Genomic DNA, 111,690 nt, shown 5'->3' with positions numbered 1-111,690 from the left:
CATCCTTCGCGGAGCTGATCGCCTCCGGCGAGGCGTGGCGGGCGGCGGGGCCGAGTTTGGCGCGGATCGGGCAGGGGCTCGCCGTCGCCTTCCTGCTCGGCGCGCCGCTGGGGCTGCTCGTCGGCTCCTCGCCGCTGGCGGAGCGGCTCCTGCAGCCGCCGTTCCAGCTCCTGCGCATGATTTCTCCACTCGCCTGGATGCCGATCGCGGTGCTGACCTTCCCGAGTTGGGACGGGGCCATCGTCTTCCTGATCGCGGCGGCCGCGATCTGGCCGATCCTGTTCGCCACCGCGGCCGGGGTGAAGCGGGTCGACCCGGTCTGGCTCGCCATGGCGCGCAATCTCGGCGCGGGCCCGCTCGCAAGCCTGCGCCGGGTCGTGGTGCCGGCGGTGCTGCAGGACATCCTCACCGGCCTGCGCCTCGCTCTGGGCGTCGCCTGGATCGTGCTGGTGCCGGCTGAGTATCTCGGGGTCACCAGCGGGCTAGGCTACGCCATCAACGATGCCCGCGACACCCTCTCCTATGACCGCCTCGCCGCCCTCGTCCTTCTGATCGGACTGATCGGCTACGCCCTCGACAGCGCGCTGGGTCGGCTCGCCGCCCACGCCCGCTGGATTCCCGCAACGTGAGGAAACGCTTCATGACCGCCACGGCCGCCAACGAGATCGTCCAGACCTTCGAGAAGACTTTTGAGCCGATCGACCGTGACAGACTGCACGCCCTTTCCGAGAAAGGCCGCTCCGACCCCAGCGTCGTGAAGACCGTTCGGGCCAAGACCATCGCGGAAGGCCGTCGCTTCCGCCACCTCAACTACATCCGCAATCTCGAGCCCCATATCGTGGACGAGCCTCCGGCGCTGCTCGGGGACGACACCGCTCCGAACCCGACCGAGGCCCTTCTCGCCGCCCTCGGCACCTGCGTGGCCGTCGGCATCCAGGCCAATGCAGTAGCCCGCGGCTGGACCGTGAAGGGCATCACGATCGAATCCGAGGGCGACATCAACATCACCTCGGTCTGGGGCACGGGCGATCTCTCCGAGAAGCCGGTCGGCCTGACCGCCGTGCGGCTGAAGGCGCATCTCGACATCGAGGGCGCGAGCGCGGCGGAGCTCGACGCGCTCGTGGCCCACGCAGCGCAATGGTCGCCAGTGCTCAACACTGTGAAGAACCCCGTCGACGTCACCCTGGCCCGGGCCTGACGCCGCCATGGCCGCCAGCGCCCGCCTCGCGACGCCGCGCACCGTCACGGACATCGTGCGCGACGAGCTGCGCCCACGCCTGTCCGCCATCGATGCCGGGGAATATCCTGAGAGCGTGCTGCGCTCGCTCGGGGCGGCCGGTGCCTTCAGCCACCATATCGGCGACAACCCGGATGGGCTGCTCGGAGCCGTGGATGCGATGGCCGAGGCGGGCGAGGCCTGCCTCTCCACCGCCTTCTGCACTTGGTGCCAGGACGCCCTGGTCTGGTATCTCGCCCGCTCCGAGGAAGCCGGTCCCCGCCGCCACCTCGCAGCCCTCGCCGCGGGAGAAGGCCTCGGCGGCACCGGCCTCTCCAATCCGATGAAAGCGTTCGCCGGCATCGAGCCCCTGGCGCTGCAGGGCCAGCGCGAGGGCGGCGGCTACCGTGTGCATGGACGCCTGCCCTGGGTCTCGAATCTCGCCCCCGGGCACCGCTTCGCCGGCATCTTCGCCCTGCCGGACGGGCGGCGGGTGATGGGGCTGTTCGAGTCCGGAACCGAAACGGTCGCGCTGTCGGCCAATGCCCGCTTCGTGGCTTTGGAGGGGACCGGCACCTACACGGTGCTGGTGCGGGACGCCTTCCTCGCCGACGAGGATGTGATCTCCCACGATGTCGCGACCTTCGTGCCGCGCATCCGCAACGGCTTCGTGCTGCTCCAGACCGGGATGGGCCTCGGCCTCGCCCGGGGCGTGGCCGCGCTGATGCGCGCGGATGCCCGCGGCCGCCGGGACGCGGCCTTCCTGCCGCTCGGCCCCGAGGGGATCGAGGCGCGGGCGGAGGCCCTGCGGGAACGCGTCGTCGCGGCCGCCCGCAACCACGGGGAGACGGACCGGGCGACCTTTCTGGACACCCTGCGCCTGCGCCTGGACGTGTCGTTCTTGGCGCTGGAGGCGGCGCAATCCGCCATGCTGCAATTCGGGGCCCGCGGCTACCTGGAGGGCGCGGAAGCCTTCCGCCGCCTGCGCGAGGCGCAGTTCGTGGCGATCGTCACCCCGTCGGTGAAGCACATCACCACCGAACTGGCGCGGGAGGCCTGACGCCGCCGCGCCGCAGCGTGGCGCGACGGCACAAGCCCGCTCAATGCAAGCGGAATTCCGCGCCCACGGCCCGGAGCTCCGCCGGCTTGATCAGGCGGCTGTGGCAGACCTTCACCGAATGCAGGGGCCCGTCGAGCGTCTTCTGCCAGAAGCTCAGGAAGCGTTTCAGTTCGGGGAAGTTCGGGAAGAGATCGAGCTCCTGCCAGACGAAGACCTGAAGCAAGTGCGGGTGGTCCGGCAGGTGGTAGAGGATCTCGGCCGTGGTGAGTCCGTATCCTTCGAGTCGGCGGCGGAAGCTGGTCGCAGTGGTCACGGTGCACTCCGTTCACGCATCGCCGCGGCACCTCCGGTCGCCGCGACGTCGGTGATGCGCGGCAGGCCAGTGGCGGAGCGACGATCCAGGATTCCTCTTGCAAAGCTGGGGCCGCGGCCATCGCTCGGATGGCCCGCGGCCCGGCCCTCGTGGCTCAGAAATCGGGCGCACCGGCAGGCGGCAGCGGCGCCTTCTCCTTCGGCCGGTCGGCGACCAGGGCCTCGGTGGTCACCAGAAGGCCCGCCACGGAAGCGGCATCCTGCAGGGCGGTGCGCACCACCTTGGCCGGGTCGACGATGCCGGCCTCGACGAGATCCCCGTAGGTCTCGGTCTGCGCGTCGAAGCCGAAGGTGTCCGAGCCGCTCTCGACGATCTTGGCGACGACGATCGAACCCTCGACGCCGGCATTGGCAGCGATCTGGCGGATCGGGGCTTCGAGCGCCTTGAGCACGATGTTGATGCCGGCCTTCACGTCGGCATTGTCGCTCGTCAGCGCCGATACGACCGCCTTGGCGCGCAGCAGGGCCGTGCCGCCACCGGGGACGATGCCCTCCTCGATCGCCGCCCGCGTCGCGTTGAGCGCGTCGTCCACGCGGTCCTTCTTCTCCTTGACCTCGACCTCGGTCGCGCCGCCGACGCGGATCACCGCGACGCCGCCAGCGAGCTTGGCCAGGCGCTCCTGGAGCTTCTCACGGTCGTAGTCCGAGGTGGTCTCCTCGATCTGCGCCTTGATCTGGCCGACACGGGCCTCGATGTCGGCCTTCTCGCCGAGACCGTCGACGATGGTCGTGCTCTCCTTGTCGATGCGCACGCGCTTGGCCTGACCGAGCAGGCCGAGCGTCACGTTCTCCAGCTTGATGCCGAGATCTTCCGAGATGGTCTGGCCGTTGGTCAGGATCGCGATGTCCTCCAGGATCGCCTTGCGGCGATCGCCGAAGCCCGGCGCCTTGACGGCCGCGACCTTGAGGCCGCCGCGGAGCTTGTTCACGACGAGAGTGGCCAGAGCCTCGCCCTCGACATCCTCGGCGATGATCAGCAGGGGCCGGCTCGATTGGACGACCGCTTCCAGAACCGGCAGCAGCGGCTGAAGGGAAGAGAGCTTCTTCTCGTGGATGAGGATGTAGGGATCCTCGAGTTCGGCGATCAGCTTCTCCGCATTGGTCACGAAGTAGGGCGAGAGATAGCCGCGATCGAATTGCAGGCCCTCGACGACGTCGAGCTCAGTCTCGGCGGTCTTGGCCTCCTCGACGGTGATGACGCCTTCCTTGCCCACCTTCTCGACCGCCTGCGCGATCAGGCGGCCGATCTCCTTGTCGCCGTTGGCGGAGATCGTGCCGACCTGGGCAATGGCGTCGGACGCGGTCACCTTGCGGGCGCGACCGGTGATGTCCTTCACCGCGGCGGCCGTGGCGAGGTCGATGCCGCGCTTCAGGTCGAGGGGGTTGAAGTTTGCCGCGACCGCCTTTGCGCCCTCGCGGACGATCGCCTGGGCGAGCACGGTCGCGGTGGTGGTGCCGTCACCGGCCAAATCGTTGGTCTTCGCTGCGACCTCGCGCAGGAGCTGCGCGCCGAGATTCTCGAAGCGATCCTCCAGCTCGATCTCCTTGGCGACGGTGACGCCGTCCTTGGTGATGCGCGGCGCCCCGAAGCTCTTCTCGATCACGACGTTGCGACCCTTCGGGCCGAGCGTCACCTTGACGGCATCCGCGAGGATGTCGACGCCGCGCAGAAGCCTTTCGCGGGCATCTCCCGAAAACTTCACGTCCTTTGCTGCCATTCCCATCCTCCAAGATTGCTGGTTACGGGCCAGATCAGGCCGCGATCACGCCGAGAATGTCGGATTCCTTCAGGATCAGGAGATCCTGGCCGTCGATCTTGACTTCGGTGCCGGCCCATTTGCCGAACAGCACCCGGTCGCCGACGGTCACGTCGAGCGCGTTCAGGTGTCCCTGCTCGTCGCGGGCGCCCGGGCCGACGGCGACGACCTCGCCTTCCTGAGGCTTCTCCTTGACGGTGTCGGGGATGATGATGCCGCCCTTCGTCCGCTCGTCGCTGTCCACGCGCCGCAGAAGAACGCGGTCGTGCAGGGGTCGAAACGCCATCGCCGTGGCTCTCCCAAGTCCGTTGGTGTCGATCCGGTGGCCCCGAGGGGCCGATCCAAGAGCCTCAGCGTGGCCGCGACCGTTCTTTTAGTCAACTGGATTGTTCTTTTTAAAGAACGAAGTTCGAGAGGACGATTGCGCCATCCGGGCGGCAGTCCGGGAAGAAATCTCTCGCTCCATCGTCCGGGGAGTGGGGCCGGCGATCCCAGCGCCTCGACGCACGGTCGCGCCGTGTGCGAGAGCCGCCGAAGCGGCTGGCGAAGAGGTGACCCGGATTAAAGCCGTGCGCCGAACGTGCCGGGGCGTGATTGTCTTGGCCCGGGCCGCCGAACATTGATAGCGTCGTGCAGGAGTGGCCCGCTTCGAGGCCACCGGGAGGAAAACCGCATGAGTCTAGGCGTTGCCGACGGGGTCGGGCATCAGGCGTTCGCCCCGACATGGCTGTCACGGGAGCGCATCGTCGCCAAACCCGGCTTCAACCGATGGCTGGTGCCCCCGGCCGCCCTCGCGATCCATCTCTGCATCGGCATGGCCTATGGCCTGTCCGTGTTCTGGCTGCCCCTGTCCCGGGCGCTCAGCGTCGGGCAGCCGGCGCCGGCGAGTTGCCCGGACATGAGCGTGCTCACGGCGCTGTTCACCACCCGCTGCGACTGGCGCGTCAGCGACCTCGTCATCGTCTTCTCCATCGGCATCGTCGTGCTCGGCATCTCAGCGGCCCTGTTCGGCGGCTGGCTCGAACGGGCGGGCCCGCGCAAGGCGGGCGTGGTGGCCGCGCTCTGCTGGGGCGGCGGCTTCCTGATCGGCGCCCTCGGCGTCCACCTGCACCAGCTCTGGCTGATCTGGCTCGGCATGGGCCTGATCGGCGGCATCGGGCTGGGGCTCGGCTACATCTCCCCCGTCTCGACGCTGATCAAATGGTTCCCCGACCGGCGCGGCATGGCGACCGGCATGGCGATCATGGGCTTCGGCGGCGGCGCGATGATCGGCTCGCCGCTGGCCGACACCCTGATCAAGACCTTCCGCAGCCCGGAATCCGCCGGCGTCTGGCAGACCCTCGTCGTGATGGGCATCGGCTACCTGCTGTTCATGCTGGGCGGTGCCTTCGGCTACCGCGTGCCGCCGGCCGGCTGGGCCCCGGAGGGCTGGACGCCGCCGGCCGCCAAGAACGCGATGATCGCCTCCGGCCACGTGCATCTGCGCGACGCGCACAAGACGCCGCAATTCTGGCTGCTCTGGCTGGTGCTCTGCCTCAACGTGTCGGCCGGCATCGGCGTGCTGGCCCTCGCCTCGCCCATGTTGCAGGAGATCTTCGGCGGCAAGCTGATCAACCTTCCCGAGGTCGGGTTCGGGCAACTCGACGCCGGGCAGAAGACCCAGGTCGCGGCCATCGCCGCGGGCTTCGTCGGCCTCCTGTCCCTGTTCAACATCCTCGGCCGCTTCTTCTGGGCCTCGATGTCGGACAAGCTCGGCCGCAAGCTCACCTACGCGATCTTCTTCGGCCTCGGCGTCGCGCTCTACGCCGCCGCGCCCTGGGCCGCGGGGATCGGCTCGACGGCCCTGTTCGTGGGCTTCTTCTGCGTGATCCTGTCGATGTATGGCGGCGGCTTCGCCACCATCCCCGCCTATCTCGCTGATGTGTTCGGCACGCAGTTCGTCGGCGCCATCCACGGCCGCCTGCTCACCGCCTGGTCGACGGCGGGCGTGATCGGACCGGTCGTCGTCACCGCGATCCGCCAGCATCAGGTCGATGCCGGCGTGACCGGCGTCGATCTCTACGCACGTACGATGTACGTGCTCGCGGTCTTCCTCGCCGTCGGCTTCGTCTGCAACCTCGCGGTGCGTCCCCTCGCCCGGCGCTGGTTCATGCCGGAGACCGAGGTCGCGGCGCTCGAGGCCAAGGGCAGGACGGGCGCTGCGACGCGAGGAGGCGCCCAGGGCATCGGCCGCGGCGGCGTCTCGGCCGGCGCGGCCCTGGCCTGGGCCATCGTCGGCATCCCGATCCTCTGGGGCATCTGGATCACCCTATCCAAGGCGCTGATCCTGTTCCGCTGAGCGCGGGACTTAGCCCCTCCAAAGCCCGCGCCGCGCCGATGGCGGCGTCGCGCGGGCCCTGACCTCGCGGGATGTCCCGAAAGCGGCCTCAGAGAACGAGGGCCGTCAGGACCGTCGTGACCACGGCAGCCGCGATCGCCAGCGCCAAAGCCTGGAAGCTGCCGATGCTGCGCTCGCGGGCGGTGTCGGCGACGAGCGCGGGGGATGCTGCGTCGCGCGGCCGCAAGGCCGTCGTCACGCGCTCCTCGCGCACCGTCTCCACGAAGATCGATTGCATCACCACGGTCATCGTTCTCTCTCCCGTCCATCCTGACGGGGGCATCCTGCCGGGTCGTCCGGGTGGCACCTTGATCCAGCGCAAGGGTCGGCGCCGCAAGGAATCAGGGCCGCGCGCGGGGCCGGCTTTGCGCTGGATCAAGGCCGCCCGCCCCGACCGCCCACACGCTCCACCGTCTGTCCGGAGCGGAGCCCTGCGATGCGCAGCTACCTCGTCACCTTTCACAAGGTCGTGCCCGATGGGAGCGGCCACGACCGTGCCGTCGTGCAAGGGCGCATGGTCGTGCGCGCCCGCTCGGACGTCTCGGCCCTCTACGAAGCCAAGGCGCGCTTCTGCCAGGCGATGCGGATCGCGGACTGGCGCCTGCGGGCCGATACCTGCCGGGCGGTCGAGGTGGCGCGGCTCGTGGCCTGACGTGCCCCGCGGTAGGGCTCGGGTTGGCAAAGATCAGAAACAGATAAGCATGCCGCCCGTATTGGCGACTCGTTTACCAATCCAGAGAAGGTCTCGGATCGACGCCGCTCCGCCGGAGCCTTGAGCGTATTCGCTCGCATTTCCTAAAGGATCTCCGGCGAAATTCCGACGAACTGCACGCGTCGAGAACCGCCTTCCATGAACATGCGTCCCGATCTCGCCTGCCGGAGCATTCTCCGGGGCCGGAAGGATCCGTCGCTCCTGCGTGACGAGTTGCTGCCGGAGATCGTCTCGGATTCGGCGCGGGCACGCCCGGAGCACATCGCCATCGTGTTCGGCGGGACCCGGATCACCTACGCGGAGCTGGAGGCCCGGGCGGACCAGGTCGCGCGGGCCCTGCGGGCAAGGGGCGCCGGGCCGGGCCGGTTCGTGGGCCTGTGGATGACCCGCTCCCTCGACCTGCATGTCGCCCTGCTCGGCATCCTCAAGAGCGGCGCCGCCTACATCCCCTTCGACGCCGACGCGCCGCCGGATAGGATCGGCGAGTGCCTCACGGATTGCGCGGCCGATCTCCTGATCGTCGACTCCGTGACCGCGGCGAAGCTCGAACGGGCGCCGGCGGCGACGCCCCTCCCCTTCGCGGCCCTGATAGACGAGGGCGGCGCGGGCGCACCGATCGACCTGCGGGCGCTCGGCCTCACCAACGCTCACCCGGCCTACGCGATCTACACCTCGGGCTCGACGGGCAAGCCCAAAGGCATCGTCATCAGCCACGCCAATATCTGCCACTACCTGCGCGCGGCGAACCAAGTCTACGGCATGACCGGGGACGACGTATGCTTCCAAGGCGCGTCGGTCGCCTTCGATCTCTCCCTCGAAGAGATCTTCGTCCCCTATCTCGTCGGCGCCACCCTGTGGGTGGCCTCGCCCGCGATCCTCGGCGAGGTCGACGCGCTGCCCGGCGTGATGCGGGCGGCCGGGATCACCGTCCTCGACACGGTCCCGACGCTGCTGGCGATGATGCCGGAGGACGTGCCCTCGCTGCGCATCATCATCCTGGGCGGCGAGGCCTGCCCGCCCGCCGTGCGGCAGCGCTGGTGCCGGCCCGGCCGCACCGTGTTCAACAGCTACGGCCCGACCGAGGCGACCGTGGTCGCCACCGTCGATATCGTCACCCCGGACGCCCCGGTGACGATCGGCGGGCCGATCCCGAACTACACCTGCTACATCGTCACCGAGCAGGGAATTCTGGCCGGCCCGGGCGAGGAAGGCGAGCTCCTGATCGGCGGCCCGGGCCTGGCCGGCGGCTATCTCGGGCGGCCGGATCTGACGGCCGAGAAATTCATCGCCAACCCCTTCGACCCGGAGGGGGCTGACCCGGTGCTGTATCGCTCCGGCGACGCCGTGAGCGTCGATCCGGGCGGAAAGATCCTGTTCCACGGCCGCATCGACGATCAAGTCAAGCTGCGCGGCTTCCGCATCGAGCTCGGCGAGATCGAGGCCCGGCTCTCCACTACCCCGGGCATCGCCCAGGCGGCGGTGGTGGTGCGCCCGGACAACGGCATCGACCGGCTCGTCGCCTTCGTGGTGCCGGAGGCGGGCCGTTCCCTCGACCGCGCGGTCCTGCGGGCAGCGCTCAAGGCGCAGCTACCGCCCTACATGGTGCCGGCCCATTTCGAAGAAATAGCCGTCCTGCCGCGGATGACCTCCGGCAAGGCCGACCGCAAGGCCCTGAAGGCGATGGCCCTCCAGGCCGCGGACGAAGCCGAGGTTCAGGAGGCGCCGCAGACCGCCACCGAGGCCGCCCTGCTCGCGGCGGCCCAGCCACTCTTCCCGGGGCAGGTCCTGGCCTTCGAGGCAGATTTCTTCAACGATCTCGGCGGCCATTCGCTGCTGGCCGCGCGCTTCCTCGCCGCCGTGCGCGAGACCTCGCGCCTCGCGAGCCTGACCCTGGAGGATGTCTACGGCCAGCGCAGCCTGCGGGCCATGGCCGCCGCCCTCGACACGCGGATCTCCGACGCGCCGGAGGCCAGCCCGGTCGACCTCTCCTTCAAGCCGCCGCCGCGCATGCGGCGCCTCCTGTGCGGCCTCGCCCAAGCCGCCTGCCTGCCGCTGCTGCTGCTCGGACGCACGGGGCCGTGGCTGACGATCTTCGTGGTCTACGAGCTGATCACGACCGACGAGGTCATCCGCTTCCACGAAGTGCTGATGCTTCTGGGCACCTATGCCCTCGTGACCTTCGCCGTCACCGTAGCCGGCATCCTCGGCAAGCGCGCCGTGCTCTGGCGGGCCAAGCCCGGCCGCTACCCGCTCTGGGGCGTCTATTTCTTTCGCTGGTGGCTCGCCAAGCAGTTCGTCGGCCTGACCCATCTCTCGCTGATGCAGGGCATGCCGCTCGCCGCCGCGACCATGCGGGCGCTCGGCGCCCGCGTCGGTCGCCGCAGCATCGTCAGCGGCCTCAATGCCGGGGCGATCGACCTCCTCACCATCGGCGACGACGTGACCCTCGGCGCCAAGCTCAGCGTCGCCAATGCCGAGGTCGTCGGCAACGAGCTGGTCATCGGCCCGGTGGAGATCCAGTCCGCCGCCTATATCGGCACCTCCTGCGCCATCGGCCACGGGGTGATCATCGAGGAAGGCGCGGAGCTCGGCGACCTCACCGCCATCCTGCCGGGCACCCGCGTCGGCGCCTTCGAGCATTGGGATGGCTCCCCCGGCCGCCGGGTCGGCGCGGTGGACCCCGCCACATGGCCCGCGCCGGCGCCTGAGCCCACACGGGCGATGCAGGCCGCCCGGACCGCGTTCTTCGCGCTGATGGTCCTGTTCATGCCGGCCATGGCGCTGCTCCCGGTCTTCCCGGCCTTCTACCTGTTCGACCGCTACGACACCGTGCTCCAAGCGCTCGTAGGGCTCGACTACCACTGGTACCTGCCGGTCCTAACCTGGCCGACCGCGATGCTCCTCGTCTTCGGAACGGCGATGCTCGTCACCGCCATCCGCTGGATCGTTCTGCCCCGCGCAGGAGAGGGCACCCACTCGATCCATTCCGGCTTCTACCTGCGCAAATGGACGGTGGGCCTGGCCAGCGACGTGATGCTCGACACGCTGAGCTCGCTCTTCTCCACGGTCTACATGCGCCATTGGTACCGGCTGATGGGCGCCCGGATCGGGCGGGACACCGAGGTCGCCACCAACTTCGCCGGCCGCTACGACACGATCGAGATCGGCGACCATTGCTTCGTGGCCGACGAGGTCGTGGTGGGCGACGAGGACATCCGACGCGGCTGGATGACGATCCGCAAGGTGCGCACCGGCTCCCGGGTCTTCATCGGCAACGACGCGGTGCTGCCGCCGGGCACGGACATTCCCGACGACTGCCTGATCGGCATCAAGTCGAAGCCTCCGGCCGGAAGCGCCATCGAACCGGGCGAGACCTGGTTCGGCAGCCCGCCCCTCCGCCTGCCTGTGCGCCAGCGCTTCGACGATGCGCAGACTGCGATGACCTTCCGGCCCTCCGCCAGGCGCCGGCTGCTGCGGGCCGTGTTCGAGCTGTTCAGCGCCTCGATGCCGACGATGATGTTCATCACCCTCGGCACCTACGCCGCGGAATACGTGCTGTTCCCGGCCCTGGAGCACCAGAGCTGGGGCATGTTCCTGGCGATCTTCGTGGCAACCTGCACGGCCTGCGCGCTGATCCTGGCCGGCGTGGTGCTCGTGCTGAAATGGATCATGATGGGCGTGTACCGGCCCGGCAATCACGGCCTGTGGTCGTGGTGGGCCCTGCGCACCGAGGCCATGACCACGCTCTACTGGGGCACGGCCGGCGCCATCCTGCTCGACAGCCTCCGCGGCACGGTCCTGCTGCCCCCGGCCCTGCGCCTGTTCGGCGTAAAGATCGGCCACGGCGTGTTCCTCGACAGCACCGACATCACCGAGTTCGACTGCGTGCGGATCGGCGACCATGCCGCCATCAACGCCACGGCCAACCTGCAGACCCACCTGTTCGAGGACCGGGTGATGAAGATCGGCCCGATCGAGATCGGGCGAGGCGTCAGCGTCGGCGCCCTGACCACGGTGCTCTACGACACCCGCGTCGGCGGCCACGCCCGGCTCGGACCGCTCACCATCGTAATGAAGGGCGAGGCGATTCCGGCCAACACCCAATGGGCCGGCGCCCCGGCGCGGCCGATGCAGGCGGCGGCGTGACCGCCCTCGCCCCGGCGGCGATCCTGCCCGGCGGAAACGAGGCGCAGGCCGCCACCTCCAAGGGCAACCCCGCCGCGGGGCCGCGGACGCTGTCGCGCCTCTCCCTCACCACCCTCGTCGTCGGCTCGATGGTCGGCGGCGGGATCTTCTCCCTGCCCCAGGCCTTCGGGCGCTCCACGGGCGTGGTCGGCGGGCTGATCGCCTGGGGCATCGCCGGCCTCGGCATGCTGATGCTGGCCCGTGTCTTCCAGACCCTGGCCGAGCGCAAGCCCGACCTGGATGCGGGCATCGTGGCCTACGCCCGGGCCGGGTTCGGCCCCTATCTCGGCTTCCTCTCGGCGCTCGGCTACTGGGCGAGCGCCTTCCTCGGCCTCGTCACCTTCCTGGTGCTGTCGCAATCGACCCTCGGCGCCTTCGTTCCGGCTTTGGGCGAGGGCGACACCCCCGCCGCCGTCGCCGTGGCCAGCCTGATCCTCTGGGGCGTGCATGCCCTGCTGCTGCGGGGCGTGAAGGAGGCGACCGCCCTCAACACGATCGTCACGGTGGCCAAGATCGTCCCGATCGTGGTGTTCCTCGCCGTGGTGGCGGTCGCGTTTCGGCCCGAGGTCTTCGCCGCGAATCTGATCGGTGCTCCCGCGCTCTCTGCCGGCGACCTGTTCGGACAGGTTCGCGGCACACTGCTGATCGTGGTCTTCGTCTTCCTCGGCATCGAGGGGGCGAGCGTGTATTCGCGCTACGCGCGGCGCCGGGAGGACGTGGGACAGGCCACGCTCCTCGGCTTCGCGAGCGTGCTCGCCCTGTTCATGCTCGTCACCATCCTGTCCTACGGGATCCTGCCGCGGGCGGAGCTCGCCGCCCTGCGCAATCCGTCCATGGCGGGGGTGCTGGAGGCCGTGATCGGGCGGCAGGGCGCCATCTTCGTCAGCCTGGGCGTGCTGATCTCGGTGCTCGGCGCCTACCTGTCCTGGTCGCTGCTGGCCGCGGAGGTTCTCTCTGCCTCGGCCGCGGGCGGGATCATGCCGGCCTTCCTCGGCCGCCAGAACGCCGCCGGCGCGCCTGCCGCCGCCCTCTGGCTCACTAACGGCGCGGTCTTCGCGGTCCTCCTGGCGACGCTCGCGGCGGAATCCGCCCTGCGCCTCGCGATCGAGCTCACCAGCGCCATGAGCCTGCTGCCCTACCTGCTGGTCGGGGCCTACGCCGTGAAGCTCGCCCGCACGGGCGAGGGCTACGCGGGCACAGGCGCGGCGGCCCGCCGGGCCGATCTGATTGCGGCGGCGCTCGCCACCGGCTACGCCGCCGGTATGCTCTACGCCGCCGGCCCGAAATACTGGCTCCTCTCGACCCTCATCTACGCGCCGGGGACGCTCCTCTTCCTGCGAGCCCGGCGCGAGCAGAGCGCGACGCCCTTCACGGCCGCGGAACGGTGTCTGGCTCTCCTCCTCGGCGCGGCGCTTCTCACGGCCGTCATAGGCCTGTGCAACGGCGCCATCCGTCTCTGACGCCGGCGGCCCCGATGATCCCGCACATACCTCGTCTCGCACAGGCCTGGTCTCCGCTCGCCCTGCTCGCCTGCCTCCTCGGCGGCACGCCGGCCTGGGCGCAGAGCGCCGCCCCGATCGCCGACCTCCTCGACACCACCCAGCCGGAGACGAATCCCCGGATCGCCCCGCGCGGGGAGGATCCTGTCCGCACCGGCCCGCTCTCGGCCTGGGCCACGGACCTCGCCGCCCACGGCCTGAGCTTCGACGTCAACGCCTACGACTTCTATTCCGCCAACCCCACCCTCGGCCTGCGCCCGGGCCAGCAGGCCAATGCCGCCTATCTCGTGCTGAGCATGAGCGCGGACCTGCAGCGGCTCGCCGGAATCGAGGGGGGCACGCTCAACTTCACACAGAGCTTCTTCGGGTTCGTGCGCAACCTCAACATAGCCAACGCCATCGGCGACAGCACGTCGGGCTTCCTGGCACCCTACAATCCGAATGCGAGCCGCCTCTCCTTGCTGACCTACCAGCAGCGCCTCCTCGACGACCGGCTGGTCCTGGAGATCGGACGGACACATCCCGACCGCTACTATGCGCTGCCCCCCTGCGGGACGGTCAATTCCTGCTACCAGGATCTGCTCGTGCTCAATGCGGGCTGGACCTCGAGCCTCTACGGGGTCTGGGGCGGCAACGCCGCCTATCAGCTCTCGCCGAGCACCTATGTCCAGGCCGGCGCCTTCAGCGTGAACCCCAACACCAACTGGCTCAACGGATACGAATGGGGCTCCGAGTGGATCGCGGGCGCCGTCGTCATGACCGAGATCGGGCTGAAGACGGATTACGCCGTCGATCCTTATCCCCGGCGGTTCTCCCTGACCGGCTTCGTGAACACCGCCGACCACGACGACAGTGTCCGGACGGTCGCGGGCTTCATGAAGAATTTCTGGCCCGGCACGCCGACGCCGCAGAAATCCGGCACCTCCGGCCTCGTCCTGACGGCGAGCCGGACGATCTGGCGTGCCGACGGGGGCCGGGAGGCGGGAGACCTCCATCCCAAGGCTCTCACCCTCTACGCGAGCGCCGGCTACGCCTTCGACGCGACGATCCCGGTGCGCTTCAACGGCTTCGTCGGCCTGCTGCTCGCGGGCCCCGACCGCAGCCGGCCCGAGGACACCTACGGCCTCAAGTTCAACTGGCAGCGCCTGAACGACAGCTACGCGATCTTCCTGGGGGACACCAACTTCTTCGCGGACGGCACGGGGCAACCCTACCCCCGCAACAAGTTCGTGATCGAGGCCAACGCCCATTTCGAGCTGGGCCAGGGCGTCGCCGTCGAACCCGTGCTTCAATACGTCGTCAACGCGAACTCGTTCTACGAGCCCTACACCGCCCGCCGGGCACGGGACGGCGTCTATCTCGGCGCTTCCCTCGTCGTTCCCATCGGGACGATGCTCGGCCTTCCATGACGACACGGTGCGGGGCGTGCAGGCCAAGCGCGTGCAGGTCGATGAGATTTGGTCGTTCTGCTACGCGAAGCAGGCGAACGTCGCGGACGCGAAGAAAGCCCCGGACGGCGCGGGCGACGTGTGGACGTGGATGGCGATTGAGGCCGACACGAAGCTCATCATCTCGTACCTGATCGGCGGCCGGGATGCCGAGTACGCGAACGCCTTCATCGGCGACCTGAAAGAGCGCGTCGCCAACCGCATCCAACTCACGTCGGATGGGCACCGGGCCTACCTCAATGCGGTGGAAGAGGTGTTCGGCGCGGATGTGGACTACGCGCAACTCGTGAAAATCTGCGGCGACGTGCCGGACGCCCATAAGGGCCGCTACAGCCCCTCAGACTGCATCGGCGCGTCAAGGTGCGGGTCCAGGGCGGGCCCAACCGGAAGCACATCAGCACGTCCTTTGCCGAACGCCAGAACCTCACGATGCGGATGCAGATGCGTCCTTTCACCCGGCTCACGAACGCCTTCTCGAAAAAGTTCGAGAACCACGCCCATATGGTCGCGCTCTATACCGTCTGGTACAACTTCGTGAAGCTGCACAAGAAGCATCGGATGAGCCCGGCCATGGCGGCAAGCGTGTCGGATCGACTGTGGAGCATGGAAGACGTGGCCGCGCTGATAGAGGCGGCTGCGCCAGTTGCCGGGAAACGTGGGCCATATAAGAAGAAAACAGCCGCCTAACAGCGAAGGGCGGACCCTTTCGAGCCCGCCCTTGCCGTAGTCCCGTCCAAGGGGGGTGTGCGTCGAAGCGCAGTGACCGTTTCCCAAGGCTCACCCCGCCAACATAGGGCACCCTTCCGGGCCATGCAAGAGATTTTCGCCAAAAATCCAGCGCTTAAGCAGTCGTTAACGACATCTCTAAGCTCTCCTAGATTCTCTAGGTATATCGAAGCCGCCAAGGGCGATGATCTCAGAGCTATATCCATCTATCATTGGAATGCGAAGCTCTCACAGTCACTTTACACCTATTTGCAGGCGTGGGAGATTTGCTTCCGAAACCGCGTGAATGAGTTCCTATGCTGGAAGTATAATTGCAACTGGCCCTATGATGAGCGAAGGGCCAAAAGGCAATTGACCCGCATGGATCAGAGCCGCCTGCAAGATGCCGTTGATCGTCAGGAAAGAACGCGCGGGATCAAGCCCGCGCCTCTGCCCGCGATTGTTGCCGATTTATCGGCAGGCTTTTGGGTCTCCCAGCTCTCAAAGAGCTACGAAGTCCCTTATGCGTGGCGTCATAACCTCACGCGCATTTTCCCGCATGATCGAGCGCTGGACCCGCGATCCGCATGGACGATTTGTGACGAGCTTTTGACCCTTCGAAACCGGGTAGCTCATCATGAGCCGATTTTTAGCTTGCCGTTAGAGCAGCGCCACCGCGACCTTCAGCGGGCTGTAGCCGCGATGTGCCCAGGCACGCATGCGTTTGCCGAAGCGTCGTGCTCATTCATGGAAACGTGGAATGCTCGCCCCTGATTGATCTATGGTCCGAAGGGCGCCGCACCTGTTGAGGCGGCGGCCCCCGCGCCGGGTGAACGTGGGCCGAACAAAAAGCGGGAGAGCCAAGATGGGGAAGCCGACTGAGCCCTACAACTTGGTTTGGGTTGAAAGCTACATAGCGGAAAAGACTTCTGGCCTCCACGGCAAGGTTCACATCAGGCCGACCGTCGATAGCGGATACCCGACCCATCTTCGCGTTCGATGCTCTCATGCACTAAAAAGAGATTATCCAGTTGGGACCAAGTTCCATCTCAAGGTGAAGCTTACCGACAAAGAGGGAGGCGAGGAGTTCTTGCACTCGCTCCACACGTGGGCGCCAGTCGCCATCGTTCGCCCTGAGGGCGCTTAAAAATTCAAACTGAGACACTACCGCCGCCTCCGACCCCTTCCGGACCTTCGATCCTGCCGGCCCAGATGTCCGTTCTGTAGGAAGAGGCGGACCTGTAGGCGGCCGCCATGGCACCACCATGTCGTGGCTCATAATCATGCGGAGGTCTATGCTTTAGGATGCGAGCGGCGCGCTACCCTGAGCCCGGCTGCCAAGAAGGGTTGTCCGGCCGATTTTACCATTTCGGATCCCAGCAGCCGCGACGGCAACGACGACGGCGGCGCCGAAGATGACATGGACGCAGGTCAACCGCAGCTGATGGTCCCAGTGCTGAAGCCAAGGCGCGGCTAAAAGTCAGGCTTTGACCACAGTCTGAGCTCACACCTTCCGCTCGCAGAAAATGAGGGCGGCCAAGAGCCCGAGACGTATCACCAGGGCGCCTGCAAACACGGCGCTCCAAGTTGCCAGTGGACCACCGGCGTCATCGAACAGCCATGGCATCGCGGCAAGCGCAAGCCCATGGCGCCGGTGACGAGGTGAAACGGAGTTCCCTGTTCCTTCCGGTCTCCTCCCATCCAGACCCTCCTTCATGGAAGCAAAGGTCGTCAACGAACGATCCAACCCGCGGCGCAGGCCCGGACAGCGCCTGCCGCTCTACTTACTCACGGAGTTCCCTGCGCCTCGATTCAGGCGGCGGCGAGTTCCGCCTCCTCGGGCAGAGGCGGTGCGGATGCGGCCGGCGCGAAAGGTTTGGGCCGCCACGTTTCTCCGAGGCCCAAGAGCGCCGCCTTGACCGCGTCGAGGCGGGATGGCTCGCCCTCCGACATCCCCTCGTCTGCCGCCACCTCCTTGAGGTACTCGTCCCACGCCCAGCGGTGCAGGATCTCTCGCTTGCAGCCGGTCATCAGTCGCGGGTGATTCAGCACATCCAACGGCTCGGCGAAGACGGCGGCCGGGTTCACGAGAGCCCGCTCCAGGTCAGGCAGCTGCGGCCGGCCATACTCCCGAGGCGCATGACACGCCGCAGCCTTCTGGCGCCGTGCAACGCCGAGCGGCTTGCCCAGGGGCGGGGCAGGACGTCTGTTCCACAGCCAAGGCGGAACCAGAGTCACCGAGGCCGGCCGTGCGGGTTCCGGCTCAATGCTGTAGTCGAGCCCCTGGCGCTCCGCATATGCGACAGCCTCCGCCCTGGTCCCGAAGGTGAGTCGAACCTCGGTCGCCAGCGTATCGCCGCCGCCCGTCCAACCCATCAATTCGTCGATCTCGGGTGGCGTGTTGCGCTCGAAGGTGAGAACCCACTTGTCCGCGTGCGCCCGGCCCGCCATCCCGACGGGCCGCCCGTGACGCCGGATGACAGCTCGCCGACCGGCAAGCCAGGGCGGCGCGACCGCCGATACGGGCGGATTGTTATGTCCGATGCCAATCACATGCTCCTGCATGGTTGCCTCCAGCTTCGATGCGTCGATGAAGTCAGGTGCCCAAGACCCCGAGGCGCGCGGCGGCCTGCACGCAGAAGCTCGCGGCAAACGAGAGCAGCGCGCCGTCCCAGGCGGTCAAATGCCCGCGTCCGAAGGGCGGTCCAGCCGTCGTGAGTGCGACGCCGAGCCAGACGAAGCCGGCGAGGTTGAGCAGCGTGGCCAGGGCCCAGGGGGCGATTGCGGCCGGCAGGAATGCTGCCGCGCCAACGCACAGGGCGGTGGACATGAGGCAGTCCGTGATCACCATCCGGTTTGCACCGAGCCGCGGCTCGGCTTGTGGCGGCCACCGCAACCTGGGCAAGCGCCAAGATCCGCCCTTCAGGTGGAGAATCGCCATCCCGCACCTCCTGCCGTCAGTTCGGACGGGGTTGCGAGGCTGCCCCCGCGGGGGGCGAGCGGCGCGCGAGCGGGAGACGCCGCCGGGTCGCCTCGTCCGCCGATCGTGTCAATACCTCCCCGTCGAGCGCCTGCAGCGCAGCTAGGACTTCGTGGAGCGGCACCGGCTCCGCCCGGCAACCCGGCAGGCAGCGCAAAGTCGGGCAAGACTCGACCGCTCGGGCGTCAGACGCCCATGAGGCCAGGATCGCCCGCTTCTCGGCAGTCGAGAGCCTGGGATAGGCCAGAACCTCGCGCGGGTGCCGGAACACGTCTCCGGGCGCAACGAAGGCCTCGAACGGATCTACGGCCGACGCTCTGAGCGTGGCGGAGGCCACGGGGCCGAGGCGCTCGATGGTTGTCTCAAGCGGCTGCATGGGACCCTCCTCGGTTGAGCAAAGGTTGAGCCGCCGGCGCGACCTGCAGGTCCGCGCCGGCCGCCATGTCATGCGTTCAGTCGTTCCTCTCACTCCCTGTTCGAGGGAGGCTCCCGATCAGTGCGTCGTCGTCTGCGGCGTGTCGCCATTGATCGGGATGCGGCGGCCGCGCTCCGGCGCCTTGGTCGAGCGGGGCAGGGTCACGTTGAGCACGCCGTTCTTGAACGAGGCCTCGGCCTTGTCCTCCTCGACCGCGAACGGGAGGACAAGGCTGCGCTCGAAGCGGCCGTAGGAGCGCTCCGTGTAGCCGCGCTCCTTGTCAGTCGTCTCCGCCCGCTTCTCGCCCCGCAGCGTCAGGACGCCATCGTCAATCGTGAGCTCGACATCCTTCTCCTCCAAGCCCGGCAGCTCGGCCGAGACGCGCAAGCCCTGATCGGTCTCGACCATCTCGACACTCGGCCAGCCAAGGCCGCGCATCGCCGGCGAGAGGGCTCCGCCACCAAAGCCGCTGAACACGTCGTCGAACAGGCGGTTCATCTCGCGGTGAAGCGTCAAGAAGGGGCTCACGGGCTCGTCCCGCATCCGGTTCGGCACGGGGGCGTTCGTGCTGCGGCCCCAGGGGATCAGATCTCTCACACTCATGGCTCTCGTCTCCATCAGCATGGTTGAATGCATGAGGCCTCCCCTGCGGGTCGGTGGACCCGCGCGAGAGGGGTGTCGTTCATAAGCCGGGGTTCAGGCGGCCTTGGCCTCGCCCTCGATCTGAGCCGGCGCGTTGTCCTGCCCGACGGGGGCCTGCGTGCCGCCGATGGCGATGCGGCGGGGCTTCAGGGCCTCCGGCACCTCACGCTTGAGATCGATAGTCAGCAGACCGTTCTCTAGCGAAGCACCCGTGACCTTCACGTGCTCGGCCAGATTGAAGGTCTGGCGGAACGTACGGGCGGCGATGCCGCGATGCAGGTACTGGCGCTCGCCCTCCTGGCCCTTTCTCTGGCCGGAGACGAGGAGTGCGGTGTCATGCTGGGTGAGTTCGATCTCGTCAGGCGTGAAGCCGGCCACCGCCATCGTGATGCGATAGGCGTCCTCGGCCACCTTCTCGATGTTGTAAGGCGGCCAGGCCGCCGAGGCTTCAGCGCGTTCGGCCTGCGTGAGAAGATCGAAGAGCCGGTCGAATCCGACCGAGGAACGGAATAGGGGCGCAACGTCGTAGGTCCTCATAACCACATCCTCCGATGAGCAACGTGACTACAAGGGACACCGGACACCGCGTGGCCGGCGCCCATGGTGCGAGCCATATCGGGCCTCGCACGCGCGTAACGGGCCAGGTGCATGCTGGTTCCAAAGGCTGCGATAATTTTTTCGTCTGCTTCGGACGAATGGTCGGGAGCGGTGGGTGCTGGAATATTGAGGACAGAGCACCCACGATCATGCCGGCGGCGCGATAAGCTCCGCGACGTTCGGCGACCACCGCCTTGGCCTGCTGCCGCCCGACCTCAATCCGAGCCCCGCGACCATCGCGGACTCATCCAAACACTGCCCATCGACGTTTCCAGGGCAGCCGCTCCGTGCGGCCATGTTCGTGTGAGAGGGTGAACAAGAGCATGAGGATGATTGCAGTGGCGGCCCTGGTGGCCGCATTCGGAACCGGCGGGCTGCTCGGCAGCAGCGCCGCCCAGGCAGGCGGGTACGGCTACGATGCCTACGATGCGCCCGAGACCGTGGTGACCCGCCGCACCATCGTGGAGCGCCGGGTCGTGGCACCGCCGCGCGAGGTGGTGCGCGAGGTCGTGGTGGAGCGCCCGGTGGTTCGTCCCCGCCGGATCGTACGAGAGATCGTCGAGGAGCGGCCGGTCGTATACCAGCCTCGTCCCGTGGTCCGCGAGGTCGTCGTGGAGCGCGACGGCTTCTACGGTCCGCGCCGCTTCGGACTTCGGCCGGTCGGCTATGGCTACGGGCCGGCCTTCGACCCTTACGATTAGGATGCTATGCGCCGGCCTCCAATCCGAGGCCGGCGCCTCAACCTCGCGGTGGCGCCGCGCCAGGGCCCGCTTGCGTGTCCTTGCGATCTTGGTCACGCACGAGCCAGTGCACGGCCCCGAGGGCAAGGATGGCGGCCGCTAGACCGATAATGGTGAGGGGCTCGGTCTTGCTCGCATCCAGGATGATGAACTTGCGGGCAAGTGCCAGCAGGGCGATCAGGATGACGGTGCGCAGCTGGATGATGCTCTCCTGACGGTGCAACACGCTCAGGATCGAGTGATTGAACTCTAAGGCGATCAGCACCGTGAAGATCATACCGAACACGGCCTGGAACACGCTGTGCTCGGCTGGATCGAGCAGGCCGAAGATGATCAGCCGCACGACGCGGAAGCAGAGGTTGATCACGGCCGCAACGATGACCAACCCGATGAGGCCGGTCAGGATCACGACGACGACCTCCTCGAAGCGCTCGTAGAGGCTCAGGCCTGGCCACGCCTTGCGCGTGTCCCGCAATGTGTCGGCCGCCGCAGAAAAGTGTTTCCCGAACGGGAATTTGCCAGGGCTCGGCCGCGGTTCACCGGCATCATCAGGCGTCGGACGTTCCACTTTCCAAGCCTCTTCCTTTCCTGGCTGCTTGCGTTCGCCCTGACCCCGGGCAACGTGGCCGATATTAGCATGGCGCGACCTCTGCGGCAGGCCGTCGTTCCGGCCAAGCGCCGGATCGCCTACCGGTAGCGCAATCGGATCGAGCGCCTGTTCGGTCACCTCAAGAACTGGCGCCGTGTCGCACACGCTACGACCGCCTTTGGACCATTGAAGCCGCACCTCACGCCCAGGCGGTCAGCAACGCCGAGACCTGCGTTGTGTAGCGCGACGAACGCATCTCGAACTTCGTCGACCAGTCTGTGCGAGCGCGCTCCAGCCCGGGCCCGGGCCGGCACGACGGTGCCGCGGCCCCAGCGTGCGTTGCAGGCGTCCAGCGCCGCCATCAGCGGGCCGGAACGCTCGCGATCGAGCCGGCCGATCAGGGCCCGCGGTGCTGTCTCCAGCGGCACGAGATCCATCGTCAGCACCCCGGCCTTCGCGTAGCGCCAGGGCTGCATGCCTTGCGGCTGCCAGGTGCGGGCCACGCCGAGCTGCGCGGCCTTGATGAGCACGAGGCTGTCGTTCGTCGCCTCCGGCAGCCCGATGACGGTCTGAACCGAGCACTGCGGCTCGCCGCGGTCATGCTCGCTCGTATGGTAGAAGACCGTGACGTGGTTGGTCGCCAGCCCTTCGCGCCGCAGCTTCTCGCCGAGTCGGGTGGCATGGGCTGCCACAGCCTGCTCCAACATGGCCTGCTCGGTCACGCGGCCGGCAAAGGAGCGGGTCACCGCGCAGCCCTTGCGCCGGGCCGGCACCAGGTCGAGCCCGATGCAGGAGACGCCGCGCAGCTCGAAGATCATGCGTTCGCCCACCACCGTGAGGGCCTTGCGCACAGGGCGCGGGTCGATGTCGCGCAGGTCCGCCACGCTATCGATGCCGAGCGCCTCGAGCTTGGCGAGCGAGGCCCGGTCGATTCCCCATAGCGTGCCGACATGGATGCGCGGCAGCCAATGTCGTAGGCTGCGGGATCGGTCAGGTCGCAGACGCCGCCGAGTTCCGGGACGCTCTTGGCGATGTGGTTGGCGAGCTTGGCGAGCGTCTTGGTCGGGCCGATGCCGATGCAGGTCGGGATGCCGGTCCAGGCCCGGACCGTCGCTCGGACATCGAGGGCGAGCGTGATGCGGTCGCGCCGGGTGAAGCCGGTCAGGTCGAGGAAACTCTCGTCGATCGAGTAGACCTCCACGTCGGGCGTCGCGTCGCGATAGATCGCGTTCAGCCGCGCGCTCATGTCCCCGTAGAGGGTGTAGTTCGAGGAGAAGACCCGCACGCCTTGCGTCTGGCAGAGCTGGCGGATCATGAAGAACGGCGCGCCCATCTTGATACCGAGCGCCTTGGCCTCGGCCGTGCGGGCGATGGCGCATCCATCGTTGTTGCTGAGCACGATCACCGGCACGGCCGAAAGCCGCGGGTCGAATACGCGCTCGCAGGAGCAATAGAAGCTGTTGCCGTCGATCAGGGCGATGGCCCGGCCGCCGCCGATCCGGTCGCGCAGGCGCGCTTCGGAGGCGCTCACCGGCCGAGCCCGGCCCGGGCGATGTGCCAGCGGATCGTGAAGCGGCCCACGCCCCAGATCTCGGCGAAGCCGTCCTCGTCCAGGGCGAAGACCGGCATGGCGTCGTTGTCGAAGGCAAGCCGCGGGCGGCCGCGCTCGACGAGGTAGCGCTTGCAGGAGAGCTGGCCCTCGACCACGGCCACGACGACGCTGTCATGGGCGGCGGTCAGGCTGCGGTCGACGCAGGCGAGGTCCCGATCGTGGATGCCGGCCCCGCGCATGCTGTCGCCGCGGATCTGCATCAGAAAGGTGGCCGGCGGGTTCGGCACGAGCCAGCGCGGCAGTTCCAGGGCGCCTTCGAGGAAGTCGTCGGCCGGGCTCGGAAAGCCCGCGCATAGCGCGGGCCCGACGAGGGGCACGCGCACCGTACCATCACCCGCCGACGGCAACTCGTCGACATGTCTGATTCCCGCAGCCCATGAGCCTGCCACGCGCTGTCACCCCTGCTCCGGCCGGCCCGCGCGGACGTAGCCATGCGAGACGGCCCTGCGCATCTCGGCGAGGTCCTGCTCGACCCGCAGCAGATCCTCGATGGCGAAGGCGAGCGCCCGCTCTGCATCCCCCTCCGCGGCCTCCAAGTAGGCGACAGCCGTCACCTGGGCCTCGCTCATGGCAGCAACGGTCTGGATCTGCGACGCGGTCGCCATGGCTGCCTCCGTCCCGGAAATTGAGAACGAAAAAAGAACAAAACCATCGGTCGCATCCGGTCAAGGCACGATCCGGCGCCCGTCGAAGATCGGGGGAAAGCGGGGAGGAATCAGCCAACGGGGCTTGACGGGGCAGGATGACGCTGGGGCGTTAACGGCACAGATCAGGCTAAGATCTAGCCGGTTACATCTCGCGGCTCCCGGCTACATATAAAGGAACGGACGGCTGATATCGCTTCGATGCGGCAAACTGCTGGATCTAAACTGATCGATTGGCAAACATCGATTGGCAAACTAAGATTCGCTAAATCCGATATCTTGTCACAAGCGCCACAGGTAAATCAACGGCTTAGCGCAGCGGCTCGAAGTGCACGGCTTTAAGTGACCTACCCCCACCAGATGGTCAGAGCTCAAAGTTAGTGCAGGGTCGGCCTCTGCTCCACGGGTAGCTTGGTCGACGGAGCCTGCTGGGTGAGTGCGGCCGGCCAAGCGGTCATGGCTGGGACGAACACCTCCGGCGCTGGCGGCTTTTAGCCGAGCGCGCCATGTGGGCGGATCGTGTTGTCGTGTCGACGCCAGCTTTCGATGATGATCTGCGCCTGCTTCAATGTGTAGAAGAGCTCGCCGTTCAACAGTTCATCCCGCAGCCGCGCATTGAAGCTTTCGACGAAGCCGTTCTCCCACGGTGAGCCCGGCGCGATATAGGCGGTCTTCGCGCCAACGACCGCAATCCAGGCCAGCACCGAGTTGGCGGTGAACTCGGGCCCGTTGTCCGAACGAACATGCGTCGGCAGTCCGCGCAGGATGAACAGGTCTGAGAGCCCATCGATCACGTCAGCTCCCTTCAGCTTGCGTGGCCGAGCGCCCGGCAGGCGCGGCGCTCGGAGACGTCCAAGACGTCCATGACATGCGCGATGCAGGCGCGCCAGTGCGCGGGGCTGGTCAGTTTCCCCGGGCGCCCTCCTGCAGGATCAGCTTATCGAGGGTGAGATCCGCGATCGCCTTCGGGAGCCGCTGGTTCTCGGTCTCCAGGTCCTTCATGCGCCGTACCTGGTCGCTCTTCAGACCACCGTACTCCTTGCCAGCGGTAGTCGGTGACCTCCGTCACGCCGATCGTGCGGATCGCATCCCCGACGCTCTGGCCTTGCGAGACCAACACATCAACCTGCCGCAGCTTGGCGACCACATCCTCCGGCTTATGCTGCGTCGTTCCCATCTGGCTGTCCTCATCCTGGCTCGAAAGCCATACATCAGGGCGGACCGCTTCAGTGGGAGCGGATCACTATTCCTATTTTGTAATCGTCAAGTTACAGGATAAATTCTCAAATTAGAATTTGTTTGCAAGACGTTATTGGTTATGAAGCGAACAAAACGATGGGAACCAAGAGGCCTATCGCTATGATGAATAGAGCAAGATTTTCACCATACGGGCAAGCTCCGATAGTTGGTATGGCTTAACGAGGAAGAACCCGCTCTCGATCTGCTTCTGATTTGAAGGAATACCTGAGCTTGTGACAATAAGTTGCTTGATATGTGGCCAGGTGAGCGACAACCGATTCACTAAGTTCCATCCCGACAAAGTGCCGACATGCATCGCGACGTCGATCACAACAATATCAGCATCATTTCCTGAAACGAGAAAATCGATTGCTCTGTGCGTACTGTTGAACGGTATAGCATCTATACCAACATCGATGAGAGCTTCACAAGAAAGTTCCGCGACAAGGAGTTCGGCGTCAACGACGAGAACAAGCGGGCGCAAACGTTGGTTCTCAGATTTTGAGTACTCAGTCATGAAGGATCCCAGGTGAATTGTAGTGGCGCTTATAGAAGTAAAAGTTGGGACGCACGATGCATTCCGCGTGATGTTAAATAGAACTGATATTATCGTTATGCAGCATGATCCGGAGCTGCATCGTAATTTTGCTAATAGCGATCATAGCAACCACTTGAATGAAAACCTATGCCATCATGGTCAAATGAAAAGTCGGGCTAACTCCGTGATAGGAACTGTAGGCCCTCGAAAAAGCACTAACACTGCTATATCCCGCTGCCTCAGAAATACTACTCACAGTGTGATTTCCTTCAGTCAATTGCAGTTTTGCCCATTCTAAGGTCTGTGCTCTGCCGTATTCAGCCGGCGACTGTCGAAATATATCTTTGAAACCGGAATTGAGGTCGTTGCGATTCAAGCCAACTTTTCGGCAAATCTCTGGGATCGACAGGCTCTGGCCGATATTGTGCCTATAAAGATACGCGGCTGCCTCGATTGCTTGAGAGAACCGTTCCTCATGCGACACGAGCGAGGGGCGACCATGGCGCGAATAGATATTGTTAAGCATGTGAACCGTTTCCAGAACGAGTTCCTCCGCCTTGGCGAATACGTACCTTTCGAATGCTCTGCCGTGGATGTCGGTTGAATAGACGTTGTCGACGGATGCTCTCACACGCGGTGGCAGGGGAAATTTCATGATAATTGGTCGAGCGTCATTCCCAAGCAGAGCGGAAGATATGTGCGCAGGAAGAGCCCGAATATTGAGCATATACTCTTCGATCAGTACCTCCGGGCGGACCATGAAACTAATGGCCCTTTTGTTCTTACCAGCATTCTGTCGCAAAGAATAGTCGCTAGTGTTAATGAGGATGATGACGTCAATGTTTCTGTTGTGGGAAATCCTGTCCTTAAGAGTAATCAAGTTAGATCCATTATACGTGAATAGAAAATTTACGTATCCTGCGGTATAAACATTAATTAGGTGCGGTCGATAAGTTGTTTCGTGAATATATGTCGAGATACTTTCGCTAGAATGGCTTTGGATAAAAGAATTATTATAGTTCAGAACATCGGCGGACAATGAAGATAGCGCACGCAAGCGTTGCGGCTGATCGAGTCTGAGTGAACTAAATATTTCATCGAAACGCATTATAGTAGACGGAAGCTTTTCATTAAGATGGATCAATTTACGCCTGCGGTCCATTCGATATCTTCTAAGTCAATACTACATTCCCGCCGTATGCTGGCTGCACACGGCGAATGGGCTCAGGGCAGCATAACCTATGATGCCATGACTCGGCCGAGGACGTTACCCGGCAACGCGCGACGATGACGGAGTGGATTTCAAAAATGACAAACTGTTAATCACACTGTCGACATCGAAACTGATAGGCACCCTCGATGTCGCGACCCAACACCAGTTGAGATCAAAATCAGCTTTCAGCCGACTAAGGATGTTATGCAGCGTTGGTGCCCTGCTGGACCAATAGCATTGTTTGCATCAGTTGCATCACGGGTTGGGCAGAAATTTTATCTTTTTTGTGGACATCACAAAAATCTGATGCCGAGATCAGCCTGCCAATGGCTCTACTCGGAGTGACAAGAGCCATAGCCCATCGATCAAATGTGCGGCTGTCGACTGGAGTGAATTCCAGTAAATCTATTTGCCTGTGTCTTAGATCGCGACAAATGCGTTCGAATGCTTCTTCGAGCGCTGACAAGGGTCCTTCGAGAACTTGAATGAACCCGGTGCGGGTCTGCATAATGGCTCCCGTAAGATCGCTGGCTGCGTTGCGGGCGACCGAACCCACAACGATCTCATCGATCTGCTTTCGGATGTGAGCTTCGGTTCCGATCAACGCCCCCTCACTCGCGTAAACCAGCCGATAAATTTGCATCTAACGCCTCCATCACGCTTTAATTTTGCGTGCGGTCCGCCCAAACAACTTGACGATCTCCGTCGACGGCACGGGTTTGCTGATCAGGTAACCCTGAATTTGGTCACAACCCTCCTTAATGATAAAATCTGATTGGGCGATTGTTTCGACACCCTCGGCCGTAATTTTCATGCCGAGGCTCGAGCCGAGTGTTGCGATCGCTCTGACGATCGCGGCGCTATCCTTGTCTGCCGGCGTTTGCCGTATGAATGATTGGTCGATTTTGATTTTGTCGAAGGGAAATCGGCGCAGATAGCTCAACGACGAGTAGCCAGTTCCAAAGTCATCCATCGAAATTCGAACTCCAAGAGATCGCAATTCGCATAGGACCGTCAGGGTTTTCTGTTCGTCCTGCAACAAGCAACCCTCGGTGATCTCGATCTCCAATCTTGTTCCTGGCAATCCGGTGACCTCCAAAATGCCACGAACAGTTGTTGCAAGTCGGCTATCGCGGAACTGAACCGGAGATAGGTTCACGGCAACGGTCAAGTGCTCGGGCCATGACAAGGCCTCCGTACAGGCGGTGTGCAAGACCCATTCGCCGATCGGCGCAATGAGTCCGGTTTCCTCGGCCAGGGAAATGAAATCGGCGGGCGGGACCAGACCGCGTTCGGGGTGGTACCAACGTATCAGTGCTTCTGCGCCGTCATATGCACCAGTTCGTGCATTGACCTGGGGCTGATAACACAAGTGGAATTCCTGTCTTGATATGGCTTGGCGCAAGTCGAGCTCAAGCGAACGCCGCGCTTGGACGCGAGCGTTCATGCTCGCCTCGAACAGGCGATAGCAGCTTCGCCCATCCTGCTTTGCACCATATAAGGCGAGATCCGCATTACCGATCAGCTGCTCCGGCGTATCACCGTCGTTCGGTGCGAGCGCCACACCGACGCTGACGCCGATATTCACGATAAGTCCGTCAATGAGGAAGGGACGGCCTAAGAGGTCTATGACCCGTTCGGCAACAGTTTGGACAATGGCGAGATCAGATCCTGCAGCCATGAGAACCGCGAACTCGTCACCGCCCAGGCGCGCAACAAGATCGCCTTTATTGACGGCATGTTGCAGCCGCTGAGATACACGACATAATAAAGCATCTCCCATGCCATGACCGAGCGTATCATTGACGAATTTAAAACGATCAAGGTCGAGCATGAACAATGCGAGTGCGGAATCTTCGGCTTTGAGGGAGGTGTAGCGATCCGCCAACGCGTCATGGAACTGCCGTCGATTGGCAAGCCCGGTCAGGGCATCGTGAAGAGCCAACCGATGCATCTCGGCTTCTGCGCGCAAACGCTCGCGCTGGTCGCGCACCGCAACGATGGTGTGCGGCTTACCCCGGATTGCGATCGACTGCGCGATGACGCGGACAGGGATATGTGCCCCTCCGGCATCCAAAAGGAGTGTGTCTGCTTCACGGGCTGCCGGAATGTGAGCGATATGCATGTCGGGGAGGACACGCTGGAGCGGGACTCCGAGCAGGGCCTTTCTCGACAGCCCTAGGATCCGTTCTAGACTCCTATTGATACCGCGGATGGTGTCACCGTCGCAGATCATCAACCCTTCAACAGCAATGTCTGCAAGATCTTGGAGTCGCTGTCCTTCAGCTTCATTGCGCAATTTATTGCTATGCCAAACTCTCAGGGCGGCAAGTGACAGTCCGACGATCAGCAGTGCGCCGTTTGCAGTGAGTATCGACAGTACGGTCGCGTTCATGCTTCCGCCGGGGATGGCGATCGTCGGGTCGTAGCTGATCGTGACCGCATCCATACCGAGAAAGTGTGTGCCGCAAACCGCAAGCAGTAGAAGGAGCGGTGCAAGGCGTCGTGCTGAGCGTCGTCGTTGGAATGCCGCGATCATCGACAAGCTTCCGAGAACGGCGCCGACGACGATGGATTGCCCGACAACGACCTGGTCCCAGTCCATAACTCCTTGGACATGATAGGCACGCATGCCGGTGTAATGCATCGCGGAGATAGCGAGGCCGACGATCGCGCCTCCCACCAAGCGACCGGACAACCCGGGCATGATGACAACCAGTCCAGCTCCAAGACCGACTAGAGCAAAGGCCACGACGAGCGACGCTCCGGTCAAGCCAACCGAGAAGCCGGAGGCCATGTTTGGCTCGTAAGCAAGCATGGCGATAAAATGAGTTGCCCAGATAGCCGTGCTCGTGGACACCACGCCCGCAGCCCCCCAGGCGAGCTTGTCCTTGATTGTCTTACTACGGAAGACCTGCTCACCCATTGCGAACGTTGAATAAGAACCCAACGCACAGATCACGGAAGCAATCAACACAAACCGCAAATCATGCTGCTGCGTTACACATAGATATAGTTGATGCATGAGCAGTCTCACCTGCGAGGCATTCGGGATTGAAAACGTCAGGAAATCCCTGTTACCTCTTGGCTCGTCTTTCTTGTTACATGATCCACATGCAAACTTGCCAGTCTTGTATGTTCGATGATTTTCTCAACGTGGCTCATACCAACTGCAGCTGCTTGCATACTGGCTGACATCTCGCGAACCACAGTCGACTGCTCACTGACGGCGGTAGCAATTATCGCGTAAGCGTCATTGATGTTCTGAATGACGGTTCCGATCTCACCGATCGCCTCGACTGCTTCACGTGTCGCCCCCTGCGTTGCCAGGATCCGCCCGTGGATCTTGCGCGTCGCACTGGCTGTCTGTTCAGCAAGAGCCTTCACCTCGGCAGCGACGACGGCAAAGCCTCTTCCTGCCGGTCCAGCGCGGGCTGCTTCGATCGTCGCGTTCAAAGCGAGTAAGTTCGTTTGACTGGCGATCGCGTTGATGATTCCGATCACGTCACTGATATGTGTAGCTTCCTGGCTGAGACCAGCAACAATGCTTCGAGTATGACAAACTTGTCCGACAGCCGCATCAGCCATGTCTGCTGCATGGTCGACCTGCTGACTGATGGCACCCACTGAAGCAGACAGCTGCTCTGCACCGGATGCGATGCATTGTATGTCCCGTGAAATACGCCCTGCCGTGACAGTTGCTTCCGAGGTTTGTGCTTCGACGTCTGCGACGGCATCGCTGATCGCGCGCAGGTTCACGCTGATGGATCGCTGCGCAGCGAGGCGCGATTCACGCTGTTGGACCTGGGAGGTGACGTCAGTTGAAAATTTTATCACCCGGGCGACTTGCCCACGCTCATCGGTGACCGGGTTATAGGTTGCTTGGATCCAGATCTCACGACCACCCTTTCCAACGCGTTGGAACTCTCCCGACTGGAATTCGCCACGCTGGAGGGCAGCCCAAAAACTGTGATACGTATCCCCCTGTTGTTCGTCAGCTGGGACGAAGAGGCGATGATGTCGACCTCGGATCTCGTCGAGCGTATAACCCGTTGCTTCCAAGAAATTGCTGTTTGCATCGATGATGGTGCCGTCGGGTCTAAAGGCGATAACAGCTTGAGATCTGTGCAATGCCTCGATCTGTCCAGCCAGATCGCGGCTGCGCACCTTGGTGGCAGTAATGTCGTTTGCAAATTTGACTATTTTTGTGACACGCCGTCGGCGATCAAATAAAGGAATCAGGGTCGCATGTAACCAGATCTCACGGGCATCATTTGTTTTAAGCCTGACTTCGCATGTTTTCGCGTGGCCTTCACGCAAGTCGAGCCACATATCCGCGGCGTCTGCATTCTCAAGCCCGTCGATCTGAATCAAGGAGTCGTAGGCTTTGCCAACTAAATCGGATAGGTTGTATCCTGTCAGGGCAATGAACTTGGCATCAGCATTCACGATAATTCCGTTGGGCGTGAACTCGACGTATGCCCGGGATATATCAGGCGCAGCATGTCGCGCAGCCAAGATGCTGGAAATAATAGTCATCACTCAGAGCCCGCTATGTAGAACTGATATGATGATTGATTATATTCTTTAAATAATAGTTAAGTCGAGGTTTTTCTGTAAGATTTATTTGCTAGGCACACTAATCACTGAAATAATTATTAAAATGAGTCCGATTGAATGATCTTACTTACAAACAAACGGGATCACACGCGCAAAATCATGGTGAAGTTTTATTATTTATACTGACTTGAAATATCACGTCAGGTTCGATCAATCCGTTTGTGGACCCTGCCCTGAAACGCTATTCATAGTCCGATCATGATTTTTTGATCAGTACGACCTACCTCAATAAAACTTTTCAGTAGCTTGCCCAGACCTTCGTGTAGATTAGAGGTAATAACAATCAATTCTTCGCAACGCTCGCGCAGCTCATCTGCATGAGAAACATTCAGCGAACGTAGATCGCTTATTTCATCGAAGCATCTTCTACGGATGTCGTCGAGCATCTGCATACTCTCGACGATCTCCGTGGCGGTAGATGTCGTGTCATTGCTGGCATTAGACGATTGATGCATGTGCCGACTTTCAGTTTTTGCGATACATAACAGACATCACATATCGTTTTCGCAGCATATCCCGGTAATCTGTCCCTTGGAACGCCGACTCCAGTAGCCTTGATATAAGTGATCCAACTGGGCTGGACCTCACCGGTCGTAGCAAGGGGCAGGAATGCCGCGTTGTTCTGTTGGTTGGGTAGCTGTATGCGATAGAGGATCACTGTCCCGTGTAGGTCTTTTGCAATTGCGGTGGCGTGGAGGAGTGCATCAGTCAAGCTCGTCGCCGTTACATCGCCGTCGAATAGTTCGGTCCCATTAAAATCAAAGCGCACGACGCAAAACCCGTAAGTGTTGTCGTGCGCAAGGTTTGCACCACAACTATAACAATTCGAATGTGTATTTCGCAATACATCTTAAAATTCAGCACCTATACTATGGATAGCGACCCGCTTTATGCAGAATATAATTGAGATATTTGCAGATGCAGCGTTGCCAAATGCGGTGCCGTTGATCTAGCTTGACCATTGAGTATCATTTCTTTTCGATTTCCTCTCAGAGAAATCGCGGCCGATGATTGTCTGCAATAACTTTGTGACAAACTGATAAGGCATCATCCTGCGTGCAACCTTAGGAGCCGCCGCGTCGAGTTCCCAGGCATGCTCTTTGCGCTTGCTAGAACGTTTTCGGTTTGGGCTGAGTCATCATGGCGGGGTTCACGCCGCGAGGTTGAGCCGATTCAGTGCGCGCTCCAAATGAGGAGCGCGGCATGGGCCGACCCTACAGCCAGGACCTGCGCGATGGGGGACGTCAGGGCAGCGTATCCTGAGCGATCTCGAGGAGAGTCTTGACCGCCTCCGATCGCAATTCCTCCACATCTTTCAAAGTTAACCAATCATAATCGATTGATGCATGGTCGCCATCATCGATATCGAAAAAGTAGTTGGGCATACCCACCACTCGTAATCGCTCGATGAGGGCGAAACCTCAGCTTGAGAGAATGGTTCGCGACCAATCGTTGACTCGATTCGGCGAACGAGGGCTGACTGTACGCTTTATTACGTGATGTCCAGCGCGTCTTGAAGCGGGAGCGGTTGAGCCGAAATGGTAAGAGGGTATCGGTAGCGTCACATCGTATGCCTCATGACCAATATGCCGGGCTTTCACGCCACGCTGGAGCTGCAGTGTGACGAAGCGTGCATGTCACGCTCACTCCGAGCCATCCACAGCAGCCTTCGCCTGCTGCATCAGGCGGACGCAGTGCTCTCACGATGGCATCGGCCCTTAGCGGAAAGGGCACCAGGCGAGATCATGTCGAAGACGCTCTTCGACGCGCCTGTACGATCCGCGGAATGCGCCGAGGCTCGCTTGTCCACCCAGAGCATGGCACGCTGCGCGTGGATTGGTGCGGCGCGCTCATGATCGGGTCAGGCGGCCGTGTCGGTTTCCGCCGACCGCATCAGCTTCGGGGCCATGGCCATCCGCCAACACGCGCCGGGCCGCCCGGCCGGTGTGCCGATCTGGACGTTCGCAGCTGGCCAGAAGAGCCGATGAGCATACGGGCGGCTGAAACGCAAAAAACGCCCCGGCCGGAGCCGGGGCGCATCGCGTACACGGGATTAAGAATTAGGGACAAAACCGTCTGGCCTGAGCTTGGCAGATGAGGGCGCAAGCGAGTGTGGTGAAGGCGAGATGGAGATCGGCCCGGCGCTCGTAGCGGATGGTGAGCCGGCGGAAGCGGGCGAGCCAGGCCAGCGTGCGCTCCACACTCCAGCGATAGCGCCCCAGCCGTTGATTGCTCTCGATGCCGCGCCGGGCAATCCGAGGCGTGATGCTGCGGGCTCGGCACTCGCGCCGGCAGCGGCGATGGTCGTAGCCCTTGTCGGCATGCAGCTTGTCGGGTCTGCGCCGCGGGCGACCACGCCGGCCGGTGCGCACGCCCGGCACCGCATCGAGCGTGGCGGCCAGCATGCGGCTATCGTGGCAGTTGGCGCCGCTCAGTCTCAGGCCGAGCGGCGTGCCGTTGGCGTCCACGACGAGGTGGCGCTTCGTGCCCGGCTTGCCCCGGTCCGTCGGGTTCGGCCCCGTCGCGGAGCCCCTTTTTTCGCAGGTAGGCTGGCGCTGTCGAGGGCGGCCCGCGACCAGTCGAGCGCGTCGGCGTCCTGAAGCCGCTCCAGCATCGCGCGATGGAGTGCGGCCCAGACGCCGGCCGCCTGCCACGCTCCCAGCCGCCGCCAACTCGTCTTGCCGCTGCAGCCGACTTCGGAACGCGGCAGGTGCTTCCACTGCATGCCGGTCCGCAGCACAAGGATGATGCCCGCCAGCGCCGCCCGGTCCGAGGCTGGCGGGCGACCGCCTTTCGGCTTCTCACGCTCAGGCGGCAGAAGCGGCGCGATCACCGCCCACAGATCGTCGGGGACAAGGGTCTCCATGCCCTTCCAACTCGCTCACACAGGTTTCGTCCCACGCTCTTAGAGCCCCAGTACAAAGAGTGCTCGAAACTCTTTGTTCCCTGTTGGGGCGGAAATTTTCGCGATCGTGCCGAGACTGGATTCGAAGCATCTTCGCCAATGTCTGGTGAATCAGATTGTAGCGATACTATCCCTCGCTTCGGGAATGAGATACATGTGCAAATTCTCAGTGAAGAAAATGAATTGCACGCGCGTAGCGCGGACTTGGCGTGAGCATTTTCCATGTGCCGCCAGCACCGCTGAGGGATCATGGTTGCTCGACGACGAGAGTAGACCATTATGGGCTGCCCATAAGCAGAACTGCTGAAATACAACTTGCTTCACTGTGAATCCACATTAGATCCTCGCTGAGCGCCCGCCAATCTACTATCTTATCATCAAAACAAAGGAAAAATATCTGATTTACCTCAATAATATTCATGTTGAATTTGATTCTCAAATGCAGCCTCCTAGAAATCCGCCCATCGCGGACGTTGCCACGTGTCAGATTTCATTGGTCGCCCGCCTCATTCGACCCCTCCAGCCGGTTGGACCATCACCAGCAATAGGTGAGTCAGCGCGAGATCGACGTGGCGCTGCGCCGTCGTCCGGCTCCAGCCACGCAGCCGGCAGGTCTCGCGGAAGGTGCCTTCGTCTGCTTGCGCGCGGCACCACGCCTTGAGCTGCTCGCGATGCTCCCGGTCCGGGATCTCCCGCTCGACCAGGCGACGGATGCGCAGGTCGAGCGGGTAGGGACCGAGATCGGGGTTTGGGGGCTTATCGGTCAGGGCTGAGATGATCCACGCCACGGCCTGCCGGTGGCTGTAGCGCGGCGGGTAAACCGGAACGTCAGGTTTTGCGATACGCGACGCCATCACGCTCCGAGCCGAGTCCTGCTTGGCGCCTACGCAGCCTAAGACGCCCGTCCGCCGGGCCCGGCCGAGACCGATCTCCTTGGCGAGAGCGGAGCGCGCCGCCGAATAGTTGGGCGCAACCATCGGGTAATCGTCCGGCAATCCGTAGCGCCGACGGTCGGCGACGGGGTCGAGCCCATGGGTGCCGAGGTGCCGCTTGAGCGTCTTGTACGGCTTGCCGTCGATGAAGCTGATCAGCGCCTGGGGCGTGATCGACTTCCGGATTTGCCCCGGGGTCGCCTGCTCGACCTCGTCGTTCTCAGTTGGGGCGGCCGTCGGCGCAGTGCCGAGGCTGTAGACCATCCTGAACGGCTTCATCTTGGTGAGATCGGACACTGGCACCTCCTCAAAGCCGGCGCGGGACGTAGCCGGCGTGGCGTTGGCCTCGGCGAGCCGGGCCCTTGGAACGAGACGAGTTCGCGGCCTCGGTCCGATCGCTGAGGCGCCCGATGATGGGGTCCATTCCCGGGGGCAGGTCGGCCCGGGCGATCTCGACCGTGGCCCAGCGGGTTTTGCAGCGACGGCATTCGCGCCAGCGGCGGATCGCCCTGGCGCTGTCGCGACTGCTGACCACGCTGAAAACGGGCCAGCCGCAGGAGGGGCAACTAAGCATTGGCGCGCCTGCCCTCAGCAGTGCGGCGCCAGGCGATCTCTGTCTTGCGCTCAGCCTCGGCGGCCTGGAACCGCCGCACGTGTTCAAGGTGTTCGGCGGTGCTGCCCTGGCGAGCCGCCGCGCTCAGATCCTCGTCCAGGCGCCTGCCGGCTTCGGCGATGGAGGCGATGAGCTGCCTTGCGGCGACTGCACCCTTCTCGCGCTCCTCAGCCGTCGGGCGTGTCGAGCGTCCGTCCGCCGGCTTGGCCAGGAGCACCGCGTTGAGGTCATAGCGCTCGACCTTCATCTCCGTGATCATCTCGTCGACGGCCCGGCGCATGTCGGGCGGGGTCAGCGGGAAAGCGTAGTTCGGCCACGGGAAGCGACGCTGATTCCAGCTCTTGCAGGCTCGGTGGACCACGCCGACTGGAAAACCCTCCACGGCCTCGACGAAGTCGTTCACCATCATCACCCCGTTGACCGGGTCGAGGGCGCGGAGCTGCGAGAAGCCCATCAGGAAGGCGTGCAGCCGGTCGTAAACCCGCTGCCGGTCCCAGGCCTCAGCGCCCGCTTCCAGCCAGGCGTCGAGCTCATTGCGTAGGGCGAGGAAGCGCTGCCGCTCAGCCGGCGCCCGCGCGAAGCCGGTCGAATTCCAGGAGCCGTCCTCGCTCCTCTTCGTCGACGCCCTGATCCCTGCCTTCTCTTCCTCGAGACGCTCGATGCGCTCGATGATGCTCTTCAACTGGTCGGCGGCGACCGAGGACGGATCGACGGCGGGAGCGGGGGAGGCAGCCATGGGGAATCTAGCGATGGAAAGCGGAGGCCGCCCGCCGGCAACGAATGCGCGAAAGGGCGGGCGGCAGTGGGGGATCAGGCGGCGACGGCGTGCCGGGCTGGCGCCTCGCACACGCCGCCGCGACCCAACCCGATCTGCTTGGCCAGGGCCGAGCGCTGGGCAGCGTAGTTCGGCGCGACCATCGGGTAGTCGTCGGGCAGGCCGAAGCGCTGGCGGTAGGTGTGCGGCTGGAGGCCGTGCGTGGTCAGATGGCGCTTCAGCGTCTTGTAGGGCTTGCCGTCGAGGAAGCTGACGATCGCGTCGGCCGTGATCGACTTCCGAATCTGAGCGGCGCTCGCCTTCGACACGCGCACGATCGCCGACATGCTCGGCCAGGAAACCGAGGGCATGGCAGCGCACTACTCGCGCGAGGCCGACCTCGAACCCAAGCTCAAGGGCGTGGTGCGGCGACTGGATCGGGAGAACAGGAAGCGCACAAAGGCTGTCTAACCAGACGGACGGTTTTGTCTAACCGGCCTTTCCGGGAACGTTTGTTCAGGGCCTAAGTGCTTGATTTTAAAGGTGGCTGGGGGACGTGGATTCGAACCACGACTAACGGAGTCAGAGTCCGCTGTTCTACCGTTAAACTATCCCCCAACACTAAGCGCTTGAACGCGCTTAGAAATTGGCGCCGTGGCTCACGATGGATCCGGATCACATGTCCGGACCGGCCGCCGACGACCCGCGCCATGTAGTGCCTCTGCTCCGGCTTGTCCATCCCGTTTTGCGCGGGAACCGCCACGCGATCGCGAAGCCGTCCCGGAAGCGGGAGCGCGAACCCGCGCTGCAGCGAAGGCCGGACCGCTCGGCAAGCCCTTGACCGGGCCGGGGCACCATGGCTTCTGAGCCACGGCCCTGTCAGGCCCCGTAGCTCAGCTGGATAGAGCAGCCGCCTTCTAAGCGGCAGGTCGTAGGTTCGAGCCCTACCGGGGTCGCCAGCCCGTTTTGCTCCGATTGAAAGACGTCCTCCTGCGAGGCAGGCTCTTCGGAGGCGGGCCGCTCCTTTCGTTCGAGCGGGCGGAACGCCGACCGAAGCCGATCTTTTCGGCACCGCGCTTCGCATCGGACCGACCCTGATGCAGTCCCGGACCGGATCCTGCCTCGGATCAGCGCGATATGCTGAAAAAATAGGCATAACTGAGGCGCCGGCCGGTAGCCCGGAAGGAGGCCGCCTAAGTTCCGGTCACCCTGGCGTGTCGCTTGCATAGAGCTTGACCGTCTCGGGACGACGCCAAGAGGTAGATCGTGAAAGCTTGGAAGACCTGGGGTTCGGCCGCCGCTCTAGCAGCCGGGCTCGTGATGGGTGCGCTCGGTTCGGGCGTGGCGCAGGCGCAGGAGACCATCAAGGTCGGCATCCTGCACTCGCTCTCGGGGACGATGGCGATCTCCGAGACGACGCTCAAGGACGCGATGCTGATGCTCATCGCGGAGCAGAACAAGAAGGGCGGGCTGCTCGGCAAGAAGCTGGAGCCGGTGGTGGTCGATCCGGCCTCCAACTGGCCGCTCTTCGCCGAGAAGGCGCGCGAGCTGATCGCCAAGGACAAGGTCGCGGCGGTGTTCGGCTGCTGGACCAGCGTGTCCCGCAAATCCGTCCTGCCGGTGTTCAAAGAGCTGGATTCGGTCCTGTTCTACCCCGTCCAGTACGAGGGCGAGGAGAGCGAGCGCAACGTGTTCTACACCGGCGCCGCCCCGAACCAGCAGGCCATCCCGGCCGTCGACTACCTGATGAAGGAGGAGAAGGTCGAGCGCTGGGTGCTGGAGGGCACAGACTACGTCTATCCGCGCACCACCAACAAGATCCTCGAAGCCTACCTCAAGGCCAAGGGCGTGAAGCCGGAAGACATCTCGATCAACTACACGCCGTTCGGCCAGTCCGACTGGCAGACGCGCGTCGCCGCGATCAAGAGCTTCGGCTCGGCGGGCAAGAAGACCGCCGTGGTCTCGACGATCAACGGCGATGCCAACGTGCCCTTCTACAAGGAGCTCGCCAACCAAGGCGTGAAGGCCACCGACATCCCGGTCGTCGCCTTCTCGGTCGGCGAGGAAGAGCTCGCCGGCATCGACACCAAGCCGCTCGTCGGCCACCTCGCGGCGTGGAACTACTTCATGTCGATCGACACGCCGGAGAACAAATCCTTCATCGAACAGTGGAAGGCCTTCACCAAGAACCCGAAGCGCGTCACCAACGATCCGATGGAGGCGCATTACATCGGCTTCAACATGTGGGTGAAGGCGGTGGAGAAGGCCGGCACCACCGATCCCGACAAGGTGATCGACGCCCTGCCCGGCATCGAGCAGAAGAACCTCACCGGCGGCACCTCGAAGATGCTGCCCAACCACCACATCACGAAGCCGGTCTTCATCGGCGAGATCAAGGATGACGGCCAGTTCGACGTGGTCAACAAGACCGACGAGCTGATCCCCGGCGAGGCTTGGTCCAAGCAGCTCGAGGGCTCGAAGGACCTCGAGGCCGACTGGGTCACGCTCAAGTGCGGCAACTACAACACCAAGACCAAGAAATGCGGCGGCGCCTGAGCGCCGTCACGTCGGACTGACCTGCCCGCGCGCGACGCGGGCAGGATGCCGAAGGCGTCGAGAGGAGCGGGATGTGCGTGGGTTCGAAGCGCGGGCGAGCGGCGTCACGGGCCACCTGCTGGCCCTGCTGCTGATCCTCGTCCTGCCGGGCATCGCTCTGGCGCAGACGCCCGCGGACACGGCCTACGGCAGGCTCGCCGCCGACAGCTATTCCGACATCGAAGCCGGCATCACCGGGCTCGCGGCCAGCGGCGATCCGCGTGCGGGTGCGGTCCTCACCGCCCTGTCGGACGGGCGGCTGCTCTACCGACCCTCGGACAAGGCGCTGTTCGTCAAGGAGGCAAACGGCCTCGTCGATGCCCGCACCGGTGTCCCGGCGACGGCCGAGGGCCTGAAGCCGGTCCGCGCCAACAACAAGGTCCGCCGGGCGATCGAGGCGGCGCAGGGTCTCCTCAACCTCGCGAGCCCGGATGCGGGCAAGCGCCGGGAGGCGGCGGATGCCGTGTTCAAGGCCCGCGACGTGGCCGCCCTGCCGGCGCTCGAGGCCGCCCTCGCCAAGGAGAGCGATCCGCGCCTGCGCAAGAGTCTCGGCGAGGCCCGCGCCGCCCTGCTACTGGGCCAGCCCGGCACGTCCGAGGCGGATCGGCTGTCCGCGCTCTCGGCGATCCAGGCCCGCGGCGACGGCGATGCCATCGCGATCCTGCGCGGGCTTAGCGCCAGCGACCCGAGCGAGGCCGTGAAGGCCGCCGCCGAGCGCGGCATCGCCTCGATCGAGCGGCGGCTCGCCCTCGTCGGCGCGGCCCAGAACGTCTGGTACGGCCTGTCGCTCGGCTCGGTGCTGCTGCTCGCCGCCATCGGGCTCGCCATCACCTTCGGGGTGATGGGCATCATCAACATGGCCCATGGCGAGATGGTGATGCTCGGGGCCTACACGACCTTCCTCGTGCAGGACGCGATCCGCGCCCACGCCCCCGGCCTGTTCGACTGGTCGCTGGCCATCAGCATCCCCTGCGCCTTCCTCGTGGCCGGCGCGGTGGGCGTCGCCATCGAGCGCGGCATCATCCGCTATCTCTACGGGCGCCCGCTCGAGACCCTGCTCGCCACCTTCGGCGTCAGCCTGATCCTGCAGCAGACCGTGCGCTCGATCTTCGGACCGACCAACCGGGAGGTCGGCTCGCCCGCCTTCATGACCGGCGCCTTCGACCTGTTCGGCCTGTCGATCACCTGGGGCCGACTCTGGATCGTGGCTTTCTCCTTCGCGGTCTTCCTCGGGCTGCTCTTCGTGCTGCGGAGGACCTCCTTCGGCCTGAAGACGCGGGCGGTGACGCAGAACCGGCGCATGGCCGCCGCCATGGGCATCCGCACGCCCTGGGTCGACGCCATGACCTTCGGCCTCGGCTCCGGCATCGCGGGCATTGCCGGCGTTGCGCTCTCGCAGATCGACAACGTCTCGCCCAATCTCGGCCAGGGCTACATCATCGATTCCTTCCTGGTCGTGGTGTTCGGGGGCGTGGGCAATCTCTGGGGCACGCTGGTGGCGGCGCTGACGCTGGGCGTCGCCAACAAGCTGTTCGAGCCGTATCTCGGCGCCGTGCTCGCCAAGATCGCCCTTCTGATCTTCATCATCCTCTTCATCCAGAAGCGCCCGCGCGGCCTGTTCGCCCTCAAGGGCCGGGCGGTGGAATCGTGAGCACGCCCCGAACCCGCCTCATCGACCCGAAGGGCTGGATCTTCCTGGCGGCGCTCGCCGCCTTCTGCGCAATCGTCCCGCTCCTGAACCTCGTCATCCCCGAGGGCTCGGGCCTGCACCTACCGACCTACCTCGTCTCGCTGTTCGGCAAGTACCTCGCCTTCGCCCTGCTCGCGCTCAGCCTCGATCTGGTCTGGGGCTATTGCGGCATCCTCTCCCTCGGCCACGGCGCCTTCTTCGGGCTCGGCGGCTACGCGATGGGCATGTACCTGATGCGGCAGATCGGGCCGCGCGGCGTCTACGGCAACCCGGTCCTGCCCGACTTCATGGTGTTCCTGAACTACAAGGAATTGCCCTGGTACTGGCTCGGCTTCGACCACTTCGCCTTCGCCGCGCTGATGGTGCTGGCGGTGCCGGGGCTGCTCGCCTTCGTGTTCGGCTGGCTCGCCTTCCGCTCGCGGGTAACGGGCGTCTACCTGTCGATCATCACCCAGGCGATGACCTTCGCGCTGATGCTGGCCTTCTTCCGCAACGACATGGGTCTCGGCGGCAATAACGGGCTGACCGACTTCAAGGACATCCTCGGCTTCCCCATCCAGGCGCAGGGCACGCGCGTGGCGCTGTTCGTGGCGACCGGGATCGCCCTGGCGCTCGGCTACCTCGTCGCCCGCTTCATGACGGTCTCGGCCTACGGCAAGATCCTGATCGCCGTGCGCGACGCTGAATCGCGCACGCGCTTCCTCGGCTACCGGCCGGAGCACTACAAGACGCTCGCCTTCACGGTCTCGGCCATGATGGCGGGCGTGGCCGGCGCGCTCTACGTGCCGCAGGTCGGCATCATCAATCCAGGTGAGTTCGCCCCCACCAACTCCATCGAGGCGGTGATCTGGGTCGCGGTCGGCGGACGCGGCACGCTGGTCGGCGCAGCGCTCGGTGCCGTGATCGTCAACTACGCCAAGACGGTGCTCACCGGCGCTCTGCCGGATGCCTGGCTCTTCGCGCTAGGCGCCTTGTTCGTGGTGGTGACGCTGTTCCTGCCCAAGGGCATCGTCGGCACGCTGGTGGAGCGCTTCGGCAGCCGGAGGGCGGCGGCCAAGCTTCCGCCCGAGCCCGCGATTCCCCCGAAGCTCGCGGAAGAAGGCCAGGGCTGATGAGCAGCGCCGATCTCCTCGCCCCGCCGGCCTCCGCCGAGGCGGGCGCCGCACCGGCCCGCAAGGTCACGGAGGCCCTCCTCTATCTCGACGATCTCAAGGTCACCTTCGACGGCTACCGGGCCCTGCGCGGCCTCTCGCTGACCCTCGACCGGGGGGAGATGCGCGCGATCATCGGCCCGAACGGGGCCGGCAAGACCACGATGATGGACTGCATCACCGGCAAGACGCGGCCCGATACCGGCATCGCGCTCTTCGACGGGACGCACGACCTGACCAAGCTCGACGAGCCGGCCATCGCCGATCTTGGCATCGGCCGGAAATTCCAGAAGCCTACCGTGTTCGAGAGCCACACGGTGGCCGACAACATCCTGCTGGCGCTGAAAGGTCCGCGCTCGGGCGTCGCCTCCCTGTTCGGCTGGCGCAACCGCGTCGCGGCCGAGCGCATCGACGCGCTGCTCACCAAGGTCGGGCTGATCGCCCATCGCGAGCGGCCGGCGGCCGATCTCTCCCACGGCCAGAAGCAGTGGCTGGAGATCGGCATGCTGCTCGCGCAGGATCCGAAGCTCCTGCTCGTGGACGAGCCGGTGGCCGGCATGACCGATGCCGAGACCGCCGAGACGGCGCGGCTCCTGCGCGAGATCGCCCGCGACCACGCGGTGATCGTGGTGGAGCACGACATGCATTTCGTGCGCGCCCTCGAATGCCGCGTCACCTGCCTGCACGAGGGCGCGGTATTGGCCGAAGGCTCGATCGACGCCGTGTCCGCCGACCCGAAGGTGGTCGAAGTCTATCTGGGGCGCTGAGGCGATGCTGACGGTCGACGGAATCGATCTCTATTACGGGGCGGCCAAGGCCCTGCGCGGGGTCTCGCTCACCGCCGAGACCGGCAAGGTCACCACCGTGCTCGGGCGCAACGGCGTCGGCAAGACCTCGCTGCTGCGCGCCATCGTCGGGCAGCAGCCCATCGCCAAGGGCTCGATCCGGCTCGGCGACACGGTACTCTCGGGGCTGGCGCCCTACGATCGGGCGCGGGCTGGGGTCGCCTTCGTGCCCCAAGGCCGCGAGATCTTCCCGCTGCTGACCGTGAAGGAGAATCTCGAGACGGGCTTCGCCCCCTGCGCGCGCAAGGATCGCTACGTGCCGGCCGAGATCTACGACCTGTTCCCGGTGCTGAAGGACATGCTGCACCGGCGCGGCGGCGACCTCTCCGGAGGCCAGCAGCAACAGCTCGCCATTGGCCGCGCCCTCGTCACCCGCCCGAAGCTGCTCGTGCTCGACGAGCCGACGGAGGGCATCCAACCCTCGATCATCAAGGATATCGGCCGGGCGATCAGCTACCTGCGCGACAAGGGCGAGATGGCGATCGTGCTGGTCGAGCAGTATTTCGAGTGGGCCCGCGACCTCTGCGACAGCTACGCGGTGATGGATCGCGGGCAGGTGGTGTTGTCGGGGACGCGCGCGGAGATGGTCGAGGCGGAGGTGCTCCGGCTGATGTCGGTTTAGCGCCGGCCCGACATGGAAACGGCGGGACCGGAATCCCGCCGCCTGCCTCGTCACGCTTCAGGAGGCGCCGGCCCGAGGCCGGCGATCCGATCAGCAGCGGTAGCCGCCGGAGGTCTGGCCGTACTGCTTGGTCGGGAAGTTCTGCTGCTGGGCGTTGCCCTCGCTGGCCGAGCTCATCGGGCAGCGGTCATAGCGCGGGTGGTCGGAAGGGTTGAGCGAGCCCGTCGTCGTCACGTCGTAGCGCGGGTCCCAGCTCTCCGAGAACGCCAGGGCGGACGAGGCCGGGGCGGCAACGCCGAGAACGAGGGCGGTGACGGCAGCGGCGACACGGGTTTTCATCGTCTTCTCAAGCTCCTTCGCAATGTGGCCGGTCGATCCGGAGCCACTTCATCTTGCGTGATCTTGAAATGGGGTGTCACCGGCCGGCGTGACGTGCTTATGCGCACGCAGCAACCGGGATGAAATTCATCCCGGTCCAGGAGAAGCGGAGACTTCGCGAGACGGAGGGAGCGGCATGGACCGCTCCCTCGGCGACGCGCTCAGTAGTCGATGACGTCTTCCAGGGCGTAGTGCTTCACCGTCTTGCGGTTGGCGATCAGCTCGTCGATCGTCGGCTCGCCCTTCATGGCACGGGCGATGGCGAGCTTCGTCGCCTCGTAGTTGGTGCGGTAGAGGTCCTTGCGGTCGACGTTCGGGTCGGCGGCGCAACGCTCGTCGAGCCAGATCATGATGATCATGCAGAGCTCGTCGAGCCCGTCCTTCGGCAGCACGCCCTCAATCACGCAATCGATGATCGCGTCGCCCGTGGCGGCCTGGACCACGCCGCCGAGCAACTCGGCATACTCGGCCGTGTGGATGGTGACCTTGGTGGTCATCATCGTGGCCGGACGCACGAGCTGGTTGAGGTCGCGCACCACGAACATGCGGGTATGGCCCTGCACCTGCCCCATCATCGAGGCGAAGGCCTGGCCGACGGGGCCGCGGGTGGAGCCGATTAGCACCTCGGGCATGGCATCGGTGTACTGCCCCTCGGCGGCGAGCACGGTCGCCTCGCCGGTGCGGAACCAGATCTCGGACATGGAAACACCCTCGTTGACGGATGGGCCGCAGCGAGCGGCATCGGCCGCGCAGACATCATCCCGAGCCTCCCCCGTCAATCACGGCGCGCGCATGCCCCTGGCGTCCCGGGCGTCGATCGGCCATTGACGGGCAGCGTGCCCGCCGCGGGACGGCAGGCGGCGAGGGCGGGAGTGCCGGCGATGGGCGGAACGGGCGGTCAGATGCCGAGGGAGCGCGGCTGGAGCCTCTCGGCAACGGCGGAGGGCGAGGGCGTGCGCCTGGAGATCGCCCTGCCGGATCTCGACGGCAAGCCGGTCACCGCGCTCCTACGCCTGGAACGGGCGGAAGCCCGCGCCTTCGCCCGCGCCTTGCTGCGGGCGGCGGGCGACGCCACCGAGCGGACCTTCTCTCCCTCCCGCGACGCGTAACGCCCGGCTTCGGGGCTCAGCGCGTGCCGGTGACCGGGCGGCGGCCCGGCAGGCGCGGCACCTTGGCGCCCCGCGGCTCGACAGGCTCGGCACAGGAATAGGTGAACTCGCTCTGGAGGTCGCTGAACACCGTCTCGCCGGTGATCTTGCAATCCTCGCGCACGGTCTCGTCGAGATAGGTGCGGGCAGCGGTGCGGAAGCGGGTCGTCCGGGTCTCGGCCGGCGGGCGCCCGGCCTGCAGGTCGCCGACATCGCAGCCGGTGACTTCGCGCAGGGCGTTCGAAACCACCAGCACCCGGCGGCGCTGCCGGTTGTCGTAGATCTCGTAGGGCTCGTTGCAGCCGATGGTCACGACCTGCGGCGTCTGCGCCACGTAGGTCTTCGAGATATAGGCGAAGCCCGTGCAGCCCGAGACCGCGAGGCTCGAACCGAGGGCGAGCGCAAGCGCCAGCCGCCGCATTGTCGTCGCCCTCTCAACCCGGACACGCATCGGCCCGCATTGAAACCGCTACGCTTGCGCGGTCAAGAGGCCACGTTCATCCCGCTTCCGCGAGCGCCACGGCGCGGATCGGCGGCAGGTTGGCGCGCAACTCGCGGCTGACGGCGGAGGAGGTCGCGACCGTACCGAGATCGGCATAGGTCTCGTGGTTCTTCTCGATGGCGGAAAGATCGTAGAGGTAGTTCACCATCAGCCCGTAGGATTGCTTCATCCCGTTGGCCGAGGTGTCCCCGAGGAAGTTCACCCGCTCCAGCCGGGCACCGTTGCCGAGATGGAAGCGGGCGACGGGGTCGAGCGGGCGGCCCTTCTCGTTCTTGGCGCGCAGGAAATAGGCCGCCGCGGCGGGAATCATCGCCTTTCGGACGGCCTCGCAGGCCGCCTTGTCGGTGGCCCAGTCCGGGCGGTCGAGCAGGCGCAGGGTCTCCACGTCCTCCCGGGTCAGTCCCTGCGGCGCATCCGCCCGGCGCTCCCGGTCGAGCCAGCTGCGGAAGCCAGGCACCGGCGACAGGGTGACGAAGGTCTTCAGGCTCGGGACCTCGCGGACGATGTCCTCGACCACCTGCTTGATGAGGAAGTTGCCGAAGGTGACGCCGGCCAAGCCCTTCTGGCAGTTCGAGATCGAGTAGAACACGGCCGTGTTGGCGGCCTTGATCGGCAGGGTCTCGCGCTCGTCGGCGAGGATCGGCCCGATCGCCGCCGGGATGCCGCCGGTCAGCGCCACCTCGACGAAGATCAGCGGCTCGTCGAGCAGGGCGGGATGAAAGAAGGCGAAGCAGCGCCGATCCGCCGGCTCGATGCGCCGGCGCAGGTCGTTCCAGTCCTGGATCGCGTGCACCGCCTCGTAGCGGATGATCTTTTCCAGGATATGGGCCGGCGTCGTCCAGTCGATGTGACGCAGCACCAGGAAGCCCCGGTTGAACCACGAGGCGAAGAGATGCTCGAAATCGCTGTCGAGGCTGTCGGCGGCGTCGATCAGGTCCGGATCGGCCCCCTCCTGGCGCAGGGTCTTGCGCAGGCCGAACAGGTCCTCGCGCATGCGCACCAGGGCGAGCGTGCCGCCGCGGGCGAGGTTGAGCCGGCGGATCAGCTCCTGGGCGCGGGGCTCGGCCGCCGCGTGCAGGCGCCCGAGCCGGGCCCGGGTCGGGTCGGCGCGGTAGGCGGCGATGGCCTCGTCCACCGCCTCGTGGTCGGCATCGAACTCGGCCGCGATCAGCCGGAGAAAGGCGAGGCGCTCGGGCGCCGGCAGCACCGCGTAGCGGTCGAGAATCAGGCGGGCCAGGGCGACGCCGGAGGCCTCGCCGCGCCGGGAGATCAGGTCTTCGCAGAGCTTCAGGAGCTCGCCGGCATCGGCATTGCGCGCCGGATCGCCGCGCCCGAAGCTGATCAGGTCGCGGCCGCGGTCGCTGATGGTCTGAAGGAGGTCGCCGAGGAACGAGATCGCCGCCATGAAACGCCGCCTGGACCTCCCCGCCCGCTTGTCATCGGCGCCGCCGGCCGGCGGCAGCACCGCTCAGGGATGTAAGGCGATCAGGCCGCCGGGGCCAGCCACCTCAAGGCATGGGCAGCCACTCGATCACGCCGCGGCGAGCGCGGCCGTATCCGCACGCTCGCGCCAGTCGAGCACCCCGTGCAGGCGGGCGAAACGCAGCTCCGCCGCGCGCAGGGCCCGCTCCGGATCGCGCGCCCGCGCGATCTCCACCGAGCCCACCTTGAAGGGCACCCCGAGGATCTGCTTGGCGAAATCGATGCGGTAGTGCGGCATCCGCTGTCCCTGTCGTTCCTGTGTTGCGATCTTCCCGTTGGAATGGGGGGCTGCGCGATTCGCGCGGGGCTTGGGCCCAAGGATAGGCCGAGACGGGGGCCGCAGGCGAGTCCACCGCCAAAACCCTCAACATCCCCAACGGATTGGATATGGGGACAACAACCCTCAGGTGCAAATCCCGCACCCCTGAGGCGCAAGGCCGCCCCCGGCCGGATCGGCTTGCCGGAGCGTGTTCCACAACATAGGCCGGCCTATGCCCTGCTTGACCCTGCCGCTCCCTCCCGCCTCCCTCGCGGCGCCGCGGGAGACAGGCCGATGAACGTCCCGCCTTCCGGCTTCACGGCCCGCACCCGCCTCGGCCTCACCCTGATCGCGGGCGGGGCGGTCGCCAATATCTACTACAACCAGCCCTTGCTTGCCGTCCTCGTCCAGGATCTCGGCGAGCGGGCAGCCCTTCTCGTGCCGACCGCGACGCTGGTCGGCTACGGCCTCGGTATCCTCCTGCTGGTGCCGCTGGGGGACAGCCTGCCCCGTCGCAGGCTGATCGTGTGGCAGCTCCTCGCCCTCGCCGTGGCCCTGGTTGCCGCGGGTCTCAGCCCGAATCTCCTCGCCCTCACGCTCGCGAGCCTCGCCGTCGGGGTGCTCGCCTCGGCGGCACAGCAGGCCGTGCCCTTCGCGGCGGAGCTCGCCCCCGATGCCACGCGGGGCCGCATCGTCGGCCAGGTGATGACGGGGCTGCTCGGCGGCATCCTGCTCGCACGGACCTTGAGCGGCTTCGTCGGCGCGCATCTCGGCTGGCGCGCCGTCTTCCTTGGGGCGGCGGCGCTGGCGCTGGCCATGGCGGGCCTCGCCACGGCGACGCTGCCGGCGGGCGGGGCCGGCAAGCCGCTGCGCTACCGGGCGCTGATGTACTCGGTGCTGGGCCTCGTGCGCACGCAGCCAGTCCTGCGGAACGCCAGCCTGTCCCAGGCCCTGCTCTTCGCGAGCTTCAACGCCTTCTGGGTGACGCTCGCCCTCCTCGTCGAGGCGGAGCCCTTCTCCTTCACCCCGGCGGGCGCGGGCCTGTTCGGGGTGATCGGCCTCGCCGGCGCCCTGTTCGCGCCGATCGCAGGACGCTTCAGCGACCGGGAGGGCGCCAAGCCCGTGGTGATCGCCGGGGGCCTGTGCGTGGTGGCGGCCTTCACCGTGCTCTGGGCGGCGGGCACCTGGTCGCTCACGGCCATCGTCCTCGGCGTGCTGCTGATCGATGTCGGCATCAATGGCGCGCTCATCGCCAACCAGACCCGGGCCTATGCCCTGGTGCCCGGCGCCCGCGGCCGCATCAACACCGTGCTGTTCACAGCCATCTTCAGCGGCGGCGCGGTCGGGGCCTTCTGCGGCACCCAGGCCTTCCTGTTCGCCGGCTGGCCGGGAGTCTGCGTCGTCGGCCTCGGCTTCGCCCTGGCGGCCCTCGCGGTGGCGGCCGGCGGCCGCGTCAGGACGGCTTGAGCACCCGGGACAGGCGGCACCAGGCGGCCTTGTCCCCCGGCAGGCCGAAGCGCAGCCGCGCCGGATTCTCGGCGAAGCGCCGGACATAGATCCCTGCCGCGCCGAGCCGCCGGAACAGCCCCGGCCCGTCGGGAAAATCGGCCGTGCGGAACAGGGTGGTGCCGCCGACCAGCCGCCCCCCGGCCCGCAGCAGCATGCGGTCGAGCCGGTCCGCCTCCGCCGCGCAGGTCTGCGCCATCTGCCGGCGCCATTCGAGGTCGGAGAGCGCGATCCGGCCCGCGGCGATCGCCGGGCCCGACACCGCCCAGGGGCCGAGCGCCGTCTCGAGGCGGGCGACGTACTCCGGACTCGCCAGGGCGAAGCCGAGGCGCAGGCCGGCGAGCCCGTAGCTCTTGCCGAAGGAGCGCAGTTCGACCAAGCCGTCGCGCTCGCCCGGCCAAGCCCCCTCCCCCGGCTCCAGATCCGCGAAGGCGCGGTCGAGCACCAGCAGGCCGCCGGCGCGGGCGAGCCGGGCGCGCAAGGCCTCGATCTCCGCCGGGGCGACCCGGCGGCCATCGGGATTGTTGGGGCTGACGAGGACGACAACCGCCGCGGCCGCCGTCACGGCGAGCTCCGGCACCGTCTCGACGGCATGGCCCGCCCGGCCCCACGCGGCCGCGTGCTCGGCATAGGTCGGCCCGACCACCGCGACCCGCGTCGCCGGCATGAGCCGCGGCAGCGTCTCGATCAGGATCTGCGTGCCCGGGGCGCAGGCGATCTCGTCGAGATCCCGCGCGCCGTAGGCCGCGGCCGCGGCCCGCTTCAGTGCGGCGAGATCGGCCTGCGAGGGCAGCCGTGTCAGGGCGCTGGCCTCGAAGGGCGGCAGCGGATAGGGGACCGGGTTGATCCCGGTCGAGAGGTCGAGCCAGGGCTCGGGCGCTTCCGGAAACAGCCGGCGCGCGGCCGCGAGGTCGCCGCCATGCAGGATCGGCGCGGGGCCCGCGTCCTCCTCATCCCCTCGGCCGGCTGCTGGCATGGTCTCTCTGGAACGACGGATCGCGATGGACTGGACCGACCTGATCCGCCCGCCCGGCAGCCTCGCGATCCTGGCGCTGGCCCTGGCGGTGGAAGCGGCGTCGGGTTATCCGGCCGCGCTCTACAGCCTGCTCGGCCACCCTGTCACCTGGATCGGCGCCCTGATCGGCCGGCTCGACCGGGGGCTCAACCGCGGCGACCCGCAGCGGCGGCGGATCGCCGGGGTGGCGGCGCTGGCCATTCTCCTCCTGGTCGCGGGGGGCGCGGCGCTCGCCCTCACCCGTCTTGCCGCCCTGACGGGACCGGCTGCGGCCCTCCCGATCCTCGCCCTGCTCGCCGCGAGTCTGCCCGCCCAGCGCAGCCTCCACGACCATGTCGCCCGCGTCGCCCGGGACCTGCGCGAAGAGGGCCTGACCGGCGGGCGGAGGGCCGTCTCGATGATCGTCGGGCGCAATCCCGAGAGCCTGGACGAGGCCGCGATCTGCCGCGCCGCCATCGAGAGCCTGTCCGAGAACTTTTCCGACGGCATCGTCGCGCCGGCCTTCTGGATCGGCGCCCTCGGCCTGCCCGGGGGCGTGCTCTACAAGGCGATCAACACCGCCGACAGCATGATCGGCCACCGCACCCCGCGCCACGAGGCCTTCGGCTGGGCCTCCGCCCGGCTCGACGATCTCGTGAACCTGCCGGCCTCCCGGCTGACCGCCCTGCTGATCCTCGCCGCCGCCGCTCTGCATCCGGGCGCCTCCGCCCGCGAGGGCTGGGTGGCGCTCCGCCGCGACGCGCGCCATCACCGCTCGCCCAATGCCGGCTGGCCGGAGGCGGCGATGGCCGGGGCGCTCGGCCTGCGGCTCGCCGGCCCGCGCATCTACGGCGAGATGCGGGTGGAGGATGCCTGGATGGGCCTTGGCCGGGCGGAGGCCGCCCCGGCGGATATCGAGCGGGCGCTCACCCTCTATCGCAGCGCATGCCTGCTGCTCTGGCTGATCGGCGCGAGCCTTGCCGCCCTGGCCTTCCTCAGCTGAGGCGGCTCCCCGCCAGCGCCAGCAGGCGCTCGCAATCGACATGCGCTTCGAGGTGGTCGGCGAAGCGGTCGAGCACCGCGTCGATTCCCGCCTCGTAGGAGTCCCCGCTCGGGGCGGCGCCGATCCGGGCGAGCCAGGCGGCCCGCTGGCGGTCGTCGGCGAAGAGGCCGTGGACATAGGTGCCGCAGACGCGCCCGTCCGCCGAGACCGCCCCGTCCGGTCTACCGTCCGAGAAGCGCAGGAGCGGCCGCGCCGCATCCGGCCCGGTCGTGTCGCCGACATGCATCTCGTAGCCGGCGAAGGGCACTCCGTCCGCGACACTGGTGCCGCTCACCGCGACGAGCCGCTTCTCCGGCGTCATCACCGTCTCGAGATCGAGCAGGCCGAGACCCTCGACGCGGCGCGGCGCCCCCTCGATGCCGTGCGGGTCGTCGATGCTGCGCCCCATCATCTGATAGCCGCCGCAGAGCCCCAGCACCGGCCGGCCGCGGGCGAGATGCGCGCGCAGATCCGCGTCCCATCCCTGCGCGCGGGCGAAGGCGAGATCGTCGATCGTGGTCTTCGAGCCGGGCAGGACGATCAGCGCCGCCCGCTCCGGCAGGGGCAGGCCCGGGCGCACGAACACCACCTCGACGCCGGGCTCCTGGCGGAGCGGATCGAGATCGTCGAAATTCGCGATGTGCGGGAAGACCGGCACCGCCACCACCGGAGCGCCGGGCAGGCGCCGCGGCCCCGGCTGGTCGAGGGCGAGGGCATCCTCCGGCGGCAGGTGCGCGGCCTCGGGGAAGTGCGGCACGAGGCCGAGCGGCGCCCAGCCGGTGCGCTGCGCGATGATCGCCATCCCGTCGTCGAACAGGCTCGGATCGCCACGGAAGCGGTTGACGAGGAAGCCGCGGATCATCGCCGCGTCCTCCGGCTCGATCACCACCTTGGTGCCGACGAGGCTGGCGATGACGCCGCCCCGGTCGATGTCGCCGACCAGCACCACGGGCACGCCCGCCGCCCGCGCGAAGCCCATATTCGCGATGTCGCCCCGGCGCAGATTCACCTCCGCCGGCGAGCCCGCCCCCTCGACGAGGACGAGGTCGGCCTGCCCCCGCAGCCGCGCGTAGCTGTCGAGCACCGAGGCCAGGAGCTTCGGCTTCATTTCCTGGTAGTCCCGCGCTCGGGCCGTGCCGACCATGCGGCCCTGCACCACCACCTGCGCGCCGACATCGCTCTGCGGCTTGAGCAGGACCGGGTTCATGTGGACTGAGGGCGGCACCCGTGCCGCCCGCGCCTGCAGGGCCTGGGCGCGGCCGATCTCGCCGCCATCGGCGGTCACGGCGGCGTTGTTCGACATGTTCTGCGGCTTGAACGGCCGCACGGCGAGGCCGGCCCGGGTGAAGGCACGGGCGAGACCGGCGACGATCAGCGACTTGCCGACATCGGAGCCGGTCCCCTGGATCATCAGGGCGCGGGTCATGGCACGGCGCCCCTGCGCAAGCTTCGTCCGGCTAGAAGAACGGCCCGGGCCCCCAGCCCCAGCCGATGGGCCGGGGGCGGAAGGGCAAGAACGGACCCGGGCCGTAGCCGGGGCCATAGAAGGCCGGGCGCGGGCGGAACGGCGGCGGGCCATAGGCGAAGGGCGGCGGGCCGTAGGGGTCGTCGAACACCACCTCGCGATAGACCGGGCGGGGCCGCAGATAGACCGGGCGCTCCACCACCACCTCCCGCACGACCCGGCGCGTCCGGTAGACATAAACCGGCTTGCGCACCACGACCTCGCGCACGATCGTGCGCGGGCGATGCGCGGAGCGGTATCGGCCAGCGGGCGCTGCCCGGTAGGATTCCGTCACCGGCTCGTCGGCGCGGGCCGTTGGAGGAGAGCCGGCCAGGCCGGCTGCGAGGGAAAGGGCCCCGGCGAGGGCGCAGGCGAGTCGTCTCATCGTCCACCCTGTCCTTGGCGCGGGCGCGTTCCGGCCGCGCTTGCACGGCCCCGGTTGTGCATCGGGGCGCCGCCGCCATCAAGGGCGCTCCGCCTCAGAACTCGATTCCCTCCTGCGCCTTCACCCCGGCGGAGAAGTGGTGCTTCACGCTGCCCATCTCGGTGACGAGGTCGGCGGCCTCGATCAGGGCCGGCTTGGCGTTGCGGCCCGTTACCACGACGTGGAGATCCGGCCGCCGGGCCTTCAGCGCTGCGACCACCGCATCGAGGTCGAGCTGCTCGTAGCGCAGCGCGATGTTGAGCTCGTCGAGGACGAGCAGGCGCAGGGAGGGATCCGCCATCAGGCGCTCGGCCTCGGCCCAGGCCCGCCGCGCCGCCGCGGCGTCGCGGGCCTTGTCCTGCGTCTCCCAGGTGAAGCCCTCGCCCAGGGCGTGCCACTCGACCTGGGCGCCGAAGGCCTTGAGCGCGTGCTTCTCGCCGGTGTCCCAGGCACCCTTCACGAACTGCACCACGCCGACGCGCCAGCCGCGCCCGAGTGCCCGCAGCAGCAGCCCGAGGGCCGCCGTGGTCTTGCCCTTGCCGGGGCCGGTATGGACGATGAGGAGACCCTTCTCGATGGTCTTCGAGGCGACTTCGGCGTCCTGGACCGCCTTGCGCTTGGCCATCTTCTCGCGGTGGCGGTCGTCATCGTCGCTCATGCGGGGTTCTCCGCGGAGGGTTTAACGGTCAGGGGGAGCCCGGCCACCATCAGCACGACGCGGTCGGCGGAGGCGGCGAGGCGCTGGTGCAGGCGCCCCGCCTCGTCGCGGAAGCGCCGGGCCAGGGCATTCTCGGGCACGATGCCGAGGCCGACCTCGTTGCCGACCAGCACCAGCGGCCCCGGCGCGGCGGCGCAGGCCTGCACGAGGGCGGCCGAGGCCGCGGCGAGATCGGCCTCCGCCAGCATCAAATTGGTGAGCCAGAGCGTGAGACAATCGACCAGAACCGGCCCCGTCGCGGCGGCCACCGCCTCGGGCAGCGCCATCGGCACGTCCCGGGTGATCCAATCGCCGGAGCGCCGCTCCCGGTGGAGGGCGATGCGGGCGCGCATCTCGTCGTCCCAGGCCTCCGCGGTGGCGAGATAGAGCCAGGGACCGGGGCAGGATTCGATCAGCCGCTCGGCATAGGCGCTCTTGCCCGAGCGCGCGCCGCCGAGCACCAGGGTCATTCCGGAAAGGGGCGTCCGATCATCCGCCATCCGGTCTCTCCACGAATCCATTCCGCCCCGGCCTATGGCACAGGGCCGGAGATCGCGCGAGCGAAGCCATCCGATCGCCTACCAGCCGGCGTTCCCGCGCATGCGCTCGGCGAGGAAGTCCACGAGCACGCGCACGCGGGCGGGCATGGCCGCGCCGCCCACGAACACGGCGTGGATCGCCTCGCGGTCCCCGGGGTTGAAGGGGGCGAGGAGCGGCACGAGCCGGCCCGCCGCCAGCTCCTCGGTGATGTGGAAGTTGCCCACCCGCGTGATGCCGACGCCCGCGAGTGCGAGCTGCACCAGCGTCTCGCCGTTGTTCGCCCGCATGCTGCCCTGCACGGCGAGGAGATGGTCCTGGCCGCCCACGCGGAAGGGCCAGCCGGGCTCGATGCGGCGGAAGCTGAAATCGAGGCAGTTATGGGCGGCAAGGTCCGCCGGCACCTGCGGCGTGCCGGCGCGGGCGAGATAGGCGGGCGAAGCGACCACCGTGCGCCCGGTATCGCCCAGGCGCCGCGCGGTGAGCGGGCTGTCGGCCAGGGGCCCGAAGCGGATCGCCACGTCCGCCCGGCCTCCCAGAACATCGGCGAGTTCGTCGGACAGGTCGATCTCGACCACGATCTCGGGATGCAGGGCGGCGAAGTCGGCGAGCAGCGGCACCACCACGAGCCGGCCATGTGCGGTCGCGGTGCTCACCCGGACCCGCCCCCGCGGGCGGCCCTGGTCGGCGAGCGCCCGCTCGGTCTCGTCGAGATCGGCCAGGATGCGCCGAGCTGCCCGTCCATAGGCTTCGCCCTCGGCGGTCAGGCGCAGACTGCGCGTGGTCCGCACGATCAGCCGCACGCCGAGCCGGGATTCCAGGCGGCTGACGATCCGGCTGACGGCGGACGGCGTCAGGCCGAGCCGGCGCGCGGCGCCCGCCAGGCTGCCGGCCGCGATCACGGCCAGGAAAGCGCTCATCTCGCCGGTTCGATCGATGCCGTCCCGCCTCATTCGTGATCCTTGCGCACGGATCTCGGTCCGCGAGCCCGGCTACCGCCCTCGTCGCCGATCCGCCACGTGCTGTCACGGAACGACGAGGATATCCACGATGAAAACCAATCCCGCCCTGCTCGCACTGGCCATGGGCGCCTTCGGCATCGGCGTGACCGAGTTCACCCCGATGGGGATGCTGCCCCTGATGGCGACCGATCTCGGCGTCTCGATTCCGGCGGCGGGCCTCGTGGTCAGCGCCTACGCCCTCGGCGTGTTGGTCGGGGCGCCGCTCGTGACCCTCGCGGCCGCACGCGTGCCGCGCCGGCGCTTGCTGATCGGTCTGATGGCGATCTTCACCCTCGGCAACGCCATGGCGGCGCTAGCGGACAGCTATGCGACGCTGGTCGCCGCCCGGCTCGTCACCTCGCTCAACCACGGCGCCTTTTTCGGGGTGGGCGCGGTGGTGGCAGCACGGCTCGTGCCGCCGGAGCGGAGAGCCGCGGCCGTGGCGGCGATGTTCTCGGGGCTCACCCTCGCCACCATCGGCGGCGTGCCGCTCGCGGCCTGGATCGGCGAGGTGCTCGGCTGGCGCACGGCGTTCTGGGGCATCGCGGGGGTCGGCGTCCTCGCCATGCTCGCGCTGGCCGCCGCCCTGCCGGACCTGAGGGCCGAGGCCGGCGCCGACATGCGGGCGGAGCTACGTGTGCTCGTCCGCGGCCCGGTGCTCGCCGCCCTCGGGCTGACGGTCGTCGGCGCCAGCGCGATGTTCACGGTCTTCACCTACATCGTGCCGATCCTGCGGGTCGAGACGGAAGCCTCCGTCGGCTTCGTCACGGCGATGCTGGTGCTCTACGGCGCCGGGCTCGCGGCCGGGAACTGGCTCGGAGGCCGCCTCGCCGACCGCTCGGTGGACGGCACCATCGCGGCCGCGCTGGCCGGACTGGTGGTCCTCCTCCTGCTCCTCGCCGCGACGTTGCGCTGGGAGGCTGCCGTCGCGATCCTGATCGTTCTGTGGGGCGTGGCGAGCTTCGCGCTGGTGCCGCCGCTCCAGATGCGCGTGATGAACGAGGCGCAGGAGGCCCCCAACCTCGCCTCGGCGATGAATATCGGCGCCTTCAACTTCGGCAACGCGATCGGGGCGGCGGCGGGCGGCGCCGTGATCGACGCCGGGCTCGGCTACCCCGCTGTCCCCCTCGCGGGCGCCGCGATGGCGGGTGCCGGCCTTCTCATGCTCGCGGCGCTCCGCCGGAACCGCCCCCGCCTCCCGGTTTCGGCCACCTGCTGAGCACAGGGCTAGGACCATGGCCGCGATTGTCCCGAAGGCGGCCATCCGCTCCGATTGCAAGTCCAGATCCGAGCCGCTAGGGTCCGCAGCGACGGTGCCTCGGCGACGAGGTGAAAAGGGAACGCGGGCCGGGGCCTCAGCCTCGAAGCCGCGGCTGCCCCCGCAACTGTGAGCGGTACACGTGCCCGCCATCGGCCACTGGAGCGATCCGGGAAGGCGGTGGGCATATCATACGCCGCGAGCCAGGAGACCTGCCGTCACCCGCTATCTCTCAACGCCGCCGGCGGGGCGGCCGGAGCCTGACCATGACGACCACGACGCTTTCCACCGCGACCACCGTCACCGAGGGCGCCCGCGCCGTCGTGATCGCGGCCTTCCTCGGCCTCGGCCTCGTCTTCCTGGCGGGTTTTGCCCCGGCCTCGGCGCTGCACAACGCGGCGCACGACTTCCGGCACGCGCAGAACTTCCCCTGCCACTGATCGCCTGATCCCCCAGGCGCCCTTTCCATGATTATCCGGTTGCTGTCGGCGGCGCTCGTCGCCGGCTTCCTCGCGGCTGTCGCTGCCACGGGGCTGCAGCTCGCCCTCACCTCGCCGCTCATCGTGGCGGCGGAGGCCTATGAAGGCCAGAGCGCCGCCCTGTCCGCGCCGAAGAGCCTCGTCGTGCTCGCCCATTCCCACGGGAACGGCGCGGAAGGCCACGACCCTTCCGATCCGGGTCATGCCGGCCACGACCACGGCGGGGGCGAGTGGCAGCCCGGCGAGGGCCTGCCGCGCATGGCCTTCACCGGCCTCGCCACCCTGATCGGCGGCGTCGGCTACGCTCTGCTGCTCGGCGCGGTGATGCTTGCCCTGCGCCTGCCGCCGGGTCCGGAGACCGGGCTGAAGCTCGGCCTTGCCGGCTTCGCTGCGGTGGCGCTGGCCCCCGCCGTGGGCCTGCCGCCGGAGCTGCCCGGCATGGGGGCGGCCGCCCTCGAGCTACGGCAGGCCTGGTGGCTGATGACGGTGATCGCGACGGGCCTCGGCCTCTACCTGATCCTGGTGCGCCGGGTGCCAATCACCATCCTCGGCGGCCTCGTCCTGATCGTCGGCCCGCACCTCGCCGGGGCGCCGCATGTCGAGGAGGCGGCCTCGAAGCTGCCGGCGGGCTATGCGGCGCAGTTCGCGGCGCGCTCGCTGGCCATCGCCTTCGTGTTCTGGGCGCTGATCGGCCTCGGCTTCGGCTGGGCCTGGCACGCCTTCGGACGCGAGAAGGCAACAGCCCGTGCCTGATCCCGACCATCCGAATGCGGTGGTGCTGCATGTCTGCACCACCTGCAAGGTGGCGGGACAGGGCGGCGACAAGCCGGCGGGCAGCCGCCTGCTGGACGCGCTCCAGACGGAGCTCGACCGCGCGCCCGTGCCGGGGTTGACCGTCGAGGGCGTGCCCTGTCTCTCGGTCTGCAAGCGGCCCTGCACCGTCGCCGTCGCCTCGGCGGGCCGCTGGAGCTACGTCTACGGGGATCTCGACGCCGAGGCTTCCGCCCGCACCATCCTCGACGGGCTCGCCGCCTATGCCGCCACGCCGGACGGGATCGTGGCCTGGCGCGAGCGGCCGGTCGAATTCCGCCGGGGCGTGATCGCCCGCATCCCGCCGCTGCCCGCGGCCCGCACGGACGACATCTGAGAGCGCGCCATGAGCATCGTCGAGAAGATCCCCTGCACCATCGTCACCGGCTTCCTCGGGGCCGGCAAGACGACCCTGGTGCGTCATGTGGTGGAGAACGCGAAGGGCGCGAAGCTCGCCATCATCGTCAACGAGTTCGGCGATATCGGCTTCGACGGCTCCTTCCTCGCCTCCTGCGGCATCGAGGGCTGCGACGAGAATTCGGTGGTCGAACTGCCGAACGGCTGCATCTGCTGCACCGTGGCCGACGATTTCGTGCCCGCCCTGACCAAGCTCCTCGACCGGCCGGAGCCCCCGCAGCACATCCTGATCGAGACCTCCGGCCTCGCCCTGCCCAAGCCCCTGGTCCAGGCCTTCCAGTGGCCGGCGATCCGCTCCCGCGTCACCGTCGACGGGGTCGTCGCCGTGGTGGACGGGCCGGCGGTGGCCTCCGGCCAGTTCGCCGAGGATCCGGACGCGCTCGCCAATCAGCGCGCCGCCGACACGGCGGTCGACCACGACAACCCGCTGGAGGAGGTCTTCGAGGACCAGCTCCTCTGCGCCGACCTCGTGGTCGTCAACAAGGCCGACCTGATCGACGCGGAGGCTCGCGGCAAGGTGCGCGCCGAGATCGAGGGCCACCTGCCCCGCGCCGTGAAGCTCGTCGAGACCGAGCACGGCCGCATCGATCCCCGCGTGCTGCTCGGCCTCGCCGCGGCGGCCGAGGACGATCTCGAGGCCCGCCCCTCCCATCACGGCGAGGGCGAGGACCACGACCACGACGATTTCGAATCGGTGGCGCTCCCCGTCTCCGCGACCGCGACCCCGGACGACCTCGCCGCCCGCGTCGCCAAGGCCGCCGAGACCGAGGGCGTGCTGCGCATCAAGGGCTTCGTGGAGGTGACCGGCAAGCCGATGCGCCTCGTGGTGCAGGGCGTCGGCCGCCGCATCGCCCACCATTACGACCGTCCCTGGAAGAACAGCGAGCCTCGGGACGGGCGCCTCGTGGTGATCGGCCTCAAGGGCTTCGACCGGGCGGCAGTCGCGGCGGCACTGGCGGGCTAGTTCGGCCCCTCGCCTCGCCGGCCCGCCGCGCGCTATGATGGCAGCGGATCCGACATGCTGAACCGCGCCCCCCAACCCATGAGCGTCGAGGCCTTCTTCGCCGGGCAGGAACGTCCAGCGGAGCTCTTCGAACGCGCGGGCGGCGCATCCGGCCAGGGTGCCTGAGCGAGCGCCATGCACCTGATCCGCGTCGATACGGTCTCCCTCGACGAGGGCGAGGCGGCCATCGATCTCGGGCAGACGCCCGGCGATCTCGTCGTCCTGTCCTTCACCGACACCGACCTGTCCGGCCTTGCCGCCGCCCATGCCGCGGAGATTGGCCTGCCGGCCCTGCGGCTCGCCAAGCTCGCGCAGCTGCGCCACCCGATGTCGGTGGACCTCTATGTCGACGGGGTGATCGCACGGGCGAAAGTGGTGCTGATCCGCTGCCTCGGCGGCCTCGACTACTGGCGCTACGGCATCGAGCGCGCCGCCCAGGCCTGCCGGGCCCACGGGGTGAAGCTCGCCGTGCTGCCCGGCGACGAGCGGCCGGACGAGCGGCTCGCAGCCTTCTGCACCCTGCCGCCCGAGACCCTCGCCGCCTTCGACACCTATTTCCGCGCGGGCGGCCACGACAATCTGCGCCAGCTCCTGCGCCGCATGGCCGCCGAGGCCGGGCAGGCGATCGAGGCCGCGCCGCCCAAAGCGCTGCCGCGGGGCTTCGCCTGGTGCCCCGCCTGCGGCGCGATGGAGCTGGAAACCGCGCTTTCCGCCGCGGGGCCCGGGCCCCGCGCGCTCCTTCTCGTCTACCGCTCGGCGGTGCTCGCCGGCGACACCGCCCCCGCTGTTGCCCTGGTCGCCGCCCTGCGCCAACGGGGCATCGGCACGGTGGCGCTCGCCGTCTCGAGCTTGAAGGATCCGGAGGCCGTTACCGCGGTGCGCGCCGCGATCGCCGCCGGGCGGCCGGACGTGATCGTGGCGGCGACCGCCTTCTCGGCGCGGGAGGATGCGGGTTTCGTGCTCGATGCCGCCGATTGTCCGGTGCTGCAGGCCTACACGATCGGCGCCGCGCGCACGGCCTGGCAGGCTTCCGCCCGCGGCATGAACGCCGCCGACCTCGCCATGCAGGTCGCCCTGCCGGAATTCGACGGAAGGCTCTCGGGCTTCCCGATCTCGTTCAAGGAGGAAGCGCCCGCGGTCGAGGGCTTTTCCGAACGCCGGGCCGTGCCCGATCCCGCCGGGATCGACGCCCTCGCCGACCGCGCGGCGGCCTGGATCCGCCTCGCCCGCCTGCCGCGCAGCGCGCGCCGGCTCGCCCTCGTGCTGTCGGACTATCCGGCCCGCGCAGGCCGGGCCGGCTACGCCGTCGGCCTCGACACGCCCGAGAGCGCCCGCGCCATCGCGCAGGACCTCGCCGCAGCGGGCTACGCCGCCGGGCCGCTGCCAGAGGCGCCCGCGCTGATGGCGGCGCTGACCGAGGCTCCGCCGACCTTCACCGTTTCGCTCGCCACCTACGAGGCCTGGTTCGCCGGCCTGCCGGAGGCCTCGCGGGACACGCTCATCGCGCAATGGGGACCCCCTCAGGAGGATCCCCTCTGCCGCGACGGCGCCTTCCGGTTCCGGATGCTGCGGGCGGATCCCGCGTCCCCCCTCGCGGGAGAGGGACACCTCAGCCTCTTCCTCCAGCCCGATCGCGGGCGGGCGGCGGACCGCAAGGCGGGCTACCACGATCCGGACGCGCCGCCGACGCACGCCTATCTCGCCTTCCATCTCGGCCTGCGGGAGAAGTTCGACGCGCTGATCCAGCTCGGCACCCACGGCACCACCGAGTGGCTGCCGGGCAAGGCCGTGGCGCTCTCGCCGGAATGCTGGCCTTCCCGCGCCGTCGGCTCCCTGCCGGTCGTCTATCCCTTCGTCGTCGACGATCCCGGCGAGGCCGCGCCCCTGAAGCGCCGGCTCGGCGGGGTAGCCCTCGGCCACCTGACCCCGGAGGTCGAGGCCGCCGGCCTGACGCCCCAGGCGGCGGCCCTGCGCGAGCTGGTGGAGGAATATTCCGCCGCGAGCGTGCTCGACCCGCGCCGGGCGGCGCTCATCGCCGAGGCGATCCTCGACGAGGCCGCCTCCGCCGGTCTGATGGACAGCGCCGACATCCCCGCCAACACGCCGATGGCCGATGCGCTGACGGCCCTCGACGCGCATCTCTGCGACCTCGGCGAGACGCCCTTCCGCGACGGGCTCCACGTCTTCGGCCGCGCCGGAGATAGCGCGGACGCCCTGCGTCAAGCCTGCGCCGAGGCGGAGCGAAGGAACCTCCTCGCGGCGCTCGACGGCCGCTTCGTGCCCCCCGGCCCCGCCGGCTCGCCCTCGCGCGGGCGGGCCGACGTGATGCCCACGGGGCGCAATCTCACCACCCTCGACCCCCGCAGCCTGCCGACCCGCGCCGCGACCCTGCTCGGCGCCAAGGCGGCGGAGGCCGTGGTGCGGCGCTACCTGCAGGACGAGGGCGAGTACCCGGCCCGCATCGTCATGGATCTCTGGGCCTCCCCGACCCTGCGCACCGGCGGCGAGGACGTGGCCCATGCCCTGGCGCTGATGGGCGTGCGCCCGGTCTGGGACCATGCCTCGACCCGCGTCACGGGCTTCGAGGTGCTGCCGCTGGCCCTGCTCGACCGGCCGCGCATCGATGTGACCTGCCGTATCTCCGGCGCCTTCCGCGATACCTTCCCTGAGACCCTGGCCCTGCTCGACCACGCCGCTCGGGCGGTCGCCGCCCGCGAGGGGGAGGAGGATGCCGAGAACCCGCTGGCCGCCGCCCGGCGCCGGGGGGAGTCGGTCTCGCGCATCTACGGCGCGGCACCCGGCCGCTACGGCGCCGGCACAGCGGGGCTCGCCCTCGACGGCGCCTGGGAGAGCCGCGACGATCTCGGCCGCGCCTATCTCGCCGCGACGAGCCATGCCTATGGCGGCCGCGAAGAGGGGGAGGATGCGGGCTTCGCCGCCCGGGTCGCCCAGGCCGATGCCTATCTCCACGCCTTCGACGTGGCCGAGCGCGATCTCCTCGACGGCGATGCCGCCGCCGACGCCATGGGCGGTTTTTCCGCCGCCGCCGCAACCACTGGCGCCAAGCCGGCTCTCTACAGCCTGGACGTGTCGAACCCCGAGACGCCCCGCGCCCGCACCGCCCGGGAGGACGTCGCCCGCCTGATCAACGGCCGGCTCGCCTCGCCTCGCTGGATCGCGGCGCAGCTGCGCCACGGCTATCGTGGCGCGCAGGAACTCGCGCAGGGCATGGATGCGGTCTTCGTGCTGGCCGCCGCGACGCCCGCCGTGAGCCATGCCGATCTCGACCGGCTCTACGGCGCCTGGATCGCCGACGCGCAGGTCTTCGAGGCCCTGCACGCCGCCAACCCCGCCGCGGCCCGGGCCATCCTGGAGCGTTTCGACGCGTTGCGCGCCCGCGGCCTCTGGCAGAGCCGGCGCAACGCCCTGCCCGTCGACGCCCTGCTGCCGGCGGCCGAATGAGCGGGCGCCGCATCCTGCCCGAGGGCGCCAGACGGGGCTGGTGCCCCTCCCTCGCCCGGCCCATGCCGACCGGGGACGGCCTGCTCGTCCGGGTGCATCCGCCGCTCGGCCGCCTCACCCCAGGCCAGGCCCGGGCCGTGGCCGAGGGCGCGCGCCGCCACGGCAACGGGAACATCGACATCACCGCCCGCGGCAACCTGCAGATCCGCGGCGTCACGCCGGAGAGCGGCTCCGCCCTCGCCTGCCTGCTGGACGGGGCGGGCCTCGGGGATGTCCGCGACGATGGCGGCCCGCAGCGGCTGACCCTGACGAGCCCGCTCGCCGGCCACGATGCCAGCGAGCGCATCGATGTGCCGGCCCTCGCCCGCGCCATCGAGGCCGTCGGCCTCACCATAAATCCTTTGCCGGCTAAAACTTTGGTGGCGATCGAGGGGGGCGGGCGCTTCGGGCTGGCCGGGCTGGAGGCGGACTTTACGCTGCGGGCGACCCGGCCCGGCTTCGCGGCCCTGGGCTGCGCGGCTCCGGAGGGGCTTGCCTGGACGCGGGAGCAGCCCGCGATCCAGATGCCCGGCCTGCTCGGCCTCGCCCTCTGCGTCTTCGCGGAAAGCGGCGCCCGGCGGATGCGCGACCTCGACGACGACGCCCGCGCGCGGGTGATCGCCGCGGCGGGCGGTGCGGGACCGGCCCCGGACGATGCGGCCGAGCCGCCGCCGCAGCCCGGCCGCGCCTTCCTGTCCCGCAGCCGCAGCGCCGTGGTGGTCGAGGCGCCCTTCGGCCGCTGCGACGCGGCAGGCTTCGAGCGGCTCGCCGATCTCGCCGGGACCGCCGAGCTACGGCTGAGCCCGAGCCGCGGGGTCTGCCTCGTCACCTCCGCGGCGCAGGCCGCCGGCCTCCTCGCCGCGCTCGCGGAAGCCGGCTTCGTGACCCGCGCCGACGATCCCCGCCGCGCGGTCGCCGCCTGCCCCGGCGCGCCGGCCTGCGCCTCCGGCACGACGCCGGTGCCGGACCACGCCGCCCGGCTCGCCGGCGCTTTCGCGGATTTCGCGACTGGCGGCCTCACCGCCCATGTCTCCGGCTGCGCCAAGGGCTGCGCCCATCCCGGCCCCGCCGACCTCACCCTCGTCGGACGGGAGGGCGCCTACGACATCGTCCTCGGCGGAAGGCCCGATGCGGAGCCGGCCATACGTCTGACTTTCGAGGCGGCGCTGGACCGCGTAAGGAGAGCGCAAACAGGGGGTGTATCCGCCCCGGGGGCAACCGCCTCGGCCGCGCTGCGGCAGGCGTTTCAGGACGATGGGACATGAGTGCGCGGCTCGACTACCTGCGCGATGGCGGTGCGATCTACGCCCGCTCCTTCGCGATGATCCGCGCCGAGGCCGACCTCGCCCGCTTCGAGGGCGCGGCCGAGCGGGTGGTGGTGCGGATGATCCATGCCTGCGGCATGACCGATCTGCCCGGCGACGTGGAGGTCTCCGCCGATTTCGCCACCGCCGGCGAGGCCGCCCTCAAGGCCGGCGCGCCGATCCTGTGCGACGTGCGCATGGTCGCTGACGGCGTCACCCGCAGCCGGCTGCCCGCGAACAACCCCGTCCTCTGCACGCTGGGCGATCCCCGCGTGCCCGATCTCGCCAAGGCCATGGGCACCACCCGCTCGGCCGCGGCGATGGAATTGTGGCGCGAGCACCTGCCGGGCAGCGTCGTGGCGGTCGGCAATGCCCCGACCTCCCTGTTCCGCCTGCTCGAACTCCTCGACGAGGGCATCGGCGCCCCGGCGGCGGTGATCGGCATCCCGGTCGGCTTCGTCGGTGCAGCGGAATCGAAGGAAGCGCTGGCGAAAGACGGGCGCGTGCCCTTCGTCGTGGTGCATGGCCGCCGCGGCGGCAGCGCCATGGCGGCCGCCGCCGTCAACGCGCTCGCGAGCGAGGTCGAGTGATGGAGGCGAGCGAGCGCTTCGAGCCGGTCTTGAGCGAGGCCGATGCGGGCGGAGCCGCCCCGCTCCTCGCCCGGACCGGGACGCTCTACGGCGTCGGCATGGGGCCGGGCGATCCCGACTACCTCACCCTGAAGGCCCTTCGGGTGCTGGAGCGGGCGCCGCTGCTCGTGCACTTCTGCAAGAAGGGCAAGCGCGGCAACGCCCGCACCATCGCCGACGCCCTGGTGCGCGATCCGGCCCGGGAATTCCCCCTGGTCTATCCCTACACGACCGAGCTTCCGCCGGACCACGCGGACTACGTCTCCGCGCTGGCCGCCTTCTACGACGACGCCGCGGGCAAGCTCGCCGACCATCTCGGCGCCGGCCGCGACGTGGCGATCCTGTCGGAGGGCGACCCCTTCTTCTACGGCTCGTTCATGCATCTGTGGCGGCGGCTCAAGGACCGTTTCCCCGTCGAGGTGATCCCCGGCGTCACCGGCATGTCCGGCTGCTGGACGCGGGCCAACACCCCGATCACCTGGGGCGACGACGTGCTCACCGTGCTGCCGGCGACCCTGTCGCCGGAGGCGCTCGCCGCGCAGCTCCGGGGCACCGACGCCGCGGTGATCATGAAGCTCGGCCGCCACCTGCCGAAGGTCCGCGCCGCCCTGGCGGAGGCGGGCCTGCTCGCCCGCGCGATCTATGTCGAGCGCGGCACCATGGCGGGGGAGACCATCGTCCCGCTCGCCGAGAAGGCGGACGATTCCGCCCCCTATTTCTCGATGGTGCTGGTGCCCGGCGAAGGCCGGCGCCCCTGAGTTTCGCGCCCATGACCGGTTCGCTCACCATCGTCGGCCTCGGGCCGGGCGATCCGCGCCTGCTGACGCTTGCCGCGCAGGACGCCCTCGATCAGGCGCAGGACCTGATCGGCTACATCCCCTATGTCGCCCGCGTCCCGGAGCGGCCGGGGCTGACGCGCCACGCCACCGACAACCGCGTCGAGGTCGACCGCGCACGCCACGCCCTCGAACTCGCGGCCTCCGGCCGGCGGGTCGCGGTGGTCTCGGGCGGGGATCCCGGCGTCTTCGCCATGGCCGCGGCGGTGTTCGAGGCGGTGGAGAACGGCGAGCCCGCCTGGCGCGACCTGCCGATCCGGGTCGAGCCCGGCATCACCGCCATGCTCGCCGCAGCCGCCCGCCTCGGGGCGCCGCTCGGCGGCGATTTCTGCGCGCTCTCGCTCTCCGACAACCTCAAGCCCTGGGAGACGATCCTCGCCCGCCTCGAAGCGGTTTTGCGGGCCGATCTCGTGGTGGCGCTCTACAACCCGATCTCGAAGGCGCGGCCCTGGCAGCTCGGCAAGGCCTTGGAGCTCGCCGCCGGCCTGCGCCCGGCCGACACCCCCGTGATCCTCGCCCGCGCCGTGACCCGGCCGGACGAGGCTTTGCGGGTGCTGACGCTGGATGAAGCCCGCACCGCCCCTGCCGACATGGCGACCATGGTCATCATCGGGGCGACCGGCACCCGCCTGATCCCCCGCAGCGAGGGATTGCCCTTCGTCTACACGCTGCGCAGCGTGGCCGGGTCGGGCAGCGCGTAGCTCTTCTGCTCCCGCAGGAGCGAGCCCGCCGCCACGTCGATGCGCCGCTTCAGCGCCGCGCGGCGGTCGTTGAGGCGGTAGACGGAGCGGGCGGCCTCGACGAAATCCGCATCGAAGCGGCCCTCCGCCTCGCGGGACCGGAGCTCGTCCTCGACCTGCCAGAGGGCGCCGTTCACGTCCCTGAGCAGCTCGAGGACGGCGCGCGTCTCCGTGGAGGCCGTCTCGAAGGCCGGCGTCGCGGTCAGGAGCTTCAGCTCGTCGCGGACATAGCGGAGCTTGTCCGGGTCGTGGATCCGCTCGGACTTGATCTGGAGGATGCTGATCTTGTCGATCAGCTCGCCCAGGGAACAGGGCACCATCGGCAGGGAGACCGGCCCGGAGACGATGCCGGCCGCCCGGCGGGCGAGCGCCGCATGGATCGCGGCGAAGACGCTCGCCCAATCCCCCGGCCGCTCCTGCCGGAACAGGCGCAGGCTCGGATACCAGGGGCAGTCCTCGCCGGTGAGCAGCCAGCGCCAGTCCGGCACGTGGCTGAGGGCCAGCCAGACCGGGCGGCCCAGGGCCCCGGCGAGATGGGCGACGGCCGAATCCGAGGTCACGACGAGGTCGAGGCTCATCAGCACCGCGGCGGTGTCGAGGAAGGCTCCCTCCGTGTCCAGGGGCTCGGGCAGGCGCTCGACGAGGCTCGCCGGCACCGCCTTGAGCTGGTCGAGGCCCGGCCCGCGCTGCAGGCTGATGAGCCGCACGCCGGGCAGGCCGGCGAGGGTGAGGAAATGCGCGAGCGGGATCGAGCGCCGGCTGTCGTGCCGGAACTGCGGATTGCCCTGCCAGGCGATGCCGACCCGGAAGCCCCGCTCCCCGATCACCCCGGCCCAGCGGGCGATTCCTTCCACGCCGACGCGCAGATAGGGCGCCGCCCCCAGGCTCCCGGCCCGGAGGCCGAGCCGGTGCGGCAGGCTGAGGAGGGAGACGTGGTAGTCGTAGGGACCCTCGCCCTCCCCTTCCCCGACCAGGGTACAGTGCTCCGTGAGCGGCGCGAGCAGCGGATGCAGGGTTACCGGCACCTGGAAAGTGACGCGGGCGCCCTGCGCCGCGAGCGCCGACAGGAAGCGGACGAACTGGAAGGTGTCGCCGAAGCCCTGTTCCGCGCTCACGAGCAGGCGCTTGCCGGCGAGGTCTTCCCCCTGCCAAGTCGGGCAGCCGGAGGGCCGCGGCGGCTCGGCCCCCTGGAGACGCGCCTCGTAATCGGCGAAGCCCGCGGCATAGTCCCCGGCGAGCAGGCGGCACATCCCGCGGTCGACGAGCAGCACGGGGTCTTCCGGCCGCAGGGCGAGGGCCTGCGTGAAGGCCGCGACCGCTTCCTCCAGCCGGTGCAGGTCGCACAGGGCCTTGGCACGGTTCGACCAGGCATCGGCGCGCTGTGCATTGAGGGCCAGGGCCGCGTCGTAGCTCGCGAGCGCCGCCTCGACGCGGCCGGCCTCGTGCAGCAGCACGCCCCGGTTCAGCCAGGTCTCCGCATCGTCGGCGCGCAGGGTGACGACCTGGTCGTAGGCGGCGAGGGCGTCCTCCCAGCGCCCGAGCCGGTGCAGGACGAGGCCGAGCAGGGCGAGGGCGTCGAGATCCTCGGAATCGCGATGCAAGGCCCGGGTCAGGTAGCCGAGGGCATCGGAGAGGCCGCCGAGCCGCAGGGCGGTGCGGGCGTAGCCGAGCCAGCCGGGCTCCTCCGCCTCTTCCAGGGAGACCGCCCGGGCGAGGCTCGCCCGCGCCTCGGCCAGCAGGCCGCAGCCTTCCAGCGCCGCGCTCAGGTTGCTCCAGACCTGGGGCGAGGCGGGCTCGTGGCGGGCGGCGGCATCGAGCCAGGGCACGGCGGCCTCCGGCCGGCCGAGCGCCATCATCACCACGCCCGCGAGGGTGCAGCCGGCGCCGTCGGAGCCCAGCGCCTGCCGATGCGCCTCGACCAGCCGCCCGGCCTCGGCCGTCTGCCCGGCGAGGTAGAGATCCTTGATGTCCCGATAGGCCGTCATCACCCGATTCCCTGCCGCAGCCGCTCCAGAGCAGCCTGCGCATCCGCCACCCACGGCACCGCCGGCACGGGGGGCCGTCGCACCACCACCACGGGCAGCCCGAGATCGCGCGCCGCCTCGATCTTGGCGTAGGTGGCCGCGCCCCCCGAATTCTTGGTGACCATCACCGCGATGCCGGCCTCGCGCAGGAAGCGCGTCTCCGCCGCCCGGTCGAAGGGCCCGCGGGCCGCGATCGCGTGCAACTGCGGCAAGGCCACCCCGGCGGGCTCGATGCTGCGCACAAAATAACGATGCTGCGGCGCAGCAAGAAAGGCCGAGACCTCCTGCCGCCCGATGGTGAGGAAGACGTTTCGCGGCGTCTCGCCCAGCGCCGCGGCGGCCCCGGCCATGTCGTCCACCTCGGTCCAGTCGTCTTCCGGCTGCCTGTCCCAGGCCGGCCTCCGGATCGCCAGCAGGGGCACGCCCGCCGCCGCGCAGGCCTCCGCGGCGTTGCGGGAGATCCGCGCGGCGAAGGGATGGGTCGCATCGACCACCTGCCCGATCCCCTCGGCGAGGAGATACTCGGCGAGCCCCTGCGCCCCACCGAACCCGCCGATGCGGGTGGGCACCGGCAGGGGCCGGGGCCGGGCCGTGCGGCCGGCGAGCGACAGAGTCGGCGCGAAATGCGCCGCGAGCGGCGCGAGGCCGGCAGCCAGGGTGCTCGCCTCGGTGGTGCCGCCGAGGATCAGGATGCGCTGGGGATGCGCGCCTCGCCCCGCCTTGTCCTGTCCGTTCCCCATTCGTACACCTGTTGCGCCGACGGCCCCGCGATAGCACGGCCGTGGCGAGGATCGAGCCTTGTTCCCGTTCTGCCGCGATTGCCTGACGGAACAGCCGGCCGGCGCGCAGCGCTGCCGTGCCTGCGGCTCGCCGCGGCTCCTGCACCATCCCGCCCGCGACCGACTCGCGATCGCGCATATCGATTGCGACGCCTTCTACGCCACCATCGAGAAGCGCGACGACCCCGCCTTGCGGGACCGGCCGCTGATCATCGGCGGGGGCAAGCGCGGCGTGGTCGCCACCGCCTGCTACCTCGCGCGGATCGACGGCGTGCGCTCGGCCATGCCGATGTTCAAGGCGCTCAAGCTCTGCCCGCAGGCGGTGGTGCTGCGGCCGGACATGGAGAAATACGCCAAGGTCGGCCGCGCGGTGCGGGCGATGATGCTCGACCTGACCCCCGCCGTGGAGCCGGTCTCGATCGACGAGGCCTTCCTCGACCTCTCGGGCACCGCGCGGCTGCACGGGGCGTCCCCGGCCGTGACCCTGGCCCGGTTCGCCGCACGGGTGGAGCGGGAGATCGGCATCACGGTCTCGGTCGGGCTCTCGGCCAACAAGTTCCTGGCCAAGATCGCGAGCGACCTCGACAAGCCGCGGGGCTTCTCGATCATCGCCCCGGAGGAGGCGCGGGACTTCCTCGCCGACCGGCCGGTGGGCATCCTGCCGGGCATCGGCGGTGCGGCGCAGGAGCGGCTGGCGAGCCTGGGCATCCGCCGGGTCGGCGACATCGCCCGCGCCGATCCGAAGCGGCTTCACGCCGCCCTGGGGCGGGAGGCGGAGCGCCTGATCGCCCTGGCCGAGGGTCGCGACGGCCGCCCGGTGAAGACGAGCCGGGAGGCCAAGACCGTCTCCGCCGAGACGACCTTCTCTGCCGACATCGCCGATTTCGCGGAGTTGCGGCCGATCCTGTGGCGGCTCTGCGAGAAGGTCTCGGGCCGGCTCAAGAAAGCGGGCCTCGCCGCCGGCAGCGTGACCCTGAAGCTGAAGGACGAGTCCTTCCGCCTGCGCACCCGCACCCGCGGCGGCCTCAGCCCGACGCAGCTCGCCGATCGCCTCTTCCGGGAGGGGGAGCCGATGCTGCGCGAGGCCTGCGACGGCACCCGCTTCCGGCTGATCGGCATCGGCGGGGGCGATCTCTGCGCCGCGATCCATGCCGACCGGGGCGACCTCGTCGACAGCAGCGTCGCCGCCGTGGCGCGGCGGGAGGCGGCCCTCGACAAGGTCCGCGAACGCTTCGGCGCCGCGGCCGTGCAGCGGGGCCTCGGCTTCAGGCCGGCGGAACGGGGCTGAGGGACGCGGCGAAGAGCGGGAGCGCGGGCCGATGGGCGGCCTCGTGGGCGAGCAGCCAGCGCTTGCGCGCGATCCCGCCGCCATAGCCGGTCAGCGTGCCGTTGGCGCCGATCACCCGGTGGCAGGGCACGACGAGGCTGATCGGGTTCTGCCCGTTGGCGAGCCCCACCGCCCGGGCCGCGCCCGGCAGGCCGAGACGGGCGGCGAGAGCGCCGTAGCTGCGGGTCTGCCCGGCCGGGATCTCCCGCAGGGCCGCCCAGACCCGCTTCTGGAAGGGCGAGCCGCCGCCATCGATCGGGATCCGGTCGAGGGCCGCGAGCTCCCCATCGAAATAGGCCTGCAGGCCGGCGCGGAGGCCGAGGGCGTCGCCCCCTGCGCGCAGCGACACCGCCGCTCCGAAGCGGCGCTGGAGGAGCCGCGTCAGCCGCGCATCGGGCGCGCCGAAATCGAGGGCGAGGAGCCGTGCCCCGTCATGGACGGCGTGGACCGGGCCGATCGGCCCGGGACCCTCGAAGCTCAGGAGGCGCAGCTCTGCGGTCATCGGGGGATCCACTCCGGGGGCGTACCCCCGGAGTGGCGGTTGTCCTGCCGGCGGTCAATCGCCGACGATCTTGCCGTCCGGCCCGACCTTGATCTCGCGGGTGGTGTCGGCGAGGGCCACGGAGATGTCGTAGCGCACCGCCGAGCCGTCCCGCTTCACCTCCGCCTCGTAGGCCTTGCCGCCGCCGGCCTGCTTCTCGGCGATGGCAAGGGCGTCCTTGAGCGAGGTCGAGGCCTTCTGGAAATCGGCGGGCTTCAGCCGGGTGAAGTAGCGCTCGATCGGCTGGTTCTCGGTCTTGTAGAGTTTGCCCGTGTCGGCATCGATCCCGTACTCGACGAGCTTGCCGTCCGGATAAACGACCTTGATCGCGTAATGGGCCGGGTTCTTGCCGTCCGCGCGCTCGAAATCGGCTTCGATGGCGCGGCCCTTGTCGCCCTGGCTCTCGGCGGTGGTCAGCGCCTGGGCGAGGCTGGTCTTGGCAAGGGCCGCGGCCTGGAATTCCTTGAGGTCCTTGCCGGTCTGGGTGGCGCCGGTCGTCGCGGGCCGGTCGCCGGCGGGCTGCTCCGCCGCGGCCGCGAGGCCAGTGCTCAGGGCCAGAACGGCGGTCGCCAGGGTCAATCGCTTCATCATCGTCGCCTCCTCGATCCGGTTGCGTGTTGGGTCGTGGAAACGTCGTCGCGGAATTTCCGTTTCATGGGCAGTGGCGCGGCGCGTCGTCGGGGAGCCCTTTGCCGACGTGAACTCACTCGATGCGGATACCCTGAGTCTCGGCGCGATCCTGGTCCGTTTGGGCGCGGCGACCCTCTGCGGCCTGCTGCTCGGACTGGAGCGGGAATGGCGGGGCAAGGATGCAGGCATCCGAACCCACGCCCTCGTCGCCCTCAGCGCCGCGCTGATCACCACCTCGGCGCTGAGCCTCTATACCCAGGTGCGCGCGCAGGGGGGCGACGCCGACCCGCTGCGGGTGATCCAGGGCCTCGCCCAGGCGATCGGCTTCATCGCCGCCGGCACGATCTTCGTGGCGAAAAGCGACGTGAAGAACCTCACCACGGCGGCGAGCGTCTGGTTCTCGGCCTCGGCCGGCATCGTGGCCGGCGCGGCGCAGTTCCGCCTGCTCGCGGCCGCCATGGCGTTCGCCGCGGGGATCCACCTGCTGCTCACGCTGCTCGACAAGGCGGGCCTGACGCCGCGCCACCACGATCGGCCGGATTGAGCGCCCTTACCGCCCGCACTCGCCCTCGGCCTTGGGATCGGCCTTGGTGAGCTCGATGCTCTTCAGGTCGCCGTCGATGGAGAAGTCGCCGTAATCGAGATGCAGGGCGCCGCTGACGCCGTTCTCGTAGAGGTCGAAGGTCAGGGTGTAGACGGGGGTGCGCTCCCCCTCCCCCGGGGTGAAGTAGCTCAGCGTCACGGGCCAGCGCCGCATGCTGGCGAGCGGGCCCTCGCGCAGGGGCTTGTCCCGGTCGGCCTTGGCCGCGGCCGGCTGGGCCGAGGGCCGGCCGATCACCGCCAGGGTGTCGTAGACCTTGCGGCCGTCGTCGGAGCCGTCGAACACCTTCACGCCGAGGGTGGTCTCCCCGGCCCGCGCCGCCTCGACGAGGCGCCGCATATGGCGGCTCGGGAACAGCACCTCGCCCGAGGCGCCGAACTGGTCGCGCTTGGGCTCCTTGAGCTTCACCTTCATGCCTTCGGCCGAGCGGTCGGCGGTGCCGTCCACCGCGGGCGTCGGCACGCCGTTGAGGATCGTCACGGTCTTGAAGCGGAAGCTGTCGCCCTCGCCGCTCTCGTAGGTGGTGTTGCGCAGGTCCGAGGTGCGGTCGCCGCTCTCGCTGGAGGAGAGCATCGTCACCTGCCGCGTCTGCATCGTGTAGCCCCGACAGGCATCGCCGGAGAAATCGAGCACGATGCGCCCGCGGGCGCTCTCCACCGCGCGGGTACCGGAACTGCCGGCCAGCGACAGGTCGTAGACCGCCTTGTGGTTGGCGAGCCGCACTGGCGGCTCGCCGGCGGGCGGTGCGGTCTGTCCGGGAGGCGCCGCCAGGGCGGCGTTCACCGTGAGGAGCAGGCAGAGCGGGGCAAGGCGCATGCGGGCGTTCCCGAGGCTGTCCGGCAAACCCGGGCAGGCCCGGGCTCGGTCGCGCCCAACATAGGCAATCGTCGGCGCCGGGCAATGCGAGCGCTCGCAATCCCGGCAGGCGCACGGGGCGCGCCGCGGACGAGCCCCGACCGACCCGGCAAGCTGGCCAAACGACGGGGATCAAAAGACTTTCTATCTGAAGAGCATATTCTCGATATTTACAACTAATACTAGCATTTCCCGGAGATGAGGCTGCATCACGGCATTGGCGGTGGAAACAGGACGGCGGGGCCGCTCGACTCTTGCACCGGCCTCACGGGCTCCTGTAGGCTCCGCTTCATCGCCGGGGGGAGACCCGGCGGGCATCACCGACAGGTTCGGACTGCCCGGCCGCCGGCACCACCGGGCGAGGCGGCGCGGGCACCGGCCGCGGGAACGAGACGACGTGGAGGGGCCATGAGCGAGGCGGTTCCGAGCTGGACGGACGAGCGCGTCGAGCTTCTGCGTCGGCTGTGGGAGGATGGTCTGAGCGCCAGCCAGATCGCCTCGCAGATCGGCGGGATCTCGCGCAATGCCGTGATCGGCAAGGTGCATCGCCTCGGCCTCGCCGGCCGGGTGAAGCCTACGGGCCCCACCCAGGCCGCCCCCCGCAAGAAGTCCGGCGCGGAGAGCGAGGAGGCCCTGCCCATCGCCGCCGTGGTGGAGGAGGTGGTCCTGCCCGAGCCGCCGGCCATCGTGACCCATCGCCCGGCCCCGGACTTCCCGATCGTTCCGCCCCCGGCGGCGCCCGAGCCCGCGGTGATCGCGGTGTCCCAGCGCGTCACCATCATGGAACTGCGGGAATCCATGTGCCGCTGGCCGATGGGCGACCCGACCTCGCCGGAATTCCGCTTCTGCGGTGCCCGTTCGATCACCGGCCTACCCTATTGCACGCAGCACGCCCAGATCGCCTACCAGCCGGCGGCCGAGCGCAAGCGCGACCGTCGCGTGGCGGGCTTCCGCTGACGCGCGCCCGACCGGGCACAGGCGGCTGACAGGCGGGCTCCGGCCCGCCTTTTCGTTTCGGGGTGCCGCCTTGCACCCGGCAAGCCTCGCCTTTCGGATAGGGCGCACTAAGGTTTCCCGCGAGGCAACGACCTCACCCGCATCGGGGCAGGATGTCCGGGACGGCCCGGCCTTCTCAAGGAGAGCCGGACCATGGCCTGGTTCATTCTGTTCGCCGCCGGGATCCTGGAGGTCGTCTGGGCCTTCACGATGAAGCAATCCGCGGGCTTCACGAAGCCGGTGCCGGCCCTCGTCACCCTGGTCGCGATGGTCGCGAGCGTGGTGCTTCTCTCGATCGCGATGCGCAGCCTGCCCCTCGGCACGGCCTATACGGTCTGGACAGGCATCGGCGCGGTGGGCGCCTTCCTCGTCGGCATCCTCGTGCTCGGCGAGCCGGCGAATGCCCCGCGGGTCATCGCCGCCCTGCTCATCGTCAGCGGCCTCGTGATGATGAAGCTGTCCTCGGACGCGTGAGCCGGCGGGCGCTCGAAACGCCCCACCGCTCTCGCGAAAAACCCCTCAGCCGCCCGCGAACATCTCGTCGAAGGAATAGCCCGATCCGCGCACGGTGCGGATCGGGTCGGTCTGGCGCGGACGATTGATGGCCTTGCGCAGGCGGCCGACATGCACGTCGACGGTGCGCTCGTCGATATAGACGTCGTGGCCCCAGACCCCGTCGAGGAGCTGTTCCCGGGAAAAGACCCGGCCGGGGCTCTGCATCAGGTATTCGAGCAGCTTGAACTCGGTCGGCCCGAGATGGATCTCGCGGCCCTGGCGGCGGATGCGGTGGCTCACCCGGTCGAGCTCGATGTCGCCGGCCACCAGCGTGTCGGCAAGATGGGCGGGCTTGGCCCGGCGCAGCAGCGCCCGCACCCGCGCCAGCAGCTCCGGCACCGAGAAGGGCTTGACGATGTAGTCGTCCGCCCCGGTGGAGAGGCCGCGCACCCGGTCGCCCTCCTCCCCCCGGGCGGTGAGCATGATCACCGGCAAGCGTTCGGTCTCGCGGCGGGCGCGGATGCGGCGGCACAGCTCGATGCCCGACAGGCCCGGCAGCATCCAGTCGAGCAGGATCAGGTCGGGGATCTGCTCGCGCAGCAGCAGGTCCGCCTCGTCGCCCCGCGCGGCGTGGTCGACGGCGAAGCCCTCGGCCTCGAGGTTGTAGCGCAGGAGCGTGGTGAGGGCTTCCTCGTCCTCGACGATCAGGATCCGGGCGCTCGTCATGGGTGCCTCTTGGAACGCGTCCCAACGAGGCGGAGGCCGGTGCACGTCGGGAAGCGGACTGTACAAAGACTGGAGCCGCCGCCCGACGGATGCGGGCGGCGGCTCGCGACAGGAAGGGTCAGGCGGCGCCGGGCTGAACGGTGGCGTAGTTCGAGGCGTCGTTCTTCGGGCGCTCGCCGGCCGGGGTCTCGCCGGTGACGAGATACTCGATGGTCTCGGCGATGTTGGTGGTGTGGTCGCCGATGCGCTCGACGTTCTTGGCGCAGAACAGGAGATGCGTGCAGAACGAGATGTTGCGCGGATCCTCCATCATGTAGGTCAGGAGTTCCCGGAACAGCGAGTTGTAGAGCGCATCGATCGCGCTGTCGCGCTGCCACACGTCGTGGGCGGCCGAGACGTCCCGGGTGCCGTAGGCGTCGAGCACGTCCTTGAGCTGCTCTTGGACGAGGTCGCTCATGTGCTGGACGCCCAGCACGATCTTCTGCGGCTGGGTCTGGTCGCCGATGGCGACGACCCGCTTGGCGATGTTCTTGGCGAGGTCGCCGATACGCTCTAGATCGCCGGCGACGCGGATGCCCGAGATGGTCTCGCGCAGGTCGATGGCCAGGGGCTGGCGGCGGGCGATGAGGAGCACCGAGCGCTCCTCGATCTCACGCTGGAGCGTGTCGAGCCGCTTGTCGGCGGTGATGACGGCCTGGGCCAGCGCCGTATCCCGGCGCACCAGCGCCTCGGTCGCGTCGGTCATCATCTTCTCGGCGACGCCGCCCATCTCCGAGATGGCCCGGCGCAGGTCCTCGAGATCCTGGTCGTAGGAGCTGACGATATGTTCTGACATCTGTTGGACTCCAGGATCGGGCCGCTCCGCGCGGCCCCGGCGGAAGGATCTCGTCTCAGCCGAAGCGGCCGGTGATGTAGTCCTGGGTCTGACGTTTGTCGGGGTTCATGAAGATCTTCGTCGTCGGGCCGAACTCGATCAGCTCGCCGAGATACATGAACGCCGTGAACTGCGAGATGCGGGCGGCCTGCTGCATGTTGTGCGTCACGATCACGATCGTGAATTCGTTGCGCAGCTGGTCGATCAGCTCCTCGATGCGGCCGGTGGAGATCGGGTCGAGGGCCGAGGTGGGCTCGTCGAACAGGATCACCTCCGGACGCTGGGCCACGGAGCGGGCGATGCAGAGGCGCTGCTGCTGGCCGCCGGAGAGACCCATGCCGGACTGCTTGAGCTTGTCCTTGACCTCCTCCCAGAGGGCGGACTTGCGCAGGGCGTCCTCGACGCGACCGTCGAGTTCGGATTTGGGCAGCTTCTCGTAGAGGCGCAGGCCGAAGGCGACGTTGTCGTAGATCGACATCGGGAAGGGCGTCGGCTTCTGGAACACCATGCCGATACGGGCCCGCAGTTCGTTCAGGTCGACCTTCGGATCGAGGATTTTCTGGCCGTCGACCAGGATCTGCCCCTCGGCCCGCTGCTCGGGGTAGAGGCTGTAGATGCGGTTGAAGGTGCGCAGCAGGGTCGACTTCCCGCAGCCGGAAGGGCCGATCAGCGCCGTGACCTGCCGGTCGTGGAAGTTGAGGTTGATGCCCTTCAGGCCGTGGAACTGGCCGTAATAGAAGTTCAGGTCCTTCACGGCGATGCGGATCGGCGCCTTGTCGTCGGCGGGCGCGCGGTTGTTCATCTGGCTGCGGAGGGCGGGGGAGACGCTCATGGAGGCTCGTCCTTGACTGGATAGGCTCGGGGGCGCGCGCGGCTCAGCGCGCCCGCTGGTCCTTGACGACGAAGCGCGCGGTGATCGACAGCGCGAGGATGGTGACGGTGATGAGCAGCGCGCCGGCCCAGGCGAGGCTTTGCCAGTTGCCGTAGGGCGAGAGCGCGAACTGGTAGATCATCACCGGCAGGTTCGCGACGCCGCCCATCAGGTCGGCCCGGAACCAGTTGTTGTTGTTGAGCGCCGTGAACAGCAGCGGCGCGGTCTCGCCGGCGATGCGGGCGAGCGCCAGGATCACGCCGGTGACGATGCCCGCGGAGGCTGCGCGCCAGGTCACGCTGGTGATGACCTTGGACATCGGCGCGCCGAGGGCGGCGCCGGCCTCGCGCAGCGAGCCCGGAACGAGGCGCAGCATGTCCTCGGTGGTGCGCACGATCACCGGCGTCGCGATGATCGCCAGGGCCACGCCGCCGGCCCAGCCGGAATAGGAGCCCATCGGCCGCACCATCAGGGTGTAGACGAACAGGCCGATCAGGATCGAGGGCGCCGAGAGCAGGATGTCGTTGAGGAAGCGGATCACGTTGGCGAGCTGCGAGTTCCGGCCATACTCGGCGAGGTAGGTGCCCGCCATCACGCCGACGGGGGTGGCGACCGCGATGCCGATCGTCGTCAGGATCAGGCTGCCGAGGATCGCGTTGGCGATGCCGCCGCCCTCGGTGCCGGGGCCCGGCGTCGGGTGCGTCAGGAGCGAGAGCGAGAAGCCCTCGAGCCCCTTCCAGATCAGCATGATCAGGATCGAGCCGAGCACCACGGCGCCAATGGCCGTGGCCAGGGTGCAGGAGGTGCGCAGCAGCCGGTCGGCGACCCGCCGGCTCGGCCGGACGCGGGAGCCGCGGGGGACGGAAGCGGCCTCGGCCGAGGCGTAGGGATTGGTGGCGTCCATGGAGAGCGCTCCCGGCTCACGCGGCCTTCACGCGCCGCGTCAGGTAGCGGGCGACGATGAGGACGAAGAAGGTGATGACGAACAGGATGCAGCCGAGGGCCATCAGGGCGTTGAGCTGCAGGCCGTCCGCCTCGTTGAACTCGTTGGCGATGCGCGAGGCGATGGTGGAGCCCGGATCGAAGATCGAGGCGGAGAGCCGGTTCGCGTTGCCGATCACGAAGGTGACCGCCATGGTCTCGCCGAGGGCGCGGCCGAGGCCGAGCATGACGGCGCCGATGATCGAGACGGAGGCCTGCGGCACCAGCACGTGGCGCACCACCTCCCAGGTCGTGCAGCCGATGCCGAAGGCGCTCTCGCGCAGCACGGTCGGGATCTGGTCGAGCATGTCGCGGGTGATCGAGGCCACGAAGGGCACGATCATGATCGCGAGGATGATGCCCGCGGTGAGCACGCCGACGCCGGAGGGCACCCGGGAATAGAGCAGCGTGCCGACGATCGGCAGGCCCTCGACGAGGTTCGAGACCGGCATCTGCACGTAATGGGCGAAGAGAGGCGCGAACACGAACAGGCCCCACATGCCGTAGATGATGCTCGGCACGGCGGCGAGCAGCTCGATCACCATGGCGACCGGCTTGCGCGCCCAGCCGGGGGCGAGCTGCGTCAGGTAGATGGCGATGGCCAGGGAGAGGGGCACGCCGATCACCAGGGCGATCAGGGCCGAGACCAGGGTGCCTATCACGGCGACCAGGGCGCCGAACTGCTCGGTGCCGACATTCCAGGCGCTGGAGGTGACGAAGCCGGGCCCGAACTCGCTGAAGGCCGGCCAGGCGCCCCAGACGATCGAGCCGATGATACCGACCAGAACGAGGAGGACGAGGAGGGCCGCGCCGTAGGCGCAGGCGCGGAACAGGCTGTCGAGGCTCCGGCTCGGAACGGTCCGGGCCGCTCGCTCGCTGCGCGCCAGGGCGATCTCTTGGGTCAACGCGGTCATCCGCTCATGCTCTGTCGAAGGGGTGGCGTTTAGCGCGCCGAAGCCGCGGGCGCGAGCGGGTCCCGTCGTCTTCCCTCACCCCATCTGGGGAAAGGCGGAACTGGTCTTTAAGATCGTCGACGGCCGGGTGCTCGGCACGCCCGATCCTGAAAAAGCCTTCCCCCGCCGGAGCGGGGGAAGGCCGAGGGGATTACATCCCGAAGACGGGCTTGCCGTCCTTGCCCTTGATGGTCTTCCACTCCTCGTGGATCTGGGCGACGACGTTGTCGGGCAGCGGCACGTAGTCGAGCTCGGTCGCGAGCTTGTCGCCGTTCTTGTAGGCCCAGTCGAAGAACTTGAGCACGTCAGCGGTCTTGGCCGCGTCGGCGGGCTCCTTGTAGACCAGGATGAAGGTCGCGGCGGTGATCGGCCACGCGCCCTCGCCGGCCTGGTTGGTCAGGGAGATGCCGAAGCCCGGGGCGGCCTTCCAGTCGGCGCTGGCGGCGGCGGCCTGGAACGCCTTGTCGTCGGGCTGCGGGAACTTGCCGGCCTTGTTCTCGAGGAGGGCGTAGCCAAGCTTGTTCTGCTTGGCATAGGCCGACTCGACGTAGCCGATGGCGTTCGGGACCTGCTTGACGGTGGCGGTGACGCCCTCGTTGCCCTTGCCGCCCTGACCCACCGGCCAGCTGATCGTGGTGGCCGCGCCGTATTCCTTCTTCCAGCTCTCGGAGACGCCGGAGAGGTAGGTCGTGAAGATGTTGGTCGTGCCGGAGGCGTCGGAGCGGTAGACCGGGGTGATCGGCGCGTCGGGGAGCTTCACGCCCTCGTTCAGCTTGGCGATCTTCGGGTCGGACCACTTGGCGATCTTGCCGGCGTAGATGTCGGCGAGCAGCTCACCGTTGAGCTTCAGCTTGCCCGGCTCCAGGCCGGCGATGTTCACCACCGGGACCACGCCGCCCATCACGGTCGGGAACTGGACGAGGCCGTCCTTCTCGAGCTGCGCGCCCTTCAGCGGGGCGTCGGTGGCGCCGAAATCGACCGTCTTGGCCTGGATCTGCTTGATGCCGCCGCCGGAACCGATCGACTGGTAGTTCAGGCCCGTGCCGGTCTCCTTGCGGTAGGCCTCGGCCCACTTGGAATAGACCGGGAAGGGGAAGGTCGCGCCGGCGCCGGTGATATCGGCGGCCAGGGCGGGGAAGGCGAGCTGAGCGGTCGCGAGACCGAGGGCCAGCGCGTAAGCGAAGGGTTTCACGTGCATCTCCGTGTCGTGTCGGGCACCGGGGGCGCGGGACGCCGGCCCGCTGCTGAGGCGGACCCTGCGCGTACCTCACGGCCTGCGCTGCGGTAATCACCCGACGCACCGCGCATATGACGATGACATGACAAGGACGTGACAACGCCCTGCCCGAGATCACGGAGCCGGGGAAGGAACCCTGCCAGGATGCCCGTGCGTTGAGGACATGCCGGTTATCGTTGTGGAATGCGGGAGGCCGAGGTGGCGGATTCACCGCCCTCACCGTCGTCGGAGCGGCCGAGTCGCGCCGCGAACGCTCAGGATGCGGTCTATCTCGCCCTGCATGGCGAGCGGGCCGAGCTGGAGCGCGCCCTCACCCTCGCCCGTCAGCGGCAGCAATTCGGGTCGAACCCGGCGGAGATCGAGGCGGCACGGATGGAGGAGGCGAGCCTCCTCAAGGATCTCGACCGCATCCTCACCATGATCCGCGCCGCGGAGATCAAGCGCCGGCCCGGCGGCCGCCGCTGGCAGTAGCCCGCTCGCCCTATTCGCCCCGCCGGCGGTCGCGCTCCTTGTGGCGCAGGCGCAGGAGAAGATCGACCTGCGTGTCGGTGATCGGCTGACGGTCGCAGCTCTCCGCGTAGACCGCGCGGAGCGTCGTGCCGAGATGCATCCGCGTATCGGTGCTCAACCGGGGCGGCACGTTTCCGCCGATCCCGAGAATGCCGGCCCAATCCCGTGACATCGCCTTGCCCATGCTCCGACCCTGGCAATCGTCGTCGATGCGTCCGGGACCAGCCTCGCGCAGCTTGGTTAACATTTCCTTATTGTTAAGGTTACCCGAACGTCACCGCCACCGGGGCGGATCAGGCCTCGGCGCTCATCAAAAGCCGGGCGGCGGCGGCGCGGGCCTCGTCGGTCACGATGGCGCCGGCCAGCATGCGGGCGATCTCCTCCCGGCGCGCCTCGGTGGTGAGGCTGCTCACCCGGGTCGCGACGCGGCCGCCCTTCACGGGATCCTTGGCGATCAGGAAATGGCGCTCGGCCCGGGCGGCCACCTGGGGCGCGTGGGTGACGGCCACGACCTGCACCCGCTCCGAGAGCCGGGCGAGGCGGGCGCCGATGGCATCGGCCACCGCGCCGCCGACGCCGGTATCGATCTCGTCGAAGATCAGGGTCGGGGCCGAGCCGCGGTCGGCGAGCACCACCTTCAGGGCCAGCATGAAGCGGGAGAGCTCGCCGCCGGAGGCGACCTTCATCATCGGGCCGGGCCGCGTGCCGGGATTGGTCTGGGCGAAGAACTCGACCCGCTCCGTGCCGGCAGGGTCGCGGGAGGCCTCGTCCGTGGCGATCTCGGTGATGAAGCGGGCACGCTCCAGCTTCAGCGGCGGCAATTCCTTCTGCACCGCCGCGTCCAGGGCCTTGGCCGCCCGCCGCCGCCCGTCGGCGAGCTTCTTCGCCGCCGCCGCATAGGCGGCCTCCGCCGCGTCGAGGGCGGCCTGGAGCCCGCCCAGGGCCTCCTCGCCGGCATCCATCGCCGCCACGTCCGCCTCGTAGCGGGCACGCAGGGCGGCGAGGTCGTCGGCGGGCACGTCGTATTTCCGCGAGGCCGCGCGCAGGGCGAACAGGCGCTCCTCGGCCCGCTCCAGCTCGCGGGGATCGAATTCCGCGGCGAGCACCGCCGCGTCGAGCACGCTGCGGGCCTCGTCGAGGGCGACGAGGGCGGCGTCGAGGGCGGCGACGCAAGGATCGACGAGGCCGGGCAGCTGCGCGCTGCGGCGCTCCAGCCGGCGCACCGCCGAGGAGAGATGCGGCACCATCGAGTTCGGGCCGCCGACCGCGTCGAGGGCGTCGTTCAGCTCGCGGGCGACCTTCTCGCTCTGCTGCATCACCGTGCGGCGCTCGGCCAGCGTCGCCTCCTCCCCGGCCTGGGGATCGAGGGCAGCGAGCTCCTCGACGGCGTGGCGCAGGAAATCCGCCTCCCGGCGCGCGCCCTCGACCCGGGCGCGCTGCTCGGCGAGAGCGGTGCGGGCGCCCCGCACCCGGCGGGACGCCTCCGCCACCTCGGCCAGGGGCTTGGCCAGGCCGCCGAAGGCGTCGAGGATCGTGCGGTGGCTCGCCGGATCGGCCAGGGCCCGGTCGTCGTGCTGGCCGTGGATCTCCACGAGGGCGGCGCCGATCGCCTTCAGCGTCTGCACGCCGGCGGGCTGGTCGTTGACGAAGGCGCGGGTGCGGCCGTCGGCGAACTGGACCCGGCGCAGAATCAGGTCGCCCTCGGTGTCGAGGCCGCCCTCCGCAGCGATCGCCCGGGCGGGATGGTCGAGCCCGACATCGAACACGGCAGTGACGCTGCCCTGCGCCTCGCCGTGGCGCACGAGCTTGCCGTCGCCGCGGCCGCCGAGCGCCAGGGCGAAGGCGTCGAGCAGGATCGACTTGCCCGCGCCGGTCTCGCCGGTGAGGACGCTCAGGCCGTCGGCGAAGTTCAGCTCGAGCTTGTCGATCAGAACGATGTCGCGGATCGCGAGCTGGACGAGCATGCCGCGTGCGGAAGGAAGCCTGTGGAAGGAGGCCCGTGTTTAGGGCCAAGCGGGGTCGGGGCCAAGCGGGTCGGAGCCGAGCACGACGGCCCTCTCTCCAAAAAGAAAGGGCGGCGCCATTGGCACCGCCCCGATCGTCCGCGCCGTCCGGGCCGTCAGTTGGCCTCGGCCGTGCGCCCGATGACGCCGCGATAGACCTTGCTGAGCCAGGAGGACTTCTCCTCGCGGGGCTCCAGGCCGCCGTTCTGGAGAAGGGCGAAGGCATCCTTGTACCAGGGGCTGTCCGGGAAGTTGTGGCCGAGCACGGCCGCCGCGGTCTGCGCCTCGCCGGTGAGACCCAGCGCCATATAGGCCTCGGTCAGGCGCTCCAGCGCTTCCTCGGCGTGGCGGGTGGTCTGATACTGGCTGACCACGTTGCGGAAGCGGTTGATCGCCGCCGGGAAGTTGCGCTTCTCGAGGTAGAAGCGACCGACCTCCATCTCCTTGCCGGCGAGCTGGTCGCGGGTGATCTGGATCTTGGCCTTGGCGTCGGCGGCGTATTCCGAGGTCGGGTAGCGCTGCACCAGCTCCTGGAGCGCCTGGAGCGCCCGCTCGGACCGCTCCTGGTCGCGGGTCACGTCCGGGATCTGCTTATACTGCGACATCGCCATCAGGTACTGGGCGTAGGCCGCGTCCTTGCTGGCCGGATGGCGCTGCAGATAGCGCTTCGAGGCGCTGATCGCGTCGTCGTACTTCTGGCCCTCGTAGTTCGAATAGGCCGTCATCAGCAGCGCTTTGCGCGACCAGTCCGAATAGGCGTACTGCTTGTCGAGCTGCTCGAAGGACTTGGTGGCCGCCTCGTAGTCCCGGTCCTCCATCTTGGCCAAGCCCTCGCTGTAGAGCTTGTCCGCGGGGGTGTCGGCGATCACCTTCGGCTCGTACTTCTCGGCGAAGAGGCCGGTCGGATCGAAGCCGTCGCAGCCACCGAGGCCGAGGGTCAGGAGCGCGACCGCCAGGGCGCCGCGGGTCGAGAAGTTCAGAGGCATCCCGGTCTCATCCTCAACAGGCGCGGCCGACCATCGTCCGGCCCGCATTCCCACGCCAACACCGCGTCGTCAGGGGCATCCGATGCCACGCCCCGGCCCCGGGGGCCAGGGGGACGCGCCCTCTTAACGCGAGGTTACCGTGGAAGCAGATTCGGGCGCGAAAGCGGCGGCAAGGGGGCCGTCGCTTTCCGCGAAAGGCTGTGGCTTGCGGGTTACAGCTCGGCGGCAAAGGCGGCGAGGCCCAGGCCGGCGCCGATCTCGGCCAGCGCAGTCTCGCGGCGGCTGCCCTGGCCCTCGACCAGGCAGTAATTCGCCCGGTCGGCGAAGAGGGCGGTGAGCACGCCGACATTCATGCGGTGGCCGCCGCAATAGGAGCGATAGGCCCCCTGGATCGGCAGGCCGGCCAGGGCGAGGTCGCCGACCGCGTCGAGCAGCTTGTGGCGGACGAACTCGTCGGCGAAGCGGAGGCCTTCCGGGTTGACCACGGCGGTGTCGCCGACGGCCACGGTGTTCTCGAGGGAGGCGCCGAGGGCGAAGCCCGCCTTCCAGTAGCGCTCCACGTCCCGCATCATGCCGAAGGTGCGGGCCGGGGCGATCTCGCGGCGATAGGCGGCGGGGGTGAGATCCAGCACCTTGCGGCTGCGGCCGATCACCGGGCTCTCGAAATCGATCTCCACGTCGAGGCGGAAGCCCCGGTCGATCGGGCGCAGCTCGGCAAAGCCGCGGCCGGCCTCGATGCGGACCGGGCGCAGCACCTTGATCCAGCGGCGGGCGGCGCCGCAATGGACGATGCCGACGGCGTCGATGGCCTGGACGAAGGGACGGGCGCTGCCGTCGAGGATCGGCATCTCCGGCCCGTCGATCTCGACGAGGACGTTGTCGATCCCGAGCCCGTAGAGGGCCGACATCAGATGCTCGATGGTGGCCACGGCACCGGTCTCGTTGTCACCGATGACGGTGCAGAGCTCGGTGGCGGAGACGCAGGCGTGATGGGCCTTGATGAACCGGTCGTTGCCGGTGGGCGTCCCCGTGCGGAGGAAGGCTATTCCGTGATTGGCTTGCGCTGGATGGAGGGTGATCTCGACCGGGTTTCCGGAGTGGACGCCGATCCCGCTGAGGGTCGCCGGCGATTTTATCGTTGTTTGTTGGTTCGTCCGCATTCCCTTAGCCCTCGGCCAGGATCCAGCGCCCGCACCCGTTTTCGGGCACGTCACATCGGGATCCGTCCGCTGCTTGAAGCCTCTGCGGGCGCTTCGCGGCCGTGCATGCCGCTGCGCCTTTGTCGTTCCGAGGCTTGGTATAGACGGGGTGAACTGCACCGCCAAATCACGGATTCTTACGTTCTGTTACAGCCACGGTTTCGACACAGTTAAGAAAAAACCGTGACTTCCCAAGCAATTAACGAATGGTTAACAGCGCCTTTCCGGCCGCGGGCGCTGTGGCATAAATGCCGCTACACCCCCGGCCGGCGGCGCCGGACGCACGCGCGAAGGCGCGCCGCGGAACCCGCAGCGCGCCTTCGCCGATCGGTGCGGGACGGCCCGCCGGGACAAGTCCCGAGGGGCCGGATCCGGCTCAGTTCGCCTGGCGGCGCAGGAAGGCCGGGATCTCCAGGTGGTCGTCCTCCATCATCCGCGGCGCCGGGGCGACGCGGCCCTGGGCGTCGAGGTTGCCCTGGGCCGGGCGGTACTGGGGCGCCTGGACGCTCGGGGCGGCGCGGGGCGCCGGCGGCGCGACCGGATGGGCGGCCTGCGGGGCGGCCGGGGCGCGCATCGGCGGCAGCGGCGCCCCTCGACCTCCTCGCGGCGGCCGCCGAAGCCGACCGTGGCGAGGCGGCGCAGCAGCGTCATGCGCTTGGAATCCTGGGCCTGCTCGGCCGGCTCCTCGCCCCGGCTCACCCGGATCTGCGCCTGGGTGTGGGGCGGCAGCTCCGAGATCTGCGGCATGCGCGGCGGACGGGCGAGCTGCGGACGCGGCGGCACGTAGGGGCCGGCGGCGGCCGGAGCGGCCTCGGGCGCCGGAGCCGGGGCGACGGGCTGGGGCTCGTAGGGCATCGAGGCGCGGGGCGCGGCCTGGGTCAGCAGCACGTCGTCGCGCATCACCGGAGCCGGAGCCTCGGCGCGGACCGGCTCGGGGGCGGCCTCGGGCAGGACCGAGCGCGGGGCGACCGGGGCGGCCTGCGGCTCGGGCTGGCGGGCGACCGGGGCCGGCTGCGAAGTCGAGGCGCGGGCACGGGCCTCGGCACGCAGGCGCTCGGCCACCTCGGCGATGCGCTGCTCGGTCTCGACCACGGCCGGGTTGTTCGGCGAATGGGCCGAGATCAGCGCCGGCTCGATGCCCGTGGCGACCACCGACACGCGGATGATGCCGTCGAGGCTCTCGTCGAAGGTGGCGCCGAGGATGATGTTGGCGTCGGAATCGACCTCCTCGCGGATGCGGGTGGCGGCCTCGTCGAGCTCGTAGAGGGTGAGGTCGGCGCCGCCCGTGATCGAGATCAGCAGGCCGCGGGCGCCCTTCATCGAGACGTCGTCGAGGAGCGGGTTGGCGATGGCGGCTTCCGCGGCGCGGTTGGCGCGCTTCTCGCCGGAGGCCTCGCCGGTGCCCATCATCGCCTTGCCCATGCCGCGCATGATCGCGCGGACATCGGCGAAGTCGAGGTTGATGAGCCCCTCCTTCACCATCAGGTCGGTGATGCAGGCGACGCCCGAATAGAGCACCTGGTCGGCCATGGCGAAGGCGTCGGCGAAGGTGGTCTTCTCGTTGGCGACCCGGAACAGGTTCTGGTTCGGGATCACGATCAGCGTGTCAACAGCGGCCTGGAGCTCCTGGATGCCGGCCTCGGCCGTGCGCATGCGGCGCACGCCCTCGAACTGGAAGGGCTTGGTCACCACGCCCACGGTCAGGATGCCCATGTCGCGGGCGGCCCGGGCGATGACCGGGGCGGCGCCGGTGCCGGTGCCGCCGCCCATGCCGGCGGTGATGAAGCACATATGCGCGCCCGAGAGCTGATCGCGGATCTCGTCGATCACCTCCTCGGCCGCGGCCGAGCCGACTTCCGGATGCGAGCCGGCGCCGAGGCCCTGGGTGACGTTGAGGCCCATCTGGATGACCCGCTCGGCCTTGGAGGAGGTGAGCGCCTGGGCATCGGTGTTCGCCACGACGAATTCGCAGCCGAGCAGGCCGGATTCGATCATGTTGTTGACCGCGTTGCCGCCGGCGCCGCCGACGCCGAAGACGGTGATGCGGGGCTTGAGTTCCCGGATGTCCGGCGCCTGCAGGGAGATGGCCATGGTGTCGAGCCTTTCGTGACCTTGTTTCGACCGGCGCCCCTCGGCGGCGCCTAACTCTTTGTTTTTATACGAGAACTCTAGAAGCTTTCGCGGATCCAGCGTCCGACCCGCGAGAAGTACCCGTCGGTTCCGGTGCCGGCGAAGGCGCTGTGCCCCCGCGGCTCGAAATGCTCCGCATGCGCGACCTGCGGGTAGATCAGCAGGCCGACGGCGGCCGAGAAGGCCGGCCCCTTGGCCGCCTCCGGCAGGCCGCGGATGCCGAGCGGCCGGCCGATGCGGACCTGGCCCTGGAGCACCCGGCGGGCGACCTCCGGCAGGCCGACCAGCTGGCTCGCGCCCCCCGTCAGCACCACCCGGCGCCCGGCCTGGCCGGCGAAGCCGGCATTGCGCAGGCGGTCCCGCACCAGTTCGATCACCTCCTCGACCCGCGGCTTGATGATCCGCACGAGGTGCGAGCGCGGCACGTGGGTCGGGGCGTCGCTCTCGTCCTCGCCGACGCCGTGGACCGCGATCATGTCGCGCTCGTCGGACGCCGTGGCGATGGCCGAGCCGTAGAGGGTCTTCAGCCGCTCGGCCGCGGAGACGCGGGTCGAGAGGCCCCGGGCAATGTCCATGGTGACGTGATGGCCGCCGACCGCGATCGCGTCCGTGTGGACGAGATGGCCGCCGGAGAAGACGCCGACGCTGGTGGTGCCGCCGCCCATGTCGACCACGGCGACGCCGAGCTCGGCCTCGTCGTCGACGAGCGCCGAGAGGCCGGCGGCGTAGGGGGTGGCGATCACGGCGTCGACGCCGAGATGGCAATGCTCGACGGCGAGCATCAGGTTGCGGGCGGCGGCGGCCTCGGCGGTGACGACGTGCAGGTCGACGCCCAGGGCATCGCCGATCATGCCCGAGGGGTCGATGACCGCGCCCTGACCGTCCAGGGCGTAGCCGGTGGGCAGGGCGTGCAGAACGGCCCGGCCGGGGCTGACGCCGTGGGCGCTCGCGGTCTCGAGGACCCGCTCCACGTCGGAGCCGGTCACCGTGCCGGAACGGACGGCGACGCGGGCCTCGAAATGCTGCGAGCCGAGCCGGCCCCCGGACATGTTGACGATGACCGACTGGACCTCGGCCTTGGCCATGCGCTCGGCGGCATGCACCGCCTGGCGGATGGCGCCCTCGGCGGCCTCCAGGTCGACGATGGCGCCGCCCTTGAGGCCCAGCGAGCGCTGGTGGCCGATGCCGATGATGCGGGCGAGATGGGTGCGCCCGCGCAGGGTCGAGAGCTGCTCGGCCGGCTGCAGCTCGGCGATCAGGCACACGATCTTGCTCGTGCCGATGTCGAGGACCGACAGCGTCGCGCTCCGACGGGCGGAGAGGGGTTTCAGACGCGGCGTGAGGCCGGAATGGGACAACATCGGACGCTACCGGGCGAGGAACGCGGGAACCGGGGAGAGGGCGTGGCGGGCGTCGCGGCTCATGTCGCGGTGCCCTTCTTGGTCTTCTTCTGGCTCTCCGCCCGGGCGGCGGCGGCCTCCTCGGTCAAGCGGACGACGACGCGGTCCGGCATGCGCAGGTCCACCGCGATGATGTCCTTCTCGAGCAGGCGGTTCTTGCGCTCGAGATCGGCGAGGCGGCCGAGCGCCCCGACGGGATCGTCCTCCGGCAGGCGGATGTCGACGCCGTCGAGCTTCAGGGTCCAGCGCCGGCCGGACACGTAGGTGCCGGCCTTCACGCGCTCGCCCAGGGGACCCGCCGCCTCGATCAGCGACAGGTATTCCTTGAGGTGGACATTGGCGTTCTCGCCCACGACGAGCGGCAGGCTCGCGTAGCGGTCGTCGCGCATCTCGTCGATCACGGTGCCGTCGGCGGCGATCACCTGGATCTCGCCGTTGCGCTGCCACAGGGCGGCGGGCTCCCGCTCGACCTGGGTGATGACGATCTCGTTGGGATAGACCTTGCGCACGGAGGCGCTGGCGATCAGCGGCTCGGCGAGGAGGCGCTGGCGGGCGGCCTCGACGTCGAGGAAGGGCACGGAGGTGCGCCAGTCGATGCCGGCGGCGTGCAGCACCTCGCGCTCGTACATCCGCGAGATGCCGGAAATGGTCACCTTCTCGACGCCGAAGCCGGCGAGCCGGGCCAGGACGTCGAGGGGCCGGCCGTTCTCGGCGACGAAGGCGTCGTAGCGCCCGCTCGCGACGAATCCCGACAGGGCGACGACGGCGAGGGTGCCGGCCAGCAGGGGCGTGCCGAGATGGCGCGGCACGCGCGCCTCGATCGGCACGGCGGGGCGCAGGCGACGCGCCGCGGTGAACCGGCGCAGGACGCGCGGGAGCCGCAGGCGGGTGAGCCGCGCGCGCCCGGACGCAGCCGGGGCGTTCAGCGACTCAGAGAAGCGTCCTCCACCATCCATCGGACGAGCTCACCGAAACTCAGGCCAGCGTGGGCAGCAATTTCCGGCACAAGGCTCGTCTGGGTCATGCCGGGTTGCGTGTTGACCTCCAGAACGACGAGGGCGCCCGTGCCTCCGGGCGTGTCGTCGTAACGAAGGTCGGCACGGCTGACCCCGCGGCAGCCCAGTGCTTGATGCGCCGTTAACGACAACTCTTGGACACGCTGGTAAACATTTGGTTTAAGATCGGCGGGCAGGACGTGGATCGACCCCCCTTCGGCGTACTTCGCGTCGAAGTCGTACCACTCCCCCGAGGCGGGCTTGATCTCGATCACCCCGAGGGCCCGGTCGCCCAGCACCGCGCAGGTCAGCTCGCGGCCGGCAACGTAAGTCTCCACAAGGACTTCCTCCCCGTAGACCCATTCGTCCGAGTTCAGGATCTGGGACGGATGCGAGCGCTCCTCGCGCACGATGATCACGCCCATGGAGGACCCCTCCGCGATCGGCTTGACCACGTAGGGAGGAGTTAACGGGTGTGACTTCGCCGCATCATGACGGTTAACGACGCGGCCCTCCGGCACGGCCACGCCGGCCGCTTTCATGACCGTTTTGGCACGCTCCTTGTGCATGGCCAGGGCCGAGGCGAGCACGCCGGAATGGGTGTAGGGGATCTTCAGGATCTCCAGGAGGCCCTGGATGGTGCCGTCCTCGCCCGCCGGGCCGTGCAGCGCGTTGAGGGCGACGTCGGGCTTCAGGGTGGTCAGCACGGTGGCGATGTCCGGCCCCACATCGACGGGGGTGACGCGGTAGCCCTCCCCTTCCAGGGCGCGGGCGCAGGCGGTGCCGGAGCGGAGCGAGATCTCGCGCTCCGAGGACCAGCCGCCCATCAGGACGGCGACATGCTTGGACATGGAGGTTTCTCCGCAGGCGCTTCGTTCGTCTCGGGGCGGATCGTCAGGCGGCCGCCGCCACGCCGATCCGCTTGATCTCCCAGTGCAGCTCGACGCCGGAGGTCTCGCGCACCCGGCGGCGGACCTCCTCGCCCAGGGCCTCGATCTCGGCCGCGGTGGCGCCGCCGCGATTGATCAGGAAGTTGCAGTGCATCTCCGAGACCTGGGCCCCGCCCACGGCGAGGCCGCGGCAGCCGGCGGCGTCGATGAGCTGCCAGGCCTTGCCGCCCTCGGGATTCTTGAAGGTGGAGCCGCCGGTGCGCTCGCGGATCGGCTGAGCGGCCTCCCGGGCGGCGGTGACCCGCTCCATCTCGGCCTCGATCTCGGCCCGGTCGCCCGGCCGTCCGCGGAACAGGGCGCTCGTGAAGATCACGTCCTCGGGCGCCGCGGAATGGCGGTAGGTGAAGCCCATCTCGGCATGGCTGAAGTGGCGGAGCGCGCCCCTGCGGTCGATGCCGCGGGCCTCGATCAGCACGTCGGTGGTCTCGCCGCCATGGGCGCCGGCATTCATGCGCAGGGCCCCGCCGATGGAGCCGGGGATGCCCCGGTAGAAGGCGAGCCCGTCGAGGGCGGCCTCCGCCGCGGCCTTGGCGAGCCGCATGTCCGGCACGGCCGTGCCCGCCCGCAGGGTGTCGCCGTCGACCGCGACCGAACCGAAGGCCTTGCCGCCGAGCCGGATAGTGACGCCGGGGATGCCGCCGTCGCGCACGATCAGGTTCGAGCCGAGCCCGATCACCGTGACCGGCACGGCGGGGTCGAGGGCGGCGAGGAGCGCGGCCAGGTCCTCCTCGTCGGCCGGCGAGAACAGCACCTGCGCCGGCCCGCCGACCCGGAACCAGGTCAGCTCCGACAAGGGCTGATCGGCCAAAAGCCGCCCGCGGAGATGGGGCGCGGCGGCGCGGATGTCGTCGATGAGGGAATGCACTGTCATATCCGTGATCCCCCTCTCCCCGCACGCGGGGAGAGGGCCGAGCCCCCCTTGTCGGGGGCGAGGCGAGCGGAGCGAGGGTGAGGGGACGTATCCGGCACGGGCTCTTTCGTCGACATCCCCTCACCGTCGCCCTTCGGGCTCGCTGCGCCGACGACGAGGTCGTCGCAGCCCTCTCCCCGCGTGCGGGGAGAGGGGAGAAGCGCGGCAAGGATCGTGTCCGAAACTCCGTCGATGTTTGTCATGATCTCAGGGTTCCAGAAGCGGAGGATCCGATAGCCCCGCTCCGTCAGCCAAGCATCCCGAACCGAGTCGCTTTCCGAATCGGCGTGCTGGCTCCCGTCGCACTCGACGATCAGCCTCGCCTCCCGGCAGCAGAAATCCGCAACATACGGTCCGACGCTCTCCTGCCGGACGAACTTGAACCCGGCGAGACGCCGATCACGAAGGCGGTGCCAGGGCCGGCGTTCCGCCTCCGTCTGGTCGTGGCGGAGCCGACGCCTGAAACGGGTCCGCTCCTTCGCGAGGGTGGTCACCCCTTCAGCGCCGCCAATTCCCCCGGCAGCGCGTAGGCCCATTGGGTGATCGTGCCGGCGCCGAGGCAGACGACGTAGTCGCCCGGCCGAGCATGGGCGGCGACGAGGCCGGCGAGGTCTTCCGGCTTCTCCAGGGCGATGGCGTCGCGGTGGCCGCGGGACTTCAGGCCCGAGACGAGGCCGTCGCGGTCGATGCCGGGGATCGGCGCCTCGCCCGCCGCGTAGACGGGGGCGACGATGACCGTGTCGGCGTCGTTGAAGCAGGTGCAGAAATCGTCGAACAGCGAGTGCAGGCGCGAGTAGCGGTGCGGCTGCACCACGGCGATCACCTGGCCCTCGGTGGAGGCGCGGGCGGCGCGCAGCACGGCGGCGATCTCGACGGGGTGATGGCCGTAATCGTCGAAGATCACCGCGCCGTTCCACTCGCCGGTGCGGGTGAAGCGGCGCTTCACGCCGCCGAAGCCGGCCAGCGCCTTGCGGATCGCGTCCGGCGAGACGCCGAGCTCGTGGGCGACGGCGAGCGCCGCGGTGGCGTTGAGCGCGTTGTGCTTGCCGGGCATCGGCAGCACCAGATCCTCCATCTCCAGGCGGAAGCCCGGGCGGCGGTCGCGGATCATCACCCGGAAGCGGCTCTGACCGCCGCGCAGGTCCACGTCGAGCAGGCGCACGTCGGCCTGGGGGTTCTCGCCGTAGGTGATGATGCGCCGGTCCTCGATGCGCCCGACGAGGTCCTGCACCGCCGGGTGGTCGATGCACATCACAGCGAAGCCGTAGAACGGGATGTTGTCGATGAAGCGCCGGAAGGCGTCCTTGATCGCGTCGAACGAGCCGAAATGGTCGAGATGCTCGGGGTCGATGTTGGTGACGATGGCGACGTCCGCCGGCAGCTTCAGGAAGGTGCCGTCGGATTCGTCGGCCTCCACCACCATCCAGTCGCCGTCGCCCATGCGGGCATTGGTGCCGAAGGCGTTGATGATGCCGCCGTTGATCACGGTCGGGTCGAGCCCGCCCGCCAGGAGCAGCGTCGCGACCAGCGACGTCGTCGTGGTCTTGCCGTGGGTGCCGGCCACCGCGACGCAGGACTTGAAGCGCATCAGCTCGGCGAGCATCTCGGCGCGGCGCACCACCGGCAGCCGGCGCTCGCGGGCGGCTTCGAGCTCCGGGTTGTCGCGGCGGATCGCGGTCGAGACCACCACCAGGGCGGCCTCCTCGACGTTCGGCGCGGCATGCCCGACGAAGGTGCGGATGCCCTTCTCGGCGAGGCGGCGGACATTGGCGTTGTCCGAGGCGTCGGAGCCCTGAACCGTGTAGCCGAGATTGTGCATCACCTCGGCGATGCCGGACATGCCGATGCCGCCGATGCCGATGAAGTGGATGGGGCCGAGCTTGTCGGGCAGCTTCATTGCTTTGTCTCGGGCGATGGTCGCGGGCGGCCTCGGGGCCGGCCCGGCGTCACGGAATCAGGTGGCGGCCGCCGTCTCGACGACGACCGTGGCGAGACGCTCGGCGGCGTCGAGGATGCCGGCGGTTTTGGCCGCAGCGGCCGCCGCGGTCAATTTCTGCGGGTTCCCGAACAGGTCGACCAGCTCCGCGGTCAGGCGTCTCGGGGTGAAGGCGCTCTGCGGGATGGCGAGCGCCGCGCCGATGGCCGAAAGCGTCTCCGCGTTGGCGGCCTGGTCCTGGTCGAGGGCGCCGGGCAGCGGCACCAGCAGCGAGGGCCGGCCGATGGCGGCGAGCTCCGAGACCGTGGAGGCGCCGGAGCGGGCGACCACGAGATGGCTCGTCGCCATGCGCCCGGGCAGGTCGCGGAAGAAGGGCGCGGCCTCGATGCCGGCGAGACCGAGGGCGAGATAGCGGTTCTGCACCGCGGTCAGATCCTCGGGGCGGGCCTGCTGCACGAGGTGGAGCCGGCTGCGCAGTTCCGCGGGCAGCGCCTCGATCGCGGGGGGCACCACGTCGCTCATCACCCGGGCGCCCTGGCTGCCGCCGAAGACGAGGAGATGCAGCGGGCCGCCGGCCGCGAGCGCCGGATAGGGCGCGTCGGCCACCGCGAGCACCGCGGGGCGGATCGGGTTGCCGGTATGGACCCGGCGCGCCGTGGCCCGGGGCGGGATGCCCCGCACCTCGCGGAAGCCGGTGGCGATGGTGCGGGCGCCGCGGGCGAGGAAGGCATTGGCCCTCCCCATCACCGCGTTCTGCTCGTGCAGGAGGGTCGGCACCTTGAGGAGCTGGGCGGCGAGCAGGGGCGGCACGGTCGGGTAGCCGCCGAAGCCGACCACCGCGGCCGGGTTCAGCCGCTTCACGGCCCGGGCCGCCTGGCCGAAGCCGCGGCCCAAGCTGAGCATGGCCCCGGCCCGGCGCAGGGGCGAGCGGCCCGAGGGCGTCGCCGAGGTGATGGTGACGATCTCCTCCGCCGGGAAGTCGCCGGCGATGGAATCGACGCGGGCGTCGGTGGCGAGCGCCACCCGGATGCCGCGGGCGCGCAGGGCGTGGGCGAGGCTCTCGGCGGGGAACAGGTGACCGCCGGTGCCGCCCGCGCAGACCAGGACGAGGGGGGTGAAGACCGTCACTGCATCAGCCCTGGCACGGCGGAGGGCACGGTGCCCGGCGGGCGCTGGCTGAGCGTCGTGGTGCGCGGCCGCTTGCGGGTGAGCGCCACGAGGAAGCCCATGCCGAGCGCCAGCGAGATCAGCGAGGAGCCGCCATAGGAGACGAAGGGCAGGGTCATGCCCTTGGCGGGCATCAGCTGCGTGTTCACCGCCATGTTGATGCAGGCCTGCAGGCCGAAGAGGGTGGTCAGACCGGTGATGGCGAGCCTCGTGAAGGTGTCGTCGGTGCGCCGCGCGAGCTTGAGCCCGCGCATGACGATGTAGGCGAAGAGGGCGACGAGGCCCAGGCAGACCAGCACGCCGAATTCCTCGCCGGTCACGGAGAAGATGAAGTCGGTATGCGCGTCGGGCAGGTGGCGCTTGGCGATGCCCTCCCCCGGGCCGGTGCCGAGCCAGCCGCCGGAATTGAAGGATTCCCGCGACCAGAATTCCTGGAAGCTGTCGCCGGAATCCTTGTCGAGGAAGCGGGTGATGCGCTCGCGGACGTGGTGCAGGAAGGTGTAGGCGGCAAACACCCCGAGGAGACCGCCGGCCCCCAGGCCCGCGACCCAGAACCAGTGCAGCCCGGCCACGAAGAACAGGGTGCACCAGACGATGGTGATGAGCATCGTCTGCCCGAAATCCGGCTGCAGGATCAGGGGCACGATGGTGACGGGCAGGAGGGCGAGGGCCAGCAGGCCGCCCGGCATGTCCCGGCGCTGCGCCCCCTCCGAGAAGGCCCAGGCCGCCACCACCACGAAGGCCGGCTTCACGAATTCCGAGGGCTGCAGGCCGAAGGAGCCGAACTGGATCCAGCGATGGGCGCCCTTGATCTCCGGGCCGAACTTGCCGGCCAGGATGCAGAGCACGACGCCGCTCATCCAGGTGACGAGGGCGAAGCGGCGGATGTGGCGCACCGACAGGAAGGAGACGGCGATGATGAGCAGGATCGTCGGGACAAGATACATCGCCTGACGGTTGAGGAAGTAGAAGGTCGGCAGGCCGATCCGCTCCGCCACCGGCGGGCCGCCGCCCATCAGGAAGACGAGGCCGGCCACCATCAGGCAACCGAGCGCCGCCAGCAGGCCGCGATCGATCGTCCACCACCAGTCGGTCAGGGGGGTGCGTTCCGCGCGCGACATCATGGGGTGAACCGACCTCCGGACAGGCCGCGGAGGCGGGACGGACCGCGGCCGGCCGGGATTCTCGGAGCGATTGGTTAACACCGCCTTAGGGTTAGCGGCTTCTTGCCGGAAAGGTCGTTTCCGCGGGCATTCGGAAAAGCCGCATCCAGAATGCACCGTTTAAGCCATTCATTAACGTGTGTCGTCAGAAATATAACACGCCAAAGTTGCGCAATCGCGCTGTGGCGATCGAGACGACGCCGATCGAAAACGGGCAGATCCGGTCACCGGATCGACGTCATCTCCCGGACGGAGCCCTGAGAGACGATGTTCGCACGGAACAGCACTTCCGAAATCCAGGCCAAGCTCGCCGCGCTCGACCGCGTACAGGCCGTGATCGAATTCGACCTCTCGGGCACGATCCTCGAGGCGAACGAGAACTTCCTCAACGCGGTCGGATACACGCTGCCCGAGATCAAGGGCCGGCATCATAGCCTGTTCGTCGAGCCCGCCACCCGCGAATCCTTCGAGTATCGCAATTTCTGGGATCGGCTGCGCGCGGGAGAGTTCCAGGCGGCGCAGTACAAGCGCGTCGGCAAGGGCGGCCGCGAGATCTGGATCGAGGCCTCCTACAACCCGATGCTCGACAAGGCGGGCAAGCCCTACAAGATCGTCAAGTTCGCCACGGACGTGACCCGGCAGGCGCAGCTCCTCACCCAGCTGCGGGCGATGATCGACCGGAACTTCGGCGAGATCGACCAGGCGGTCGGCCGCTCCCGGCAGGAATCCGGCTCCGCCCTCGATGCCGCCCGGCTCACCGCGGGCAGCGTGCAGACCATGGCCGCCGCCTCGGAAGAGCTCGCCGCCTCGGTGGCCGAGGTCTCGCAGAGCATGGCGATGTCGCAGGCGGCCACCGACAGCGCCTTCGAGCGCGTTCGCGACGCCGGAGAGCGCACGAAGCGCCTCGCCGACGCGGCCAGCGCCATGACCGGCATCGTCGGGCTCATCCAGAACATCGCGGCGCAGATCAACCTGCTCGCCCTCAACGCCACGATCGAGGCGGCCCGCGCGGGGGAGGCCGGCCGGGGCTTCGCCGTGGTGGCGCAGGAGGTGAAGAACCTCGCCAGCCAGGCGGCGCGGGCGACGGGCCAGATCAACACCGAGATCGGCGGCGTCCAGGCGATCTCCACCGAGGTGGTCGCGGCCCTCGCCTCGATCAGCGGATCGGTCGACACGATGCGCAGCCACGTCGTCGCCACCGCCACGGCGGTGGAGGAGCAGAGCGCGGTGACCCGCGACATGTCGGTGAACATGCAGGAGGCCGCCCGGGCGGTCGGCGCCATCTCCGACAACATCACCGCCATCTCCGCCGCCATCGCCCAGGTCTCCGGCGCGGTGGAGACGACCCGGGAGGCGGCGCAGGTGCTGGCGCGGTAGGAAACCGGCCCGACCGGGCCGCATCGGCTTGACAGGCCCCGCGGCCTGCCGGACGATCGGCCCGTCGAAAATGGCTGGCTTGGTCTGGGTAGGCCCAAGCCCTTCCCCTTCGGAAGCTCTGTTCCGGCCCCGGCCGCGAACCCTCGACAGTCCCGGCGCCTCCGGCGCCATCGGGTCTGTCCGGGCTGCCATCGACGCGATGCTCCCTCGGTCGGACCGACGAAGGAGCTAACCTTGTCCGTTTCAGGATCGATTCTCGTTTTTCTCGCCAACGGCATCCAGGGAAGCGCCGTGGTCCGGGCCGCCCGCGACCGGGGCCATCCCGTGCGCGCCCTGGTGCGCGACCCCCGCGCCGCCGCGGCCCTGCCCGCCTCCGATCTCGTCCAGGGCGATCTCGACGATCCCGCAAGCCTCGCGGCGGCGATGAACGGCGTCGCCCATCTCGTGCTGCAGGTGCCGACCGGGGCGCAGGCGACGATGGAGCGGCAGGTCGGGAACGTCCTGCGGGCCGCCGAACGGAGCCACATCCGCTCGATCGTCCTCAAGCTCGCCAGCGCGAGCCGCAGCGCGCCCTGCGACGAGCCGAGCTTCGTCGCCAATGCCGCCCTCGAGCGGCGCCTGCACGATTCCGGCATCCCCTTCGCCCGGGTGCGGCCCACACTCTATCTCGACAACCTGCTCAAGCCCTCCGCCCGGGCCGAGATCGTCGCGAAGGGCCTCTTCGCGCCGCCGATCGCGGCCGGGCAGCGAATCGCCTGGACCTGTGCCGACGATTGCGCGCGGGCCAGCATCCTGCTGATCGAGCAGGGGCGCTACGGCGGAGACCATCGGATCGCCGGCCCGGAGAGCGTCACCGGGCACGAACTCGCGGCGCGCCTCTCGGCGGGCTGGGGCCGGACCATCGCCTATCGGGCGCAGCCGATCCCGGATTTCGAGCGGGAGATCGATGCGGCGATGGGCGCCGGGATGGGCCGCCGCGTCGCGTCGAAGTTCCGCTACCTCGCCGATCATCCGGAGGACGCGGACAGGATCCTGGCCGCGCCGCATCGACCCTCGCCCGACCTCCCCGGCTTCGCGCCCACCGCGATCCAGGACTGGGCCCGCCGTCACGCCGGTCGGTTCGGCTGATCCGCGCCGGCGCTCAGGCGGAGGGCAGCGGGCGACGCCGCAGCCGCGGGCGCCAGATGCCGAGGGCGACGTTCGCGGCGGCGATGGCGAGCAGCACCCAGAGGGTGTTGCGCTCGGGGCCGAGGGTCAGGCCGAGGGTGGCGGGGTCGATCCGGCCCGCCAGCGCCAGGGCGCTGCGCTCGGCCTCGTGCTGCATCGGCCCGAGCACGCCGACGAAGCCGCTCTCGAAGACCAGGATGCCGGTGGCGGTCTTCAGCCAGACCCAGCCGGCATTGTGGTAGGCGCGGGTGATCGCGATTCCCAAAAGCCCGGCGATCAGGGTGAGCCCGAGGGAGGGGAAGAAGATCCAGGTGGCCACCGCGCCCATGGCGCCGCGCATCGCCGCATATTCGGAGAGCGCGCTCGGGGCGGGCGTGCGGGCGAGCATCACCAGCAGGCAGGCCATCGCCCCCGTCAGCCCGATCGCCCCCATCGTGTGGAGGAATTTCAGCAGGCGCCGCACGGTGTCTCGACTGCCCTTCGGCCGATATGCCGGAACTCTACTGTGCTTCCGGCAGGGGCGATAGCAGTCGTTCGGCCGCGGGAACGGGCCTCGACTTATTCCGGCCGCGCCTGCACCAGTTCCCGGAAGCGGTCGCCGCGGATCTCGAAGTTGCGGAACTGGTCGTAGGAGGCGCAGGCCGGGGAGAGCAGCACCACCGGTTCGGCCGCGGGCGAAGCCGCCGCCGCCTCGGCCGCCTTGGCGGTCGCCACCTCGAGGGTGTCGCAGCGGGTATAGGGCACCCGGCCCTCCAGGGTCTGCGCGAAGGCGTCGCTCGAGGCGCCGATCAGGTAGGCATGGGCGACCCGATCGAAGAGCGGGGCCAGGGGCGCGATCCCGCCCTCCTTGGCCTTGCCGCCGACGATCCAGTGCACGTCGCGGAAGGCGAGCAGCGCCTTCTCGGTGGAATCGGCGTTGGTCGCCTTGGAATCGTTGACGAACAGCACCTTCCCGCGCCGGCCGACCTGCTCCATGCGATGGGCGAGGCCGGGGAAGCTTGTCAGGGCGGCGGCCAGGGTCTCGCCCTCGATGCCGAGCGCCTGCGCCACGGCCACCGCCATGGCGGCGTTCTGCCAGTTATGGGCGCCGCGCAGGGAGCCGATGCCGTTCACATCCGCCAGGACGCGGCCGTCCCGGTCGAAGACCCGGCCGTCGCGGGCGATCAGGTCGCCCTCGGCGCTGCCATGGCCCTCGACATGCACCCGCAGGCGCGGCGCGCCCCGGCGTCCGGCGATGGCCGCGCAATAGGCGTCGTCCACGCCGACCACGGCGAGGTCGGCGCGGGCCACCACCCGCTCCTTGATCGCGGCGTAGTTCTCCATCGTGCCGTGCCGGTCGAGATGGTCCGGCGTCAGGTTGAGCAGGATGCCGACGCTCGGGGCGAGGGAGGGCGTCAGGTCGATCTGGAAGGTCGACAGCTCGATCACGTGGACGCGGGATTCGGCGGGCGGCTCCAGGGAGAGGATGGCGGTGCCGATATTGCCGCCCATCTGCACGTCGCGGCCGGCTTCGCGGAGGATATGCGCGATCAGGGCCGTGGTGGTGGACTTCCCGTTGGTTCCGGTAATGGCGACGAAGGGCGCCTTCGGAGCCGCGGCCGCCCGCTCGCGGCAGAAGATCTCGATGTCGCCGATGATCGGGATGCCCGCCGCTGTGGCGAGCCCCACGGTCCAGTGCGGCTCCGGGTGGGTCAGCGGCACGCCGGGGGCGAGCACCAGCGCGGCGAAGCCCGACCAGTCCGCCTCGCGCAGGTCGGAGACGGTGACGCCCTCCGCCCGCGCCCGGGCCTGGCTCTCCGGGCTGTCGTCCCAGGCGATCACGTCGGCGCCCCCCGCCAGCAGCGCGCGGACGGTGGCGAGCCCGGAACCGCCGAGGCCGAACAGAGCGACCTTTCGTCCGGCGAAGGTGGTGGCTGGGGTCATGGGCGGTTCGCTCGGCGAGGTGAGGTCAGCGCAGCTTCAGGGTGGCGAGGCCGGCCAGCGCCAGGATCACGGCGATGATCCAGAACCGGATCACCACCTGCGGCTCCTTCCAGCCCTTCTGCTCGAAGTGATGGTGGATCGGCGCCATCCGGAAGACGCGCTTGCCCGTGAGCTTGAAGGAGGCGACCTGGATGATCACCGACATGATCTCCAGCACGAACAGGCCGCCCACCACGGCGAGCACGATCTCGTGCTTGGCGGCGACCGCGATGGTGCCGAGCAGGCCGCCCAGCGCCAGGGAGCCGGTATCGCCCATGAAGATCTGGGCCGGGGGCGCGTTGAACCAGAGGAAGCCGAGCCCCGCCCCGATCACCGCGCCGCAGACCACGGCGAGCTCGCCCGTGTCGCGGACGTAGTTCACCTGCAGGTAGCCCGCGGTGAAGGAGTTGCCGACGAGATAGGCGATCACCCCGAAGGTGCCGCAGGCGATCATCACCGGCACGATGGCGAGGCCGTCGAGGCCGTCGGTGATGTTCACGGCGTTGCCCGCGCCCACGATCACGAAGGCGGCGAAGGGCACCCAGAACCAGCCGAGGTTGAGCAGGGCGTCCTTGAAGACCGGGAAGGCGAGCTGGTTCTGCAGGGCGGCGGGAGAGTAGACCGAGATCAACAGGCAGGCCGCACCGGCGATGGCGAATTCGAGGGCCAGCCGGAAGCGGCCGGAGAAGCCCTTGTGGGACTGCTTCGTCACCTTGAGGTAGTCGTCGTAGAAGCCGATCGCGCCGAAACCGAGGGTCACGGCCAGCGTCACCCAGACATAGTGGTTGCGCGGGTTGGCCCAGAGCAGCACCGAGACCACGGCGCCGGCCAGGATCATCAGGCCGCCCATGGTCGGCGTGCCGCGCTTGGTCAGGTGGGTGGCCGGGCCGTCCTCGCGGATCGGCTGGCCCTTGCCCTGGCGCAGGCGCAGCAGGGAGATGATCCAGGGGCCGAACCAGAACACGAACAGGCCCGCCGTGAACAGCGCGCCGCCCGTGCGGAAGGTGATGTAGCGGAAGACGTTGAGGGGCGTGAGCGTGCCGCTCAGGTCCGACAGGAGATAGAGCATCGGTGTTGGCCGGGCCGTCTTCGCGTTCGGGAGGGAAGCCGGCGCGGACGAGCGGCGCCGGGCGGAGATTCGGTCAGGGCGCGCGCTGCATCGCGGCGGCCCGCAGGGTCGGGTCGACCGCGTAGCGGGCTTTCACCGCCTCGACAATCCGGCCCATGCGGATCGAGTTGGAGCCCTTCACCATCACGGCGTCGCCCGGGCGCAGGGCGGCGACCACGGCGTCGGTCAGCTCGGCGGAGGTCGGCGCGTGCAGGCCGCGACGGGCCACCGGCAGCGCCTCGAACAGGTGGCGCATCATGCCGCCGGCGGTGAAGACGAGATCGATGCCGTTGGCCTTCACGGCCTCGGCGAGCTCCCGGTGATGGGCCTCCGCGGCGGCGCCGAGCTCCAGCATGTCGCCGAGCACAGCGATGCGGCGGCCCTTGCCCGGGGTGTCGATCCCGGCGAGCGTCGCCATCGCCGCGCGCATGGAGGCGGGGTTGGCGTTGTAGCTCTCGTCGACGAGATAGGCCTCGCCCTCCCCGATCAGCAGAGCCGTGCGCTCGCCGCGCCCGACCGGGGGCTTCAGCCCGGCGAGCGACAGGGCGGCGCGGGCGAGGTCGGCGCCGAGGGCATGCACCACGGCGAGCACGCCGAGGGAATTCATCGCCACGTGCCGGCCCGGGGTGCCGAGCTGGTAGGCCAGCGGCACGCCCATCACCGTGGCGTCGACCACGGAGACGTCGGGCCGGGTCAGGATGCGGTGGGCCCGCACATCGGCCTCCGCATGCTCGCCGAAGCTGACGACCCGCCCGGCGCGGGAGGCGCGGGCATGGGCGAGCAGGCGCTCGTAATTCGGGTTGTCGCGGTTGATCACCGCGACGCCGCCCGGCTCGATGCCGGAGAAGATCTCGCCCTTGGCGTCGGCAATGGCCGAGAGCGAGGGGAAATGCTCGATATGGACCGGCTCGACCGTGGTGATCAGCGCCACCTGCGGGCGCACCTGGACGCTGAGCGGCACGATCTCGGCGGCGTGGTTCATGCCGATCTCGAACACGCCGTAGCGGGCGCTCTCCGGCATGCGGGCGAGGGTGAGCGGCACGCCCCAATGGTTGTTGTAGGAGGCGATGGAGGCATGGGTCTCGCCCTGTGCCGAGAGCACGTGGCGCAGGGCCTCCTTGGTGCCGGTCTTGCCGACCGAGCCCGTCACCGCGACGATGCCGGCCCGGCTGCGGGCGCGGGCGGCCCGGCCGAGGGCGCGCATGGCGTCGAGGACCGGATCCTCGCCCTGCCCCGGCACCGCGAGCACGGGGCCGGCCCCGGCGAATTCCTCCGCGCGGGTCTCGGCCACCACGGCGGCGCCGGCCCCCTTGGCGAGGGCGTCCCGCACGAAGTCGTGGCCGTCGCGCGCCTCCCCGCGGATCGCGAAGAACAGGTCGCCCGGCTGCAGGCTGCGGGTGTCGATCGAGGCGCCGGTGACCGGGCGTGCCTCGCCCAGCAGGCGGCCGCCGGTCGCCGCCGCGAGGGCGGCCGGAGTCCAGAGGGGGGCGTCGGTCATGCCTTCAGCTCCGCCAGCGCGGCGCGCACCGCATCGTGGTCCGAGAACGGGAGCACGCGATCCCCCACGATCTGGCCGGTTTCATGGCCCTTTCCGGCCACCACCAGGACGTCGCCGGGTTTCAGGTCGCGCACGGCGGTGCGGATCGCCTGGGCGCGGTCGCCGATCTCCTCGGCGCCCGGAGCGGCGGCGAGGATCGCCGCGCGGATCTCCGCCGGCTCCTCGGTGCGGGGATTGTCGTCGGTGACGATGACCCGGTCGGCGAGCCGCACGGCGATGCCGCCCATGATCGGCCGCTTGCCGCGGTCCCGGTCGCCGCCGCAGCCGAAGACCACGATGAGCCGGCCGGTCGCGAAGGGGCGCAGGGCCTTGAGCACGTGCTCCAGCGCCTCGGGCTTGTGGGCGTAATCGACGAGGCAGAGGCCCCCGTTCGCCTCGCCGATGCGCTCCATGCGGCCCGGCACGCCGGTGAGATGGGCGAGGGCGGCGAAGACGCCGGCGGGATCGGCCGCACCGGCCGGGGTCGAGAGCACGAGCCCCGCCGCGACCAGGGCGTTCTCCACCTGGAAGCCGCCGACGAGGGGCAGGGCCACCTTGTACTCGGCCGATCCGCCGGTGGGGCCGGGGCCGTAGAGGGTCAGGGCCTGGGCGAAGCCTTCGGTGCGCGCGTCGACGAGCCGGATGAAATCCCCCGCCCGGCCGGTCGCGCGCACGGCATGGCCCGCCGCCTCGGCCGTGGCGATCACCCGCTCGGCATAGGCGCCGTCGGCATTGACGATGGCCGGGCCGCCCGGCGGCAGGAGCGTGGTGAACAGCCGGAGCTTGGCTTCGAGATAGGCCTCGACGCTCGGATGATAGTCGAGATGGTCGCGGCCGAGATTGGTGAAGCCCGCCGCGGTGAGGCGCACCCCGTCGAGGCGGCGCTGCTCGATGCCGTGGGAGGAGGCCTCCATGGCGAGATCCGTGATGCCCTCCTCCGCAAGGCGGGCCAGGGTCTCGTGCAGGCTCACGGGATCGGGCGTGGTCAGCGAGCCGTAGGACGCCCCCCGGTTCGTGACGATGCCGACCGTGCCGAGGCTCGCCGCGTCGCGGCCGAGGCGGGCGAGGATCTGGCGGACGAAATCGGCGACCGAGCTCTTGCCCGAGGTCCCGGTGACGGCGACCATGGTCTCGGGCTGGCGGCCCGAGACGCGGGCGGCGGCCAGCGCCAGGGCGCGGCGCACGTCGGGAACGGCGACCCACGCGGTCTCGGCCGGAAGGTCGGGGGGCCGCTCGCCCTCGCCCACCACCGCGACCGCACCGGAGGCGGCGGCCTTGGCGGCGAAGATCCGGCCGTCGACCTTCGTGCCCGGCACCGCGACGAAGACCCAGCCCGGGACGACCTTTCGGCTGTCCGCGGTGAGGCCCGCGACGGGACGGCCGGGCTCGGCGAGCGCGGCGTTCGGAAACAGCGTCCCGAGGGTTGGCCCCGTCATGGGCCGCCCACCTGGGTCGCGTGATAGGCACCGAGCTTGACCATGAGCGGGAACGGCTTCGCCGGCGGCTCGAAACGGGGCGGCAGGCCGAGGATCGGCGTGACGCGCTCGATCACCTTGCCCGTGACCACGCCGGAATTCCAGGCCGCGGTGGCGTAGCCGCCGCTCTCCGGCAGGCCCTGGGGCTCGTCCATGATCGTCACGAAGAGGTATTTCGGGTTGTCCATGGGCGCGGCGGCCATGAAGGTCGTGAACAGCCGGTTCTTCACGTAGCGGCCGCCGACCACCTTCTCCGCCGTGCCGGTCTTGCCGCCGACGAAGTAGTAGGGGATCGCCGCCTTCTTGGCCGAGCCCTCGACCGCGTTGAGGCGCATGATGAAGCGCATGGCCTCGCTGGTCTCGGGCCGGATCACGCGGCTCGCCTTGGCGCGGGCCGTCTCCTCGTCGGTCTTGAGGAAGGTCGGCTTCATCAGGTCGCCGCCATTGACGATGGCCGCCACCGAGGCCGCCGCCTGGAGCGGGGCGACGGCGAGGCCGTGGCCGAAGGCGATGGTGATCGTGTTGATCTCGGTCCAGCGCGGCGGGATGATCGGGCTCGCGCTCTCGGGCAGCTCCGTGCGCAGCCGGTCGAGCAGGCCCATCTTCTTGAGGAAGGCCTTGTGCCCGGGCACGCCGATGCCCAGCGCCATCTTGGCCGAGCCGATATTGGAGGAGTGGGTGAACACCTCCGGCATGGTGATGACGCGGTTGGTGCCGTGATATTCGTGGATCTTCTGCCGGCCCCAGCTCAGCACGCCGCCGCGGGTGTCGAACGTCGAGTTGACGTTGTACTTGCCGGAATCGAGCGCCATGGCGAGGGTCATCGCCTTGAAGGTCGAGCCCATCTCGTAGACGCCGACATTCATCCGGTTGATCTTGTCGTCGGAGAGCGCGTCGACGGGATTGTTGGGGTCGAAATCCGGCATCGAGACCAGGGCGAGCACCTCGCCGGTGTTCACGTCCAGGATCATCGAGGCGCCGGCCTTGGCCTTGAAGTGCTCGATGCCCTTGGCGAGCTCGTCGCGCACGGCGAACTGGGCGCGCAGGTCGATGGAGAGCTGCACCGGCTTCAGGTCGGTCTGCTTCTCGACGAAGCCGAGGCTGTTGAGGTCCTTCAGGCCGGTCGAGTCGATGTATTTCTCCATGCCGGCGATGCCGACATTGTCGAGATTGGTCACGCCGAGCACGTGGGCGGCGGCGACCCCGTTCGGGTAGACGCGCTTGTGGTCGGGCAGGAAGCCGATGCCGGGAATGCCGAGGCGGTGGATCTCGACCTGCTGCTTGGGCGTGATCTCGCGCTTGACCCAGACGAAGCCCTTCTTGGTCGAGAGCTTGGCGCGCAGCTCCGTGGCGTTGAGCTCCGGCAGCACGGCGGTGAGCAGCTCGGTCGCCTCGTCCTTGTCGTAGATGTTGCGCGGCTCGGCGAAGACCGAGACCGTGCGGATGTCGGTGGCCAGGATCTCGCCGTTGCGGTCGATGATGTCGGGGCGGATCGCCGTGGTGGCGGCGGCCGCGACCCGGTGGTCGTCGCTGTTGTTGCCGGGGGTCGCCGCCATCACCACGAGGCGGACGCTGATCGCCCCGAACACGCAGGCGAAGGCGAGCCCGACCAGGCCGACGCGGGCGTAGGAGCGCTCGATGGCGAGGCGGAACATGGTGCGCCAGATCCGCTTGGGCGGGCTCTCGGCCGGCTCCAGGCGGAGGCGGCCGGGGGCGGCCTCGGGCAGCGGCGCCGTCTCGGGCGCGGCGACGGCCTCGGGATCGGGCGAGTTCGCGTCTGACACGGGAGCTACCTCGAAGGCGTGGTCGGCGTGCGGGTGCTGACGGTGCGGGTCGTGATGGAGCCGGTGGTGCGCGGCTCGTCGGCCTTGGCGCCGGGCTTGTCCTTCGGCGTCGCCGTGGCGGCGAGCAGGCGGCCGATCTCGTCGCCGCGATCGGGCCGCTCGGGCAGGTCGGACATCCGGGCGAGGTGGCCGGTGCCGATGAGTTCCAGGGCGAGGTGGCGCTCCACCGCCGCCTGCAGGCGGTCGGGCCGCGTCAGCAATTGCCACTCGGCCCGCAGCACGGCGATGGCCTGGCGCTCCTTGTGCAGGGCGCTCTTCAGCTTGGCGACCTGGGCGGTCTGGTAGAGCGTGTCGTACTTGATCGAGTAGGCGTAGACGGCCGAGGCCATCAGCCCGATCACCGCGATGAGGTTGAGAAGCCGGATCACCGCCGCGTCCCTCCCCGGCCCGAACCGCCGGACGCCGCGCCGGGCAGCGCAGCCAGCATCTCGATCGCCGCCAGCGGCGCGGGCGCGGGCGCCTCGGTGCGCTCGCCGGCCCGGAGCTTGGCCGAGCGCGCCCGCGGATTGGCGGCGCATTCGGCCTCGGAGGGCAGCACCGGCCCCTTCGTGACCAGGCGGAAGCTCTTCTCCGGCGGCTTGGCCACGCTCGGCACGTGGCGGGAGGCCTGCACGGACCGGCCGGACCGCGCGGAGAGGAACTGCTTGACGATGCGGTCCTCCAGCGAGTGGAAGGTCACCACCGCCAGCCGGCCGCCGGGCTTGAGGATGCGCTCGGCCGCGTGCAGCGCCCGCACCAGCTCGCCGAGCTCGTCGTTCACCGCGATGCGCAGACCCTGGAAGCTGCGGGTGGCCGGGTGGATGCCGCTGCCGGGATCGGCCCGGACCACGCCGGCGATCAGGTCCGCCAGTTCGAGGGTCGTGGTGATCGGCCCGCGCCGCCGGGTCTCGATGATGGTGCGGGCCACCGCCCGGGCGCGGCGCTCCTCGCCGTAATGGTAGAAGATGTCGGCGAGCGTGGCCTCGTCCGCCTCGTTGACGAGGTCGGCCGCGCTCGGCCCCGCGCGCTCCATGCGCATGTCGAGGGGGCCGTCCTGGCGGAACGAGAAGCCGCGCTCGGCCTGGTCGAGCTGCATCGAGGAGACGCCGATATCGAGAACGACGCCGTCGGCGGCGGCGAGGCCCGCCGCCTCCAGAGCCGCGTCGAGGGCGCCGAAGCGGCCCTGCACCAGGCTCAGCCGGCCGCCCGAGGCGGCGACCAGGTTCGCCCCGGCGGCGATGGCGGTGGGGTCGCGGTCGATGGCGACGACGGAGCCGGCGGGATCGGCCTCCAGCAGGGCGCGGGTATAGCCGCCGGCCCCGAAGGTGCCGTCGACGAGGACGCGGGCCGCCTCACCGGAGGCCGGGCCGAGGGCCGCCAGGACCTCGGCCAGCAGCACCGGCACATGCGGCGCCTCGACCGGCGCGGCGGCGGCCGCCTTCCTCGGCGCGCGGGTCATCGCGCCCCCGCGGAATCGGGAATCGCAAAGGGCGCCGGGCGATCGGAGAAAAGCCGGGTCATGCAGTCCTGAAGCTCGGAGAAGCCGCGCAGGCGCGGCGTCGGAGAGGGTCGCGGCGCCGGCCATGCGGCGGCCATGGGCCCGCTTCCGGGCACCCGTCCTCGAACCTGAGCGGGTGCCCGCCGATCCTGAATAAATCGTCAACGGGTGAGGTCGGGGTACCATGGGGCTCCGAGGGCCGTCAACGAACGTGGCCGTGGCTTCGGAGCGATCAGACCCGATCAAGGTTAACCGAGCGTCAATGTGCCGGCCCGCGCCGGAACCGGAGCGCGAGAAAAAAGTCGTCGTGCAATCAGGCGGATCAGCCGGCCTTTAAGCCGGGTTCTGTAGGGCCCGGCGCCTGCGCGCCGGACGTGGCGGCCATTCCTCTGGGACGGTCGTTGCCGACCGCCTCGAGCAACCAACCCGGGCGACCGGCCCGGAGAGCCGGCCTGCCCTCCCCTTTCGGGAAGAGGCGCGTCGCCCCTATTCGGTCTTGCACCCGGTGGGGTTTGCCATGCCGTCCGCGTTACCGCGTCCGCGGTGCGCTCTTACCGCACCCTTTCACCCTTACCTCGCGAAGAACGCGTCCTTCGCGAGGCGGTCTGCTCTCTGTGGCACTGTCCCTGGGGTCGCCCCCGCCGGACGTTATCCGGCACCGTCTCTCCGTGGAGCCCGGACTTTCCTCCCCGGGCCGAAGCCCGGAGCGGCCGCCCGGCCGGCTGATCCGGGGCGGATCTGCGCCCCCGCGCCCCGCGGGGTCAAGAGCGCGGGCGACGAATCGCGCCTGCCGCCGCCTCTGCCTCTTCCGTGAGCCTGCACGGATTTTGGGCCCCGCGTTGCCGGCAGGCCGGGAAGCGCCACCTTTCGCACACGAAGGACGCGCCGCCGGGCCCGGCCCGACGGCGCGCCTTCCGCCAACCACGGAGGACGCCATGACGGAGACGACCTGGACCCTCGACGCCGTGCAGCAGCTGCGCAGCCTGGCCCGCGAGCAGGTGCCGGTGGAGGTGATCAGCCTCAGGCTGAAGCGCCCGGTGGAGGCGGTGCATGCCAAGCTCGCCGAGCTCGGCATCACCCCCGCCGCCACGCGCTGACCGCTCACCAGGTGCCGATGTTCTCCATCGAGGCCCAGGGCTCCTGCGGCGGCTTCGCGTCGCCCTTCTGCAGGATCTCGATGGAGATCCCGTCCGGCGACTTCACGAAGGCCATGTAGCCGTCCCGCGGCGGCCGGTTGATGGTGACGCCGGCATCCTTCAGCTTCTGGCAGAAGGCGTAGATGTCCTCGACCCGGTAGGCGAGGTGCCCGAAATTGCGCCCGCCCGAATATTCCTCCGAGTCCCAGTTGTAGGTCAGCTCCACCATCGGCGCCTTCTCGGCCCGGGCCCGCTCCACGTCGCCGGGGGCGGCGAGGAAGACCAGGGTGAAGCGCCCCTTCTCGTTGTCGACGCGCCGCACCTCCTGCAGCCCGAAGGTGTCGACGTAGAAGGCCAGCGCGCGGTCGAGATCCGCCACGCGGACCATCGTGTGCAGGTATTCCATTGCGGTTCGTCCGGGGTTGCCGATTGCCGAGCGCCTATCTGGCGCCTGCGGGGCGGGGCTTCAATGCGGAGAGCCACGTTGCACTCGGAGTCCGAGCCGCCGATAGAGGGCGCTTCCCCTTCCTCCGGCGAGGCAGAGATCCGATGCGCACCGAGACGCCCCCGACCGTCCGCCTGGAGGATTACCGGCCGAGCGACCACCTGATCGACCGGGTCGATCTCGACGTGCGCCTCGATCCCCATGCCACCCGGGTGAGGGCGACGCTCGCGATCCGGCCGAACCCGGCGGGGCGGGAGGGCGCGGCCCTCGTGCTGGACGGGGACGAGCTCGACCTCGTCTCCCTCGCCCTCGAAGGCGCGCCCCTGGCGCCGGAAGCCTACGAGGCGAGGCCCGCGGGCCTCGTGCTGCACGCGCCGCCGCAGGCCCCCTTCACCCTCACCATCGAGACGCGGATCGACCCGACTGCCAACACCAAGCTGATGGGCCTCTACCGCTCCAGCGGCGTCTACTGCACGCAATGCGAGGCGGACGGCTTCCGGCGCATCACCTATTTCCTCGACCGGCCGGACGTGATGTCGGTCTACACCACCCGGATCGAGGCCCCCCGCGACGAGGCGCCGGTGCTCCTCGGCAACGGCAACCCGGTCGAGGCCGGGGACGTGCCCGGCACCGACCGGCATTTCGCCGTCTGGCACGATCCGCACCCCAAGCCCGCCTATCTCTTCGCCCTGGTCGGCGGCCGGCTCGGCGCCGTCTCGACCCGCTTCACCACCATGGAAGGCCGCACGGTCGCGGTCGGCGTCTATGTCGAGCCCGGCAAGGAGGCGCGCGCGGCCTATGCCCTCGACGCCGTGGTGCGCTCCATGGCCTGGGACGAGCGCGCCTTCGGCCGCGCCTACGATCTCGACGTGTTCAACGTCGTCGCCGTGTCCGACTTCAACATGGGCGCGATGGAGAACAAGGGCCTCAACATCTTCAACGACAAATACGTCCTCGCCAGCCCCGAGACGGCGACTGACCAGGACTACGCCAATATCGAGGCGATCATCGCCCACGAGTATTTCCACAACTGGTCGGGCAACCGCGTCACCTGCCGGGACTGGTTCCAGCTCTGCCTGAAGGAGGGCCTGACGGTCTTCCGCGACCAGGAATTCTCCTCCGACATGCGCTCCCGCGCCGTGCACCGCATCGGCGAGGTGCGCACCCTGCGCGCGCGCCAGTTCCCGGAGGATGCCGGGCCGCTCGCCCATCCGGTGCGGCCCAAGCAATATGCCGAGATCAACAACTTCTACACGGCGACCGTCTACGAGAAGGGCGCGGAGATCGTGCGCATGCTGCGCACCCTGATCGGCGAGGCCGCCTTCCGCGCCGGCATGGACCGCTACTTCGCCGAGAACGACGGCACCGCCGCCACCGTCGAGGATTTCCTGGCCGCCTTCGCCGCGGTGACGGGCCGCGACCTCGCGCATTTCGCGCAATGGTACGAGCGCCCGGGCACCCCGCGCATCGCGGTCGAGGGCCATTACGACGCAGCCAGCCAGCGCTACCGGCTCGATTTCCGCCAGACCCGCCCGGGCGCCGGTGCCGATGCCCCGCCCCTGGTCGTCCCGGTCGCCCTCGGCCTCGTCGGGGAGGCCGGCCCGATCGAGGTGGCCTCGCCCTCGGTGAAGGAGGGGGTGTTCGTGCTCGACAAGGCCGAGGACTCCCTCGTCTTCGAGGGGGTCGAGGCGCCTCCGGTCCCCTCGCTGTTCCGCGGCTTCTCCGCCCCGGTGCGGGTCGACATGGCCGTCACCGACGCCGAGCGGCTGATCCTGCTGCGGCACGACACCGACCCCTTCAACCGCTGGGAAGCGGCCCAGCGCGTGGCCCTGCGCCTGATGATCGACCGCACCCGGGCCGGGGCGCCGGAGGCGGAGGAGGCCGGGCCCGAGGCGCAGGCCTTCGTCGCGGCCCTGGGCGCCTTCCTCGACGGGGAGGCCCTGTCCGACCCGGCCTTCGCCGCCCTGGTCCTCACCCTCCCGAGCGAGGGCGACGTCGCCAGCGAGATCGGCACGGACATCGATCCGGACGCGATCTTTGCGGCGCGCCGCACCCTGCGCCGGCAGATCGGCCGCCAGCTCGGCGCGCGGCTCGAAACCCTGCGCGAGGCCCTCGACGCCCCGGCCGGCACCCCCTTCAGCCCGGACGCCGCCTCGGCCGGACGCCGGGCGCTGCGCAACATGGCCCTCGATTTGATCGCCACCGCCGATCCGGAGCGGGGCGCGGCGCTCGCCGCCCGGCAGTTCGAGACGGCCGGCAACATGACCGACCGCCTCGCGGCGCTCGCGAGCCTCGCCCAGATCCCGGGGGAGGCGCGCGAGGCGGCGCTCGCCGCCTTCGGCCGGGATTGGCGGGGCGAGCCCCTGGTCCTGGACAAGTGGTTCTCGATCCAGGCGACGATTCCCGAGGACGGCACGCTGGCGCGCATCCGCGCCCTCCAGGCCGACCCGGCCTATTCGGTCACCAACCCGAATCGGGTGCGCTCGCTGGTGGGCGCCTTCAGCCTGGCCAATCAGACCCAGTTCAACCGTCCGGACGGCGCCGGATTCCGCCTGCTGGCCGAGACGGTTCTGGCCGTCGACGCGCGCAATCCGCAGACCGCGGCCCGCCTGATGACGGCCTTCGGATCCTGGCGCCAGCTTGAGCCGGGCCGCCGGGCCGTGGCCGAGGCGACACTCCGCGAGATTGCGGGCGCAAAGCAGCTTTCCCGCGATGTGGCCGATATGGTGGGGCGGAGTCTGCGAGCCGGCTAAGGCCTTGATTTCGATAAAAATTTACGAATCAAATCCGGCCCTTGAACGGACTCGGACGCCTCCGGGAGTCAAGCGATGGGGTTTCAGAATCCGCATCGCGTACGGTGAATCCCGTGGACAAATCGGCCCCGCAAATGCACAAATATGTATACGATTCGGAGAGAGGTTGAGGCCGCGTACTCCGGGCGTTCACCCACGCCATTGAGGTCGATTCATGCCGGGGGCGGCCACCGCTTCTCTGGACGCGCGCCTGCGCGCGGACTCGATACTGGGCATCCGCCGCCCGCTGAGCCCCGGCCAGCTGCGGCTGGCCCGCATCGAACGGCGGCTGCGCACCGCCTTCCCGATCCTCCTCGGCCTCTTCCTTCTCAGCAGCATCGGCTTCGCGGCCCTCCAGCTCCAGGCCCAGCACACGGAGGCGATGCGGCGGGCGCTCCTCGACGTCGAGGCCT

At 68.9% G+C, this 111,690-nt stretch carries 104 protein-coding genes, 2 tRNA genes, 1 other RNA gene, 7 pseudogenes and 1 riboswitch (2 of these 115 cut by a window edge); of the genes and pseudogenes, 42 read left to right on the top strand and 72 right to left on the bottom strand.

Features of this window, described 5'->3' with window-relative positions; genetic code table 11:
• The 3 genes in view from MMB17_RS11475 to MMB17_RS11465 are tightly spaced (at most 11 nt apart) and all read left to right on the top strand, a layout consistent with a single transcriptional unit that may run on beyond the window.
• Window positions 1–629 carry the 3' portion of an ABC transporter permease gene (locus MMB17_RS11475; RefSeq protein WP_241102000.1) on the top strand. Its footprint begins 211 nt before the window's first position, so 629 of the gene's 840 nt are visible here — the last part of the coding sequence; its start codon lies off the left edge, out of view; it ends in the stop codon at window positions 627–629.
• An 11-nt stretch (window positions 630–640) separates the two neighbouring features.
• Complete coding sequence (locus tag MMB17_RS11470; RefSeq protein ID WP_241101999.1) at window positions 641–1,198, top strand: OsmC family protein; 558 nt, start codon at window positions 641–643, stop codon at window positions 1,196–1,198.
• Between the two features lie 7 nt (window positions 1,199–1,205).
• On the top strand, window positions 1,206–2,276 hold the full coding sequence (locus MMB17_RS11465) for an acyl-CoA dehydrogenase family protein (RefSeq protein ID WP_241101998.1): 1,071 nt from the start codon (window positions 1,206–1,208) through the stop codon (window positions 2,274–2,276).
• Between the two features lie 40 nt (window positions 2,277–2,316).
• On the opposite strand, the gene MMB17_RS11460 is transcribed toward MMB17_RS11465, so the two are convergent.
• From MMB17_RS11460 to MMB17_RS11450, 3 genes are all read right to left on the bottom strand, one after another.
• Window positions 2,317–2,589, bottom strand: coding sequence for an usg protein (locus MMB17_RS11460; protein WP_238311697.1), 273 nt, complete (start codon window positions 2,587–2,589; stop codon window positions 2,317–2,319).
• Between the two features lie 154 nt (window positions 2,590–2,743).
• On the bottom strand, window positions 2,744–4,366 hold the full coding sequence (gene groL, locus MMB17_RS11455; RefSeq protein WP_241101997.1) for a chaperonin GroEL: 1,623 nt from the start codon (window positions 4,364–4,366) through the stop codon (window positions 2,744–2,746).
• Between the two features lie 34 nt (window positions 4,367–4,400).
• Window positions 4,401–4,691 (bottom strand): co-chaperone GroES, encoded by a 291-nt coding sequence (locus MMB17_RS11450; protein ID WP_238311699.1) that lies wholly within the window; start codon window positions 4,689–4,691, stop codon window positions 4,401–4,403.
• Between the two features lie 387 nt (window positions 4,692–5,078).
• On the opposite strand from MMB17_RS11450, the gene MMB17_RS11445 reads away from it, so the two are divergent.
• Entirely contained in the window at window positions 5,079–6,743 is a 1,665-nt protein-coding gene (locus MMB17_RS11445) for an OFA family MFS transporter (RefSeq protein WP_241101996.1), read from the top strand.
• Window positions 6,744–6,831: 88 nt separating this feature from the next.
• Here MMB17_RS11445 and MMB17_RS11440 read toward each other — a convergent pair whose 3' ends face one another.
• A complete protein-coding gene (locus MMB17_RS11440) occupies window positions 6,832–7,032 on the bottom strand; it encodes a hypothetical protein (protein WP_241101995.1) in 201 nt (66 codons plus the stop codon).
• Between the two features lie 186 nt (window positions 7,033–7,218).
• On the opposite strand from MMB17_RS11440, the gene MMB17_RS11435 reads away from it, so the two are divergent.
• From MMB17_RS11435 to MMB17_RS11410, 6 genes and pseudogenes are all read left to right on the top strand, one after another.
• The gene (locus tag MMB17_RS11435) at window positions 7,219–7,434 is read left to right on the top strand and encodes a hypothetical protein (RefSeq protein ID WP_241101994.1); all 216 of its coding nucleotides are present in this window, start codon (window positions 7,219–7,221) and stop codon (window positions 7,432–7,434) included.
• Window positions 7,435–7,632: 198 nt separating this feature from the next.
• The gene (locus MMB17_RS11430; protein WP_241101993.1) at window positions 7,633–11,640 is read left to right on the top strand and encodes a Pls/PosA family non-ribosomal peptide synthetase; all 4,008 of its coding nucleotides are present in this window, start codon (window positions 7,633–7,635) and stop codon (window positions 11,638–11,640) included.
• Between the two features lie 128 nt (window positions 11,641–11,768).
• Window positions 11,769–13,139, top strand: a complete 1,371-nt coding sequence (locus tag MMB17_RS11425; RefSeq protein ID WP_420847376.1) for a basic amino acid/polyamine antiporter — start codon at window positions 11,769–11,771, stop codon at window positions 13,137–13,139.
• Between the two features lie 14 nt (window positions 13,140–13,153).
• Entirely contained in the window at window positions 13,154–14,587 is a 1,434-nt protein-coding gene (locus MMB17_RS11420; protein WP_241101991.1) for a carbohydrate porin, read from the top strand.
• Window positions 14,571–15,313: pseudogene (locus tag MMB17_RS11415) on the top strand (IS1 family transposase); the annotation flags it as partial. The gene MMB17_RS11420 and the pseudogene MMB17_RS11415, both read left to right, overlap by 17 nt.
• A gap of 123 nt (window positions 15,314–15,436) precedes the next feature.
• A complete protein-coding gene (locus tag MMB17_RS11410) occupies window positions 15,437–16,105 on the top strand; it encodes a hypothetical protein (RefSeq protein WP_241101990.1) in 669 nt (222 codons plus the stop codon).
• A 1,038-nt stretch (window positions 16,106–17,143) separates the two neighbouring features.
• Here MMB17_RS11410 and MMB17_RS11405 read toward each other — a convergent pair.
• The 5 genes from MMB17_RS11405 to MMB17_RS11385 all read right to left on the bottom strand — a co-directional run bounded on the left by MMB17_RS11405 (window position 17,144) and on the right by MMB17_RS11385 (window position 19,905).
• Window positions 17,144–17,896 (bottom strand): NADH dehydrogenase ubiquinone Fe-S protein 4, encoded by a 753-nt coding sequence (locus MMB17_RS11405; RefSeq protein ID WP_241101989.1) that lies wholly within the window; start codon window positions 17,894–17,896, stop codon window positions 17,144–17,146.
• A gap of 31 nt (window positions 17,897–17,927) precedes the next feature.
• Window positions 17,928–18,272, bottom strand: a complete 345-nt coding sequence (locus MMB17_RS11400; RefSeq protein WP_241101988.1) for a hypothetical protein — start codon at window positions 18,270–18,272, stop codon at window positions 17,928–17,930.
• 16 nt (window positions 18,273–18,288) lie between these two features.
• Window positions 18,289–18,687, bottom strand: coding sequence for a hypothetical protein (locus MMB17_RS11395; RefSeq protein ID WP_420847363.1), 399 nt, complete (start codon window positions 18,685–18,687; stop codon window positions 18,289–18,291).
• A gap of 117 nt (window positions 18,688–18,804) precedes the next feature.
• On the bottom strand, window positions 18,805–19,329 hold the full coding sequence (locus MMB17_RS11390; RefSeq protein WP_238311713.1) for an Hsp20/alpha crystallin family protein: 525 nt from the start codon (window positions 19,327–19,329) through the stop codon (window positions 18,805–18,807).
• A gap of 93 nt (window positions 19,330–19,422) precedes the next feature.
• Window positions 19,423–19,905 (bottom strand): Hsp20 family protein, encoded by a 483-nt coding sequence (locus MMB17_RS11385; protein WP_241101987.1) that lies wholly within the window; start codon window positions 19,903–19,905, stop codon window positions 19,423–19,425.
• Between the two features lie 389 nt (window positions 19,906–20,294).
• On the opposite strand from MMB17_RS11385, the gene MMB17_RS11380 reads away from it, so the two are divergent.
• Window positions 20,295–20,666 carry a hypothetical protein gene (locus MMB17_RS11380; RefSeq protein WP_373325009.1) on the top strand — a complete coding sequence of 124 codons (372 nt, stop codon included), beginning with the start codon at window positions 20,295–20,297 and terminating at the stop codon, window positions 20,664–20,666.
• 37 nt (window positions 20,667–20,703) lie between these two features.
• Here the strand turns inward: MMB17_RS11380 and MMB17_RS11375 are convergent, their stop codons facing one another.
• Window positions 20,704–21,180, bottom strand: a complete 477-nt coding sequence (locus MMB17_RS11375) for a phosphate-starvation-inducible PsiE family protein (protein WP_238311764.1) — start codon at window positions 21,178–21,180, stop codon at window positions 20,704–20,706.
• A 120-nt stretch (window positions 21,181–21,300) separates the two neighbouring features.
• Between MMB17_RS11375 and MMB17_RS11370 the strand changes: the two are divergent.
• Window positions 21,301–21,536, top strand: a pseudogene (locus MMB17_RS11370) (hypothetical protein); the annotation flags it as partial.
• Here MMB17_RS11370 and MMB17_RS11365 read toward each other — a convergent pair.
• The 16 genes and pseudogenes from MMB17_RS11365 to MMB17_RS11290 form a co-directional block, all read right to left on the bottom strand.
• A pseudogene (locus tag MMB17_RS11365) lies at window positions 21,494–22,825 on the bottom strand (Y-family DNA polymerase). The pseudogenes MMB17_RS11370 and MMB17_RS11365 sit on opposite strands and share 43 nt — an antisense overlap.
• Window positions 22,822–23,229 (bottom strand): LexA family protein, encoded by a 408-nt coding sequence (locus MMB17_RS11360; RefSeq protein ID WP_241101986.1) that lies wholly within the window; start codon window positions 23,227–23,229, stop codon window positions 22,822–22,824. Before MMB17_RS11360 ends, MMB17_RS11365 begins: the two are co-directional and overlap by 4 nt.
• A gap of 72 nt (window positions 23,230–23,301) precedes the next feature.
• Window positions 23,302–23,511, bottom strand: a complete 210-nt coding sequence (locus MMB17_RS11355; RefSeq protein WP_241101985.1) for a hypothetical protein — start codon at window positions 23,509–23,511, stop codon at window positions 23,302–23,304.
• Between the two features lie 416 nt (window positions 23,512–23,927).
• A pseudogene (locus MMB17_RS11350) lies at window positions 23,928–24,727 on the bottom strand (integrase core domain-containing protein).
• Between the two features lie 180 nt (window positions 24,728–24,907).
• Entirely contained in the window at window positions 24,908–25,306 is a 399-nt protein-coding gene (locus MMB17_RS11345) for a response regulator (protein ID WP_241101984.1), read from the bottom strand.
• Between the two features lie 166 nt (window positions 25,307–25,472).
• Window positions 25,473–26,489, bottom strand: a complete 1,017-nt coding sequence (locus tag MMB17_RS11340) for a helix-turn-helix domain-containing protein (protein ID WP_241101983.1) — start codon at window positions 26,487–26,489, stop codon at window positions 25,473–25,475.
• A gap of 253 nt (window positions 26,490–26,742) precedes the next feature.
• Window positions 26,743–27,183 (bottom strand): BLUF domain-containing protein, encoded by a 441-nt coding sequence (locus tag MMB17_RS11335; protein ID WP_241101982.1) that lies wholly within the window; start codon window positions 27,181–27,183, stop codon window positions 26,743–26,745.
• A 12-nt stretch (window positions 27,184–27,195) separates the two neighbouring features.
• Window positions 27,196–29,577 (bottom strand): bifunctional diguanylate cyclase/phosphodiesterase, encoded by a 2,382-nt coding sequence (locus MMB17_RS11330; RefSeq protein ID WP_241101981.1) that lies wholly within the window; start codon window positions 29,575–29,577, stop codon window positions 27,196–27,198.
• Between the two features lie 26 nt (window positions 29,578–29,603).
• Window positions 29,604–30,989 (bottom strand): methyl-accepting chemotaxis protein, encoded by a 1,386-nt coding sequence (locus MMB17_RS25255; RefSeq protein ID WP_276518068.1) that lies wholly within the window; start codon window positions 30,987–30,989, stop codon window positions 29,604–29,606.
• Between the two features lie 356 nt (window positions 30,990–31,345).
• Window positions 31,346–31,546 (bottom strand): hypothetical protein, encoded by a 201-nt coding sequence (locus MMB17_RS11315; protein ID WP_241101980.1) that lies wholly within the window; start codon window positions 31,544–31,546, stop codon window positions 31,346–31,348.
• Window positions 31,547–32,404: 858 nt separating this feature from the next.
• Window positions 32,405–32,545, bottom strand: a complete 141-nt coding sequence (locus MMB17_RS11310; protein ID WP_241101979.1) for a DUF6894 family protein — start codon at window positions 32,543–32,545, stop codon at window positions 32,405–32,407.
• A gap of 675 nt (window positions 32,546–33,220) precedes the next feature.
• Window positions 33,221–34,026 (bottom strand): IS5 family transposase gene (locus MMB17_RS11305; RefSeq protein WP_241099007.1). Its coding sequence is split into 2 segments (ribosomal slippage): window positions 33,221–33,699 and window positions 33,699–34,026, totalling 807 coding nucleotides; the frame shifts between segments, so codons are not numbered across the junction.
• Window positions 34,027–34,571: 545 nt separating this feature from the next.
• Window positions 34,572–35,294, bottom strand: a complete 723-nt coding sequence (locus MMB17_RS25400; protein ID WP_420847362.1) for a Ros/MucR family transcriptional regulator — start codon at window positions 35,292–35,294, stop codon at window positions 34,572–34,574.
• A gap of 10 nt (window positions 35,295–35,304) precedes the next feature.
• On the bottom strand, window positions 35,305–35,571 hold the full coding sequence (locus MMB17_RS25395) for an NrdR family transcriptional regulator (RefSeq protein WP_420847361.1): 267 nt from the start codon (window positions 35,569–35,571) through the stop codon (window positions 35,305–35,307).
• A gap of 652 nt (window positions 35,572–36,223) precedes the next feature.
• Window positions 36,224–36,346 (bottom strand): annotated as a pseudogene (locus tag MMB17_RS11295) (GapR family DNA-binding domain-containing protein); the annotation flags it as partial.
• A gap of 74 nt (window positions 36,347–36,420) precedes the next feature.
• A pseudogene (locus MMB17_RS11290) lies at window positions 36,421–36,681 on the bottom strand (Ros/MucR family transcriptional regulator); the annotation flags it as partial.
• Window positions 36,682–36,709: 28 nt separating this feature from the next.
• Between MMB17_RS11290 and MMB17_RS25250 the strand changes: the two are divergent.
• Window positions 36,710–36,835, top strand: coding sequence for a hypothetical protein (locus tag MMB17_RS25250; RefSeq protein ID WP_276518067.1), 126 nt, complete (start codon window positions 36,710–36,712; stop codon window positions 36,833–36,835).
• A gap of 73 nt (window positions 36,836–36,908) precedes the next feature.
• Here the strand turns inward: MMB17_RS25250 and MMB17_RS11285 are convergent.
• A tRNA-Gln gene (locus MMB17_RS11285) sits at window positions 36,909–36,982 on the bottom strand.
• 264 nt (window positions 36,983–37,246) lie between these two features.
• On the opposite strand from MMB17_RS11285, the gene MMB17_RS11280 reads away from it, so the two are divergent.
• The 6 genes from MMB17_RS11280 to urtE all read left to right on the top strand — a co-directional run bounded on the left by MMB17_RS11280 (window position 37,247) and on the right by urtE (window position 43,267).
• Window positions 37,247–37,323: transfer RNA gene (locus MMB17_RS11280), tRNA-Arg, on the top strand.
• A 361-nt stretch (window positions 37,324–37,684) separates the two neighbouring features.
• Entirely contained in the window at window positions 37,685–38,920 is a 1,236-nt protein-coding gene (gene urtA / locus MMB17_RS11275; RefSeq protein WP_241102175.1) for an urea ABC transporter substrate-binding protein, read from the top strand.
• Between the two features lie 73 nt (window positions 38,921–38,993).
• Window positions 38,994–40,610, top strand: coding sequence for an urea ABC transporter permease subunit UrtB (urtB, locus tag MMB17_RS11270; protein WP_420847360.1), 1,617 nt, complete (start codon window positions 38,994–38,996; stop codon window positions 40,608–40,610).
• Window positions 40,607–41,761 (top strand): urea ABC transporter permease subunit UrtC, encoded by a 1,155-nt coding sequence (gene urtC, locus MMB17_RS11265; protein ID WP_241101978.1) that lies wholly within the window; start codon window positions 40,607–40,609, stop codon window positions 41,759–41,761. Before urtB ends, urtC begins: the two co-directional genes overlap by 4 nt.
• Window positions 41,761–42,567, top strand: coding sequence for an urea ABC transporter ATP-binding protein UrtD (urtD, locus tag MMB17_RS11260; RefSeq protein WP_241101977.1), 807 nt, complete (start codon window positions 41,761–41,763; stop codon window positions 42,565–42,567). Before urtC ends, urtD begins: the two co-directional genes overlap by 1 nt.
• A 4-nt stretch (window positions 42,568–42,571) precedes the next feature.
• Window positions 42,572–43,267, top strand: coding sequence for an urea ABC transporter ATP-binding subunit UrtE (urtE, locus tag MMB17_RS11255; RefSeq protein ID WP_241101976.1), 696 nt, complete (start codon window positions 42,572–42,574; stop codon window positions 43,265–43,267).
• Window positions 43,268–43,357: 90 nt separating this feature from the next.
• Here the strand turns inward: urtE and MMB17_RS11250 are convergent, their stop codons facing one another.
• Both MMB17_RS11250 and fae read right to left on the bottom strand, forming a co-directional pair.
• Window positions 43,358–43,606 (bottom strand): hypothetical protein, encoded by a 249-nt coding sequence (locus tag MMB17_RS11250; RefSeq protein WP_238310244.1) that lies wholly within the window; start codon window positions 43,604–43,606, stop codon window positions 43,358–43,360.
• 200 nt (window positions 43,607–43,806) lie between these two features.
• Window positions 43,807–44,346, bottom strand: coding sequence for a formaldehyde-activating enzyme (gene fae, locus MMB17_RS11245; RefSeq protein WP_238310245.1), 540 nt, complete (start codon window positions 44,344–44,346; stop codon window positions 43,807–43,809).
• Window positions 44,347–44,526: 180 nt separating this feature from the next.
• Here fae and MMB17_RS11240 point away from each other — a divergent pair, with 180 nt between their 5' ends.
• Complete coding sequence (locus MMB17_RS11240) at window positions 44,527–44,754, top strand: hypothetical protein (RefSeq protein WP_373324934.1); 228 nt, start codon at window positions 44,527–44,529, stop codon at window positions 44,752–44,754.
• Between the two features lie 16 nt (window positions 44,755–44,770).
• On the opposite strand, the gene MMB17_RS11235 is transcribed toward MMB17_RS11240, so the two are convergent.
• The 3 genes from MMB17_RS11235 to MMB17_RS11225 form a co-directional block, all read right to left on the bottom strand.
• Window positions 44,771–45,214, bottom strand: coding sequence for a hypothetical protein (locus MMB17_RS11235; RefSeq protein WP_238310247.1), 444 nt, complete (start codon window positions 45,212–45,214; stop codon window positions 44,771–44,773).
• 76 nt (window positions 45,215–45,290) lie between these two features.
• The gene (locus MMB17_RS11230; protein ID WP_241101975.1) at window positions 45,291–46,700 is read right to left on the bottom strand and encodes a malonyl-CoA decarboxylase; all 1,410 of its coding nucleotides are present in this window, start codon (window positions 46,698–46,700) and stop codon (window positions 45,291–45,293) included.
• 126 nt (window positions 46,701–46,826) lie between these two features.
• Window positions 46,827–47,015, bottom strand: coding sequence for a hypothetical protein (locus MMB17_RS11225; protein WP_241101974.1), 189 nt, complete (start codon window positions 47,013–47,015; stop codon window positions 46,827–46,829).
• Between the two features lie 315 nt (window positions 47,016–47,330).
• On the opposite strand from MMB17_RS11225, the gene MMB17_RS11220 reads away from it, so the two are divergent.
• Window positions 47,331–48,503, top strand: a complete 1,173-nt coding sequence (locus MMB17_RS11220) for an MFS transporter (protein ID WP_241101973.1) — start codon at window positions 47,331–47,333, stop codon at window positions 48,501–48,503.
• On the opposite strand, the gene cobD is transcribed toward MMB17_RS11220, so the two are convergent.
• Window positions 48,490–49,518, bottom strand: a complete 1,029-nt coding sequence (gene cobD, locus MMB17_RS11215; RefSeq protein ID WP_241101972.1) for a threonine-phosphate decarboxylase CobD — start codon at window positions 49,516–49,518, stop codon at window positions 48,490–48,492. The two genes, MMB17_RS11220 and cobD, sit on opposite strands and share 14 nt — an antisense overlap.
• Window positions 49,519–49,543: 25 nt before the next feature.
• Here cobD and cbiB point away from each other — a divergent pair, with 25 nt between their 5' ends.
• Entirely contained in the window at window positions 49,544–50,539 is a 996-nt protein-coding gene (gene cbiB, locus MMB17_RS11210) for an adenosylcobinamide-phosphate synthase CbiB (protein ID WP_241101971.1), read from the top strand.
• Here the strand turns inward: cbiB and MMB17_RS11205 are convergent.
• The 5 genes from MMB17_RS11205 to MMB17_RS11185 all read right to left on the bottom strand — a co-directional run bounded on the left by MMB17_RS11205 (window position 50,532) and on the right by MMB17_RS11185 (window position 54,693).
• Window positions 50,532–52,004 (bottom strand): cobyric acid synthase, encoded by a 1,473-nt coding sequence (locus tag MMB17_RS11205; protein ID WP_241101970.1) that lies wholly within the window; start codon window positions 52,002–52,004, stop codon window positions 50,532–50,534. The genes cbiB and MMB17_RS11205 overlap by 8 nt on opposite strands.
• Window positions 52,005–52,035: 31 nt before the next feature.
• The gene (locus MMB17_RS11200) at window positions 52,036–52,467 is read right to left on the bottom strand and encodes a hypothetical protein (RefSeq protein WP_241101969.1); all 432 of its coding nucleotides are present in this window, start codon (window positions 52,465–52,467) and stop codon (window positions 52,036–52,038) included.
• Between the two features lie 94 nt (window positions 52,468–52,561).
• Window positions 52,562–53,164, bottom strand: a complete 603-nt coding sequence (cobO, locus tag MMB17_RS11195; RefSeq protein ID WP_241101968.1) for a cob(I)yrinic acid a,c-diamide adenosyltransferase — start codon at window positions 53,162–53,164, stop codon at window positions 52,562–52,564.
• Entirely contained in the window at window positions 53,161–53,673 is a 513-nt protein-coding gene (gene cobU, locus MMB17_RS11190) for a bifunctional adenosylcobinamide kinase/adenosylcobinamide-phosphate guanylyltransferase (RefSeq protein WP_241102173.1), read from the bottom strand. Before cobU ends, cobO begins: the two co-directional genes overlap by 4 nt.
• Window positions 53,674–53,781: 108 nt before the next feature.
• On the bottom strand, window positions 53,782–54,693 hold the full coding sequence (locus MMB17_RS11185) for a LysR family transcriptional regulator (protein ID WP_241101967.1): 912 nt from the start codon (window positions 54,691–54,693) through the stop codon (window positions 53,782–53,784).
• Window positions 54,694–54,790: 97 nt separating this feature from the next.
• Between MMB17_RS11185 and MMB17_RS11180 the strand changes: the two genes are divergently transcribed.
• The 10 genes from MMB17_RS11180 (at window position 54,791) to cobJ (ending at window position 65,679) form a co-directional block, all read left to right on the top strand.
• Window positions 54,791–55,960 carry an MFS transporter gene (locus tag MMB17_RS11180; protein WP_241101966.1) on the top strand — a complete coding sequence of 390 codons (1,170 nt, stop codon included), beginning with the start codon at window positions 54,791–54,793 and terminating at the stop codon, window positions 55,958–55,960.
• A 75-nt stretch (window positions 55,961–56,035) separates the two neighbouring features.
• Window positions 56,036–56,233: riboswitch (cobalamin riboswitch) on the top strand.
• A gap of 32 nt (window positions 56,234–56,265) precedes the next feature.
• Window positions 56,266–56,439: a CbtB domain-containing protein gene (locus tag MMB17_RS11175; RefSeq protein WP_241101965.1), complete on the top strand. Its 174-nt coding sequence runs from the start codon at window positions 56,266–56,268 to the stop codon at window positions 56,437–56,439.
• Between the two features lie 27 nt (window positions 56,440–56,466).
• Window positions 56,467–57,231, top strand: coding sequence for a CbtA family protein (locus MMB17_RS11170; protein ID WP_241101964.1), 765 nt, complete (start codon window positions 56,467–56,469; stop codon window positions 57,229–57,231).
• Window positions 57,224–57,625 (top strand): DUF1636 family protein, encoded by a 402-nt coding sequence (locus tag MMB17_RS11165; protein WP_241101963.1) that lies wholly within the window; start codon window positions 57,224–57,226, stop codon window positions 57,623–57,625. Before MMB17_RS11170 ends, MMB17_RS11165 begins: the two co-directional genes overlap by 8 nt.
• 9 nt (window positions 57,626–57,634) lie before the next feature.
• Entirely contained in the window at window positions 57,635–58,669 is a 1,035-nt protein-coding gene (gene cobW, locus MMB17_RS11160) for a cobalamin biosynthesis protein CobW (protein ID WP_241101962.1), read from the top strand.
• 174 nt (window positions 58,670–58,843) lie between these two features.
• The gene (cobN, locus tag MMB17_RS11155; protein WP_241101961.1) at window positions 58,844–62,170 is read left to right on the top strand and encodes a cobaltochelatase subunit CobN; all 3,327 of its coding nucleotides are present in this window, start codon (window positions 58,844–58,846) and stop codon (window positions 62,168–62,170) included.
• Entirely contained in the window at window positions 62,167–63,474 is a 1,308-nt protein-coding gene (locus tag MMB17_RS11150; protein ID WP_241101960.1) for a precorrin-3B synthase, read from the top strand. Before cobN ends, MMB17_RS11150 begins: the two co-directional genes overlap by 4 nt.
• Window positions 63,471–64,103, top strand: coding sequence for a precorrin-8X methylmutase (locus tag MMB17_RS11145; protein WP_241101959.1), 633 nt, complete (start codon window positions 63,471–63,473; stop codon window positions 64,101–64,103). The genes MMB17_RS11150 and MMB17_RS11145 overlap by 4 nt, the downstream gene beginning before the upstream one ends.
• On the top strand, window positions 64,103–64,900 hold the full coding sequence (locus tag MMB17_RS11140) for a precorrin-2 C(20)-methyltransferase (protein ID WP_420847375.1): 798 nt from the start codon (window positions 64,103–64,105) through the stop codon (window positions 64,898–64,900). Before MMB17_RS11145 ends, MMB17_RS11140 begins: the two co-directional genes overlap by 1 nt.
• 11 nt (window positions 64,901–64,911) lie before the next feature.
• Window positions 64,912–65,679 carry a precorrin-3B C(17)-methyltransferase gene (cobJ, locus tag MMB17_RS11135; protein WP_241101958.1) on the top strand — a complete coding sequence of 256 codons (768 nt, stop codon included), beginning with the start codon at window positions 64,912–64,914 and terminating at the stop codon, window positions 65,677–65,679.
• Here the strand turns inward: cobJ and MMB17_RS11130 are convergent.
• Entirely contained in the window at window positions 65,640–67,703 is a 2,064-nt protein-coding gene (locus MMB17_RS11130) for a DUF6165 family protein (RefSeq protein ID WP_241101957.1), read from the bottom strand. The two genes, cobJ and MMB17_RS11130, sit on opposite strands and share 40 nt — an antisense overlap.
• Window positions 67,703–68,482: a cobalt-precorrin-6A reductase gene (locus MMB17_RS11125; protein WP_241101956.1), complete on the bottom strand. Its 780-nt coding sequence runs from the start codon at window positions 68,480–68,482 to the stop codon at window positions 67,703–67,705. The genes MMB17_RS11130 and MMB17_RS11125 overlap by 1 nt, the downstream gene beginning before the upstream one ends.
• A gap of 58 nt (window positions 68,483–68,540) precedes the next feature.
• Between MMB17_RS11125 and MMB17_RS11120 the strand changes: the two genes are divergently transcribed.
• The gene (locus tag MMB17_RS11120) at window positions 68,541–69,809 is read left to right on the top strand and encodes a DNA polymerase IV (protein WP_241101955.1); all 1,269 of its coding nucleotides are present in this window, start codon (window positions 68,541–68,543) and stop codon (window positions 69,807–69,809) included.
• Here the strand turns inward: MMB17_RS11120 and MMB17_RS25245 are convergent.
• Complete coding sequence (locus MMB17_RS25245; RefSeq protein ID WP_276518066.1) at window positions 69,787–70,350, bottom strand: methylated-DNA--[protein]-cysteine S-methyltransferase; 564 nt, start codon at window positions 70,348–70,350, stop codon at window positions 69,787–69,789. The genes MMB17_RS11120 and MMB17_RS25245 overlap by 23 nt on opposite strands.
• A gap of 54 nt (window positions 70,351–70,404) precedes the next feature.
• Window positions 70,405–70,980 (bottom strand): PepSY domain-containing protein, encoded by a 576-nt coding sequence (locus tag MMB17_RS11110; RefSeq protein ID WP_241101954.1) that lies wholly within the window; start codon window positions 70,978–70,980, stop codon window positions 70,405–70,407.
• Between the two features lie 106 nt (window positions 70,981–71,086).
• Here MMB17_RS11110 and MMB17_RS11105 point away from each other — a divergent pair, with 106 nt between their 5' ends.
• The gene (locus MMB17_RS11105; protein WP_241101953.1) at window positions 71,087–71,563 is read left to right on the top strand and encodes an MgtC/SapB family protein; all 477 of its coding nucleotides are present in this window, start codon (window positions 71,087–71,089) and stop codon (window positions 71,561–71,563) included.
• Between the two features lie 6 nt (window positions 71,564–71,569).
• Here MMB17_RS11105 and MMB17_RS11100 read toward each other — a convergent pair whose 3' ends face one another.
• Window positions 71,570–72,436 carry a cell envelope integrity EipB family protein gene (locus tag MMB17_RS11100; protein WP_238310272.1) on the bottom strand — a complete coding sequence of 289 codons (867 nt, stop codon included), beginning with the start codon at window positions 72,434–72,436 and terminating at the stop codon, window positions 71,570–71,572.
• A 447-nt stretch (window positions 72,437–72,883) separates the two neighbouring features.
• On the opposite strand from MMB17_RS11100, the gene MMB17_RS11095 reads away from it, so the two are divergent.
• Together MMB17_RS11095 and MMB17_RS11090 are read left to right on the top strand one after the other, a co-directional pair.
• The gene (locus MMB17_RS11095) at window positions 72,884–73,432 is read left to right on the top strand and encodes a GcrA family cell cycle regulator (RefSeq protein ID WP_241101952.1); all 549 of its coding nucleotides are present in this window, start codon (window positions 72,884–72,886) and stop codon (window positions 73,430–73,432) included.
• Window positions 73,433–73,624: 192 nt separating this feature from the next.
• On the top strand, window positions 73,625–73,945 hold the full coding sequence (locus MMB17_RS11090) for a DMT family transporter (RefSeq protein ID WP_238310274.1): 321 nt from the start codon (window positions 73,625–73,627) through the stop codon (window positions 73,943–73,945).
• Window positions 73,946–73,990: 45 nt separating this feature from the next.
• Here MMB17_RS11090 and phoB read toward each other — a convergent pair whose 3' ends face one another.
• The 6 genes from phoB to pstS form a co-directional block, all read right to left on the bottom strand.
• On the bottom strand, window positions 73,991–74,692 hold the full coding sequence (phoB, locus tag MMB17_RS11085; protein WP_238310275.1) for a phosphate regulon transcriptional regulator PhoB: 702 nt from the start codon (window positions 74,690–74,692) through the stop codon (window positions 73,991–73,993).
• 118 nt (window positions 74,693–74,810) lie between these two features.
• Complete coding sequence (gene phoU / locus MMB17_RS11080) at window positions 74,811–75,527, bottom strand: phosphate signaling complex protein PhoU (RefSeq protein WP_238310276.1); 717 nt, start codon at window positions 75,525–75,527, stop codon at window positions 74,811–74,813.
• A 55-nt stretch (window positions 75,528–75,582) separates the two neighbouring features.
• On the bottom strand, window positions 75,583–76,398 hold the full coding sequence (pstB, locus tag MMB17_RS11075) for a phosphate ABC transporter ATP-binding protein PstB (RefSeq protein ID WP_241101951.1): 816 nt from the start codon (window positions 76,396–76,398) through the stop codon (window positions 75,583–75,585).
• Between the two features lie 43 nt (window positions 76,399–76,441).
• Window positions 76,442–77,341 (bottom strand): phosphate ABC transporter permease PstA, encoded by a 900-nt coding sequence (gene pstA, locus MMB17_RS11070; RefSeq protein WP_238310278.1) that lies wholly within the window; start codon window positions 77,339–77,341, stop codon window positions 76,442–76,444.
• Between the two features lie 16 nt (window positions 77,342–77,357).
• On the bottom strand, window positions 77,358–78,332 hold the full coding sequence (gene pstC, locus MMB17_RS11065) for a phosphate ABC transporter permease subunit PstC (protein ID WP_238310279.1): 975 nt from the start codon (window positions 78,330–78,332) through the stop codon (window positions 77,358–77,360).
• A gap of 190 nt (window positions 78,333–78,522) precedes the next feature.
• A complete protein-coding gene (gene pstS / locus MMB17_RS11060) occupies window positions 78,523–79,563 on the bottom strand; it encodes a phosphate ABC transporter substrate-binding protein PstS (RefSeq protein WP_241101950.1) in 1,041 nt (346 codons plus the stop codon).
• A 228-nt stretch (window positions 79,564–79,791) separates the two neighbouring features.
• Here pstS and MMB17_RS11055 point away from each other — a divergent pair, with 228 nt between their 5' ends.
• Window positions 79,792–80,079 (top strand): hypothetical protein, encoded by a 288-nt coding sequence (locus tag MMB17_RS11055; protein WP_420847359.1) that lies wholly within the window; start codon window positions 79,792–79,794, stop codon window positions 80,077–80,079.
• A 10-nt stretch (window positions 80,080–80,089) separates the two neighbouring features.
• Here the strand turns inward: MMB17_RS11055 and MMB17_RS11050 are convergent, their stop codons facing one another.
• From MMB17_RS11050 to MMB17_RS10990, 13 genes and pseudogenes are all read right to left on the bottom strand, one after another.
• Window positions 80,090–80,365 carry a hypothetical protein gene (locus tag MMB17_RS11050; RefSeq protein WP_420847358.1) on the bottom strand — a complete coding sequence of 92 codons (276 nt, stop codon included), beginning with the start codon at window positions 80,363–80,365 and terminating at the stop codon, window positions 80,090–80,092.
• A 46-nt stretch (window positions 80,366–80,411) separates the two neighbouring features.
• Window positions 80,412–82,082 carry a DNA repair protein RecN gene (gene recN / locus MMB17_RS11045; protein WP_241101948.1) on the bottom strand — a complete coding sequence of 557 codons (1,671 nt, stop codon included), beginning with the start codon at window positions 82,080–82,082 and terminating at the stop codon, window positions 80,412–80,414.
• A 155-nt stretch (window positions 82,083–82,237) separates the two neighbouring features.
• Window positions 82,238–83,107 (bottom strand): outer membrane protein assembly factor BamD, encoded by an 870-nt coding sequence (locus MMB17_RS11040; RefSeq protein ID WP_238310284.1) that lies wholly within the window; start codon window positions 83,105–83,107, stop codon window positions 82,238–82,240.
• Window positions 83,108–83,319: 212 nt separating this feature from the next.
• The gene (gene lpxC, locus MMB17_RS11035) at window positions 83,320–84,267 is read right to left on the bottom strand and encodes a UDP-3-O-acyl-N-acetylglucosamine deacetylase (protein WP_241101947.1); all 948 of its coding nucleotides are present in this window, start codon (window positions 84,265–84,267) and stop codon (window positions 83,320–83,322) included.
• Between the two features lie 415 nt (window positions 84,268–84,682).
• Window positions 84,683–86,397 (bottom strand): annotated as a pseudogene (ftsZ, locus tag MMB17_RS11030) (cell division protein FtsZ).
• A gap of 77 nt (window positions 86,398–86,474) precedes the next feature.
• On the bottom strand, window positions 86,475–87,797 hold the full coding sequence (ftsA, locus tag MMB17_RS11025) for a cell division protein FtsA (protein ID WP_238310287.1): 1,323 nt from the start codon (window positions 87,795–87,797) through the stop codon (window positions 86,475–86,477).
• A 59-nt stretch (window positions 87,798–87,856) separates the two neighbouring features.
• Window positions 87,857–88,792 (bottom strand): cell division protein FtsQ/DivIB, encoded by a 936-nt coding sequence (locus tag MMB17_RS11020; RefSeq protein WP_241101946.1) that lies wholly within the window; start codon window positions 88,790–88,792, stop codon window positions 87,857–87,859.
• Window positions 88,759–89,682, bottom strand: coding sequence for a D-alanine--D-alanine ligase (locus tag MMB17_RS11015; RefSeq protein WP_241101945.1), 924 nt, complete (start codon window positions 89,680–89,682; stop codon window positions 88,759–88,761). The genes MMB17_RS11020 and MMB17_RS11015 overlap by 34 nt, the downstream gene beginning before the upstream one ends.
• A 43-nt stretch (window positions 89,683–89,725) precedes the next feature.
• Entirely contained in the window at window positions 89,726–90,652 is a 927-nt protein-coding gene (murB, locus tag MMB17_RS11010; RefSeq protein ID WP_241101944.1) for a UDP-N-acetylmuramate dehydrogenase, read from the bottom strand.
• The gene (locus MMB17_RS25345) at window positions 90,649–91,185 is read right to left on the bottom strand and encodes an endonuclease domain-containing protein (protein WP_338041784.1); all 537 of its coding nucleotides are present in this window, start codon (window positions 91,183–91,185) and stop codon (window positions 90,649–90,651) included. The genes murB and MMB17_RS25345 overlap by 4 nt, the downstream gene beginning before the upstream one ends.
• On the bottom strand, window positions 91,182–92,588 hold the full coding sequence (gene murC / locus MMB17_RS11000; protein ID WP_238310291.1) for a UDP-N-acetylmuramate--L-alanine ligase: 1,407 nt from the start codon (window positions 92,586–92,588) through the stop codon (window positions 91,182–91,184). Before murC ends, MMB17_RS25345 begins: the two co-directional genes overlap by 4 nt.
• Window positions 92,589–92,645: 57 nt before the next feature.
• Window positions 92,646–93,755 carry an undecaprenyldiphospho-muramoylpentapeptide beta-N-acetylglucosaminyltransferase gene (gene murG / locus MMB17_RS10995; protein WP_241101943.1) on the bottom strand — a complete coding sequence of 370 codons (1,110 nt, stop codon included), beginning with the start codon at window positions 93,753–93,755 and terminating at the stop codon, window positions 92,646–92,648.
• Window positions 93,752–94,918: an FtsW/RodA/SpoVE family cell cycle protein gene (locus MMB17_RS10990; RefSeq protein ID WP_238310293.1), complete on the bottom strand. Its 1,167-nt coding sequence runs from the start codon at window positions 94,916–94,918 to the stop codon at window positions 93,752–93,754. The genes murG and MMB17_RS10990 overlap by 4 nt, the downstream gene beginning before the upstream one ends.
• Window positions 94,919–95,224: 306 nt before the next feature.
• Between MMB17_RS10990 and MMB17_RS10985 the strand changes: the two genes are divergently transcribed.
• Together MMB17_RS10985 and MMB17_RS10980 are read left to right on the top strand one after the other, a co-directional pair.
• The gene (locus tag MMB17_RS10985) at window positions 95,225–96,334 is read left to right on the top strand and encodes a methyl-accepting chemotaxis protein (RefSeq protein WP_241101942.1); all 1,110 of its coding nucleotides are present in this window, start codon (window positions 95,225–95,227) and stop codon (window positions 96,332–96,334) included.
• Between the two features lie 234 nt (window positions 96,335–96,568).
• On the top strand, window positions 96,569–97,462 hold the full coding sequence (locus tag MMB17_RS10980) for an SDR family oxidoreductase (RefSeq protein WP_241101941.1): 894 nt from the start codon (window positions 96,569–96,571) through the stop codon (window positions 97,460–97,462).
• 13 nt (window positions 97,463–97,475) lie between these two features.
• Here MMB17_RS10980 and MMB17_RS10975 read toward each other — a convergent pair whose 3' ends face one another.
• From MMB17_RS10975 to rnpB, 9 genes are all read right to left on the bottom strand, one after another.
• Window positions 97,476–97,964 carry a hypothetical protein gene (locus tag MMB17_RS10975; protein ID WP_241101940.1) on the bottom strand — a complete coding sequence of 163 codons (489 nt, stop codon included), beginning with the start codon at window positions 97,962–97,964 and terminating at the stop codon, window positions 97,476–97,478.
• A 95-nt stretch (window positions 97,965–98,059) separates the two neighbouring features.
• Window positions 98,060–99,424: a UDP-N-acetylmuramoyl-L-alanine--D-glutamate ligase gene (murD, locus tag MMB17_RS10970; RefSeq protein ID WP_241101939.1), complete on the bottom strand. Its 1,365-nt coding sequence runs from the start codon at window positions 99,422–99,424 to the stop codon at window positions 98,060–98,062.
• 25 nt (window positions 99,425–99,449) lie between these two features.
• A complete protein-coding gene (gene mraY / locus MMB17_RS10965; RefSeq protein ID WP_241101938.1) occupies window positions 99,450–100,532 on the bottom strand; it encodes a phospho-N-acetylmuramoyl-pentapeptide-transferase in 1,083 nt (360 codons plus the stop codon).
• Window positions 100,533–100,605: 73 nt separating this feature from the next.
• Window positions 100,606–102,069, bottom strand: coding sequence for a UDP-N-acetylmuramoylalanyl-D-glutamyl-2,6-diaminopimelate--D-alanyl-D-alanine ligase (locus tag MMB17_RS10960; protein ID WP_241101937.1), 1,464 nt, complete (start codon window positions 102,067–102,069; stop codon window positions 100,606–100,608).
• Complete coding sequence (locus MMB17_RS10955; RefSeq protein ID WP_241101936.1) at window positions 102,066–103,544, bottom strand: UDP-N-acetylmuramoyl-L-alanyl-D-glutamate--2,6-diaminopimelate ligase; 1,479 nt, start codon at window positions 103,542–103,544, stop codon at window positions 102,066–102,068. The genes MMB17_RS10960 and MMB17_RS10955 overlap by 4 nt, the downstream gene beginning before the upstream one ends.
• Window positions 103,541–105,367 (bottom strand): peptidoglycan D,D-transpeptidase FtsI family protein, encoded by a 1,827-nt coding sequence (locus tag MMB17_RS10950; RefSeq protein ID WP_420847357.1) that lies wholly within the window; start codon window positions 105,365–105,367, stop codon window positions 103,541–103,543. Before MMB17_RS10950 ends, MMB17_RS10955 begins: the two co-directional genes overlap by 4 nt.
• Before the next feature lie 5 nt (window positions 105,368–105,372).
• Window positions 105,373–105,795: a cell division protein FtsL gene (ftsL, locus tag MMB17_RS10945; RefSeq protein ID WP_238310301.1), complete on the bottom strand. Its 423-nt coding sequence runs from the start codon at window positions 105,793–105,795 to the stop codon at window positions 105,373–105,375.
• Entirely contained in the window at window positions 105,792–106,865 is a 1,074-nt protein-coding gene (gene rsmH, locus MMB17_RS10940) for a 16S rRNA (cytosine(1402)-N(4))-methyltransferase RsmH (RefSeq protein ID WP_241101935.1), read from the bottom strand. Before rsmH ends, ftsL begins: the two co-directional genes overlap by 4 nt.
• 357 nt (window positions 106,866–107,222) lie before the next feature.
• Window positions 107,223–107,630: RNase P RNA component class A (rnpB, locus tag MMB17_RS10935), an RNA gene on the bottom strand.
• A 209-nt stretch (window positions 107,631–107,839) separates the two neighbouring features.
• Between rnpB and MMB17_RS10930 the strand changes: the two genes are divergently transcribed.
• Window positions 107,840–108,001 carry a hypothetical protein gene (locus MMB17_RS10930; protein WP_238310303.1) on the top strand — a complete coding sequence of 54 codons (162 nt, stop codon included), beginning with the start codon at window positions 107,840–107,842 and terminating at the stop codon, window positions 107,999–108,001.
• Between the two features lie 4 nt (window positions 108,002–108,005).
• On the opposite strand, the gene MMB17_RS10925 is transcribed toward MMB17_RS10930, so the two are convergent.
• Window positions 108,006–108,446, bottom strand: a complete 441-nt coding sequence (locus MMB17_RS10925; protein ID WP_241101934.1) for a VOC family protein — start codon at window positions 108,444–108,446, stop codon at window positions 108,006–108,008.
• 143 nt (window positions 108,447–108,589) lie between these two features.
• Between MMB17_RS10925 and pepN the strand changes: the two genes are divergently transcribed.
• A complete protein-coding gene (pepN, locus tag MMB17_RS10920) occupies window positions 108,590–111,238 on the top strand; it encodes an aminopeptidase N (protein ID WP_241101933.1) in 2,649 nt (882 codons plus the stop codon).
• Window positions 111,239–111,452: 214 nt separating this feature from the next.
• Window positions 111,453–111,690: the 5' end (the start) of a PAS domain-containing sensor histidine kinase gene (locus MMB17_RS10915; protein ID WP_238310306.1), read on the top strand. It continues 2,135 nt past the right edge of the window; only the first 238 of its 2,373 coding nucleotides appear in the window; its start codon is at window positions 111,453–111,455; its stop codon lies beyond the right edge, outside the window.

It is taken from the genome of Methylobacterium organophilum (assembly GCF_022533465.1).
Lineage (GTDB): Bacteria > Pseudomonadota > Alphaproteobacteria > Rhizobiales > Beijerinckiaceae > Methylobacterium > Methylobacterium organophilum.
This window is presented reverse-complemented; position numbering and strand designations above follow the sequence as displayed.

Excerpts from the sequence above, each read along its gene's own strand:
- MMB17_RS11090 (WP_238310274.1), top strand. The coding sequence starts at position 73,625 with ATGGCCTGGTTCATTCTGTTCGCCGCCGGGATCCTGGAGGTCGTCTGG.
- cobD (WP_241101972.1), bottom strand. The coding sequence starts at position 49,518 with ATGCCAGCAGCCGGCCGAGGGGATGAGGAGGACGCGGGCCCCGCGCCG.
- MMB17_RS11235 (WP_238310247.1), bottom strand. The coding sequence starts at position 45,214 with ATGCGGCGGCTGGCGCTTGCGCTCGCCCTCGGTTCGAGCCTCGCGGTC.
- MMB17_RS11425 (WP_420847376.1), top strand. The coding sequence starts at position 11,769 with ATGGTCGGCGGCGGGATCTTCTCCCTGCCCCAGGCCTTCGGGCGCTCC.
- MMB17_RS11390 (WP_238311713.1), bottom strand. The coding sequence starts at position 19,329 with ATGAGTGTGAGAGATCTGATCCCCTGGGGCCGCAGCACGAACGCCCCC.
- MMB17_RS11430 (WP_241101993.1), top strand. The coding sequence starts at position 7,633 with ATGAACATGCGTCCCGATCTCGCCTGCCGGAGCATTCTCCGGGGCCGG.
- MMB17_RS10955 (WP_241101936.1), bottom strand. The coding sequence starts at position 103,544 with ATGACGGGGCCAACCCTCGGGACGCTGTTTCCGAACGCCGCGCTCGCC.
- MMB17_RS11440 (WP_241101995.1), bottom strand. The coding sequence starts at position 7,032 with ATGACCGTGGTGATGCAATCGATCTTCGTGGAGACGGTGCGCGAGGAG.
- cobW (WP_241101962.1), top strand. The coding sequence starts at position 57,635 with ATGAGCATCGTCGAGAAGATCCCCTGCACCATCGTCACCGGCTTCCTC.
- MMB17_RS11040 (WP_238310284.1), bottom strand. The coding sequence starts at position 83,107 with ATGCCTCTGAACTTCTCGACCCGCGGCGCCCTGGCGGTCGCGCTCCTG.
- MMB17_RS10990 (WP_238310293.1), bottom strand. The coding sequence starts at position 94,918 with ATGATGTCGCGCGCGGAACGCACCCCCCTGACCGACTGGTGGTGGACG.
- MMB17_RS11220 (WP_241101973.1), top strand. The coding sequence starts at position 47,331 with ATGAACGTCCCGCCTTCCGGCTTCACGGCCCGCACCCGCCTCGGCCTC.
- MMB17_RS11125 (WP_241101956.1), bottom strand. The coding sequence starts at position 68,482 with ATGGGGAACGGACAGGACAAGGCGGGGCGAGGCGCGCATCCCCAGCGC.
- MMB17_RS11395 (WP_420847363.1), bottom strand. The coding sequence starts at position 18,687 with ATGCAGCCGCTTGAGACAACCATCGAGCGCCTCGGCCCCGTGGCCTCC.
- MMB17_RS11250 (WP_238310244.1), bottom strand. The coding sequence starts at position 43,606 with ATGAAAACCCGTGTCGCCGCTGCCGTCACCGCCCTCGTTCTCGGCGTT.
- MMB17_RS11170 (WP_241101964.1), top strand. The coding sequence starts at position 56,467 with ATGATTATCCGGTTGCTGTCGGCGGCGCTCGTCGCCGGCTTCCTCGCG.
- MMB17_RS11450 (WP_238311699.1), bottom strand. The coding sequence starts at position 4,691 with ATGGCGTTTCGACCCCTGCACGACCGCGTTCTTCTGCGGCGCGTGGAC.
- MMB17_RS11180 (WP_241101966.1), top strand. The coding sequence starts at position 54,791 with ATGAAAACCAATCCCGCCCTGCTCGCACTGGCCATGGGCGCCTTCGGC.
- urtA (WP_241102175.1), top strand. The coding sequence starts at position 37,685 with ATGGGTGCGCTCGGTTCGGGCGTGGCGCAGGCGCAGGAGACCATCAAG.
- MMB17_RS11020 (WP_241101946.1), bottom strand. The coding sequence starts at position 88,792 with ATGGATGGTGGAGGACGCTTCTCTGAGTCGCTGAACGCCCCGGCTGCG.
- MMB17_RS11100 (WP_238310272.1), bottom strand. The coding sequence starts at position 72,436 with ATGCGCCTTGCCCCGCTCTGCCTGCTCCTCACGGTGAACGCCGCCCTG.
- groL (WP_241101997.1), bottom strand. The coding sequence starts at position 4,366 with ATGGCAGCAAAGGACGTGAAGTTTTCGGGAGATGCCCGCGAAAGGCTT.
- MMB17_RS11340 (WP_241101983.1), bottom strand. The coding sequence starts at position 26,489 with ATGGACCGCAGGCGTAAATTGATCCATCTTAATGAAAAGCTTCCGTCT.
- MMB17_RS10930 (WP_238310303.1), top strand. The coding sequence starts at position 107,840 with ATGACGGAGACGACCTGGACCCTCGACGCCGTGCAGCAGCTGCGCAGC.
- MMB17_RS11405 (WP_241101989.1), bottom strand. The coding sequence starts at position 17,896 with ATGCAGGAGCATGTGATTGGCATCGGACATAACAATCCGCCCGTATCG.
- murB (WP_241101944.1), bottom strand. The coding sequence starts at position 90,652 with ATGACAGTGCATTCCCTCATCGACGACATCCGCGCCGCCGCGCCCCAT.
- MMB17_RS25395 (WP_420847361.1), bottom strand. The coding sequence starts at position 35,571 with ATGCTTAGTTGCCCCTCCTGCGGCTGGCCCGTTTTCAGCGTGGTCAGC.
- MMB17_RS11345 (WP_241101984.1), bottom strand. The coding sequence starts at position 25,306 with ATGACTGAGTACTCAAAATCTGAGAACCAACGTTTGCGCCCGCTTGTT.
- rsmH (WP_241101935.1), bottom strand. The coding sequence starts at position 106,865 with ATGACCCGCGCGCCGAGGAAGGCGGCCGCCGCCGCGCCGGTCGAGGCG.
- pstA (WP_238310278.1), bottom strand. The coding sequence starts at position 77,341 with ATGGACGCCACCAATCCCTACGCCTCGGCCGAGGCCGCTTCCGTCCCC.
- cobO (WP_241101968.1), bottom strand. The coding sequence starts at position 53,164 with ATGAGCGACGATGACGACCGCCACCGCGAGAAGATGGCCAAGCGCAAG.
- MMB17_RS11465 (WP_241101998.1), top strand. The coding sequence starts at position 1,206 with ATGGCCGCCAGCGCCCGCCTCGCGACGCCGCGCACCGTCACGGACATC.
- MMB17_RS11445 (WP_241101996.1), top strand. The coding sequence starts at position 5,079 with ATGAGTCTAGGCGTTGCCGACGGGGTCGGGCATCAGGCGTTCGCCCCG.
- MMB17_RS11145 (WP_241101959.1), top strand. The coding sequence starts at position 63,471 with ATGAGTGCGCGGCTCGACTACCTGCGCGATGGCGGTGCGATCTACGCC.
- MMB17_RS11185 (WP_241101967.1), bottom strand. The coding sequence starts at position 54,693 with ATGAGGCGGGACGGCATCGATCGAACCGGCGAGATGAGCGCTTTCCTG.
- MMB17_RS11230 (WP_241101975.1), bottom strand. The coding sequence starts at position 46,700 with ATGGCGGCGATCTCGTTCCTCGGCGACCTCCTTCAGACCATCAGCGAC.
- ftsA (WP_238310287.1), bottom strand. The coding sequence starts at position 87,797 with ATGTTGTCCCATTCCGGCCTCACGCCGCGTCTGAAACCCCTCTCCGCC.
- MMB17_RS11150 (WP_241101960.1), top strand. The coding sequence starts at position 62,167 with ATGAGCGGGCGCCGCATCCTGCCCGAGGGCGCCAGACGGGGCTGGTGC.
- MMB17_RS25250 (WP_276518067.1), top strand. The coding sequence starts at position 36,710 with ATGCTCGGCCAGGAAACCGAGGGCATGGCAGCGCACTACTCGCGCGAG.
- MMB17_RS11110 (WP_241101954.1), bottom strand. The coding sequence starts at position 70,980 with ATGATGAAGCGATTGACCCTGGCGACCGCCGTTCTGGCCCTGAGCACT.
- MMB17_RS11240 (WP_373324934.1), top strand. The coding sequence starts at position 44,527 with ATGGGCGGAACGGGCGGTCAGATGCCGAGGGAGCGCGGCTGGAGCCTC.
- MMB17_RS11380 (WP_373325009.1), top strand. The coding sequence starts at position 20,295 with ATGATTGCAGTGGCGGCCCTGGTGGCCGCATTCGGAACCGGCGGGCTG.
- MMB17_RS11335 (WP_241101982.1), bottom strand. The coding sequence starts at position 27,183 with ATGCAAATTTATCGGCTGGTTTACGCGAGTGAGGGGGCGTTGATCGGA.
- recN (WP_241101948.1), bottom strand. The coding sequence starts at position 82,082 with ATGCTCGTCCAGCTCGCGATCCGCGACATCGTTCTGATCGACAAGCTC.
- pepN (WP_241101933.1), top strand. The coding sequence starts at position 108,590 with ATGCGCACCGAGACGCCCCCGACCGTCCGCCTGGAGGATTACCGGCCG.
- pstB (WP_241101951.1), bottom strand. The coding sequence starts at position 76,398 with ATGAGCGTCTCCCCCGCCCTCCGCAGCCAGATGAACAACCGCGCGCCC.
- MMB17_RS11400 (WP_241101988.1), bottom strand. The coding sequence starts at position 18,272 with ATGGCGATTCTCCACCTGAAGGGCGGATCTTGGCGCTTGCCCAGGTTG.
- MMB17_RS10960 (WP_241101937.1), bottom strand. The coding sequence starts at position 102,069 with ATGACCGACGCCCCCCTCTGGACTCCGGCCGCCCTCGCGGCGGCGACC.
- MMB17_RS11410 (WP_241101990.1), top strand. The coding sequence starts at position 15,437 with ATGCAAGAGATTTTCGCCAAAAATCCAGCGCTTAAGCAGTCGTTAACG.
- urtE (WP_241101976.1), top strand. The coding sequence starts at position 42,572 with ATGCTGACGGTCGACGGAATCGATCTCTATTACGGGGCGGCCAAGGCC.
- pstC (WP_238310279.1), bottom strand. The coding sequence starts at position 78,332 with ATGACCGCGTTGACCCAAGAGATCGCCCTGGCGCGCAGCGAGCGAGCG.
- urtD (WP_241101977.1), top strand. The coding sequence starts at position 41,761 with ATGAGCAGCGCCGATCTCCTCGCCCCGCCGGCCTCCGCCGAGGCGGGC.
- MMB17_RS25245 (WP_276518066.1), bottom strand. The coding sequence starts at position 70,350 with ATGACCGCAGAGCTGCGCCTCCTGAGCTTCGAGGGTCCCGGGCCGATC.
- mraY (WP_241101938.1), bottom strand. The coding sequence starts at position 100,532 with ATGCTCTATCTCCTGTCGGACCTGAGCGGCACGCTCACGCCCCTCAAC.
- murC (WP_238310291.1), bottom strand. The coding sequence starts at position 92,588 with ATGAAGCTGCCCGACAAGCTCGGCCCCATCCACTTCATCGGCATCGGC.
- MMB17_RS11130 (WP_241101957.1), bottom strand. The coding sequence starts at position 67,703 with ATGACGGCCTATCGGGACATCAAGGATCTCTACCTCGCCGGGCAGACG.
- MMB17_RS11205 (WP_241101970.1), bottom strand. The coding sequence starts at position 52,004 with ATGACCCGCGCCCTGATGATCCAGGGGACCGGCTCCGATGTCGGCAAG.
- cobN (WP_241101961.1), top strand. The coding sequence starts at position 58,844 with ATGCACCTGATCCGCGTCGATACGGTCTCCCTCGACGAGGGCGAGGCG.
- MMB17_RS11420 (WP_241101991.1), top strand. The coding sequence starts at position 13,154 with ATGATCCCGCACATACCTCGTCTCGCACAGGCCTGGTCTCCGCTCGCC.
- MMB17_RS11435 (WP_241101994.1), top strand. The coding sequence starts at position 7,219 with ATGCGCAGCTACCTCGTCACCTTTCACAAGGTCGTGCCCGATGGGAGC.
- cbiB (WP_241101971.1), top strand. The coding sequence starts at position 49,544 with ATGGACTGGACCGACCTGATCCGCCCGCCCGGCAGCCTCGCGATCCTG.
- MMB17_RS11310 (WP_241101979.1), bottom strand. The coding sequence starts at position 32,545 with ATGCCCAACTACTTTTTCGATATCGATGATGGCGACCATGCATCAATC.
- MMB17_RS11355 (WP_241101985.1), bottom strand. The coding sequence starts at position 23,511 with ATGGCGACCGCGTCGCAGATCCAGACCGTTGCTGCCATGAGCGAGGCC.
- MMB17_RS11015 (WP_241101945.1), bottom strand. The coding sequence starts at position 89,682 with ATGTCCAAGCATGTCGCCGTCCTGATGGGCGGCTGGTCCTCGGAGCGC.
- MMB17_RS11140 (WP_420847375.1), top strand. The coding sequence starts at position 64,103 with ATGGAGGCGAGCGAGCGCTTCGAGCCGGTCTTGAGCGAGGCCGATGCG.
- phoB (WP_238310275.1), bottom strand. The coding sequence starts at position 74,692 with ATGACGAGCGCCCGGATCCTGATCGTCGAGGACGAGGAAGCCCTCACC.
- MMB17_RS11050 (WP_420847358.1), bottom strand. The coding sequence starts at position 80,365 with ATGTTAACCAAGCTGCGCGAGGCTGGTCCCGGACGCATCGACGACGAT.
- phoU (WP_238310276.1), bottom strand. The coding sequence starts at position 75,527 with ATGTCAGAACATATCGTCAGCTCCTACGACCAGGATCTCGAGGACCTG.
- MMB17_RS10925 (WP_241101934.1), bottom strand. The coding sequence starts at position 108,446 with ATGGAATACCTGCACACGATGGTCCGCGTGGCGGATCTCGACCGCGCG.
- MMB17_RS11095 (WP_241101952.1), top strand. The coding sequence starts at position 72,884 with ATGAGCGAGGCGGTTCCGAGCTGGACGGACGAGCGCGTCGAGCTTCTG.
- MMB17_RS11055 (WP_420847359.1), top strand. The coding sequence starts at position 79,792 with ATGCGGGAGGCCGAGGTGGCGGATTCACCGCCCTCACCGTCGTCGGAG.
- cobJ (WP_241101958.1), top strand. The coding sequence starts at position 64,912 with ATGACCGGTTCGCTCACCATCGTCGGCCTCGGGCCGGGCGATCCGCGC.
- MMB17_RS11225 (WP_241101974.1), bottom strand. The coding sequence starts at position 47,015 with ATGCCGCACTACCGCATCGATTTCGCCAAGCAGATCCTCGGGGTGCCC.
- MMB17_RS11200 (WP_241101969.1), bottom strand. The coding sequence starts at position 52,467 with ATGAGACGACTCGCCTGCGCCCTCGCCGGGGCCCTTTCCCTCGCAGCC.
- MMB17_RS10985 (WP_241101942.1), top strand. The coding sequence starts at position 95,225 with ATGTTCGCACGGAACAGCACTTCCGAAATCCAGGCCAAGCTCGCCGCG.
- lpxC (WP_241101947.1), bottom strand. The coding sequence starts at position 84,267 with ATGCGGACGAACCAACAAACAACGATAAAATCGCCGGCGACCCTCAGC.
- murD (WP_241101939.1), bottom strand. The coding sequence starts at position 99,424 with ATGACCCCAGCCACCACCTTCGCCGGACGAAAGGTCGCTCTGTTCGGC.
- MMB17_RS11315 (WP_241101980.1), bottom strand. The coding sequence starts at position 31,546 with ATGCTCGACGACATCCGTAGAAGATGCTTCGATGAAATAAGCGATCTA.
- MMB17_RS11385 (WP_241101987.1), bottom strand. The coding sequence starts at position 19,905 with ATGAGGACCTACGACGTTGCGCCCCTATTCCGTTCCTCGGTCGGATTC.
- cobU (WP_241102173.1), bottom strand. The coding sequence starts at position 53,673 with ATGACCCTGGTGCTCGGCGGCGCGCGCTCGGGCAAGAGCGCCTATGCC.
- fae (WP_238310245.1), bottom strand. The coding sequence starts at position 44,346 with ATGTCCGAGATCTGGTTCCGCACCGGCGAGGCGACCGTGCTCGCCGCC.
- MMB17_RS11470 (WP_241101999.1), top strand. The coding sequence starts at position 641 with ATGACCGCCACGGCCGCCAACGAGATCGTCCAGACCTTCGAGAAGACT.
- MMB17_RS11175 (WP_241101965.1), top strand. The coding sequence starts at position 56,266 with ATGACGACCACGACGCTTTCCACCGCGACCACCGTCACCGAGGGCGCC.